The sequence below is a fragment of the Enterobacter cloacae complex sp. 302F9 genome (assembly GCF_050030335.1).
In the GTDB taxonomy this organism is placed as follows: Bacteria; Pseudomonadota; Gammaproteobacteria; order Enterobacterales; family Enterobacteriaceae; genus Enterobacter; species Enterobacter hormaechei_C.
In genome coordinates, this window is sequence record NZ_JBLGUC010000001.1 from 456,613 (window position 1) to 570,773 (window position 114,161).

At 56.8% G+C, this 114,161-nt stretch carries 104 protein-coding genes and 1 pseudogene (2 of these 105 only partly in view); 61 read left to right on the top strand and 44 right to left on the bottom strand.

What is annotated here, in order from left to right; genetic code table 11:
* The 11 genes from mutL to rlmB all read left to right on the top strand — a co-directional run.
* Window positions 1-1,490: the 3' portion of a DNA mismatch repair endonuclease MutL gene (gene mutL, locus ACQG0T_RS02210; protein ID WP_047735155.1), read on the top strand. 355 nt of this gene lie to the left of the window's left edge; 1,490 of the gene's 1,845 nt are visible here — the last part of the coding sequence; its start codon lies off the left edge, out of view; the stop codon is at window positions 1,488-1,490.
* Window positions 1,483-2,433 carry a tRNA (adenosine(37)-N6)-dimethylallyltransferase MiaA gene (gene miaA / locus ACQG0T_RS02215; protein ID WP_017383956.1) on the top strand — a complete coding sequence of 317 codons (951 nt, stop codon included), beginning with the start codon at window positions 1,483-1,485 and terminating at the stop codon, window positions 2,431-2,433. The genes mutL and miaA overlap by 8 nt, the downstream gene beginning before the upstream one ends.
* Before the next feature lie 85 nt (window positions 2,434-2,518).
* Window positions 2,519-2,830: an RNA chaperone Hfq gene (hfq, locus tag ACQG0T_RS02220; protein WP_003855990.1), complete on the top strand. Its 312-nt coding sequence runs from the start codon at window positions 2,519-2,521 to the stop codon at window positions 2,828-2,830.
* Window positions 2,831-2,904: 74 nt separating this feature from the next.
* The gene (hflX, locus tag ACQG0T_RS02225; protein WP_426723740.1) at window positions 2,905-4,185 is read left to right on the top strand and encodes a ribosome rescue GTPase HflX; all 1,281 of its coding nucleotides are present in this window, start codon (window positions 2,905-2,907) and stop codon (window positions 4,183-4,185) included.
* A gap of 56 nt (window positions 4,186-4,241) precedes the next feature.
* A complete protein-coding gene (gene hflK / locus ACQG0T_RS02230; RefSeq protein WP_003855992.1) occupies window positions 4,242-5,501 on the top strand; it encodes an FtsH protease activity modulator HflK in 1,260 nt (419 codons plus the stop codon).
* A gap of 2 nt (window positions 5,502-5,503) precedes the next feature.
* Window positions 5,504-6,508 carry a protease modulator HflC gene (gene hflC / locus ACQG0T_RS02235; protein WP_003855994.1) on the top strand — a complete coding sequence of 335 codons (1,005 nt, stop codon included), beginning with the start codon at window positions 5,504-5,506 and terminating at the stop codon, window positions 6,506-6,508.
* Window positions 6,509-6,579: 71 nt separating this feature from the next.
* The gene (locus ACQG0T_RS02240; protein ID WP_003855996.1) at window positions 6,580-6,777 is read left to right on the top strand and encodes a DUF2065 domain-containing protein; all 198 of its coding nucleotides are present in this window, start codon (window positions 6,580-6,582) and stop codon (window positions 6,775-6,777) included.
* A 103-nt stretch (window positions 6,778-6,880) separates the two neighbouring features.
* A complete protein-coding gene (locus ACQG0T_RS02245) occupies window positions 6,881-8,179 on the top strand; it encodes an adenylosuccinate synthase (RefSeq protein WP_003855997.1) in 1,299 nt (432 codons plus the stop codon).
* Window positions 8,180-8,371: 192 nt separating this feature from the next.
* Window positions 8,372-8,797, top strand: coding sequence for a nitric oxide-sensing transcriptional repressor NsrR (gene nsrR, locus ACQG0T_RS02250; RefSeq protein ID WP_003855998.1), 426 nt, complete (start codon window positions 8,372-8,374; stop codon window positions 8,795-8,797).
* Window positions 8,798-8,835: 38 nt separating this feature from the next.
* Window positions 8,836-11,277 (top strand): ribonuclease R, encoded by a 2,442-nt coding sequence (gene rnr / locus ACQG0T_RS02255; protein WP_023295804.1) that lies wholly within the window; start codon window positions 8,836-8,838, stop codon window positions 11,275-11,277.
* Window positions 11,278-11,340: 63 nt separating this feature from the next.
* Entirely contained in the window at window positions 11,341-12,072 is a 732-nt protein-coding gene (gene rlmB, locus ACQG0T_RS02260) for a 23S rRNA (guanosine(2251)-2'-O)-methyltransferase RlmB (RefSeq protein ID WP_015572470.1), read from the top strand.
* 91 nt (window positions 12,073-12,163) lie between these two features.
* Here the strand turns inward: rlmB and ACQG0T_RS02265 are convergent, their stop codons facing one another.
* Window positions 12,164-13,438, bottom strand: a complete 1,275-nt coding sequence (locus ACQG0T_RS02265; RefSeq protein ID WP_015572471.1) for an MFS transporter — start codon at window positions 13,436-13,438, stop codon at window positions 12,164-12,166.
* 195 nt (window positions 13,439-13,633) lie between these two features.
* Between ACQG0T_RS02265 and ACQG0T_RS02270 the strand changes: the two genes are divergently transcribed.
* Window positions 13,634-15,256 (top strand): isovaleryl-CoA dehydrogenase, encoded by a 1,623-nt coding sequence (locus ACQG0T_RS02270; protein ID WP_023302958.1) that lies wholly within the window; start codon window positions 13,634-13,636, stop codon window positions 15,254-15,256.
* On the opposite strand, the gene ACQG0T_RS02275 is transcribed toward ACQG0T_RS02270, so the two are convergent.
* The 3 genes from ACQG0T_RS02275 to bsmA all read right to left on the bottom strand — a co-directional run bounded on the left by ACQG0T_RS02275 (window position 15,253) and on the right by bsmA (window position 18,108).
* Window positions 15,253-17,184, bottom strand: a complete 1,932-nt coding sequence (locus ACQG0T_RS02275; protein ID WP_252051904.1) for a methyl-accepting chemotaxis protein — start codon at window positions 17,182-17,184, stop codon at window positions 15,253-15,255. The genes ACQG0T_RS02270 and ACQG0T_RS02275 overlap by 4 nt on opposite strands.
* A 170-nt stretch (window positions 17,185-17,354) precedes the next feature.
* Window positions 17,355-17,630 (bottom strand): DUF1471 family protease activator YjfN, encoded by a 276-nt coding sequence (yjfN, locus tag ACQG0T_RS02280; protein ID WP_017694671.1) that lies wholly within the window; start codon window positions 17,628-17,630, stop codon window positions 17,355-17,357.
* Window positions 17,631-17,778: 148 nt separating this feature from the next.
* Complete coding sequence (bsmA, locus tag ACQG0T_RS02285) at window positions 17,779-18,108, bottom strand: biofilm peroxide resistance protein BsmA (RefSeq protein WP_017383949.1); 330 nt, start codon at window positions 18,106-18,108, stop codon at window positions 17,779-17,781.
* A 137-nt stretch (window positions 18,109-18,245) separates the two neighbouring features.
* On the opposite strand from bsmA, the gene yjfP reads away from it, so the two are divergent.
* A complete protein-coding gene (yjfP, locus tag ACQG0T_RS02290) occupies window positions 18,246-18,968 on the top strand; it encodes an esterase (protein ID WP_023302960.1) in 723 nt (240 codons plus the stop codon).
* Here the strand turns inward: yjfP and ulaR are convergent.
* Together ulaR and ulaG are read right to left on the bottom strand one after the other, a co-directional pair.
* Window positions 18,965-19,720, bottom strand: coding sequence for an HTH-type transcriptional regulator UlaR (gene ulaR, locus ACQG0T_RS02295; RefSeq protein WP_003856014.1), 756 nt, complete (start codon window positions 19,718-19,720; stop codon window positions 18,965-18,967). The genes yjfP and ulaR overlap by 4 nt on opposite strands.
* 110 nt (window positions 19,721-19,830) lie before the next feature.
* Window positions 19,831-20,895, bottom strand: coding sequence for an L-ascorbate 6-phosphate lactonase (gene ulaG / locus ACQG0T_RS02300; protein WP_006810379.1), 1,065 nt, complete (start codon window positions 20,893-20,895; stop codon window positions 19,831-19,833).
* Window positions 20,896-21,254: 359 nt separating this feature from the next.
* On the opposite strand from ulaG, the gene ulaA reads away from it, so the two are divergent.
* The 6 genes from ulaA to ACQG0T_RS02330 are packed head-to-tail and all read left to right on the top strand — an operon-like array spanning window position 21,255 to window position 25,662.
* Window positions 21,255-22,655 (top strand): PTS ascorbate transporter subunit IIC, encoded by a 1,401-nt coding sequence (ulaA, locus tag ACQG0T_RS02305; protein WP_017694669.1) that lies wholly within the window; start codon window positions 21,255-21,257, stop codon window positions 22,653-22,655.
* A gap of 12 nt (window positions 22,656-22,667) precedes the next feature.
* Window positions 22,668-22,973 (top strand): PTS ascorbate transporter subunit IIB, encoded by a 306-nt coding sequence (gene ulaB / locus ACQG0T_RS02310; protein WP_003856022.1) that lies wholly within the window; start codon window positions 22,668-22,670, stop codon window positions 22,971-22,973.
* A gap of 9 nt (window positions 22,974-22,982) precedes the next feature.
* Window positions 22,983-23,450, top strand: coding sequence for a PTS ascorbate transporter subunit IIA (gene ulaC, locus ACQG0T_RS02315; protein ID WP_252051902.1), 468 nt, complete (start codon window positions 22,983-22,985; stop codon window positions 23,448-23,450).
* Between the two features lie 12 nt (window positions 23,451-23,462).
* Entirely contained in the window at window positions 23,463-24,113 is a 651-nt protein-coding gene (gene ulaD, locus ACQG0T_RS02320; RefSeq protein WP_017694667.1) for a 3-keto-L-gulonate-6-phosphate decarboxylase UlaD, read from the top strand.
* A gap of 9 nt (window positions 24,114-24,122) precedes the next feature.
* Entirely contained in the window at window positions 24,123-24,983 is an 861-nt protein-coding gene (locus tag ACQG0T_RS02325; RefSeq protein WP_015572478.1) for an L-ribulose-5-phosphate 3-epimerase, read from the top strand.
* Window positions 24,976-25,662 carry an L-ribulose-5-phosphate 4-epimerase gene (locus ACQG0T_RS02330; protein ID WP_017383945.1) on the top strand — a complete coding sequence of 229 codons (687 nt, stop codon included), beginning with the start codon at window positions 24,976-24,978 and terminating at the stop codon, window positions 25,660-25,662. The genes ACQG0T_RS02325 and ACQG0T_RS02330 overlap by 8 nt, the downstream gene beginning before the upstream one ends.
* Before the next feature lie 135 nt (window positions 25,663-25,797).
* Here ACQG0T_RS02330 and yjfY read toward each other — a convergent pair whose 3' ends face one another.
* Window positions 25,798-26,073, bottom strand: coding sequence for a DUF1471 family protein YjfY (gene yjfY / locus ACQG0T_RS02335; protein WP_017383944.1), 276 nt, complete (start codon window positions 26,071-26,073; stop codon window positions 25,798-25,800).
* Window positions 26,074-26,413: 340 nt separating this feature from the next.
* On the opposite strand from yjfY, the gene rpsF reads away from it, so the two are divergent.
* From rpsF to ACQG0T_RS02360, 5 genes are all read left to right on the top strand, one after another.
* The gene (gene rpsF / locus ACQG0T_RS02340; RefSeq protein ID WP_003856034.1) at window positions 26,414-26,809 is read left to right on the top strand and encodes a 30S ribosomal protein S6; all 396 of its coding nucleotides are present in this window, start codon (window positions 26,414-26,416) and stop codon (window positions 26,807-26,809) included.
* Window positions 26,810-26,815: 6 nt separating this feature from the next.
* Window positions 26,816-27,130, top strand: a complete 315-nt coding sequence (gene priB, locus ACQG0T_RS02345; RefSeq protein ID WP_003856035.1) for a primosomal replication protein N — start codon at window positions 26,816-26,818, stop codon at window positions 27,128-27,130.
* A 4-nt stretch (window positions 27,131-27,134) separates the two neighbouring features.
* Entirely contained in the window at window positions 27,135-27,362 is a 228-nt protein-coding gene (rpsR, locus tag ACQG0T_RS02350) for a 30S ribosomal protein S18 (RefSeq protein ID WP_000135199.1), read from the top strand.
* A gap of 41 nt (window positions 27,363-27,403) precedes the next feature.
* A complete protein-coding gene (gene rplI, locus ACQG0T_RS02355) occupies window positions 27,404-27,853 on the top strand; it encodes a 50S ribosomal protein L9 (protein ID WP_006810372.1) in 450 nt (149 codons plus the stop codon).
* Window positions 27,854-28,005: 152 nt separating this feature from the next.
* Window positions 28,006-28,935: a DMT family transporter gene (locus ACQG0T_RS02360; protein ID WP_017383942.1), complete on the top strand. Its 930-nt coding sequence runs from the start codon at window positions 28,006-28,008 to the stop codon at window positions 28,933-28,935.
* 46 nt (window positions 28,936-28,981) lie between these two features.
* Here ACQG0T_RS02360 and ACQG0T_RS02365 read toward each other — a convergent pair whose 3' ends face one another.
* Entirely contained in the window at window positions 28,982-29,620 is a 639-nt protein-coding gene (locus tag ACQG0T_RS02365; RefSeq protein WP_017694664.1) for an OapA family protein, read from the bottom strand.
* Between the two features lie 231 nt (window positions 29,621-29,851).
* On the opposite strand from ACQG0T_RS02365, the gene fklB reads away from it, so the two are divergent.
* Both fklB and cycA read left to right on the top strand, forming a co-directional pair.
* Window positions 29,852-30,472, top strand: coding sequence for an FKBP-type peptidyl-prolyl cis-trans isomerase (gene fklB, locus ACQG0T_RS02370; RefSeq protein ID WP_008502892.1), 621 nt, complete (start codon window positions 29,852-29,854; stop codon window positions 30,470-30,472).
* A gap of 314 nt (window positions 30,473-30,786) precedes the next feature.
* Entirely contained in the window at window positions 30,787-32,196 is a 1,410-nt protein-coding gene (gene cycA, locus ACQG0T_RS02375; RefSeq protein ID WP_015572483.1) for a D-serine/D-alanine/glycine transporter, read from the top strand.
* An 86-nt stretch (window positions 32,197-32,282) separates the two neighbouring features.
* Here the strand turns inward: cycA and ytfE are convergent, their stop codons facing one another.
* Window positions 32,283-32,945, bottom strand: coding sequence for an iron-sulfur cluster repair protein YtfE (gene ytfE, locus ACQG0T_RS02380; protein WP_015572484.1), 663 nt, complete (start codon window positions 32,943-32,945; stop codon window positions 32,283-32,285).
* A gap of 245 nt (window positions 32,946-33,190) precedes the next feature.
* Here ytfE and ACQG0T_RS02385 point away from each other — a divergent pair, with 245 nt between their 5' ends.
* Entirely contained in the window at window positions 33,191-34,840 is a 1,650-nt protein-coding gene (locus ACQG0T_RS02385) for a methyl-accepting chemotaxis protein (protein ID WP_032103134.1), read from the top strand.
* A gap of 79 nt (window positions 34,841-34,919) precedes the next feature.
* Here the strand turns inward: ACQG0T_RS02385 and ACQG0T_RS02390 are convergent, their stop codons facing one another.
* From ACQG0T_RS02390 to ACQG0T_RS02400, 3 genes are all read right to left on the bottom strand, one after another.
* A complete protein-coding gene (locus tag ACQG0T_RS02390) occupies window positions 34,920-35,885 on the bottom strand; it encodes a DMT family transporter (protein WP_271040530.1) in 966 nt (321 codons plus the stop codon).
* 75 nt (window positions 35,886-35,960) lie between these two features.
* Window positions 35,961-36,785, bottom strand: coding sequence for an AraC family transcriptional regulator (locus ACQG0T_RS02395; RefSeq protein WP_017694662.1), 825 nt, complete (start codon window positions 36,783-36,785; stop codon window positions 35,961-35,963).
* A gap of 81 nt (window positions 36,786-36,866) precedes the next feature.
* Window positions 36,867-37,715 carry an SDR family oxidoreductase gene (locus tag ACQG0T_RS02400; RefSeq protein WP_017383937.1) on the bottom strand — a complete coding sequence of 283 codons (849 nt, stop codon included), beginning with the start codon at window positions 37,713-37,715 and terminating at the stop codon, window positions 36,867-36,869.
* A gap of 84 nt (window positions 37,716-37,799) precedes the next feature.
* Between ACQG0T_RS02400 and ACQG0T_RS02405 the strand changes: the two genes are divergently transcribed.
* On the top strand, window positions 37,800-38,186 hold the full coding sequence (locus ACQG0T_RS02405) for a winged helix-turn-helix transcriptional regulator (RefSeq protein ID WP_017694660.1): 387 nt from the start codon (window positions 37,800-37,802) through the stop codon (window positions 38,184-38,186).
* Window positions 38,187-38,279: 93 nt separating this feature from the next.
* On the opposite strand, the gene ACQG0T_RS02410 is transcribed toward ACQG0T_RS02405, so the two are convergent.
* Window positions 38,280-40,223, bottom strand: a complete 1,944-nt coding sequence (locus tag ACQG0T_RS02410) for a bifunctional 2',3'-cyclic-nucleotide 2'-phosphodiesterase/3'-nucleotidase (protein WP_047637829.1) — start codon at window positions 40,221-40,223, stop codon at window positions 38,280-38,282.
* A 190-nt stretch (window positions 40,224-40,413) separates the two neighbouring features.
* On the opposite strand from ACQG0T_RS02410, the gene cysQ reads away from it, so the two are divergent.
* Window positions 40,414-41,154: a 3'(2'),5'-bisphosphate nucleotidase CysQ gene (gene cysQ, locus ACQG0T_RS02415; protein ID WP_015572488.1), complete on the top strand. Its 741-nt coding sequence runs from the start codon at window positions 40,414-40,416 to the stop codon at window positions 41,152-41,154.
* Here cysQ and ACQG0T_RS02420 read toward each other — a convergent pair.
* Window positions 41,148-41,705: a YtfJ family protein gene (locus ACQG0T_RS02420; protein ID WP_017694658.1), complete on the bottom strand. Its 558-nt coding sequence runs from the start codon at window positions 41,703-41,705 to the stop codon at window positions 41,148-41,150. The genes cysQ and ACQG0T_RS02420 overlap by 7 nt on opposite strands.
* A 324-nt stretch (window positions 41,706-42,029) precedes the next feature.
* Between ACQG0T_RS02420 and ACQG0T_RS02425 the strand changes: the two genes are divergently transcribed.
* Window positions 42,030-42,236 (top strand): DUF1107 domain-containing protein, encoded by a 207-nt coding sequence (locus tag ACQG0T_RS02425; protein WP_003856054.1) that lies wholly within the window; start codon window positions 42,030-42,032, stop codon window positions 42,234-42,236.
* Window positions 42,237-42,312: 76 nt separating this feature from the next.
* Here ACQG0T_RS02425 and ACQG0T_RS02430 read toward each other — a convergent pair whose 3' ends face one another.
* The 6 genes from ACQG0T_RS02430 to ACQG0T_RS02455 all read right to left on the bottom strand — a co-directional run bounded on the left by ACQG0T_RS02430 (window position 42,313) and on the right by ACQG0T_RS02455 (window position 49,905).
* On the bottom strand, window positions 42,313-43,650 hold the full coding sequence (locus tag ACQG0T_RS02430) for a hemolysin family protein (protein WP_006810357.1): 1,338 nt from the start codon (window positions 43,648-43,650) through the stop codon (window positions 42,313-42,315).
* Between the two features lie 193 nt (window positions 43,651-43,843).
* Window positions 43,844-45,388, bottom strand: coding sequence for an MFS transporter (locus ACQG0T_RS02435; protein ID WP_059295286.1), 1,545 nt, complete (start codon window positions 45,386-45,388; stop codon window positions 43,844-43,846).
* Window positions 45,389-45,457: 69 nt separating this feature from the next.
* A complete protein-coding gene (locus tag ACQG0T_RS02440; RefSeq protein WP_059295287.1) occupies window positions 45,458-46,480 on the bottom strand; it encodes a Gfo/Idh/MocA family protein in 1,023 nt (340 codons plus the stop codon).
* A 9-nt stretch (window positions 46,481-46,489) separates the two neighbouring features.
* Entirely contained in the window at window positions 46,490-47,557 is a 1,068-nt protein-coding gene (locus ACQG0T_RS02445; RefSeq protein ID WP_271040531.1) for a Gfo/Idh/MocA family protein, read from the bottom strand.
* A 2-nt stretch (window positions 47,558-47,559) separates the two neighbouring features.
* Entirely contained in the window at window positions 47,560-48,738 is a 1,179-nt protein-coding gene (locus tag ACQG0T_RS02450) for a Gfo/Idh/MocA family protein (protein WP_023302971.1), read from the bottom strand.
* 18 nt (window positions 48,739-48,756) lie between these two features.
* The gene (locus tag ACQG0T_RS02455; protein WP_271040532.1) at window positions 48,757-49,905 is read right to left on the bottom strand and encodes a Gfo/Idh/MocA family protein; all 1,149 of its coding nucleotides are present in this window, start codon (window positions 49,903-49,905) and stop codon (window positions 48,757-48,759) included.
* 192 nt (window positions 49,906-50,097) lie between these two features.
* On the opposite strand from ACQG0T_RS02455, the gene ACQG0T_RS02460 reads away from it, so the two are divergent.
* Window positions 50,098-51,156, top strand: a complete 1,059-nt coding sequence (locus ACQG0T_RS02460; protein ID WP_039271936.1) for a LacI family DNA-binding transcriptional regulator — start codon at window positions 50,098-50,100, stop codon at window positions 51,154-51,156.
* Here the strand turns inward: ACQG0T_RS02460 and msrA are convergent, their stop codons facing one another.
* Window positions 51,157-51,798 (bottom strand): peptide-methionine (S)-S-oxide reductase MsrA, encoded by a 642-nt coding sequence (gene msrA / locus ACQG0T_RS02465; RefSeq protein ID WP_006810351.1) that lies wholly within the window; start codon window positions 51,796-51,798, stop codon window positions 51,157-51,159.
* Window positions 51,799-52,022: 224 nt separating this feature from the next.
* On the opposite strand from msrA, the gene tamA reads away from it, so the two are divergent.
* From tamA to ACQG0T_RS02480, 3 genes are read left to right on the top strand one after another with little or no spacing between them, the layout of a single operon-like run.
* Complete coding sequence (tamA, locus tag ACQG0T_RS02470) at window positions 52,023-53,756, top strand: autotransporter assembly complex protein TamA (protein ID WP_032647013.1); 1,734 nt, start codon at window positions 52,023-52,025, stop codon at window positions 53,754-53,756.
* Window positions 53,753-57,529, top strand: coding sequence for an autotransporter assembly complex protein TamB (gene tamB / locus ACQG0T_RS02475; protein ID WP_057056940.1), 3,777 nt, complete (start codon window positions 53,753-53,755; stop codon window positions 57,527-57,529). Before tamA ends, tamB begins: the two co-directional genes overlap by 4 nt.
* 2 nt (window positions 57,530-57,531) lie before the next feature.
* Window positions 57,532-57,876 carry a gamma-glutamylcyclotransferase family protein gene (locus ACQG0T_RS02480; RefSeq protein WP_017383925.1) on the top strand — a complete coding sequence of 115 codons (345 nt, stop codon included), beginning with the start codon at window positions 57,532-57,534 and terminating at the stop codon, window positions 57,874-57,876.
* A gap of 157 nt (window positions 57,877-58,033) precedes the next feature.
* Here ACQG0T_RS02480 and ppa read toward each other — a convergent pair whose 3' ends face one another.
* Entirely contained in the window at window positions 58,034-58,564 is a 531-nt protein-coding gene (gene ppa / locus ACQG0T_RS02485; protein WP_006810347.1) for an inorganic diphosphatase, read from the bottom strand.
* A gap of 309 nt (window positions 58,565-58,873) precedes the next feature.
* Between ppa and ytfQ the strand changes: the two genes are divergently transcribed.
* From ytfQ to ACQG0T_RS02510, 5 genes are all read left to right on the top strand, one after another.
* On the top strand, window positions 58,874-59,830 hold the full coding sequence (gene ytfQ, locus ACQG0T_RS02490) for a galactofuranose ABC transporter substrate-binding protein YtfQ (protein WP_039271932.1): 957 nt from the start codon (window positions 58,874-58,876) through the stop codon (window positions 59,828-59,830).
* A gap of 103 nt (window positions 59,831-59,933) precedes the next feature.
* On the top strand, window positions 59,934-61,436 hold the full coding sequence (gene ytfR / locus ACQG0T_RS02495; protein WP_059295289.1) for a galactofuranose ABC transporter, ATP-binding protein YtfR: 1,503 nt from the start codon (window positions 59,934-59,936) through the stop codon (window positions 61,434-61,436).
* A gap of 10 nt (window positions 61,437-61,446) precedes the next feature.
* Entirely contained in the window at window positions 61,447-62,472 is a 1,026-nt protein-coding gene (ytfT, locus tag ACQG0T_RS02500) for a galactofuranose ABC transporter, ATP-binding protein YtfT (RefSeq protein WP_162780522.1), read from the top strand.
* The gene (gene yjfF, locus ACQG0T_RS02505) at window positions 62,459-63,460 is read left to right on the top strand and encodes a galactofuranose ABC transporter, permease protein YjfF (protein WP_017383921.1); all 1,002 of its coding nucleotides are present in this window, start codon (window positions 62,459-62,461) and stop codon (window positions 63,458-63,460) included. The genes ytfT and yjfF overlap by 14 nt, the downstream gene beginning before the upstream one ends.
* 93 nt (window positions 63,461-63,553) lie before the next feature.
* The gene (locus tag ACQG0T_RS02510) at window positions 63,554-65,122 is read left to right on the top strand and encodes a methyl-accepting chemotaxis protein (RefSeq protein WP_015572503.1); all 1,569 of its coding nucleotides are present in this window, start codon (window positions 63,554-63,556) and stop codon (window positions 65,120-65,122) included.
* A 36-nt stretch (window positions 65,123-65,158) separates the two neighbouring features.
* Here ACQG0T_RS02510 and fbp read toward each other — a convergent pair whose 3' ends face one another.
* A complete protein-coding gene (gene fbp / locus ACQG0T_RS02515) occupies window positions 65,159-66,157 on the bottom strand; it encodes a class 1 fructose-bisphosphatase (RefSeq protein ID WP_003856070.1) in 999 nt (332 codons plus the stop codon).
* A 179-nt stretch (window positions 66,158-66,336) separates the two neighbouring features.
* Here fbp and mpl point away from each other — a divergent pair, with 179 nt between their 5' ends.
* Window positions 66,337-67,710 (top strand): UDP-N-acetylmuramate:L-alanyl-gamma-D-glutamyl-meso-diaminopimelate ligase, encoded by a 1,374-nt coding sequence (mpl, locus tag ACQG0T_RS02520; protein ID WP_017694649.1) that lies wholly within the window; start codon window positions 66,337-66,339, stop codon window positions 67,708-67,710.
* Between the two features lie 104 nt (window positions 67,711-67,814).
* Here the strand turns inward: mpl and yjgA are convergent, their stop codons facing one another.
* Window positions 67,815-68,366 carry a ribosome biogenesis factor YjgA gene (yjgA, locus tag ACQG0T_RS02525; RefSeq protein ID WP_017383918.1) on the bottom strand — a complete coding sequence of 184 codons (552 nt, stop codon included), beginning with the start codon at window positions 68,364-68,366 and terminating at the stop codon, window positions 67,815-67,817.
* A gap of 95 nt (window positions 68,367-68,461) precedes the next feature.
* Between yjgA and pmbA the strand changes: the two genes are divergently transcribed.
* Both pmbA and cybC read left to right on the top strand, forming a co-directional pair.
* Window positions 68,462-69,814, top strand: coding sequence for a metalloprotease PmbA (gene pmbA, locus ACQG0T_RS02530; protein ID WP_015572506.1), 1,353 nt, complete (start codon window positions 68,462-68,464; stop codon window positions 69,812-69,814).
* Window positions 69,815-69,858: 44 nt separating this feature from the next.
* Entirely contained in the window at window positions 69,859-70,245 is a 387-nt protein-coding gene (gene cybC, locus ACQG0T_RS02535; protein ID WP_032652320.1) for a cytochrome b562, read from the top strand.
* 70 nt (window positions 70,246-70,315) lie between these two features.
* On the opposite strand, the gene ACQG0T_RS02540 is transcribed toward cybC, so the two are convergent.
* Window positions 70,316-70,471 (bottom strand): Hok/Gef family protein, encoded by a 156-nt coding sequence (locus ACQG0T_RS02540; RefSeq protein ID WP_017383916.1) that lies wholly within the window; start codon window positions 70,469-70,471, stop codon window positions 70,316-70,318.
* Between the two features lie 416 nt (window positions 70,472-70,887).
* Between ACQG0T_RS02540 and ACQG0T_RS02545 the strand changes: the two genes are divergently transcribed.
* The 10 genes from ACQG0T_RS02545 to ACQG0T_RS02590 all read left to right on the top strand — a co-directional run bounded on the left by ACQG0T_RS02545 (window position 70,888) and on the right by ACQG0T_RS02590 (window position 79,552).
* Window positions 70,888-71,226 (top strand): PRD domain-containing protein, encoded by a 339-nt coding sequence (locus tag ACQG0T_RS02545; RefSeq protein WP_026080657.1) that lies wholly within the window; start codon window positions 70,888-70,890, stop codon window positions 71,224-71,226.
* A 10-nt stretch (window positions 71,227-71,236) separates the two neighbouring features.
* On the top strand, window positions 71,237-71,599 hold the full coding sequence (locus ACQG0T_RS02550; protein WP_006810339.1) for an SFCGS family glycine-rich protein: 363 nt from the start codon (window positions 71,237-71,239) through the stop codon (window positions 71,597-71,599).
* A gap of 2 nt (window positions 71,600-71,601) precedes the next feature.
* Window positions 71,602-71,901, top strand: a complete 300-nt coding sequence (locus tag ACQG0T_RS02555; RefSeq protein ID WP_006810338.1) for a DUF4312 family protein — start codon at window positions 71,602-71,604, stop codon at window positions 71,899-71,901.
* Between the two features lie 22 nt (window positions 71,902-71,923).
* Window positions 71,924-72,700 carry a DUF4311 domain-containing protein gene (locus ACQG0T_RS02560; protein WP_006810337.1) on the top strand — a complete coding sequence of 259 codons (777 nt, stop codon included), beginning with the start codon at window positions 71,924-71,926 and terminating at the stop codon, window positions 72,698-72,700.
* A 13-nt stretch (window positions 72,701-72,713) separates the two neighbouring features.
* Complete coding sequence (locus ACQG0T_RS02565) at window positions 72,714-73,355, top strand: DUF4310 family protein (RefSeq protein ID WP_015572508.1); 642 nt, start codon at window positions 72,714-72,716, stop codon at window positions 73,353-73,355.
* A 42-nt stretch (window positions 73,356-73,397) separates the two neighbouring features.
* Entirely contained in the window at window positions 73,398-74,531 is a 1,134-nt protein-coding gene (locus tag ACQG0T_RS02570) for an amidohydrolase/deacetylase family metallohydrolase (protein ID WP_017383915.1), read from the top strand.
* Window positions 74,515-75,633 (top strand): DgaE family pyridoxal phosphate-dependent ammonia lyase, encoded by a 1,119-nt coding sequence (locus ACQG0T_RS02575; RefSeq protein WP_023295814.1) that lies wholly within the window; start codon window positions 74,515-74,517, stop codon window positions 75,631-75,633. Before ACQG0T_RS02570 ends, ACQG0T_RS02575 begins: the two co-directional genes overlap by 17 nt.
* On the top strand, window positions 75,630-76,370 hold the full coding sequence (gene dagF, locus ACQG0T_RS02580; protein ID WP_017694646.1) for a 2-dehydro-3-deoxy-phosphogluconate aldolase: 741 nt from the start codon (window positions 75,630-75,632) through the stop codon (window positions 76,368-76,370). The genes ACQG0T_RS02575 and dagF overlap by 4 nt, the downstream gene beginning before the upstream one ends.
* A 115-nt stretch (window positions 76,371-76,485) precedes the next feature.
* Complete coding sequence (locus ACQG0T_RS02585) at window positions 76,486-77,622, top strand: lactonase family protein (protein ID WP_032103144.1); 1,137 nt, start codon at window positions 76,486-76,488, stop codon at window positions 77,620-77,622.
* 19 nt (window positions 77,623-77,641) lie between these two features.
* Window positions 77,642-79,552: a BglG family transcription antiterminator gene (locus tag ACQG0T_RS02590; RefSeq protein ID WP_017383912.1), complete on the top strand. Its 1,911-nt coding sequence runs from the start codon at window positions 77,642-77,644 to the stop codon at window positions 79,550-79,552.
* Between the two features lie 32 nt (window positions 79,553-79,584).
* On the opposite strand, the gene nrdG is transcribed toward ACQG0T_RS02590, so the two are convergent.
* From nrdG to ACQG0T_RS02615, 5 genes are all read right to left on the bottom strand, one after another.
* A complete protein-coding gene (nrdG, locus tag ACQG0T_RS02595; protein WP_023302982.1) occupies window positions 79,585-80,049 on the bottom strand; it encodes an anaerobic ribonucleoside-triphosphate reductase-activating protein in 465 nt (154 codons plus the stop codon).
* Window positions 80,050-80,154: 105 nt separating this feature from the next.
* The gene (nrdD, locus tag ACQG0T_RS02600; protein ID WP_015572514.1) at window positions 80,155-82,293 is read right to left on the bottom strand and encodes an anaerobic ribonucleoside-triphosphate reductase; all 2,139 of its coding nucleotides are present in this window, start codon (window positions 82,291-82,293) and stop codon (window positions 80,155-80,157) included.
* 368 nt (window positions 82,294-82,661) lie between these two features.
* The gene (locus tag ACQG0T_RS02605; RefSeq protein ID WP_047718312.1) at window positions 82,662-83,234 is read right to left on the bottom strand and encodes a PTS sugar transporter subunit IIA; all 573 of its coding nucleotides are present in this window, start codon (window positions 83,232-83,234) and stop codon (window positions 82,662-82,664) included.
* A 1-nt stretch (window position 83,235) separates the two neighbouring features.
* Window positions 83,236-85,833 (bottom strand): glycoside hydrolase family 38 C-terminal domain-containing protein, encoded by a 2,598-nt coding sequence (locus ACQG0T_RS02610; protein WP_271040534.1) that lies wholly within the window; start codon window positions 85,831-85,833, stop codon window positions 83,236-83,238.
* A gap of 10 nt (window positions 85,834-85,843) precedes the next feature.
* Complete coding sequence (locus ACQG0T_RS02615) at window positions 85,844-87,241, bottom strand: PTS fructose transporter subunit IIC (protein WP_271040535.1); 1,398 nt, start codon at window positions 87,239-87,241, stop codon at window positions 85,844-85,846.
* 179 nt (window positions 87,242-87,420) lie between these two features.
* Between ACQG0T_RS02615 and ACQG0T_RS02620 the strand changes: the two genes are divergently transcribed.
* On the top strand, window positions 87,421-88,080 hold the full coding sequence (locus ACQG0T_RS02620; RefSeq protein ID WP_271040536.1) for a MurR/RpiR family transcriptional regulator: 660 nt from the start codon (window positions 87,421-87,423) through the stop codon (window positions 88,078-88,080).
* An 8-nt stretch (window positions 88,081-88,088) separates the two neighbouring features.
* Here ACQG0T_RS02620 and ACQG0T_RS02625 read toward each other — a convergent pair whose 3' ends face one another.
* From ACQG0T_RS02625 to treR, 4 genes are all read right to left on the bottom strand, one after another.
* Window positions 88,089-88,835, bottom strand: coding sequence for an oligogalacturonate-specific porin KdgM family protein (locus ACQG0T_RS02625; protein ID WP_017694639.1), 747 nt, complete (start codon window positions 88,833-88,835; stop codon window positions 88,089-88,091).
* Window positions 88,836-88,969: 134 nt separating this feature from the next.
* Window positions 88,970-90,625, bottom strand: coding sequence for an alpha,alpha-phosphotrehalase (gene treC, locus ACQG0T_RS02630; protein WP_017383909.1), 1,656 nt, complete (start codon window positions 90,623-90,625; stop codon window positions 88,970-88,972).
* A 51-nt stretch (window positions 90,626-90,676) separates the two neighbouring features.
* Complete coding sequence (gene treB / locus ACQG0T_RS02635) at window positions 90,677-92,095, bottom strand: PTS trehalose transporter subunit IIBC (protein WP_020480548.1); 1,419 nt, start codon at window positions 92,093-92,095, stop codon at window positions 90,677-90,679.
* Window positions 92,096-92,222: 127 nt separating this feature from the next.
* Complete coding sequence (gene treR, locus ACQG0T_RS02640) at window positions 92,223-93,170, bottom strand: trehalose operon repressor TreR (protein ID WP_017383908.1); 948 nt, start codon at window positions 93,168-93,170, stop codon at window positions 92,223-92,225.
* Between the two features lie 386 nt (window positions 93,171-93,556).
* Here treR and mgtA point away from each other — a divergent pair, with 386 nt between their 5' ends.
* Together mgtA and ACQG0T_RS02650 are read left to right on the top strand one after the other, a co-directional pair.
* Complete coding sequence (gene mgtA, locus ACQG0T_RS02645) at window positions 93,557-96,265, top strand: magnesium-translocating P-type ATPase (RefSeq protein ID WP_017383907.1); 2,709 nt, start codon at window positions 93,557-93,559, stop codon at window positions 96,263-96,265.
* 202 nt (window positions 96,266-96,467) lie between these two features.
* Entirely contained in the window at window positions 96,468-98,852 is a 2,385-nt protein-coding gene (locus ACQG0T_RS02650; protein ID WP_271040537.1) for a beta-N-acetylhexosaminidase, read from the top strand.
* An 85-nt stretch (window positions 98,853-98,937) separates the two neighbouring features.
* Here the strand turns inward: ACQG0T_RS02650 and gbpA are convergent, their stop codons facing one another.
* From gbpA to ACQG0T_RS02675, 5 genes are all read right to left on the bottom strand, one after another.
* Window positions 98,938-100,386, bottom strand: a complete 1,449-nt coding sequence (gene gbpA, locus ACQG0T_RS02655) for an N-acetylglucosamine-binding protein GbpA (RefSeq protein WP_045330314.1) — start codon at window positions 100,384-100,386, stop codon at window positions 98,938-98,940.
* 138 nt (window positions 100,387-100,524) lie between these two features.
* A complete protein-coding gene (gene ridA / locus ACQG0T_RS02660) occupies window positions 100,525-100,911 on the bottom strand; it encodes a 2-iminobutanoate/2-iminopropanoate deaminase (RefSeq protein WP_003863373.1) in 387 nt (128 codons plus the stop codon).
* 73 nt (window positions 100,912-100,984) lie between these two features.
* Window positions 100,985-101,446 (bottom strand): aspartate carbamoyltransferase regulatory subunit, encoded by a 462-nt coding sequence (gene pyrI / locus ACQG0T_RS02665; protein WP_003863370.1) that lies wholly within the window; start codon window positions 101,444-101,446, stop codon window positions 100,985-100,987.
* Between the two features lie 12 nt (window positions 101,447-101,458).
* Entirely contained in the window at window positions 101,459-102,391 is a 933-nt protein-coding gene (gene pyrB / locus ACQG0T_RS02670; protein WP_003863368.1) for an aspartate carbamoyltransferase, read from the bottom strand.
* Between the two features lie 34 nt (window positions 102,392-102,425).
* Window positions 102,426-102,530, bottom strand: a complete 105-nt coding sequence (locus ACQG0T_RS02675) for a pyrBI operon leader peptide (RefSeq protein WP_071524139.1) — start codon at window positions 102,528-102,530, stop codon at window positions 102,426-102,428.
* Here ACQG0T_RS02675 and ACQG0T_RS02680 point away from each other — a divergent pair.
* Window positions 102,510-102,627: pseudogene (locus ACQG0T_RS02680) on the top strand (hypothetical protein). The gene ACQG0T_RS02675 and the pseudogene ACQG0T_RS02680 overlap by 21 nt on opposite strands.
* Before the next feature lie 3 nt (window positions 102,628-102,630).
* Here the strand turns inward: ACQG0T_RS02680 and ACQG0T_RS02685 are convergent.
* The 5 genes from ACQG0T_RS02685 to arcA form a co-directional block, all read right to left on the bottom strand.
* A complete protein-coding gene (locus tag ACQG0T_RS02685; RefSeq protein ID WP_003863366.1) occupies window positions 102,631-103,110 on the bottom strand; it encodes an arginine repressor in 480 nt (159 codons plus the stop codon).
* 80 nt (window positions 103,111-103,190) lie between these two features.
* Entirely contained in the window at window positions 103,191-104,594 is a 1,404-nt protein-coding gene (locus ACQG0T_RS02690; RefSeq protein ID WP_271040538.1) for a YfcC family protein, read from the bottom strand.
* 46 nt (window positions 104,595-104,640) lie between these two features.
* Entirely contained in the window at window positions 104,641-105,645 is a 1,005-nt protein-coding gene (gene argF / locus ACQG0T_RS02695) for an ornithine carbamoyltransferase (protein ID WP_003863360.1), read from the bottom strand.
* Between the two features lie 119 nt (window positions 105,646-105,764).
* Window positions 105,765-106,676, bottom strand: a complete 912-nt coding sequence (gene arcC, locus ACQG0T_RS02700; protein WP_271040539.1) for a carbamate kinase — start codon at window positions 106,674-106,676, stop codon at window positions 105,765-105,767.
* Between the two features lie 10 nt (window positions 106,677-106,686).
* Entirely contained in the window at window positions 106,687-107,907 is a 1,221-nt protein-coding gene (arcA, locus tag ACQG0T_RS02705; RefSeq protein ID WP_017383903.1) for an arginine deiminase, read from the bottom strand.
* A gap of 675 nt (window positions 107,908-108,582) precedes the next feature.
* On the opposite strand from arcA, the gene ACQG0T_RS02710 reads away from it, so the two are divergent.
* From ACQG0T_RS02710 to ACQG0T_RS02730, 5 genes are all read left to right on the top strand, one after another.
* A complete protein-coding gene (locus tag ACQG0T_RS02710) occupies window positions 108,583-109,035 on the top strand; it encodes a YhcH/YjgK/YiaL family protein (RefSeq protein WP_032103155.1) in 453 nt (150 codons plus the stop codon).
* 236 nt (window positions 109,036-109,271) lie between these two features.
* Complete coding sequence (yagE, locus tag ACQG0T_RS02715) at window positions 109,272-110,180, top strand: 2-keto-3-deoxygluconate aldolase (protein ID WP_023302991.1); 909 nt, start codon at window positions 109,272-109,274, stop codon at window positions 110,178-110,180.
* A gap of 14 nt (window positions 110,181-110,194) precedes the next feature.
* On the top strand, window positions 110,195-112,162 hold the full coding sequence (yagF, locus tag ACQG0T_RS02720) for a xylonate dehydratase YagF (protein ID WP_032103158.1): 1,968 nt from the start codon (window positions 110,195-110,197) through the stop codon (window positions 112,160-112,162).
* Between the two features lie 226 nt (window positions 112,163-112,388).
* Entirely contained in the window at window positions 112,389-113,771 is a 1,383-nt protein-coding gene (locus ACQG0T_RS02725; protein WP_047735144.1) for an MFS transporter, read from the top strand.
* Between the two features lie 11 nt (window positions 113,772-113,782).
* Window positions 113,783-114,161: the 5' portion of a glycoside hydrolase family 43 protein gene (locus ACQG0T_RS02730; RefSeq protein WP_213812389.1), read on the top strand. The gene runs 1,232 nt beyond the window's last position; only the first 379 of its 1,611 coding nucleotides appear in the window; its start codon is at window positions 113,783-113,785; the stop codon falls past the right edge of the window.

A 114,161-nucleotide genomic window follows, 5' to 3' on the forward strand; every position in this document is an offset into this window, starting at 1 on the left:
AAGCCTGGCAGGCCTACGCCGAAGGGCGTGATATGGACGTCACGGTTAAACCTGCGGCGCATCCGTTAGGCACCACGCTTGAAGTGCTGGATCTCTTCTATAACACGCCCGCCCGGCGCAAGTTTATGCGAACCGAGAAGACCGAATTCGGACATATCGACGAGATCATCCGCCGCATCGCGCTGGCGCGCTTTGATGTCACCCTCAACCTCAGCCATAACGGTAAGGTGATGCGCCAGTACCGCGCGGTGGCGGAGGGTGGACAAAAGGAGCGTCGGTTGGGCGCCATCTGCGGCACACCGTTTCTGGAAAAAGCGCTGTCCATTGAGTGGCAGCATGGCGATCTGGCCCTGCGCGGCTGGGTTGCCGATCCGAACGCCAGCAGCGCCGCGTTCGCAGAAATTCAGTATTGCTACGTCAACGGCCGCATGATGCGCGACCGCCTGATTAACCACGCTATTCGACAGGCCTGCGAAGATAAGCTCGGCGCCGATCAACAGCCCGCCTTTGTGCTTTATCTGGAGATCGACCCGCACCAGGTTGACGTTAACGTGCACCCCGCCAAGCACGAGGTGCGTTTCCACCAGTCGCGCCTGGTGCATGATTTCATCTACCAGGGCGTTGCCGCTGTATTGCAGCAGCAGGCAGAGCCAGAGTTGCCGCTGGCAAAAGAAGAACCCGCGCCGCGCCCACTGCCGGAAAACCGCGTGGCGGCCGGGCGTAACCATTTTGCCGAACCGGCGGTAGCGCGCGAGCCGGCTGCTCCACGTTTATCCCCGGTGGGCAACGCGCCGCGACCAACCGGTGCCAACTATCCCAACGCTCAGCCGGGCTACCACAAACAGCAGGGGGCGCTGTACCGCAAACTGCTGGATACGCCGGCGGTGGAGCATAAAGAGCACATCACGGTTTCAACCCCCTCTCTGGATGGGCATAGCCAGAGTTTTGGTCGGGTATTGACCATTATTGCTCCCGACATGGCGTTGCTTGAACGCGAAGGTAAACTGCTGTTGCTGGCGCTTTCCGTGGCGGAGCGCTGGCTCAAACAGGCGCAGTTAACCCCGGGGGTGAATGCCGCCTGCGCGCAGCCGCTGTTGATCCCCGTTCGCCTGAAAATATCCCCTGAAGAAACAGGGGTTTTGCGGCGCGTGCAGACGCAACTGGCCGAAATGGGGATTGAAATCGTACTGGACGCGCAGCATGTGACAATTCGCGCAGTGCCTTTACCCTTACGCCAACAAAATTTACAAAACTTGATTCCTGAACTGATAGGCTACCTGGCGCAGCAAACGACGTTTGACGCCGCCGATACCGCGCAGTGGATCGCCCGCCATTTGGCCAGCGAGCATGCACCGTGGAGTATGGCGCAGGCGATTACCGTTCTGGCGGAGGTGGAGCGCCTCTGTCCACAGCTGGTGAAAGCGCCTCCAGGTGGTTTGTTACAACCTGTTGATTTACAAACGGCGATGACCGCCCTGAAACATGACTGATGTAAGTAAGGCGAGCCTGCCAAAGGCGATTTTTTTAATGGGGCCAACGGCCTCCGGTAAAACGGCGTTAGCCATTGAGTTACGTAAAGTTTTGCCAGTAGAGTTGATTAGCGTTGATTCAGCCCTCATCTACCGAGGGATGGACATCGGCACGGCGAAGCCCAACGCAGACGAACTGCGTGCGGCACCGCACCGTTTACTGGATATTCTCGACCCGGCACAGGCTTACTCCGCGGCAGATTTTCGCCGCGACGCCTTAGCCGAGATGGCCGAGATTACCGCCGCGGGACGCATACCGCTGTTAGTTGGCGGCACGATGCTCTACTTTAAGGCGCTGCTGGAGGGGTTATCGCCTCTGCCATCGGCCGATCCGGAAGTGAGAGCGAAGATTGAGCGGCAGGCGGCAGAGCAGGGGTGGGACGCTTTGCACAGGCAACTGGAAGAGATTGATCCAGTTGCCGCAGCGCGGATCCACCCAAACGATCCGCAAAGGCTTTCCCGGGCACTGGAAGTTTTTTTCATTTCGGGTAAAACTTTAACGGAACTGACGCAAACGTCAGGAGACGCTCTGCCGTATCAGGTGCATCAGTTCGCCATCGCCCCGGCGAGCCGTGAACTGCTCCATCAACGAATTGAGCAGCGTTTTCATCAGATGTTGGCTTCAGATTTTGAAGCAGAAGTGCGGGCGCTTTTTGCCCGTGGAGATTTGCATACGGACATGCCTTCCATTCGTTGTGTGGGATACCGCCAGATGTGGTCGTATCTTGAAGGTGAGATTTCATACGATGAAATGGTTTATCGAGGTGTTTGCGCCACGAGACAGTTAGCGAAGCGCCAGATCACCTGGTTACGCGGTTGGGAGGGTGTTCACTGGTTAGACAGTGAAAAACCACAACAGGCGTTAAACGAAGTGATTGAGGTTATTGGTGATATCGCTGACTGAATGTGTACAATTAAGCCGTATCGTGCGCAATTTTTCAGAATCGCAAGGTTCTAAGTACAAAACAAGCATATAAGGAAAAGATAGAATGGCTAAGGGGCAATCTTTACAAGATCCGTTCCTGAACGCATTGCGTCGGGAGCGTGTTCCAGTTTCTATTTATTTGGTGAATGGTATTAAGCTGCAAGGTCAGATTGAGTCTTTCGATCAGTTCGTGATCCTGTTGAAAAACACGGTCAGCCAGATGGTCTATAAGCACGCGATTTCTACTGTTGTTCCGTCCCGTCCGGTATCTCATCACAGCAATAACGCTGGCGGCGGCACTGGCAGTAACTACCATCACGGCAGCAACGCGCAGGGTTCTTCAACACCAGCGCAGGACAGCGAAGAAACCGAATAAGGTTTTGGGCTGTTATCCACACGGGGAGCCAGGGATCCTGCGTTCCCCGCTGATCTTTTTAGAGAGGTTTACGCTTGTTTGACCGTTATGACGCCGGTGAGCAGGCGGTGCTGGTACACATCTATTTTTCGCAAGACAAAGATATGGAAGACCTCCAGGAGTTTGAATCTCTGGTCTCTTCCGCCGGTGTCGAAGCAATGCAGGTGATTACCGGTAGCCGTAAAGCGCCGCACCCGAAGTACTTTGTTGGTGAAGGTAAAGCAGTTGAAATTGCGGATGCCGTAAAAGCAACCGGCGCATCCGTTGTGCTGTTTGATCATGCGCTGTCTCCGGCTCAGGAACGTAACCTGGAAGCTCTCTGCGTATGCCGTGTAATCGATCGCACGGGGTTGATCTTAGATATTTTTGCTCAGCGTGCGCGTACCCACGAGGGTAAGTTGCAGGTTGAGCTGGCGCAGTTGCGCCATCTGGCGACGCGTCTGGTGCGTGGCTGGACACACCTTGAAAGACAAAAAGGCGGGATTGGTTTGCGCGGCCCGGGTGAAACCCAGCTCGAAACCGACCGCCGTTTGCTGCGTGGGCGTATAACCCAGATCCTTTCACGTCTGGAACGTGTAGAGAAACAGCGCGAACAGGGGCGTCGGGCGCGAACGAAAGCCGATATCCCAACGGTGTCGCTGGTGGGTTATACCAACGCCGGTAAATCCACCCTGTTTAACCAGATAACCGAGGCCCAGGTGTATGCCGCAGACCAGCTGTTTGCGACCCTGGACCCAACCCTGCGCCGTATTGACGTCGCAGACGTGGGTGAAACGGTGCTGGCGGATACCGTAGGGTTTATCCGCCATCTGCCGCACGATCTGGTCGCGGCGTTTAAAGCGACGTTGCAGGAGACGCGTCAGGCGACCCTGCTGCTGCATGTGATTGATGCGGCTGACGTACGCGTGCAGGAGAACATCGACGCGGTGAACGTGGTGCTCGAAGAGATCGACGCCCACGAAATTCCCACCCTGTTGGTGATGAACAAGATCGATATGCTGGACGATTTCGAACCGCGTATCGACCGAGACGAAGAGAACAAACCGATTCGGGTCTGGCTGTCTGCTCAGGCCGGGATTGGTGTGCCACTGCTTTTCCAGGCTTTGACAGAACGTCTTTCCGGTGAGGTAGCTCAGCACACGCTGCGACTGCCGCCACAGGAAGGCAGGCTGCGCAGCCGGTTTTATCAGCTTCAGGCGATAGAAAAAGAGTGGATGGAGGATGACGGCAGCGTGGGGATGCAGGTGCGTATGCCGATCGTTGACTGGCGTCGCCTCTGTAAACAAGAACCTGCGCTGGCGGACTATATCGTCTGATCAGAAAGGGGAAGCCTGAAAAATTCGCCCTTGCATAACAAATATGGAGCATATACATGGCGTGGAATCAGCCCGGTAATAACGGACAAGACCGCGACCCGTGGGGAAGCAGCAATAATCAAGGCGGCAACTCTGGGGGAAATGGCAACAAAGGTGGTCGCGAGCAGGGGCCGCCGGATCTGGATGATATCTTCCGCAAACTGAGCAAAAAGCTTGGTGGCCTTGGCGGAGGAAAAGGTTCTGGCTCGGGTGGCAATTCCACTCAGAGTCCGCGCCCGCCAATGGGTGGCCGCGTGGTGGGCATTGTCGCCGCTGCGGTGGTAATCATCTGGGCAGCCAGCGGGTTCTACACCATTAAAGAAGCAGAACGCGGCGTGGTCACCCGTTTCGGTAAGTTCAGCCATCTGGTTGAACCGGGCCTGAACTGGAAGCCGACCTTCATTGATGACGTGACCGCGGTTAACGTGGAGTCCGTCCGTGAACTGGCCGCCTCTGGCGTGATGTTGACCTCTGACGAGAACGTGGTGCGCGTTGAGATGAACGTACAGTACCGCGTGACCGATCCGGAACGTTATCTGTTTAGCGTGACCAGCGCCGATGACAGCCTGCGTCAGGCGACCGACAGCGCCCTGCGTGGCGTGATCGGTAAATACACCATGGACCGTATCCTGACCGAAGGTCGTACCGTTATTCGTAGCGATACCCAGCGTGAGCTGGAAGAGACCATCCGTCCGTACAACATGGGTATCACCCTGCTGGACGTCAACTTCCAGGCTGCACGTCCGCCGGAAGAGGTGAAAGCCGCGTTTGACGATGCGATTGCCGCGCGTGAAAACGAACAGCAGTACATCCGTGAAGCGGAAGCGTACACCAACGAAGTTCAGCCGCGTGCAAACGGTCAGGCGCAGCGTATTCTGGAAGAAGCGCGTGCGTATAAGACCCAGACCATCCTGGAAGCACAGGGTGAAGTGGCTCGCTTCGCGAAGATCCTGCCGGAATATAAAGCCGCGCCGGAAATTACCCGTGAGCGTCTCTATATCGAGACCATGGAAAAAGTGCTGAGCCATACGCGTAAAGTGCTGGTTAACGACAACAAAGGCGGAAACCTGATGGTCCTGCCGCTGGATCAGATGCTGAAAGGCGGTTCTGCACCGGCAGCAAAAGACAACAGCGGTGCGAACAACCTGCTGCGTCTGCCACCGGCCTCGTCTGGCAGCGCCAGCGCGAACACAACGCCTTCTTCGAACGATGGTGACATTATGGACCAACGCCGTGCTAACGCGCAGCGTAACGACTACCAGCGTCAGGGGGAATAAGGATGCGTAAGTCAGTTATTGCGATCATCATCATCGTACTGGTCGTGCTCTACACCTCCATCTTTGTGGTGAAAGAGGGCGAACGTGGGATCAAGTTCCAGTTCAGCAGCGTCGTGCGTGACGGCGACAAGCGTCCGGTGATTTATGAGCCGGGTCTGCACTTTAAGATCCCGTTCATTCAGTCAGTGAAAACGCTCGATGCGCGTATCCAGACCATGGATAACCAGGCCGATCGTTTCGTGACTAAAGAGAAGAAAGACCTGATCGTTGATTCCTATATCAAATGGCGCATCAGCGATTTCAGCCGCTACTTCCTGGCAACCGGGGGTGGCGACGTTTCTCAGGCAGAAGTGCTGCTGAAACGTAAGTTCTCTGACCGTCTGCGTTCTGAAATTGGTCGTCTGGATGTGAAAGACATTGTGACCGACTCCCGTGGTCGTCTGACGCTGGAAGTGCGTGATGCGCTGAACTCCGGCTCTGCGGGCACCGAGGATGAAGTTGAAACCCCGGCGGCAGACGATGCGATTGCCAAAGCGGCTGAACGTGTTCAGGCTGAAACCAACGGTAAAGTGCCGGTGATCAACCCGAACAGTATGGCGGCGCTGGGCATCGAAGTGGTTGATGTGCGCATCAAACAGATCAACCTGCCGGCGGAAGTGTCCGAGGCGATCTACAACCGTATGCGCGCCGAGCGTGAAGCGGTAGCCCGTCGTCACCGTTCACAGGGTCAGGAAGAAGCGGAAAAACTGCGCGCGGCAGCGGACTATGAAGTCACCAAGACGCTGGCGGAATCTGAGCGCCAGGGTCGTATCTTGCGCGGTGAAGGTGATGCCGAAGCGGCTAAACTTTTTGCTGATGCATTCAGCCAGGATCCAGACTTCTACGCCTTCATCCGTAGCCTTCGCGCTTACGAGAATAGCTTCAAGAGCAACCAGGATGTGATGGTGCTCAGCCCGGACAGCGATTTCTTCCGTTATATGAAGACGCCGACCAACGCAACGCGATAAACTCAGGCTCGTTTGAGTATTCAAACCACCGCTCTTCACGGAGCGGTGGTTTTCTTTTATAAGGATGAAAAATGAACTCCACGATCTGGCTCGCACTGGCCCTTGTTTTGGTGTTGGAAGGCCTCGGCCCGATGCTCTATCCGCGCGCATGGCGCCGGATGATCGCGACAATGAGCCAACTCCCGGACAATATTTTGCGTCGTTTTGGCGGTGGTCTTGTGGTTGCCGGTATCGTTATCTACTACATGTTGAGGAAAACGATTGGCTGATCAAAAACTAACCGCAATTGGCATATTTTAGGGTCAAAAAGTGCTGTATATCTGAAAAAGCGATGGTAGAATCCATTTTTAAGCAAACGGTGATTTTGAAAAAATGGGTAACAACGTCGTCGTACTGGGCACCCAATGGGGTGACGAAGGTAAAGGGAAGATTGTTGATCTTCTGACTGAACGGGCCAAATATGTTGTACGCTACCAGGGCGGTCACAACGCGGGCCATACTCTCGTAATCAACGGTGAAAAAACCGTCCTCCATCTTATTCCATCAGGCATTCTTCGCGAAAACGTCACCAGCATCATCGGTAACGGCGTTGTGCTGTCTCCCGCTGCGCTGATGAAAGAGATGAAAGGTCTGGAAGACCGTGGTATCCCTGTTCGTGAGCGTCTGCTGCTCTCCGAAGCCTGCCCGCTGATCCTGGATTATCATGTGGCGCTGGACGTGGCGCGTGAAAAAGCGCGTGGCGCGAAAGCGATCGGCACCACCGGTCGTGGTATCGGCCCCGCTTACGAAGATAAAGTGGCTCGTCGCGGTCTGCGCGTGGGTGACCTCTTCGACAAAGCGACCTTCGCTGAAAAACTGAAAGAAGTGATGGAATATCACAACTTCCAGCTGGTGAACTTCTACAAAGCCGAAGCCGTTGACTACCAGAAAGTGCTGGATGACGTCATGGCGATTGCTGATATTCTGACCGGTATGGTTGTTGATGTGTCCGATCTGCTGGACCAGGCGCGCAAGCGTGGCGATTTCGTCATGTTTGAAGGTGCGCAGGGTACGCTGCTGGACATCGACCACGGTACCTATCCGTACGTAACGTCCTCTAACACCACCGCGGGTGGCGTGGCAACCGGCTCCGGCCTGGGCCCGCGTTATGTCGATTACGTTCTGGGCATTATCAAAGCGTACTCCACTCGCGTGGGTGCGGGTCCGTTCCCGACCGAACTGTTTGATGAGACCGGCGAGTTCCTCTGCAAGCAGGGTAACGAGTTTGGCGCGACCACCGGTCGTCGTCGTCGTACCGGCTGGCTGGACGCCGTTGCCGTACGTCGCGCAGTGCAGATCAACTCCCTGTCTGGCTTCTGCCTGACCAAGCTGGACGTACTGGACGGCCTGAAAGAAGTGAAAATCTGCGTAGGCTACCGTATGCCTGATGGCCGCGAAGTGACCACCACTCCGCTGGCTGCTGACGACTGGGAAGGCATTGAGCCAATCTACGAAACCATGCCGGGCTGGTCTGAGACTACCTTTGGTGTGAAAGAGCGTAGTGGCCTGCCTAAAGCCGCGCTGGACTACATCAAGCGCATTGAAGAACTGACCGAAGTGCCGATCGATATTATTTCTACCGGCCCGGATCGTACTGAAACGATGATCCTGCGCGACCCGTTCGACGCATAATCTTCGTGACTGCTGGCCTGCGGGGAAACCCGTAGGCCGGATAAGCGCAGCGCCATCCGGCGACCGCTCCTGGATCTCCGCTTTTTCGCCCCGTCTGTCAAATAAATTAGCCGCTAACTATCTGGCTGGTTTATCATCATTAATGAATATCTCTGCGGTTTGACCGCGTTTTCCCTTTTTCCTGAGGTTGATGTGCAGTTAACAAGTTTCACCGATTACGGCTTACGCGCGCTGATTTACATGGCGTCGTTACCCGATGGGAAGATGACCAGCATCTCTGAAGTCACAGAGGTGTACGGTGTGTCCCGTAATCATATGGTCAAAATAATCAATCAACTTAGTCGTGCCGGATACGTTGCTGCCGTCCGCGGGAAGAATGGAGGGATCCGTCTCGGTAAACCGGCGCAGAGTATCCGTATTGGCGATGTGGTACGTGAACTGGAGCCGCTCTCTCTGGTGAACTGTAGCAGCGCGTTCTGCCACATTACGCCCGCTTGCCGCCTGAAACAGGCGCTTTCAAAGGCCGTGCAAAGTTTTCTCAAGGAACTGGATAACTACACGCTGGCCGATTTGGTTGAAGAGAATCAACCGCTTTATAAATTATTGCTGGTGGAATGAAGAAAATTTCCACCGGAGCTGACAACGGAGGAACCGACATGTCACAAGATCCTTTCCAGGAACGCGAAGCCGAAAAATACGCGAATCCTATCCCCAGCCGCGAGTTCATCATTGAACACTTAACAAAACGCGAAAAACCCGCCAATCGTGAAGAACTTGCCGTTGAACTGAACATTGAAGGTGAAGAGCAAATTGAAGCCCTTCGCCGCCGCCTGCGCGCCATGGAACGTGACGGGCAACTTGTCTTTACTCGTCGCCAGTGCTACGCGCTGCCAGAACGCCTCGACCTGCTGAAAGGCACCGTTATTGGTCATCGCGATGGCTTCGGCTTCCTGCGCGTGGAAGGCCGTAAAGACGACCTGTACCTCTCATCCGAACAGATGAAGATGTGTATTCACGGCGACCAGATCCTGGCGCAGCCGCTGGGTGCAGACCGTAAAGGCCGCCGCGAAGCGCGCGTGGTCCGCGTGCTGGTGCCGAAAACCAGCCAGATTGTAGGCCGTTACTTTACCGATGCGGGCGTAGGCTTTGTGGTGCCGGACGACAGCCGTCTGAGCTTCGACATTCTCATCCCGCCTGAAGAGGTGATGGGCGCACGCATGGGCTTTGTGGTGGTGGTGGAACTCACCCAGCGCCCAACCCGTCGCACCAAAGCGGTGGGTAAAATCGTCGAAGTGCTGGGCGATAACATGGGCACCGGCATGGCCGTCGATATGGCGCTGCGTACCCATGAAATTCCGTATGTCTGGCCGAAAGCGGTTGAAGATCAGATTGAAAACCTGCGTGAAGAAGTGCCGGAAGAGTCCAAAGCAGGCCGCGTGGATCTGCGCGATCTGCCGCTGGTCACCATTGATGGTGAAGACGCCCGTGACTTCGATGATGCCGTATATTGCGAGAAAAAACGCGGTGGCGGCTGGCGTCTGTGGGTGGCTATCGCGGATGTGAGCTATTACGTGCGTCCGCACACGCCGCTGGATAACGAAGCGCGCAGCCGCGGTACGTCGGTCTACTTCCCGTCGCAGGTTGTACCGATGCTGCCAGAAGTGCTCTCCAACGGCCTGTGTTCCCTCAACCCGCAGGTGGACCGCCTGTGTATGGTCTGCGAGATGACCATCTCCAGCAAGGGACGTCTGACGGGCTATAAGTTCTACGAAGCGGTGATGAGTTCTCATGCGCGCCTGACCTATACCAAGGTCTGGCATATGTTGCAGGGCGATCAGGATCTTCGCGAACAGTACGCGCCGCTGGTCAAACACATCGAAGAGCTGCACAACCTCTACAAAACGCTGGATCAGGCGCGCGAAGAGCGCGGTGGGATCTCGTTTGAGAGTGAAGAGGCGAAGTTTATCTTTAACGCTGAGCGTCGTATCGAGCGTATCGAACAGACTCAGCGTAACGATGCGCACAAGCTGATTGAAGAGTGTATGATCCTGGCGAACATCTCGGCGGCACGTTTCGTTGAGAAAGCCAAAGAGCCTGCGCTGTTCCGTATTCACGACAAGCCAACCACGGAGGCCGTAACCTCGTTCCGCTCCGTGCTGGCTGAACTCGGCCTGGAGCTGCCTGGCGGTAATAAGCCTGAGCCACGCGATTACGCCGAGCTGCTGGAATCCATCAGCGATCGTCCTGACGCGGAAATGCTGCAAACCATGCTGCTGCGCTCCATGAAGCAGGCGATTTACGATCCTGAAAACCGGGGCCACTTTGGTCTGGCGTTACAGTCGTACGCGCACTTTACCTCGCCGATCCGCCGTTATCCGGATCTGTCCCTGCACCGTGCGATCAAGTATCTGCTGGCGCACGAGCAGGGTCATAAAGGCAACACGACCGAAACCGGAGGGTATCACTACTCCATGGACGAGATGTTGCAACTGGGCCAGCATTGTTCCATGACCGAGCGTCGTGCGGATGAAGCGACGCGCGACGTGGCGGACTGGCTGAAGTGTGACTTTATGCTGGATCAGGTGGGTAACGTCTTTAAAGGCGTGATTGCCAGCGTCACCGGCTTTGGCTTCTTCGTGCGTCTGGATGAGCTGTTTATCGACGGTCTGGTGCACGTTTCCAGCCTCGATAACGATTACTACCGCTTCGACCAGGTCGGACAACGTCTGATCGGCGAATCCGGCGGCCAGACCTACCGTCTGGGCGATCGGGTGGAAGTGAAGGTTGAAGCCGTGAATATGGACGACCGTAAAATCGACTTCAGCCTCATCTCCAGCGAGCGTGCTCCGCGTAACGTCGGCAAAACCGAGCGTGAGAAAGCGAAAAAAGGCGGTAACGGTAAAGCGGGCGGTAAGCGACGTCAGGCAGGTAAAAGAGTAAACTTTGAGCCAGACAGTGCTTTCCGTGGCGAGAAGAAACAGAAGCCCAAGGCGGCGAAAAAAGACGCTCGTAAAGCGAAAAAACCGTCGACCAAGACCCAAAAAATAGCGGCCGCGACCAAAGCTAAGCGCGCGGCGAAGAAACAGCAGGCGGAGTAATTTCCCCTCACCCTGACCCTCTCCCCAACGGGAGAGGGAAAATATTTATTACGAGAACCATCAATGAGTGAAATGATTTACGGCATCCACGCGGTGCAGGCCCTGCTGGAGCGCGCGCCGGAGCGTTTTCAGGAAGTTTTTATTCTGAAAGGGCGTGAAGATAAACGTCTGATGCCGCTGATCCACGCGCTGGAAGCGCAGGGCGTAGTGATCCAGCTGGCGAACCGCCAGTATCTGGATGAAAAAAGCGAAGGTGCTGTACACCAGGGTATTATCGCGCGCGTGAAGCCAGGCCGTCAGTATCAGGAGAACGATCTGCCGGATCTGATCGCCGGGCTGGAGAACCCGTTCTTCCTGATCCTCGATGGCGTAACCGACCCACATAACCTGGGCGCGTGCCTGCGTAGCGCCGATGCAGCAGGCGTGCATGCGGTGATTGTGCCAAAAGATCGCTCCGCGCAGCTTAACGCTACCGCTAAAAAAGTCGCCTGCGGCGCGGCGGAAAACGTCCCGTTAATCCGCGTGACTAACCTGGCGCGCACCATGCGTCTGTTGCAGGAAGAAAATATCTGGATCGTAGGAACAGCCGGTGAAGCGGATCACACCCTGTACCAGAGCAAAATGACCGGCCGTATGGCGCTGGTGATGGGAGCGGAAGGCGAAGGTATGCGTCGTCTGACGCGCGAGCACTGCGATGAGCTGATCAGCATCCCAATGGCGGGCAGCGTATCGTCCCTGAACGTTTCCGTTGCGACGGGTATCTGCCTGTTTGAAGCGGTGCGTCAGCGCGGGTAGCCTGTTGTGCCGGGTGGCGGCTTCGCCTTACCCGGCCTACAAAAGCATGGTACCGTAGGCCCGGTAAGCGTAGCGCCACCGGGCAACAATCTCACTCCTCTAACGACCGTAAATGGTCATCCTTTCTCAGCGTCATCAGCGCGAAAATACTCACCACCGCCGTTGCCATCACGTAGTACGCCGGAATATCCAGATTGCCCGTCTCTTTAATCAGCCCGGTAATGATCAGCCCCGCACAGCCCGAGAAGATCGCATTCGACAGAGAATAGGCCAGCCCCAGCCCGGTATAACGCACGCGCGTCGGGAACATCTCAGACAGCATTGCCGGCCCCGGCCCTGCCAGCATCCCAACCAGACCCCCCGCAATCAGCACCACAATCGCTTTGACTGCCAGCGTACTGGATTCCGCCTGCAAAATTTTCAGCAGCGGCAGGGCGAGGATCAGCAGGAGCACGGTGGCGATAATCATCACCGTGCGCCGCCCGATCCTGTCGCTCAGCATGCCCGACGGAATGATCGTGAGCGCAAACCCAATGTTAGAAATCACCGCAATCAGTAACGCCTGGTTAAAACCGGTGTGCAGCGCAGATTGCAGATAGGTCGGCATAATCACCAGATAGGTATAACCCGCCGCAGACCAGACCATCACGCGGCCAATGCCCATCAGGATGGTTTTGAACGTGGCGGCGGTGCTGGCCTGAGTAACAACCGGTTTTTCCCGTTGCTGCACAAAGCTCGGCGTCTCTTCCATGCTCACCCGCAGCCATAGCGCGACCGCACCCATCGGCAGCGCCAGGAAGAACGGAATGCGCCAGCCCCAGTCGTGCAAGGCTTCAGGGGAGAGCAGGGCAGAGAGCAACGCGACAATGCCTGCGCCCGCTAACAGCCCGAGCGCCACGGTAAAGGACTGCCATGCCCCGTAAAGACCGCGCTTGCCGCGCGGGGCGAACTCCGTCATCAATGAGACCGCACCGCCATACTCACCGCCCGCGAACAGTCCTTGCAGAATACGCAGGAGCGTAACGATCAGCGGCGCGGCAATCCCGATACTGGCGTAGACCGGCACAATACCGATGGCAGCGGTGGCGAGCGTCATCAATACCAGCACTATAATCAGCGTCGGTTTGCGGCCAATCCTGTCGCCAATGCGGCCAAAGACCACCGCACCCAGCGGACGGAAGAAGAAAGCGATGGCGAACGAGGCCCAGGTGAGGATCAGGCTGGTGAGCTCCGCTTCCCCCTCAAGCTGGAAGAAGTTTCTGGCAATCACCGTTGCCAGAAAACCGTAGACCGCAAATTCATACCACTCGATGAAATTACCGATGGAGCCTGCAATTAATGCACGCTTGTGCGCATCCTGTTGCATAACGATCCTCACATAAACGGGGTAAGAATAAATTATTCAGCATTGGTGAAGTAATGAAATAGTTTATTCTTATGTTCTGTGAGCTATTTCACGAATGATATCAACACGATCGTCATCGTGTGACCCCCCTCCCATGCAGCGTGCATGCCCTCTGTCCATACTTACCTTTATTGCCAATGAAAGGAGGGAGACAGCATGCACTGGCAGACACATACCGTTTTTAATCAACCTGCACCGCTATCGAACAGCAACCTTTTTCTCTCTGATTGCGCCCTGCGCGATGCGGTAGCGCGCGAAGGGGCTGAGTGGGATGTGGATCTTCTTGCCAGCATCGGACAGCAGTTGGGTACGGCGGAGTCGCTGGAGCTGGGCAGGCTGGCGAACGTTAATCCGCCGGAACTGCTGCGTTATGACGCCACGGGAGCGAGGCTGGATGACGTCCGCTTTCATCCGGCATGGCATCTTCTGATGCAGGGGCTTTGCGCCAACCGGGTGCACAACCTGGCGTGGGAGGAGGAGGCGCGGAAAGGATCGTTCGTCGCCCGGGCCGCGCGTTTTGTGCTTCATGCACAGGTGGAGGCGGGAACGCTATGCCCGGTGACCATGACCTTCGCCGCCACGCCGCTGTTGCTACAGTCGCTGCCCAAACCGTTTCACGACTGGTTAACGCCGCTGATGAGCGATCGCTACGATCCCCATCTCGCACCGGGGGCGCAAAAGCGCGGCCTGCTGATCGGCATGGGGATGACGGAAAAGCAGGGCGGTTCGGACGTACTAAGTAATACCACCAAAGCAGAGAAATGCAGTGATGGCAGTTACCGGCTGGTGGGGCACAAATGGTTTTTCTCCGTGCCGCAGAGCGATGCGCATCTGGTGCTGGCGCAGGCGAAGGGCGGGCTTTCCTGCTTTTTTGTTCCGCGTTTTTTACCCGACGGGCAACGTAATGCCGTGCGCCTTGAGCGTCTGAAGGACAAGCTCGGTAACCGTTCAAATGCCAGCAGTGAGGCTGAGTTCCTTGATGCTTACGGCTGGCTGCTGGGCGAAGAGGGTGAAGGTGTCCGGCAAATTCTGAAGATGGGCGGGCTGACGCGCTTTGACTGTGCGCTTGGCAGCCACGGATTGATGCGCCGTGCGCTCTCGGTGGCGCTTTATCATGCCCATCAGCGGCAGACCTTCGGCAAAAATCTGATCGACCAGCCGTTAATGCGCGACGTGCTAAGCCGTATGGCGCTGGTGCTGGAGGGACACACGGCACTGCTGTTCCGACTCGCCCGGGCGTGGGACAACCGCACCGACCCGCAGGAGGTCGCATGGGCGCGGCTTTTCACTCCGGCGGCAAAATACAGCGTCTGCAAAGCGGGCATACCGTTTGTGGCAGAGGCAATGGAGGTGCTGGGCGGCGCAGGCTATTGCGAAGAGAGTGAGCTTCCACGGTTGTACCGTGAAATGCCCGTCAACAGCATCTGGGAAGGCTCTGGCAATATTATGTGCCTGGATGTACTGCGCGTGCTGGCGAAGCAGTCGGGTATTCTCGACCTGCTCGCCGATGATTTCGCGCAGGTCAAAGGCCAGGACAGGCATTTCGATCGCAGCTGGCGGCAGCTACAGCAGAAGCTGCGTAAACCGCAGGAAGCGCAGGGCAGGGAGATCGCGCGGCAGCTCTTTTTACTCGGGGCCGGAAGTCAGATGCTGCGGCACGCATCGCCGCCCGTGGCGCAGGCGTGGTGCCGCATGATGCTGGATACCCGAGGCGGCACGCTGATGAGCGAACAAGTGCAAACCGACCTGCTGCTGCGTGCCACGGGCCGGGTCGGTTAAGCTTTCAGCTGGAACAGGCTCACCAGCCGGGTGAGATGTGAACCCTTCTCGCGCAGCGTCTGTGCCGTCTGCTCGCTGCGTGAGATGCGATCGGCATTGATGTGCGATGCCTCACCGATGTGCGTCATCGCCAGATTCACCTGACCAATCCCCGCAGACTGCTCGCGGGAGGCGTGGTTGATCTCGGTGACAAGCTGGCTGATGTTATCGATATGAACAATGATGGCATCCATCGCCAGACGCGTCTGCTCAGACAGCGCATGGCCTTCGCTCACCTTGTTCAGCGTGTCGCCAATCAACTGTTCAATCTCTTTTACCGCATTGGCGCTGCGTGCGGCCAGGGCGCGCACCTCTTGCGCCACCACTGCGAAACCTTTCCCGTGCTCGCCCGCCCGCGCCGCTTCAACCGCCGCATTGAGCGCCAGGATATTGGTCTGGAAAGCGATGGACTCAATCACGCGGGTGATGTCTTCAATGCGTTTCGATGCATCACGAATATCATCCATGGTGGAGACTGCGTGGGTCACCGTCTCTCCACCCTGATGCACCGCGCGCGAGGTTTCACCCACCAGCTGCTGCGTTTGCTCCATGTTGGCGGCATTTTGCTGCACGGTGGCGGCTAATTGCTCCATGCTGGCGGAGGTCTCCTCAACGCTGCTGGCCTGCTTGTTGATCTGTTCAGAGATCTCGCCGGTATCTGAAGCCAGCGCGTTAGTCCCCAGATGGATTTCGCTTGCGGCCTCGCGGACCTGCAACACAATTTTTTGCAGGCCGCCCCCGATCCCGTTGATGGCATCAATCAGCTGGCCGACCTCATCCTGGCGGGTTACCGGCAGGCTGGCGCGCAGATCGCCTGCGGCATACTGCCGTGCAAGCGCGATCACTGCGCGCAGTGGGCGGGTTAGCATCCGGCGAATGAGGATAACGAACAGGCCCGCGAAGAGCGCGGATAGCACCACGCCCGCGATCAGGAAGCGATCGCGCAGCGTGGTGACGCTTGAAAGCAGTACGGCTTTATCCACTTCACCCACGATGGTCCAGTTCCAGCCCGGCAGCGGCGTGTAGGCAACTTTGAGCGTACGGCCATCTGCGCTCACGCGCTCCAGCGTGCCGGCTTTATCACTCAGAAGCTGCTGCTGTGTCGCCGTGTCCCAGTTGGGCAGTTTGCCCTCATCGCTGGCATGGAACAGATACTGTCCGCGCGTTTTGCCGCTGCTGCGATCCAGTACAAAGAAGTGGCCGCTCTCGCCCAGACGACGGTTAAGGATTTTCTCGCGCATGACGTTCCACGAATGGGTGATGTCCACGCCGACAAAGATAATCCCGATAACCTGGCCTTCCGCATTTTTAACAGGCTGGTACTGCGTGATATAGCGCTTGCCGAACAGCAGCGCGAGGCCACGATAGACCTCCCCTTTGGTGACAGCCGCAAATGCCGGGCTGGTGGTATCAAGAACGGTTCCGATGGCGCGGTCGCCATTCTCTTTGCGCAGCGACGTGGCCACGCGGATAAAATCGTTACCGCTGCGGACAAACAGCGTCGAGATGGCGCCCGTTCGGCTCAGGAAGTCATCAGAAAGCGTATTGTTTTCATGCAACTCCGTTTCGCCGCCTTTCAGCAGAGGAACGGTAAGCCCGTTTATGGTCCGGCTCTGGCTGCTGTCGCTGTTCAGCGGCTGTGGCAAAAAGGTGGTGAACAGACGGGTATAGCTTTCAACCTCTTCGCTCAGGCTGGTGTTCAACATCTCTACCATATCCACCATGCCGGTGGACTGGTTATGCAGGTCTTCAACCGCAAGATCTTCAAGCTGCTGGCTGGCGTTGTGGCTCAACAGAAAAGTGAACAGCAAAAAAAGCGTGGCGACACTTGCACCTGTTAGCAGCGATAGCTTCGTGCCCAGACCTGCCCGGCGGAAAAAGGTGATCATAAATTGCTCATTATTGAAAAGTGATGGCTGTTCAACGGCAGAGCGAAGAGAACGTTTATCTGTTTAATGTAACTGAATGTTACCTATTTGTTTTTATTAAGTTTCGGGAGGGATAAAAAATTTGCAAAAGTGAAAAGCCACTAAAATTAAGTGGCTTTTATCGGAAGGGATTATGCATAAAGAATGGCCTGCACGCGCCAGTGATTAACATGGTTATCTTCCTGCATCTGGACGATGCGATACCAGGATGCGCCCTGTTCATCGGCCTTCAGGGCGACGACACGTTCAACGTCTTGCGGACTTCCCGTGATATTATTGACGGAGATCTGACCAATCTCGTTCAGGCCCGTGACGCAATCCGCGCTGGCAAATTCGGCCGACTGCGCCGTGGTGCTCAGCAGGCCCGCTGAAAGCAATAGCGTCGTTAAAGCAAGGGTTCGTTTCATCGTCAGCTCCTTTTCACGTGTCTCCGGTATCCGCCGGGCAATCCTTCGCGAATAAACTCATTTCCATTGTTGCTGGCATGGAGTTTATTGTGGACAGGAAAATGTCTACGGACGCAAAGCAGTGTAAAAGTCGTTCAAATGATGATGCTTACTTACGGTACAAAATTCCCTGGGCGTACCACTGTCCCGTAATAATGGTTTCATCAATCATCGTGATGACGTAATAATCTGCTTTTGCGGCAACTGCCTGTGCTTCAATTGCGTCTTCTGCATCATCCGGGGAACCACGAACCATCGCGGATACGGTACCCAGGCGTTGTAATCCTTCCGTCTGATTACGACGAATTTCCTGAGGATGATCGGTAACCGGCGGCGCCGGTTCTGGCGTACCCTGCAATATGGAACATCCGCTGAGCAGTGAGACCAGCAATAAAGCCGTAAGCCTGCGCATAAACCTGTCTCTTTTCCTGATAGCCATAGTGTAGTTGTCTGCGAATTTAGTTTTGGGGGAATGTTCCCGAAGTGTTATCTGGGACGTAGATTTCGAATGAAAATATCGTGAAACCGTAATCCAGCTCTCAACATTATGAATCATTCATCAGCACAGGATCGACAATGATTGAAATTGAAACTCGCCAGCTGAGTGGGCATGAAATCATCCATGCTTTTTCGGCTGGTAAAGGTGAACAGCCGCTGCCGACGGTAGTTTTCTATCATGGCTTTCTCTCCTCGAAGCTGGTCTACAGCTATTTTGCCGTCGCGCTGGCGCAGGCCGGTTTCCGGGTGGTCATGCCTGATGCGCCGAATCATGGGGCACGCTTTACGGGCGATGAGCAGGCGCGGCTGGGGCTGTTCTGGCAAACGCTGCACGGCAATCTGACCGAGTTCGCCGGGCTGCGTGACGCGCTCTTGCAGGCCGGGCTGGTGGAGGGGAAACGGCTGGCGGTCGCAGGCGCATCAATGGGCGGAATGACGGCGCTGGGGATCATGGCCAGGCATCCGGAGGTGACGTCCGTGGCTTGCCTGATGGGATCGGGCTACTTTACGTCACTGGCAAAGACGCTGTTCCCGCCGCAGGCCCCTCAGGAGATTGAGGCCCTGTTGTCTGAATGGGACGTCAGCCATGCGCTTTCGCAGCTGGCCGATCGTCCGCTGCTTCTGTGGCATGGGGACGCCGATGACGTCGTACCGCCCGGTGAAACGTTCCGCCTGCAACAGGCGCTACAGCGTGAAGGGCTGGACAGCAATCTGACCTGCCTGTGGGGAGCAGGTGTCCGGCACCGTATTACCCCGGCCGCGCTGGAGTCAACCGTGGAATTCTTCCGTCAGCACCTTTAAACGCGCAGCACTGTGACACCCTGATCCTCCAGCTTGCTGAGGATCTCGGGGTTGGCGTTTTTGCCGGTGATCACCATGCTGATTTGCTCGGCGCGGCTGAAAAGCATGCCGGCGCGTTCACCGACCTTGCTGCTGTCGACCAGCACCACCAGTTTGCCCACTACGTTAAGCATGTTCTGTTCTGCCATTGCGGTGAGCATATCGGTTTTATACAGGCCATCCGCCGTCAGACCTTTGCCGCTGGTAAACATCCAGTGCCCGGCGTAGAGGCTGTTTTCACTGTCCTGCGGGCTAAGGGTGATGGACTGGCTCTTGTTATACTGGCCGCCCATGATCACCACGCTTTCATGTTCCTGGTCAATGAGATAGTTGGCCAGCGGCAAATAGTTGGTGATGATTTGCACCGGCTTGCCGCACATCTCACGGCCCAGCAGAAACGCCGTCGAACCGCAGTTGATCACCACGCTTTCTCCAGGATTTACCAGCTGTGATGCCGCTCTGGCAATCCGCACCTTTTCATCGTGATTCTGCGCCTGGTGGATGTTCATCGGCGTCCAGCGTGGACGCTGCTGGCTGATGGCCTCTGCACCGTTGCGGACTTTTTTCAGCTTGCCGCTCTCATCCAGCTTGTTAATGTCCCGCCGCGCGGTAGCGGGGGAGATCCCTAAACGTTCGATCACTTTCTCGACGGTGATAAACCCTGTTTGCGCCAGGAGTTCCAATAAAATTTGATGCCGTTGCGCTTCCGTCATGAGCTATTCCGATAAGAATTGATTTGAAAAGATGATATTTGAAATAGCGTGAAATTACTAAGATAAATATGACATCGCCAGACGCAAGGTCTGGCGATTGGGCCTCAGAATCAGAGGAAGGATTTGAACGGCAGATCGGGTTCAATCGTAAAGCAATCATCGAAACCACGCGGGTAGTGGTACTCAAGATTGTCTTTATCCAGCGGCCAGGTGAACTTGCCGCCAACCTGCCAGATGAACGGCTTGAAGCCATACTTGAGGCGGTCTTTTTTCATCTCCCACAGGACGCGGATCTCTTGCGGATCGGCCTGGAAGTTTGACCAGATATCGTGGTGGAACGGGATCACCACTTTGGTGTTCAGCGCTTCGGCCATACGCAGCATGTCTGCGCTGGTCATTTTGTCGGTGATCCCGCGCGGGTTTTCACCGTAAGAGCCAAGCGCCACGTCAATCTGATGCTCGTTACCGTGCTTCGCGTAATAGTTGGAGTAGTGGGAGTCACCGCTGTGATACAGGGAACCGCCGGGCGTTTTGAACAGGTAGTTCACCGCGCGCTCATCCATCCCGTCTGGCAGTACGCCTGCGGCTTTCTGGTCGGCAGGCAGGGTGATCAGCGCGGTACGGTCAAAGGCATCCAGCGCGTGAATTTCAATGTCTTTGATTTTCACTACGTCGCCCGGCTTCATCACGATGCAGCGCTCTTTTGGCACGCCCCAGCCAATCCACAAATCCACGCAGGTCTGCGGCCCAATAAACGGTACGTCGTCCGCGCAGTTTTGCATTACCGCTGCCGCCACGTTCACGTCGATATGATCGTTGTGATCGTGGGTAGAGAGTACGGCGTCGATCTGACGAATGGCAAAAGGATCCAGCACGAAAGGCGTGGTGCGCAGGTTCGGCTGGAGCTTTTCAACGCCGGCCATACGCTGCATCTGGTGGCCTTTTTTCATCAGTGGATTGCCGTGGCTCTGTTTGCCGGTGCCGCACCAGAAATCAACACAAATGTTGGCGCCGCCTTCTGATTTCAGCCAGATCCCGGTGCAGCCCAGCCACCACATCGCAAATGTGCCAGGAGCAACCTGTTCCTGCTCGATCTCTTCGTTCAGCCAGCTACCCCACTCCGGAAAGGTACTCAGAATCCATGATTCACGGGTGATGGTTTTCACTTTACTCATCGTTTGACTCCTGTTTTTAATCAAAAGTAATCACTATATGACTTGTTGTGATTAATGCTGGCACTGTTTTAATCGATTTGCAATGGCTGATTTGCGGAAAATTCCCCTCGCCACCTCACAGAAAAAACTTCATGACGTTGTTAAGATAACCATTATAAATGATTAATATATTGAAATTTAAGAATTTATTTATTTGTTTGGATTGGTAGTGAAAATCATTACTAATACCATGGAAATAAATTGCGTGATCCGTCACAAATAATCAAATGCAATCTTGTGATGATTATTTGTGATTAATAGAGTGATGACACCAACCACACAGGGATTGCCCCTCGTGTTCTCATTTTCTGGAGAGAGTTATGGAGATCCTCTACAACGTCTTTACCGTGTTCTTTAATCAGGTAATGACCAACGCCCCGCTGTTGCTGGGTATCGTGACGTGCCTGGGGTACATCCTGCTGCGCAAAAGCGTCAGCGTGATTATCAAAGGCACCATCAAAACCATCATTGGTTTTATGCTGTTGCAGGCGGGGTCTGGCATTCTGACCAGCACGTTTAAGCCGGTTGTTGCCAAAATGTCAGAGGTGTACGGCATTAACGGCGCCATCTCTGACACTTACGCGTCCATGATGGCCACCATCGATCGTATGGGGGATGCGTACAGCTGGGTTGGGTATGCGGTACTGCTCGCGCTGGCGCTGAACATCATTTACGTGCTCCTGCGCCGCATCACCGGTATTCGCACCATCATGCTCACCGGGCACATCATGTTCCAGCAGGCGGGGCTGATTGCGGTTTCTCTCTATATCTTCGGCTACCCAATGTGGACCACCGTCATCTGCACGGCAATACTGGTCTCGCTTTACTGGGGCATCACCTCCAACATGATGTATAAGCCAACGCAGGACGTTACGGACGGCTGCGGCTTCTCCATCGGTCACCAGCAGCAGTTCGCCTCCTGGATTGCTTACAAAGTTGCGCCGTACCTGGGCAAAAAAGAGGAGAGTGTTGAAGACCTCAAATTGCCTGGCTGGCTGAATATCTTCCACGACAACATCGTCTCCACGGCAATTGTGATGACCATCTTCTTCGGTGCCATCCTGCTCTCCTTTGGCATTGACGTGGTGCAGGCGATGGCGGGTAAAACCCACTGGACGGTCTATATCCTGCAAACCGGTTTCTCCTTCGCGGTGGCCATTTTCATCATCACCCAGGGCGTGCGTATGTTCGTCGCCGAACTGTCGGAAGCGTTTAACGGCATCTCCCAGCGCCTGATCCCTGGCGCGGTGCTGGCGATTGACTGTGCGGCTATCTATAGCTTTGCGCCAAACGCCGTCGTCTGGGGCTTTATGTGGGGCACCATCGGCCAGCTGATTGCGGTCGGCATCCTGGTGGGCTGTGGCTCCTCAATCCTGATTATTCCTGGCTTTATCCCGATGTTCTTCTCCAACGCCACTATTGGCGTATTTGCTAACCACTTCGGCGGATGGCGCGCAGCGCTCAAGATCTGCCTGGTGATGGGCATGATTGAAATCTTCGGGTGCGTGTGGGCGGTCAAGCTCACCGGCATGAGCGCCTGGATGGGCATGGCGGACTGGTCAATTCTGGCGCCGCCGATGATGCAGGGCTTTGCGTCCGTCGGGCTGGTCTTTATGGCCGTCATCATCTTGATTGCCCTGGCTTATATGTTCTTCGCTGGCCGTTCGCTGCGGGCTGAAGAAGATGCAGAAAAACAAACAGCAGAAGTGTCTGCTCATTAAGGAGTTTCGATTATGACCGTACGTATCCTGGCTGTGTGTGGCAATGGGCAAGGTAGCTCCATGATCATGAAGATGAAAGTGGACCAGTTTTTAACCCAGTCAAACATTGACCACACGGTGAACAGCTGCGCAGTGGGTGAATACAAAAGTGAACTGAATGGCGCGGACATCATCATCGCCTCAACGCACATTGCCGGCGAGATTAGCGTGTCGGGCAACAAATACGTGGTAGGCGTACGCAACATGCTGTCGCCTGCGGATTTCGGACCAAAGCTGCTGGAAGTGATCAAAGAACACTTCCCACAAGACGTGAAGTAAGGATGCCACATGAAACTACGTGATTCGCTGGCAGAGAATAACTCCATCCTTTTACAGGCCGAAGCCAGTACCTGGCAGGAAGCGGTGAAGCTGAGCGTGGATCTGCTGGTTAAGGCGGACATTGTCGAGCCGCGTTATTACCAGGCCATTCTGGATGGCGTGGCGCAGTTTGGACCCTATTTTGTGATTGCCCCGGGGCTGGCAATGCCGCATGGCCGTCCCGAAGAGGGCGTCAAGAAAACCGGTTTTGCGCTGGTGACGTTGAAAAAACCACTGGTGTTCAACCACGAAGATAACGACCCGGTCGACATTCTGATCACCATGGCGGCTGTCGATGCCAACACCCACCAGGAGGTGGGGATCATGCAGATCGTAAATCTGTTTGAGGACGAAGCCAACTTTGACCGTTTACGCGCCTGCCGTACCGCGCAGGACGTGCTGGATTTAATTGATAACGCCACTGCGGCGGCCGTTTAAGAGGAATTGAAAATGTCATTACCAATGTTGCAGGTCGCGCTGGATAACCAGACTCTGTCTCACGCTTACGAAACCACCCGTCTGATTGCGGAAGAAGTGGACATCATCGAAGTCGGCACCATTCTGTGCGTGGGCGAAGGCGTTCGTGCGGTTCGTGACCTGAAGGCGCTCTATCCGCATAAAATCGTGCTGGCGGATGCCAAAATCGCCGACGCGGGCAAAATCCTCTCTCGCATGTGCTTTGAAGCCAACGCCGACTGGGTCACCGTGATCTGCTGTGCGGATATCAACACTGCGAAAGGCGCGCTGGACGTGGCGAAGGAGTTCAACGGCGACGTGCAGATTGAACTGACCGGTTTCTGGACCTGGGAGCAGGCGCAGGAGTGGCGCGAAGCGGGTATCCAGCAGGTGGTTTATCACCGTAGCCGTGATGCGCAGGCCGCAGGCGTGGCGTGGGGCGAAGCCGATATCAGCGCGATCAAACGTCTGGCCGATATGGGCTTCAAAGTGACCGTCACCGGTGGCCTGGCGCTGGAGGATCTGCCGCTGTTCCAGGGTATCCCGATTCACGTCTTTATTGCCGGTCGTAGCATTCGTGATGCTGCGTCTCCGGTGGAAGCGGCGCGTCAGTTCAAACGCTCAATCGCTCAGCTTTGGGGTTAAGGAGCGGGTATGTTGTCAAAACAGGTCCCGCTTGGCATCTATGAAAAGGCACTCCCTGCGGGGGAGTGCTGGCTGGAGCGGTTGCAGCTGGCGAAGCAGCTGGGTTTCGATTTTGTCGAAATGTCTGTGGATGAGACGGACGAGCGTCTTTCTCGCCTGGACTGGCGCCGCGACCAGCGTCTGGCGCTGGTGAGCGCCATTGCCGAAACCGGCGTGCGCGTGCCATCCATGTGCCTGAGCGCTCATCGTCGTTTTCCGCTTGGCAGCGAAGATGATGCTGTACGCGCCGAAGGGCTGGAGATCATGCGTAAAGCCATTCGCTTTGCACAGGATGTCGGCATCCGCGTGATCCAACTGGCGGGTTACGATGTTTACTATCAGGAAGCCAACGATGAAACGCGCCGTCGTTTCCGGGAGGGCCTGAAAGAGAGCGTTGAGATGGCAAGCCGTGCGCAGGTGACGCTGGCGATGGAGATCATGGATTATCCGTTGATGAACTCCATCAGCAAGGCGCTGGGCTATGCGCACTATCTGAACAACCCATGGTTCCAGCTTTATCCGGATATCGGAAACCTGTCGGCATGGGATAACGATGTACAGATGGAGCTTCAGGCGGGCATCGGGCATATCGTGGCGGTGCACGTTAAAGATACCCGTCCTGGCGTGTTTAAAAACGTACCGTTCGGCACCGGGGTGGTGGATTTCGAACGGTGCTTCCAGACGCTCAAACAGACAGGTTATTGCGGGCCTTACCTGATTGAGATGTGGAGCGAAACCGCGGACGACCCGGCGGCAGAAGTGGCGAAAGCCCGGGACTGGGTGCGCGAGCGCATGGCGCGGGCAGGGCTGATGGAGGCGGAACATGCTTAAGCTGAAACAGCAGGTCTTTGAAGCCAATATGGATCTCCCGCGCTATGGACTGGTGACGTTTACCTGGGGCAACGTAAGCGCCATCGATCGCGAGCAGGGGCTAGTGGTGATTAAGCCGAGCGGCGTGGCCTATGACGCCATGAAAGCGGACGATATGGTGGTGGTTGACCTGGAAGGACACGTCGTTGAAGGCAAATGGCGCCCTTCTTCAGATACGGCAACCCACCTGGCGCTGTATCAGCGTTACCCGTCTCTGGGTGGCGTTGTGCATACCCATTCCACGCACGCCACCGCCTGGGCACAGGCCGGGCTGGCGATCCCTGCTTTGGGTACGACGCACGCAGATTACTTCTTCGGCGATATTCCCTGCACGCGAGCGTTAACGCAGGCTGAGGTCGAAGGCGAGTACGAACTTAACACCGGCAGGGTCATTATCGAAACGCTGGGTGAGACGGAACCACTGCATACGCCGGGTATTGTGGTGTACCAGCATGGTCCGTTCTCCTGGGGTAAAGATGCGCATGACGCCGTGCATAACGCGGTGGTGATGGAAGAGGTGGCCAGAATGGCGTGGATTGCGCGCGGCATTAACCCACAGCTTCAGGGCATTGATGATTACCTGATGAACAAGCATTTCATGCGTAAGCATGGCCCGAATGCTTATTACGGGCAGAAGTGAATAAGTGCTCTGGAATACCGAAACAGTTGTAACCGGTGGTATTCCGGAGCCATTCATAAAAAAAGCCCCCGGGCAGGGGGAAAATTATATATGGCTTTGATTTTCGTTGGCTTTCCTGGTGCTAGCGATGTAGCGTTACTGGTAAATATCTGCACTGGCGTGCATATTACCGTTGCTGCCGGGCTCACGTGTCAGCATGACGTGATAGTATTTTGCGCCCTGCGCATCGGTTTCTTCATTAAGCGCCTGATCTGCTTCACTTTCAGTGGCGAAGTTATGATTGATGTAAATAACGCCTAAGCTCTGCACATCATCCATGTTTCTGGCCTGTTGGCTGTCTATTCTGATGGCTGCCATCGCGTTTGCACTGAGCAAAAGCGCAGCCAAAATGGCGATTGCGATTCTTTTCATGATATGCGCTCCACGACTGCGTGCTGTGATACGGGGTAATGTTCTCCTTCTCTGTTCAGTGTCTCTGATTAAAGTGTAATCGCTACCCGGATTGCGATGGGTGACCATTTCTGATGGTGTTGTTCAAAAAAACAGCGCTTCTGATGAGTGCGATTTTAAATCACCCACTTAGAACAGCTTTACCCTTTGTGCGAATTATTTGTGCAATCAGCTTGAGTTTCCTGGGGGGCGCAAGTATTATGACGCGTCAATTTTTCAGCCGACCTTTAACACGTTCCTTGCCTCCCCGGGCCTCGGCTGACCCAGACAGGAGGCTGAATAATCCGTAAGGAGCAATTCGATGCGTCATTACGAAATCGTTTTTATGGTCCACCCTGACCAGAGCGAACAGGTTCCGGGCATGATCGAGCGTTACTCTGCTGCCATCACTGGTGCAGAAGGCACGATCCACCGTCTGGAAGACTGGGGCCGCCGTCAGCTGGCTTACCCGATCAACAAACTGCACAAAGCACACTACGTTCTGATGAACGTTGAAGCTCCGCAGGAAGTGATCGATGAGCTGGAAACTACCTTCCGCTTCAACGATGCCGTTATCCGCAGCATGGTTATGCGTACCAAACACGCAGTGACCGAAGCATCTCCGATGGTTAAAGCGAAAGACGAGCGCCGTGAGCGTCGCGATGATTTCGCAAACGAAACCGCAGATGATTCTGATGCTGGGGATTCTGAAGAGTAATTTCTGATGACCAACCGTCTGGTGTTGTCCGGCACCGTGTGCAGGACCCCCCTTCGAAAGGTCAGCCCATCAGGAATTCCGCATTGCCAGTTCGTGCTTGAGCATCGTTCTGTGCAAGAGGAAGCCGGGTTTCACCGGCAGGCGTGGTGCCAAATGCCCGTGATTATTAGCGGACACGAAAACCAGGCCATTACTCACAGTTTAACGGTCGGTAGTGCAGTAATCGTTCAGGGGTTCATTTCTTGCCACAAGGCAAAGAACGGCCTGAGCAAAATGGTTCTGCATGCCGAGCAGATTGATTTGATAGATTCTGGAGACTAGCCATATGGCACGTTATTTCCGTCGTCGCAAGTTCTGCCGTTTCACCGCGGAAGGCGTTCAAGAGATCGACTATAAAGATATCGCAACGCTGAAAAACTACATCACCGAAAGCGGTAAGATTGTCCCAAGCCGTATCACCGGTACTCGTGCAAAATATCAGCGTCAGCTGGCTCGCGCTATCAAACGCGCTCGCTACCTGTCTCTGCTGCCGTACACTGATCGTCATCAGTAATCGGGCACGGTCCATTAATACGACTTTAAGAGGATAAGGTAATGCAAGTTATTCTGCTTGATAAAGTAGCAAACCTGGGCAGCCTGGGTGATCAGGTAAACGTTAAAGCGGGTTACGCTCGTAACTTCCTGGTTCCACAGGGTAAAGCTGTTCCAGCTACTAAGAAAAACGTAGAGTTTTTCGAAGCACGTCGTGCTGAACTGGAAGCCAAACTGGCTGACGTTCTGGCGGCTGCTAACGCTCGCGCTGAAGCAATCAACGCACTGGGCACCGTTACTATCGCGTCTAAAGCTGGCGACGAAGGTAAACTGTTCGGTTCCATCGGTACCCGCGATATCGCTGATGCAGTTACTGCGGCAGGCGTTAAAGTGGCTAAGAGCGAAGTTCGTATGCCGAACGGCGTTCTGCGTACCACTGGTGAGCACGAAGTTGACTTCCAGGTTCACAGCGAAGTGTTCGCTAAACTGGTTGTTAACGTAGTAGCTGAGTAATTTTTTACTCTGCTCGCGTCGAAGCGCCGGCCTTGTGCCGGCGTTTTGCTTTTTAGCGTGACCCTGCGTCATCTTTTGCTCTTGTAAGGTCGCTATTCCTGACGCATTCTCTGATAATAAATTGAAACGCAATTTTATTTATGAGATTTGTCATGGATACTGCTCTGCCCACGCCCGTCTTTGCCCGTCGCAATGTGGCCTATGCCTGCGCCACGCTCTGCTGTCTGCTTTGGGGAAGCTCGTACCCGGCCATTAAAAGTGGCTACGAACTCTTTCAGATCGCGACCGATGATATCCCCTCCAAAGTCGTCTTTGCCGGATACCGTTTTCTGTTTGCCGGCGCGTTGCTGCTGCTTTTTGCCCTGGCCCAGCGAAAGCCGATTGGCAGGCTCACGCCCACGCAGTTTGGCCAGCTCACGATCCTCGGACTGACGCAGACCTCCCTCCAGTACACCTTCTTTTATATCGGCCTGGCCTACACGACCGGGGTGAACGGCTCCATCATGAATGCCACCGGGACCTTCTTCAGCGTGCTGCTGGCGCACTTTATCTACCACAACGACAAACTCAGCTATAACAAAACGCTGGGATGTGTTCTGGGCTTTGCCGGGGTTATGCTGGTGAACTTCCACAGCGGGTTAAGTGAGTTCCAGTTTGTCTGGAAAGGTGACGGATTTGTGGTGCTGGCCGCCTTTATTCTCTCTGCGGCCACGCTTTACGGGAAGCGCATTTCCCAGACCGTTGACCCGACGGTGATGACTGGCTGGCAGCTGGGGATAGGCGGGGCGGCACTGGTTGCGGGAGGCTATGCCACGGGCGGGACGCTGGAGGTGCACAGCATGAAAGCCGTCGCCGTGCTGGGGTATCTGACGCTGCTCTCATCCGTGGCGTTCGCCCTGTGGAGCGCGCTGCTGAAAGTAAACCGCGTGAGTATGATTGCCCCGTTCAACTTTGTCATACCTGTAGCAGGGACGGTGCTCTCGGCCATCTTCCTCGGCGAAAACATTCTGGACATCAAATACGCGATTGCGCTGGTGCTGGTCTGCTCGGGGATCTGGTGGGTGAATAAACGGCGTGCCTGAGAACACAAGTGCCGGGCGGCGGCTTCGCCTTACCCGGCCAGGGTCATTAACGTGCTCTGATGAAACTGCCGTCCGGCTGGCGGGTAAACAGTACCTGCTGCCCGTTTCCGGTATCGATCGTTAGCCCGGTCACCACCCCGCTGGCATTCTGGCGGATCTGCACCATCTGACCATTTTGCAGGTTGCTGAGCGGTTTGCCTGCCCCCTCGACTTGCGCCATGGCATACACATCCGTTGCTGGCAGATTGTGGTCGCGGAACAGCTGGGCAAGAGTTTTCCCAGGCTCTACGCGATACGAACGCCACTGCTGCTCAATGCCGGTGGGCTGTTGCGCCTGTGGCTCTGAAGGGGCGGCGGCCTGCTCCTGATCTTCCTGAACCGGTTCAGGTTCAACCGGCGCAACCTGGCCCGGATCGTTAGACGGTGTGACCAGCTGCGTCTGCATCGGCTGTGAATCAGGCTGCGGCTGGCTTTGCGACTGGATATCCAGCACAGCATTCCGGCTGACCGGCGCGGTATCAACGTTGTCACTGCCGGAAGGAAGCAGGAAGCCGATGACGATCAGCAACGCGCCGATAATAATGCCTCTGCGGTGCAAAGGCGGCAGCGGGTCCATGATGCGAAAGTTATCCGGCGCATGCCAGATTTTCGCCAGGGTAGGTTTCAGTTCAAATCGCCCGGGCATGGCTCTCCTCCTGCTCCGCGTCTTTTTATCCTGTCCTGAGAAGTGTAGTTTGCTAACTGCCTGATGGGCGTAACAAAGCCAGCTTTCGTGACATATATTAGGGAAAATCCTGACGGCTACTATTGTTTCCGTTTCGTCGCAGTTTGTCACCTTTACTTAAGACAAAGTTTTACCCATAAGGGCATGGCTGATATGCTGCCCGCTACTTTAAATGTGATGGAAGGAAAACCCATGACCACCCCGACTTTTGACACTATCGAAGCGCAGGCAAGCTACGGCATCGGCTTGCAGGTAGGACAGCAGCTGAGCGAATCCGGCCTGGAAGGTCTGTTACCGGAAGCGCTGGTGGCGGGTATCGCTGACGCGCTGGAAGGCAAGCAGCCCGCTGTGCCGGTTGACGTTGTGCACCGTGCGCTGCGTGAAATCCACGAACGTGCTGACGCCGTACGTCGCGCGCGTTTCGAAGAGATGGCGGCAGAAGGCGTGAAATATCTGGAAGAGAACCGTGAGCGTGAAGGCGTGAACAGCACCGAGTCCGGCTTGCAGTTCCGCGTAATCAATCAGGGTGATGGCGCAATCCCGGCGCGTACCGACCACGTTCGCGTACACTACACCGGTAAGCTGATCGACGGTACCGTGTTCGACAGCTCCGTCGCGCGTGGCGAACCGGCTGAGTTCCCGGTCAACGGCGTTATCGCAGGCTGGATCGAAGCCCTGACCCTGATGCCAGTAGGTTCCAAATGGGAACTCACTATCCCGCACAACCTGGCTTACGGCGAGCGTGGCGCTGGCGCGTCCATTCCGCCATTCAGCACCCTGGTGTTTGAAGTCGAGCTGCTGGAAATCCTGTAATCGGTTTTTCTTATTTTCCTCTCTCCGATCGGGGAGAGGAAAATAGCGATAAAACCCGGAGTTACGACGAAATCAACATTTTGTATTGCAAACGAAACTGTTACGTGTATTTTTGTGAGCTGTTTCGCGCTGTATGAGTGATATGACACTCACTTTCAACATATTATTAACATAATATTCAAATCATAGTATTCATCCCGCCGATTCTTACCTACTATCGATTAGTCCTTACACAGGGTCCGTCATTTATTTGGCGTATATAAAGGCCAGAAGAGCCTTAACAACACAGACAGGCATAAACAGGAAAATATCACATGGTAGATCAGGTCAAAGTCGCCGCCGCAGAAGAGGCGACGTCTGAACAGTCGCTACGGCGAAATCTCACGAACCGTCACATTCAGCTTATTGCCATTGGTGGAGCCATCGGCACCGGGCTGTTTATGGGCTCGGGCAAAACCATCAGTCTTGCCGGCCCGTCGATCATCTTCGTTTATATGATCATCGGTTTTATGCTCTTTTTCGTGATGCGTGCAATGGGTGAATTGCTGCTGTCGAATCTCGAATACAAATCCTTCAGCGACTTCGCGTCAGACCTGCTCGGCCCGTGGGCGGGCTATTTTACCGGCTGGACCTACTGGTTCTGCTGGGTGGTTACCGGCATGGCGGATGTTGTCGCTATTACGGCCTACGCCCAATTCTGGTTCCCCGGCCTGTCGGACTGGGTGGCTTCGCTGGCGGTGATTGTTCTGCTGCTGAGCCTGAACCTCGCCACCGTTAAAATGTTCGGTGAGATGGAGTTCTGGTTCGCGATGATCAAAATCGTCGCCATCATCGCGCTGATTGTCGTCGGGCTGGTGATGGTGCTGACGCACTTCCAGTCGCCAACCGGCGTACAGGCCTCGTTTGCCCATCTGTGGAATGACGGCGGCTGGTTCCCGAAAGGGATCAGCGGCTTCTTTGCCGGCTTCCAGATAGCGGTGTTTGCGTTTGTCGGGATTGAGCTGGTCGGTACCACGGCGGCGGAAACCAAAGATCCGGAGAAATCCCTGCCGCGCGCGATCAACTCCATTCCGCTGCGTATCATCATGTTCTACGTGTTCGCGCTGATCGTCATTATGTCCGTGACGCCATGGAGCTCGGTGGTGCCAACCAAGAGCCCGTTCGTCGAGCTGTTCGTGCTGGTGGGGCTGCCTGCTGCCGCGAGCCTGATTAACTTCGTGGTGCTGACCTCTGCGGCCTCTTCCGCGAACAGCGGCGTCTTCTCCACCAGCCGTATGCTGTTCGGCCTGGCGCAGGAGGGCGTTGCTCCGAGCGCGTTTGCCAAACTGTCTAAACGCGCGGTACCGGCGAAAGGGCTGACCTTCTCCTGCATCTGTCTGCTGGGTGGTGTGGTGATGCTCTACGTCAACCCGAGCGTAATCGGCGCGTTCACCATGATCACCACGGTGTCGGCGATCCTGTTTATGTTCGTCTGGACCATCATCCTCTGCTCGTACCTGGTGTACCGCAAGCAGCGTCCACACCTGCACGAGAAGTCGATCTACAAGATGCCGCTGGGCAAGCTGATGTGCTGGGTGTGCATGGCGTTCTTCGTCTTCGTGCTGGTGCTGCTGACGCTGGAAGAAGATACCCGACAGGCGCTGATGGTCACGCCGCTGTGGTTTATCGCGCTGGGGCTGGGCTGGCTATTTATCGGTAAGAAACGTATGGCGGGCATGCGTTAAGCATGTTGCCGGGTGGCGCTGACGCTTACCCGGCCTAGGTTCGCGGATGTTGTAGGCCCGGTAAGCGCTAGCGCCACCGGGCTTTTTTATTTACCCGATAATGCACGCGGGAACAGAACGTTATTCTCAAGACTAATGTGTTCCATCAGATCGTCGATCATCTCGTTAATGCCGTTGTACATGGCTTTCCAGGTGGTGCACGCTTCTGGCGGCGGTGTGACGTTGTTGGTGGTGTGTTTGATCACTTCCAGCAGTTCGCCGGCGTCATCATGTTCGCTTTCCATCACGCTGATGGGCCCCATGGCCTGGCTGCCCATGCCCTGTTTGATCATCGGGAAGAGGATCTGCTCCTCTTTCATCATGTGGCTGGAAAGTTCTTCGTGCAGCATGGTCAGATATTTCGCCAGGCCGCGCGGTACGGAAGGTTTATCGGCATGAACGCGTTCAACTTTGGTCGCCTGTAAAATCAGCTCCGGCAGCTGCTCGCGGTGACGATCGTGGTAACGCACAATGATATGGTCGATGATTTCAGCCAGCGGCGCGGTGCGCCAGTCTTTGTCGACAGGCTGTTCAGCCAGTTGAGCCAGCTCCGCTTCGATAGCCTCCACATCCAGCTCTTTACGCGACGCTGCGCGCGCCAGCGTTTGCTTACCACCGCAGCAGTAATCCATATCGTATTTACGGAACAGCGCAGAAGCGCGAGGGATGGAGAGCGCCAGCTCGCCTAAGGGTTGGTCGCGGAAGGCCATAGCAGTTACCTCATCATCAGGAATATAAGATGTATTTTAAATGCATCTTTATGTGGATACTATAACCCTTTAGAGGCAAGGGTGAAAATGAGAAGGGGATCACAAAAAAAGCGTGCTTTTAACTTGCTGATTGAATGCAGAAAAGGGCTTTCGAAAGTTTTTAAAGGTGGAGAAACAGTAAACAACCTGCCGCGCGTGCCGATAGATACAGGTCAGACAATACCTGTATATAAAAAAGGCAACGCATGTTTAAACGTATAAAAGTCATTACTCTTTTGATTTCGGTGCTGCTTGTGCTCGGCATCATGCAGCTGATCTCCGCTGGCATTTTCATTAACGCACTCAATAACGATAAAGAGAACTTCACCGTTTCTCAGCTTTCCAGCCAGAACGTCGCGGAGTTTACCGACGCCTGGATCAGCCTGAACCAGGCGCGCGTCACTCTCAACCGCGGCATGCTGCGCCTGCAAAGCAGCATGGCGTCGCAGATTAACGGCGGGCAGCTGAACGAGCTGGTCAATACCGCGAAAAACCTGCTGGCCGATGCCCAGACCCATTACGATAAATACTACGCGCTGCCGGAAACGCCGGGTATGGACGAGCACCTGGCCGATCGCCTGGAAGAGCAGTACCGCGTCTACTCCGCCACGCTGACGCAAATGAACGTTCTGCTGGGGCAGGGCAATCTGGAAGATATGTTCAAACAAAATGCCGAACAGAAGCAGACCGCGATGCAAAAGGTTTATCGCGAGTGGCGTGAGGCGCAGGCCGCGCTGACCGCCAAAGGGATCCGGGACAATGAAAGCGACTACAAACGCATTCTGTGGATCCTTTCTGCGGTGATGCTGCTGGTGATCGCGGTGATTATTTCCAGCTGGATTGCGATGCGCCGTGTGCTGCTGCTGCCGCTGGAAGAGGTGATCAACCATATCCGCGCCATTGCCGCAGGGGATTTAACCCAGCCGATTCAAGCTGAGGGTAAAAATGAAATGGCGATCCTGGCGCGCAACGTTCAGGAGATGCAGACTGCGCTGGCCAACACGGTGGGCGTGGTGCGTGAAGGCGCAGATACCATCTACACCGGCGCGGGTGAAATCTCGGCGGGCAGCAACGATCTCTCCTCTCGTACCGAGCAACAGGCCGCTTCTCTGGAAGAGACGGCAGCCAGCATGGAACAGTTAACCGCCACCGTGAAGCAAAACGCCGATAACGCGCGTCAGGCGTCGCGTCTGGCGCTGGACGCCTCCTCCACCGCGAAGAAGGGCGGTAACGTGGTCGAGGGCGTTGTGCGCACCATGGACGAAATCGCCACCAGTTCCAGCAAAATCGCGCAAATTACTAACGTGATCGACGGCATTGCTTTCCAGACCAATATTCTGGCGCTGAACGCGGCGGTAGAAGCGGCGCGCGCGGGCGAGCAGGGACGTGGCTTCGCGGTTGTCGCGGGCGAGGTGCGTACCCTTGCCCAGCGCAGCGCACAGGCGGCGAAAGAGATCAAAGCGCTGATCGATGATTCCGGCGAACGCGTCAACGCGGGTTCTCAGCTGGTAAATGAAGCGGGCGCGACGATGGCGGAGATCGTCAATGCGGTTACGCGCGTGACGGACATCATGGGTGAGATTGCGTCGGCCTCCGACGAACAGAGCCGCGGTATCGACCAGGTGGGTCAGGCGGTGGCGGAGATGGATCGCGTCACCCAGCAGAACGCCTCGCTGGTGGAAGAGTCTGCGGCGGCAGCGGCGGCGCTGGAGGATCAGGCTGCACGCCTGAACGACGCGGTGGCGGTGTTTAAGATCACCCGTAACCAGGCGGTGAAAGCCGCGCCGGTAAAGACCTATGCACCTAAAGCGCAGCCCGTCGCGGCGGCGTCTGAAGCGAACTGGGAAACGTTCTGATACTGTGCCGGGTGGCGCTGACGCTTACCCGGCCTACGGTTTGTAGGCCCTGCAAGCGAAGCGCCGCTGGGCGAAAAGCTCACACCTCCGACGCCGGAACGACCATCGGTTTTTCCGGCTTCGCTCTCACCGCAATCACCACCCCAACGACCAGCAGCGCGATCCCGCAGGCCGTTAGCAGCGGCGGCACGCTCTGACGCATCAGGAAGGTATAGAGCAGCCCTGCCAGCGTCTCAAAGACAATCAGCGGCCCCAGTATCACCGTCGGCAGCTTCTGGCTGGCAATGTTCCAGCACAGCGCCCCCACCCACGAACAGAGCACGGCAATGGCGACCATTAACCCGACGAATACCCACGGGCGCGGTCCGAAGGGCAGGGTAAATGCCGGTTGCTGGCTACCCAGCCAGACACACGCGCCCACATAGCCCAGCAACGAGACAGGGAGGGTGACCAGCGCCTGCGCCGTCGCCCACATCATCGGATGTTTATCCGGGTTTTCCCGCAGCCAGCGTGCGTTGCGCAGGGCATACCAGGCCCAACAGACAACCGAGATAAACGCCAGAAAGATCCCTGAACCGTAACGCCACAAGCTGAAGTTTTCGAGGCCGTGGCGAAGCTCGGCAATATTCACGCACACCAGCCCCACGGCGATGCAGACCAGAGCGGGCGCCATTTTTGACCACGCCAGTTTGCCGTCACGCTGGCTGTAAAGCAGGTTCGCGAAAACCGGGATGACCACCGGCAGCGTGCCGATAATCATGGTGGACACCGGCGCACCGGTGCGCTGAATGGCGCTCGCCAGACAGACGTAGTAGATCAGATTACCCATCATGGTCAGCGCCAGCGCGGTGAGCCAGTCCTGGCGGCCCAACTGACGCAGACGCGCGCGCCCCAGCCACGCCAGCGGCACGGCAATCAGCCCCAGCGCCAGGTAACGTCCGGTCGACTGCAAAATTGCCGGGTACTCCGGCACAATCAGCGGGCCGACAAAAATCAGCCCCCACATCAAACCCGCAAGCAGGGCATACAACACGCCGCTAATCATTTTTCCATCCATCTTGATTCACTTTGCGATCAGTGTAGGAGGGCAAAACGCGCGCGTATTGTATGAGGTTGCGCATTAGCGCGGCATAACCTGTTTCTGGTAGCGCACGGGCGTGATGCCGTAGCGACGGGTGAAGGCGCGGGTTAAATGCGACTGATCGGTCAGCCCGGTCGCGGCGGCCACCTCGGCGGCGGGCATGCCGTGGGTGAGGAATGCCTTTGCGCGCCACAGCCGGATGGCCATCAGCATCTGGTGGGGCGTAACGTGGAAATGGGCTTTGAACTGGCGCTGAAAATGGTACGGGCTGAGCGAGACAACGTTAGCCAGCTCGTCCAGGGTCAGCGAGCGCATATAGTTGTCGTGCAGATAGTCGCGAACGCGTTCGAAGCGGTGCGCGGCCTCCTGCACCACCGGCGCATGATGGGCCAGTGGCTGAAAAGTCTGAATCAAATCCAGTAGCAGCCCCTTCTGCGCCAGCGGATCGTTGGTGTGCCACAAGCCGTAAATTAACCGGCCAATCTGCTGCGAGCGCAAAGGGTCGTGGCGCGTGACGTCATTAAACCACCAGTGACGCAGGCCGGTGACCTCTTCCAGCAGGTCGGGTTCGATGTAGACCATCCGGTAGCGCCAGCCGCCTTCGGTGGCGGATTCCCCGGTGTGGATCTCGTCCGGGTTCATGGTCACGACGGATTTTTCCGCGGCAAGATGCTGGGTACCGCGATAGCGGAAGCGTTCGGCACCGGTTTCGATGGTGCCGATACCGAAGGCTTCATGAGTGTGAGGCTCAAAGGCGTAGTCAGAGATATGGGCGTGATAAAGCTCCAGGCCCGGCAGCTGCGCCAGATGGCGAAAGCGCGCGCTGTCTCTCTCATCAGTGAACTGTTCCGGTACGCCTTGCACGGTGAGCCTCCTTGTGGGTCATCGCTTCATTATCAGAGATGACCCGAGGGGATGCCACAAAAAATAACCAATTTTTAACAACTACAGGATGGCTTTGACGCTTTCCGCCAGTGATGTGGTTGGGCGGCCGATCAGTTTGCTCAGGGTACGGCTGTCGTCGAACAGGCCGCCTTTGGACGCGCCGGTGTCGGAGTCCGCCAGCATCTCCGCCAGCCCGGCAGGCAGACCAACGCCCTTCAGCGCAGCGGCGAAATCGGCTTCGCTGAGGTTCTGATACGTTACCGGCTTACCGCTCTGCTTGCTCAGTTCCGCAGCCAGTTCGCTCAGCGTCCAGGCATTATCACCCGCCAGTTCATACACCTTGCCGGCATGACCCTCTTCAGAAATCACTTTCGCTGCCGCCGCCGCGTAATCCGCACGGGTCGCAGAGGCAATTTTGCCTTCGCCTGCGGCACCCATAAATACGCCGTGTTCCAGCGCTGGCGGTGCGCTTGCCAGGTAGTTTTCGGTGTACCAGCCGTTGCGCAGCAGAGCGTAAGGCACGCCGGAGGCCGCCAGGGCATTTTCGGTTTCGACGTGCTCAACGTGCAGACCCAGCGGAGATTTGTCAGCATGCAGCAGGCTGGTATAGGCGATGAATTTCACCCCGGCGGCTTTGGCGGCGTTTATCACGTTCTGGTGCTGTACGGCACGCTGGCCCACTTCGCTGGAGGAGATGAGCAGTAGTTTATCCACGCCGTTCAGCGCGGTGGTAAATGCGGCTTCATCGGTGTAATCCGCCTGACGCACAACGACCCCTTGCTGACGCAACGCTTCGGCTTTCGCCGGGTTACGCACAATAGCCACGATCTGGCTGGCCGGAACGGTTTTCAGCAGTTCTTCAATAACGTGTTGGCCAAGCTGGCCGGTTGCGCCGGTAATCGCGATCATGATGAATCTCCTTCGTGTTTGTCTGGTGTTGTGGCACACTATCACCATAACTAACTTTTAGTAAGTACGTACAAAAAGGTAAGTATGAAAACAACAATACCAACGCTCAGCGAGCAAATGCGCGATGGCAACCTCTTTGCGGAACAGTGCCCGTCACGGGAGGTGCTCAAACACGTAACCAGCCGCTGGGGCGTGCTGATCCTGGTGGCGTTACGTCAGGGGACGCATCGCTTCAGCGATCTGCGCCGCAAGATGGGCGGCGTCAGCGAGAAGATGCTGGCTCAGTCTTTACAGGCGCTGGAGCATGACGGGTTTGTCGATCGCGTGTCGTATCCGGTCGTGCCGCCGCATGTGGAGTATAGCCTGACGCCGATGGGGCAGGAGGTAAGCGAGAAGGTGGCCGCGCTGGCCGACTGGATTGAGGTCAATACGCCGCAGGTGATGGCAAACCGGGAAGAGCGTGCGGCATGAAATGCCGGGTGGCGCTTGCGCTTACCCGGCCTACGGGATCGAGGATTGCGGGTAGGCCGGGTAAGGCGAAGCCGCCACCCGGCACAATCATCGCTACCTGCTCAAATCCACCTGATAAATCGCGAACCCAATATCATCCGTCGCGACCTTTTGCATCGGATACTGCGCCTTATCCTTGATAAACGCGGCTGCTTTATCGGACGGAGATGTCTCAAAGCGAATATCCAGCTTAGTGTCGCTGTGGATCGGCGCAAGTCGCCAGTTGTTATCCACCGCCGGATGAATTTCACCCGTCTTTTTCGACTCCGCGCTGATCCACGCCGCCAGCACCGAACGGTTCTCATCCGGCGAGGCAAAGGCGATGTGGCTGTCACCCGTACCGGCAAACTTGCCGCCATAGGCGCGGTAGTTGTTGGTCACCACCAGGAAAGTGGCATTCGGATCAATCGCTTTGCCGTTGAAGGTCAGGTTTTTGATGCGTTCTGCCTGCGGATTAATGGCCTGACATTCGCCGTCATATTTCGCGGGCTGGGTAACGTCAATCTGATATTCCACGCCGTCGATCACGTCGAAGTTGTAGGTGCGGAAACCGTCCCAGTTAATCAGCGACTGCGGTTTGCTGTTGTGCGGATCGATCTGGTTGAACTGCCCGGCAGAGCACTCCAGCCACTCCTTCACCTCTTTCCCGGTGGCTTTCACCACCACGAGGGTGTTGGGATAGAGGTAGAGATCGGCGGCATTACGGAAGGTCAGCTGGCCTTTCTCCACCTCAACGTAGCTGGCCGGATCGTTCTTCCGCCCGCCCACTTTGAATGGCGCCGCGGCAGACAGTACCGGCAGATTTGCAAGATCCGGATCGCCCTGAATATAGTGCTCCGCATAGGCTTTCTGCGCCATGTTGACTACCTGCACGGTCGGGTCATCCTGTACCAGCGCGAGGAAGCTGTACATGTTATCAGCGGATTTACCGATCGGCTTGCTGACAAATTCACGCGTCGCGTCGTGGTCATGCTTCAGGACGTCGACCAGCTTTTTATCTTCCCCTGCCAGAGATTTTTTGGCCGCTGCGTCGTAGATCGGACGCGCTTCCGCTTTCGACTGCGTGACTTTCCAGCTTCCGCTGTCGTTATTCAGCACCAGATCCACCACGCCAAGGTGGTCGCCCCACATGCCCGGCATCACCGATGGCACACCGTTGAGCGTCCCTTTTTCGATGTCCGCGCCTTTGATAGCAGCGAAATCTTTGCCCGGGAAGACGGCGTGGGCGTGACCAAACAGGATCGCATCCACGCCCGGCACCTGGCTGAGATAGTACACGGAGTTCTCAGCCATCACCTGATACGGGTCGGCCGAGAGGCCAGAGTGCGCCACGACGACGACCACATCCGCCCCTTTCGCCCGCATCTCCGGCACGTATTTGCGCGCGGTTTCGGTAATGTCGTTGACGGTCACTTTCCCGTCGAGGTTGGCTTTATCCCACGTCATGATCTGCGGCGGCACAAAACCGATATAGCCGATTTTCAGCGTCTGTTTTTTACCGTCCTGGTCGACAACCTCGGTCTCTTTAATCAGATAAGGGGTGAAGAGCGGCTTCTTCGTCTTAACGTCGATGATATTGGCGTTAACGTACGGGAATTTCGCTCCTGCCAGCGCGTCGTGCAGGTATTTCAGGCCGTAGTTAAATTCGTGGTTGCCCAGGTTGCCGACGGCATAGTCCAGCGTATTCATTGCCTTATAAACAGGATGGATCTCGCCTTTTTTCAGCCCCTTCGCCGCCATGTAGTCTCCGAGCGGGCTGCCCTGAATTAAGTCCCCGTTATCGACCAGCACGCTGTTTTTCACTTCACCGCGGGCGGCGTTGATCAAACTTGCCGTGCGTACCAGTCCGAATTTTTCCGTAGGGGTATCTTTGTAGTAATCGAAGTCCATCATATTGCTGTGCAGATCGGTGGTTTCCAGAATACGGAGATCCACCGTCGCTGCCTGAACGCTTGCCGCAATCAGCGTTGCCAGGAGCGTTGCGCTAAACTTAATCATCTGAGGAGTCCTTTTTTCGATCCAAGCCACAAAAGAATATGTATGTAGTATTTGTTGCTTACAGAAGTGTGAATGCTGCCAGAAAAAAGGGCGCTGAAACCAGAATTGCTTCACAGATAGCGGAATTGTTCACATTACGATATAACTAAAACAATAAGTTATGCCCACTGCGTTAACGAAGAGGTGGAGAATGTTAGATAAAATTTGTCAGCTCGCACGGGATGCGGGTGATGCCATTATGCAGGTGTACGACGGTGCGAAACCGATGGATGTTGTCAGCAAAGCGGATGACTCCCCGGTGACGGCGGCGGATATCGCGGCGCATGCGGTGATCCTGAAAGGTTTGCAGGCCCTGACGCCGGATATTCCGGTCCTTTCTGAAGAAGCGCCCCAGAGCTGGGATGAACGTCAGCACTGGCAGCGTTACTGGCTTGTCGACCCGCTGGATGGCACGAAAGAGTTTATCAAGCGTAACGGTGAATTCACCGTCAACATCGCCCTGATTGAAAAAGGAAAAGCGGTGCTTGGCGTGGTTTACGCCCCGGTGATGAAAGTAATGTACAGCGCGGCGGAAGGTAAAGCCTGGAAGGAAGAGTGCGGCGTGCGTAAGCAGATCCAGGTGCGTGATGCCCGTCCTCCGCTGGTGGTGATCAGCCGCTCGCACAGTGACAGCGAGCTGGAGGAGTATCTGCAACAGCTGGGTGAACACCAGACGACGTCGATTGGCTCGTCGCTGAAGTTCTGTCTGGTGGCGGAAGGGCAGGCGCAGCTGTACCCCCGTTTCGGGCCGACGAACGTCTGGGATACGGCGGCAGGGCATGCGGTGGCGGCGGCCGCTGGCGCGCATGTGCATGACTGGCAGGGTAAGCCACTGGACTACACCCCGCGCGAGTCATTCCTGAATCCGGGCTTCCGGGTATCACTTTACTGAGTCAGTAGCTTATGCAGCAGGGCAACCACCTGCTGCACCTCATCCTGCGTCAGCGCGCCGTCTTTAACCCACTGTACGCGACCGTTTTTGTCCAGCACGACAATCGCTGAACTCTCTTCTTCCAGCTGCCACGCCTTACGCGTCACGCCGTTGCTGTCGACAATAAACTGCGACCAGGGATAGAGCTTCTTATTGCTCTCAAGGCTTGAGCGCACAAACATCCCGGAGCCGGGAATCGCGTCGTCGGTGTTCACGATGGTGGTGGTCTGGTAGCGATCGTGCGGGAGTTTTGCGGCTTTGATCGCTTCCACGAGGGTGGCATTTTTCTCTTTAGCGGATGTACGTCCGGCAATATGTTGTACAACTCTCACTTTGCCCGCAAGCTGCGCGCTATTCCAGGTTTTATAGCTAAACTTATCATTGTCGAGAATCAATTCTCCCCGGTCAGCAATGCCGACCGGCGGGACACGTTGTCCTTTTTCAATGTTGTGTGCGGAAGCCATCAGCGGCAGCAACAGGCAAGCTGCTGCCAGGAGGTTACGTAGGGTCATGGTGTTTCCTTATTGTTAGCAGGTGATCCGACCACTTGGTCATGCGCTTTTAATCATAAGTGCGATCAATAGGCTTTTCCCGCAATCCCGATGCCAGTTTGCGGGCGAACGCACATATCCATGCAAAAACGACGGCATATACTGCGCTGTATCACGCTTTGCAAAGATTATTCTGAATAATTGTAATCAAACGGTAAATAAACTTATGCACACTGGGTAAGTACGAGGTTCTGGTCTATAGTCATTGGGCATCAAAATTTGCGCTCAGGACAGTCGGGCCGATTGTGGCACCGCAAGAGCGTATGATTCGCAGGAGATACAAGAATGAAAATTTTCCAACGCTACAACCCGCTTCAGGTGGCGAAGTACGTGAAGATCCTGTTCCGTGGACGGTTGTACATCAAGGATGTTGGCGCTTTTGAGTTCGATAAGGGCAAAATCCTTATCCCAAAAGTGAAGGACAAACAGCACTTGTCTGTGATGTCCGAAGTCAACCGTCAGGTTATGCGTCTGCAAACTGAGATGGCTTAACCAACGTGCTATGCAGTAGTAGTTAAAAAGACGGCTCCCGATGGGAGCCGTTGATGTTTATGGGGCATACAAAGGATTACGCCGACACCTTCTCTTCGGCATCCGGCAGTTTCGGCACCAGCACGGTCGGTTTGCTATCAATACGCGTTACCAGCAGCTGGTCGATGCGGTAGTTATCAATATCCACCACTTCAAACTTGAAGCCGGAGAACTTCACCGAGTCGGTACGTTTCGGGATTTTACGCAGCATAAACATCATAAAGCCGCCGATGGTCTCGTAGTTGCCGGACTGCGGGAACTCGTCAATGTCGAGTACGCGCATGACGTCTTCAATCGGCGTACCGCCATCGATGAGCCATGAATTTTCGTCACGCTGAACAATCTGCTCTTCCAGCCCCTGGCCGACCAGGTCGCCCATCAGCGTCGTCATAACGTCGTTGAGGGTGATAATGCCCACCACCAGCGCGTATTCGTTCATGATCACCGCGAAGTCTTCCCCGGCGGTTTTGAAACTTTCCAGCGCTTCGGAGAGCGTCAGGGTGTCCGGCACTATCAGGGTGTTGCGGATCTGCACGCCGCTGTTCAGCGCCAGGCTCTGGTTTGCCAGCACGCGGTTCAGCAGGTCTTTGGAGTCCACATAGCCGATGATATGGTCGATATCTTCGTTACAGACCAGAAACTTGGAGTGCGGATGCTGCGCCACCTTGGTCTTCAGGCTCTGCTCGTCTTCATGCAGATCGAACCAGATGATGTTTTCACGGCCGGTCATGGAGGACGGCACGGTACGGGATTCCAGTTCGAAAACGTTCTCAATCAGCTCGTGCTCCTGCTTGCGCAGCACGCCTGCCAGCGCCCCGGCTTCCACCACGGCATAAATGTCATCGGAGGTGATGTCGTCTTTACGCACCATCGGCAGCTTGAAGATGCGGAAAATGACGTTCGCCAGGCCGTTAAAGAACCACACCAGCGGACGGAACACGTACAGGCAGAAGCGCATCGGGTTGATGATACGCAAAGCCACAGCTTCTGGCGCAATCATACCGATGCGTTTCGGGGTCAGGTCCGCGAATAAAATGAACAAGCCGGTGACCAGGGAGAAGGAGAGGATGAAGCTCAGCTGCTCGGCCAGCTCTACGGACATGTACTTAACAAAGAGGCTATAAAACGCCGGAGAAAACGCTGCATCGCCCACGATACCGCCAAGGATGGCGACCGCGTTCAGGCCAATCTGCACCACGGTAAAGAACATGCCGGGGTTTTCCTGCATTTTCAGAATGCGTGATGCGTTGATGTTGCCCTCGTCGGCAAGCAGCTTCAGTTTGATTTTACGGGAGGCAGCCAGCGAGATCTCCGATATCGAGAAAAATGCACTGACGGCAATAAGACAAAGTATTACTAAAATACTGTTTAACATAGTTTATCCGGCTTCTCGCCAGATCCTCAGAAGGGGAGTTGATACCATTCGTGTGAAGACACATTGAACTCAGCTCGTAGCGTTGAGCCGATTATTTCAGCGGTAGTATAGCGTAAAGACGTGTAAATCTGCCAGAGGTCACGTTTTCGGCAAAAAAAGCCGGACCGGCATGGGGCCGATCCGGCGAGAAGGACTATTTCACGATGGATAAGTTTTCGCCTACAGCCAGGCGTGTGGCATCGCCGCCCCAGACCTGATCGTACTCATAGCCTGTCAGCTGTTTGATGACCACGCGGGTGCTGGCGTCGCAGTCGCGATAGTCGCCACCGAGCTTCCGACGCGCGATCTCCTTGAGCAGCACCTTATGCGTCTCGCGGGTCAGCTTAAATTTGTAGGTCGCGAAGAAGCTCACTGCCAGCAGCGCGGCGGTGGCAAAAATCATCAGGCCAATTATTGCTCCCAGCGCGCTTTCAGGCTGTGCGCCACTGCCTTTCACAAAACCGGACTCCTGCAACACCAGGCCGATAATCATAATCGCCATGGCGACGGTGCTTTTGCGGGTCAACACCATTACGCCAGCGAAAATGCCTTCCCGGCGCTGCTGCGTGACGATCTCGTCGATATCCGGAATAAAGCTATAAATATTCCACGGAATGTAATAGAGGCCGGAACGGGCTGCACCCAGCAGGATGAAGACGGCGGAGAACAGCAGCGTTGGCACCTCTGTTTTGGTGAGATAAACCGTAAACAGGAATGCCAGCACCAGGAAAATGCAGCTATACGAAAGGCGCAGTGCGGCGGAAGGGGTCATGTTCAGCCTGTTGAGTAACAGCATAAATCCGTACGTGCCGGGCACGGAGGCAAAAGCCGCAATACTTAGCCAGCCGGACACTGCTGCCGCATCCTGACTCAGGCAATACACCACGTAATAGGTAAAGACTGAACCAAATACGTCCATCGCGGTGAAGGAGAAAATATAAATAAGAATATGCAGGCGAAAAGCGCGAATACGAAAAGAAGAGAAGAGATCCAGCACCAGATATTTGAGGTGATTAATTACTCCGCTGCTGCGCTGGGTATCAACTTTGAAGTCATACTCCTGATGCACATCTTTTGCTTCCCAGGTGCTGTACCAGGTAATAAATACCGCGATGCAAAAGACGCAGGAAAATATCAGTCCGGTTAGCGTGTAGGTAAAGGAATTATCTTTGCCGGTAAATTGCATAATCACGCCCGGAACCGACACCGCAAGAAAACCGCCCAATTGCGAGCAGATCATCCGTACGCCCGACAGGCGGCTGCGCTCTTCATAGCGGTTGGTCATCTCCGCGGCGAGGGTTTCCCACGGCACCAGCACCATCGCTGAAAGCAGTTCGATGGAAAGATAGGTGCCCAGGTAATACCAGTAACCCATGTCCGTCAGCCACAGCAGAGCATAGAGGAACATTAAGGGAGAGCTGAGTAATAAGAAGAAACGACGACGGCCAAATTTACGCCCAAGCCAGGTGTCGCCGAAATTGTCGGTGATGTAACCCATTATCGGGCTTAATACCGCGTCAATGACGCGGGCAATAGCAAATATAGAGCCGGCTTCCACGACGGATAATCCGCAATAGGTGGTGTAAAAAAATAACAGCCAGGTGCCGATAATGGCGAAAGCGCCTCCGCCAAAGAGGTCGGTTATGCCGTAGCCAAGCGCCACGCCATAACCCACTCTGCGTTCAGTTGGTTTAACCATAATAATATCCAGTGTAGGGTAGATGTAGAGGTTGTATTTTTATTGCACTGCTGGACTACACGTGACGTTCTAATTATTAATATCTATCCATTGTCTTAACTGAGATGACCGATAAAAAGCCTCCACAATCTTGAGTGATTTTCCGGCGGTACAAATATCGGTAAAATCCGTACTCTCCGGGTGATGAATGGCGTGATAAAAACGGCGGATCGCCTGCTGGTGTCCTAATCCCCAGTAACTTTTTGCGGTGCCATCGGAAGAGGCATCGCTTTCCAGGCGAAACCGTTCGCCGGGCGTTATGCGCCAGAGCGTGTTGTCGTTGAGCAGCAGTGAGCCGCGCTCGCAGTGGATCTCCAGACAGAGGGGGGAATCCGTGGTGTGGCAGTTGCTGGCATAAAACAGACCGCGCGCACCGTTGGTAAAGTGAAGCGTGGCCATCGCGCTGTCTTCCCCTTGCGTGACGTCAGCCAGTTCCCCGCTGTCGACTACCCCCTTCAGCCGCGTGACGCCACCCGCAAACCACTGCATCAGATCGAGGGTATGGATCGCCTGGTTGATTAGCAGGCTTCCACCTTCCGTTGCCAGCTGCCCGCGCCACGGGCTTTCCGTGTAATACGCCCCCGAGCGGGACCAGGTCAGCACAGCTTTGATACTTAACATCTTTCCCAGTACGCCTTCCGCCAGCTCCTTGCGAATGCGCAGGCTGGTCGGATTGAGCCGGTTCTGGTAGCAGACGCCGAGCCTGCCGGGTGCCTGCGCGGCGGCAGAGGCAATGTCGGCAAGCTCGCTGCTGTTCATGCCCACCGGTTTTTCGCAAAAGACATGTTTCCCGGCGGCCAGCGCCGCCAGAATCATGTTTTTGTGCTCGAAGTGGGGCGTGCAGATATGCACCACGTCGATGCTGTCATCCAGCAGCATTTCCCGGTAATCCTGATAAAAGCGGCACTGATAGTTCATCGCCAGCTTCAGTCCTTTGACGCTGTCGATATCGACCAGCGCGCGCAGCGCGACATTGGGGATTTGCCTCAGGGCATTCACATGGCAACTGTGAATAGCCCCGGCACCGATAATCGCCGTGTTCAGGATGTTCATGTCGTCCCCTTAGTCAGCTGCGTTTGCGAGCATTTGTGCTTTCACGCACAGTTCGGCAGCTTTGAAAGCATGCGCCTGAGTCATGGCATTTTCGGTGCGGTGCAGGCAGTCGAGGATCAGTTCGCCAAAGTACGGGAACCCAACCTGCCCGGCCACAGGATAGCGGAACTCGCCCTCGTTATTGACGAGGTAGACGACATCCTGCTCACCCCGGGTGAGATCGACATATTTACGGATCTCGATATACCCGTCGGTACCGAGCAGCGTCAGGCGACCATCGCCCCAGGTGGAGAGCCCGTCAGGAGTGAACCAGTCACAACGGAAATAGCCGCTGGCGCCGTTTTCTCCTTTGAGCATGGCGTCGCCAAAATCTTCGAATGCGGGATACTGCGGGTGGTTAACGTTGCGCACCTGGCTGGCGACCACGGTGGCGTCGCGGTTGCCGGTATAAAACAGAAACTGCTCGATCTGGTGGCTGCCGATGTCGCACAGGATGCCGCCGAAATAGCGACGATCGTAGAACCAGTCCGGGCGGCCAGTCCCTTCCCGGTGCGACCCCATGCCCAGGGTTTGCACCACGCGACCAATGGCGCCTTGCTGTACCAGCTGCCCGGCAAAGACCGCGCTTTCCACGTGCAGACGCTCGCTGTAGTAGACCGCGTATTTTTTCCCGGTTTTCTCCACCATCGCTTTGGCGTCTGCCAGCTGTTCAAGGGTGGTGAGCGGCGCTTTGTCCGTGAAGTAGTCTTTGCCAGCCGTCATCGCCTTCAGCCCCAGCGCACAGCGTTCGGAGGGGATGGCCGCCCCGGCCACCAGGCGCACGTCGTCATCGGCGAGAATAACGTCCAGGGAATCAGCCACCTTCACCTGCGGGTACTGCTGAACAAACGTGTCCACTTTCGCCGGATCGGGATCGTAAACCCACTTCAGCGTGGCACCTGCTTCAATCAGGCCATTACACATTCCGTAGATATGGCCGTGGTCGAGCGCGGCGGCGGCAAATACAAATTCACCCGCCTGCACCACCGGCTGCGGTTTGCCCACCGGCGCGTAGTTCATTCCGTCATTCTTGTTCATGGTTACAGTCCTCGATCCAGATCTTTACCCAGAGGGATAGCGCCCACTTCGCTGAAGTTGGCGACGCTTGCGGATTTTTCATAAAAACGGGGGGCGAGAGCGTTCGTCCCGCCGGTACGGTAAAACGGATCATCGCGGCTAACAGGCAGGGAAACGACACTGCGGGTAATGGCTGATTTATACATCGCAGTAATCAGCTCCAGCGAGCGCTTACCCTGCACGCCGTCCACCAGCGGGGCCGTACCGCGCTCAATGCTCTGAAGCAGGTCGTTAATCTGCCCGGTGTGCAGAGTCCATTCGAGCCTGGGCGTCGCCTGGAAAACGGCATCAAGCAGGGCTTCTCGCTCAATATCATTGGTCTCCTGCGGGAAGCCGTTGTCAGCACTCACGCTGGCATAAGCCTGCCATGGGGCGGAGATGCGCGCTTTATCACCCTGGATAATGATCTTCTGATCTTCCCCGTGGTGTACTACCGAGGCGGTAAGCTGGGTGAGTGCGCCGCTGGGGTATTTGAATATCGCGGCGCTAAGGTCTTCCACTTCGGCGTTGTCATGGGCCACGTTGGTCATCATCGCCACCACCTCAGACGGGAAGCCGAGCATCCACTGAATGGCGTCAATATGGTGCACCGCGTGGTTCAGTGTGCAGCCGCCCCCTTCCTTTTCCCACGTGCCGCGCCACCACAGGTCGTAGTAGCAATGTCCGCGCCACCAGAAGGAATCCACCTGCGCATGGCATATTTTTCCGGCGAGGCCGGAATCCAGCGCCGCTTTTAAGCGCCAGAAGGCATCGGTAAAGCGGTTCTGGGCAATAATGGAGAGCGTTTTTCCGCTGGCCTGCTGGGCGGCGATCATCGCATCACACTCCTCCAGCGAGGCGGCCATCGGTTTTTCACACAGTACATGGCAGCCGGCATGAAGCGCATCAATGCTGATCTCCGCATGGACATAGGGCGGGGTGCAGACGTCAACGATATCGATGGGAAGCGCATCCTCCAGCAACTGCCGGTGGCTGGCGTACACGCGGGCGTCCGTCAGGCCGTAACGCGCTTTTTTCTCTTCCGCTTTCTCCGGATAGATATCAACCAGCGCAACGATCCGGCAGCGCTGTCCAAACTGCAAATAACCCTGAATATGGTTATGGGAGATATTTCCTGTTCCCACAATGGCGACATTTAACATCGATTTTCTCCGGTGTTACTAGGTACCCGCGGCATCCAGCGTGATGCTGGTGGCCCCTTTATCTACAGAGGTGCTGATGCGCTGCTGAAGCAGGCGCAGGTATTGCTTTTCGTTCAGCGGTAGCTCAACCCAGTCGTCCGTCCAGGTGGAGAGGTGCATGGCGTTAGAGAGGGTTAAACCGCGAATGCCGTCCAGACCCGGTGCAATCAACGGCTCGCCGCGCAGCACGGCGGCGCAGAAGTTGGCGGTGATGACGTGGTGCTCGCTGTATTCCGGGGCAACAGGGACAGAAACCTCCCAGCATTCCGGCTCACCGAAGCCATTCTGCCAGCGAGCGTTAAACTCGGTTTCCGATTCGCGCAGCCGCCAGTAGCGCAGTTTGCCCTCGTCGACGACCACTTTGCCGCGATCGCCGACAATCTCCAGGCGGTTGGTACCCGGTGTTTCCGCGACGGTGGTGATGAACACGCCGGTCGCGCCACTGGCATATTCGGCGTAGGCTGTCACCTCGTCTTCCACTTCGATATCGCGATGCTTACCGAACTGGCAAAACGCGCGCAGACGAACCGGCATGCCCACCAGCCACTGCCAGAGATCGAGCTGGTGCGGGTCCTGGTTGAGCAGCACGCCGCCGCCTTCCCCTTTCCAGGTGGCGCGCCAGCCGCCGGAGTTGTAGTAACTCTGCGAGCGATACCAGTTGGTGATGATCCAGTTGGAGCGGCGGATCTCGCCCAGCTCGCCGCTGTCGATCAGATCTTTCACTTTCTGATACAGCGGGTTGGGCCGCTGGTTATACATGATGCCGAACACCACGTCGCACTCTCGGGCGCAGGCGTTCATCTCCTGGACCTGCGCGGTGTAGACGCCTGCTGGCTTCTCACACAGGGTATGAATGCCGTGGCGCATCGCCAGCATCGACAGGTGCGGGTGATCGTAATGCGGCGTGGCGACAATGACCGCATCGATAAGCCCGCTCTGGAGCATCTCCTGCGCATCACTGAACAGCGGAATGCCGCCAACCAGCTGCCGAATGGCCGGATGCTTTTCCGGCGCGTTATCGCACACCGCCGTAAGGCAGGCGTCGCTGACGGTTCCGGCCAGTAAATAGCGTGCGTGGACCGTACCGATATTACCTATACCAATAATGCCAAAACGTACCTTCTCCATGTCTCACCTTAATTTCAGCCAAAAAGCGTGATGACCGAAAAATAGGAAAGGCGAGACGTAGCGACAATGTGTTTTTGTGAGAATACTCGCAAGGTGAATAAGTAAACTCCAACCATTTTGAAATTTGGTTTTAAAATCAAAGCGCTGTTTCTGCAAATATTTGCAAAAACTGATTGAGAGCGAGGTCACACTATGCCGGGCAAGTTAAAAATGGAGGAGATCGCATCCCTGACGGGATATTCCGTGAGCACGGTTTCCAGGGTGTTGAGCGGCAAGTCTTATACCAGCGATAAGGCCCGGGAAGCCATTGTCCGCATCGCACGGGAGCTTGGCGTGCTGGAGTCGATGGCGAGCGGACGGCTTTTAATTAACGGAATCGCTGTATTTGCGCCTGAAAGAACGTTTCAGGGGCGTGGGGATATTTTTTATCTGGAAGTGACCAAAGGCATTGCGGAAGCCAGCGCGCCACATAATGTCTGGATCAGTTATTGCGGATTAGAGGAACAAAATGCGGACGTGAAATTATTTATGGAAAAGGCAAGCCATAAAAATATTAACGCAATAATTATCATTGGTACAGATGATTCCACCATATTTAAGCTGGCCAGCACGCTGAATAAACCCTGTGTATTAATTAATTCCGTTGACCGAGACCGGGTGCTGGATTCGGTTTCCCCCGATCATCGCGCAATCGGCTTTACCACGATGCAATATCTTTTCGAGCAGGGGCATCGCCGGGTGCTGACCATCACCTGTTTACGCCGGGACACGCTCTATGCCCGGCTGGATGGAATTAAAGAAGCGTACCGGCATTTTCATGTGGCGTTTGAGCCGCAGCGGGATTTACTGGTCACGGAGTGGTTTACCGCTGAAGAGGCTGAGCGCGAGCTGGATGCGTGGCTGTTACGTCACGACAGAGCGCAGTGGCCTGAGGTCATTTTTCCCAACAGCACCAGCATGACCGAGGGTGTGCTGAAGGCGTTACAGCGGCATGGGCTGCGCGTGCCGGAAGACATCTCCATCATCACCACCGATTTTGCGTGGAATTTAGCAAACCGGCTTGAAAAGCCCATTACGGGGATCACGGTGCCCTGTCGGGATTTGGGTATAGAAGCGGTGCATTTGCTGCAAACGCGGCTCAACCGACCACAGGCGCCAGTGTTTAACCTGCTGTTGCAGGGGAAAGTCATTGATTACGGTTCGGTGAGTAATGCCACGCGCCACGCGGCTCGCGTGGCGCTGTTGCAGTAATCAGGCCTGCTGGGGAGGCAGGCAAACGCCAATGCCGCCGATACCGCAGTAGCCGTACGGATTTTTATGCAGGTACTGCTGGTGGTCGTCTTCGGCATAGTAGAACGGTTTCGCGGTAGCGATTTCCGTCGTGACCTGACGTTTATCACCGGCCGCCTGCATCGCTTCCTGGAAACGCGTCAGGCTGGCGTGGGCGGCGGCCTCCTGCTCTGGGGTGAGCGGGTAGATGGCCGAACGGTATTGGGTGCCGTGATCGTTACCCTGACGCATGCCCTGCGCCGGGTCATGGTTTTCCCAGAACACCTGGAGCAGCTGTTCATAGCTAATGACGCTCGGGTCATACACCACACGCACCGCTTCAGCATGACCGGTCTCACCGGAACAGACTTCGCGATAGGTTGGGTTAGGCGTATATCCTCCGGTGTAGCCCGCAGCGGTGCTGTACACGCCCGGCAGTTGCCAGAACAGGCGTTCTACGCCCCAGAAGCAGCCCATGGCAAACAGGGCGATCTCCATTCCATCAGGAACGTTTGTCATTGAATGGTTGTTTACGGCGTGTAATGTTGCCACTGGCATAGGGGTGTTGCGTCCCGGTAACGCATCGGCTTGTGATACCAGATGCTTTTTATCGAATAAACTCACGGTGGGGCCTCCCGGGTAGCGTTGTTTCGGTTAAGGTTGTCACGAAGCGTTTAATTGAACACAATAAATGCGATGAATGAGTCTAGATTTAATCATAAGAAATATTTGGGTGTTACACCCTTTTTCAACCCGTAATTTGGGTTTTTGGCTTTCAGGCCGTATTTTGCCGCGGAGCGGCACTGCATTTGCTTCCAGGGTGGAAACAGGGATATTCAGGAGAAAACGTGACAAAGATCCGCCAGTTATGTTTAGTCAGCTTACTGCTGACCAGCGGGATTGCCAGCGCGGCGAATGTCCGTTTGCAGGTTGAGGGGTTATCCGGGGCGCTGGAAAAAAACGTGCGTGCGCAGCTTTCTACTATCCAGAGCGATGAGGTCACGCCGGATCGGCGTTTTCGCGCGCGCGTGGATGACGCCATCCGCGAAGGCTTAAAGGCGTTGGGGTACTACGAACCCACCATCGATTTCGATTTACGCCCGCCGCCGGCGAAAGGACGCCAGGTGTTGATTGCCCGCGTCTCGCCGGGCGAACCCGTCCTGATTGGCGGCACGAACGTGGTGCTGCGCGGCGGTGCGCGCACCGATCGGGACTACCTGGATCTGCTCAGCACCCGTCCGAAAGTGGGCACCGTGCTCAATCACGGGGATTACGATCGTTTTAAAAAATCCTTAACCAGCGTTTCGCTGCGCAAAGGCTACTTCGACAGCCGGTTCAACAAAAGCCAGCTGGGCGTTGCGCTTGAGCGACGTCAGGCATTCTGGGATATCGATTACGACAGCGGCGAGCGCTACCGGTTTGGCGATGTGACCTTCGAAGGATCGCAAATCCGTGACGAGTATCTGCAAAATCTGGTGCCGTTTAAAAAGGGCGACTACTACCAGTCCAGCGACCTGGGCGAGCTGAACCGTCGTTTGTCCGCGACGGGCTGGTTTAACTCCGTGGTGGTAGCGCCGGAATTTGATAAATCCCGTAAAACGAAAGTGTTACCGCTGCATGGCGTGGTCTCTCCGCGCACCGAGAACACCATTGAGACCGGTGTCGGCTACTCCACGGACGTCGGCCCGCGCGTGAAAGCCTCGTGGAAAAAACCGTGGATGAACTCCTACGGCCACAGCCTGACCACCAGCGTCAGCCTGTCTGCGCCTGAACAGCAGCTGGACTTCAGCTATAAAATGCCGCTGCTGAAAAATCCGCTTGAGCAATACTACCTCGTGCAGGGCGGCTTTAAGCGTACCGATTTGAACGATACCGAGCAGGACTCGACGACGCTTGCGGTATCACGCTTCTGGGATCTCTCCAGCGGCTGGCAGCGCGCCATTAACCTGCGCTGGAGCCTCGACCACTTTACCCAGGCAAACGTCACCAACACCACCATGCTGCTTTATCCGGGCGTGATGATCAGCCGTACCCGCTCGCGCGGTGGCCTGATGCCGACCTGGGGCGATTCTCAGCGCTACTCCATCGATTACTCCAACACCGCCTGGGGCTCCGACGTAGACTTCTCCGTCTTTCAGGCGCAAAACGTCTGGATCCGCACGCTGTACGACAAACACCGCTTTGTGATGCGCGGTAATCTCGGCTGGATCGAAACCGGTGATTTCGAACGCGTCCCGCCGGATCTGCGCTTCTTCGCCGGGGGCGACCGCAGCATTCGCGGGTATAAGTACAAATCGATCTCACCTGAAAACGACAAAGGCCAGTTGACCGGGGCGTCAAAACTGGCGACTGGCTCGCTGGAGTACCAGTACAACGTCAGCGGCAAGTGGTGGGGAGCGATGTTCGTTGACGGCGGTGAAGCGGTGAACGATATCCGCCGCAGCGATTTCAAAACCGGCGCGGGCGTAGGCGTGCGCTGGCAGTCACCGGTCGGGCCCATCAAGCTCGATTTCGCCGTTCCGGTGGGCGACAAAGACGAACACGGTTTACAGTTTTACATCGGTCTGGGGCCTGAATTATGAGTTTATGGAAGAAGATAAGCCTCGGGGTGCTGATTTTTATCGTATTACTGCTCGGTACGGTGGCGTTTCTGGTGGGCACCACCACGGGCCTGCATTTGCTGTTTAACGCCGCGAACCGCTGGGTGCCGGGGCTGGAAATCGGCCAGGTAACGGGCGGCTGGCGCGATCTGCGCCTGAAAAATATCCGTTATGAACAGCCCGGCGTGGCGGTGAATGCGGGCGAGTTTCATCTGGCGGTCAAGCTCGGCTGCCTGCGGGACAGCCAGCTGTGCGTAAACGATCTGTCGCTAAAAGACGTTAACGTGGCGATAGATTCCAAAAAAATGCCGAAGTCCGAGCCTGTCGAAGAAGAGGACAGCGGCCCGCTGAACCTCTCCACGCCGTACCCGATTGCGCTTTACCGGGTCGCACTGGATAACGTGAATATCAAAATCGACGACACGACGGTATCCGTGATGGATTTCACCTCCGGTCTGCGCTGGCAGGAGAAAAACCTCACCCTGACCCCAACCTCCCTGCAAGGGCTGCTGATTGCGCTACCGAAGGTGGCCGACGTGGCGCAGGAAGAGATCGTCGAGCCGAAGATCCAGAACCCGCAGCCGGAAGAAAAACCGCTGGGCGAAACGCTGAAAGATCTCTTCTCGAAACCGGTTCTGCCGGAGATGACCGATGTGCATCTGCCGCTGAACCTCAATATCGAAGAGTTTAAGGGCGAGCAGTTGCGTCTGACCGGCGATACCGATCTGACGGTCTTCAACATGCTGCTTAAAGTCAGCAGTATCGACGGCAACATGAAGCTCGACGCGCTGGATATTGATACTAACCAGGGGTCGGTCAACGCCTCAGGCAATGCGCTGCTGCGCGACAACTGGCCGGTAGATATTACGCTGAACAGCGCCCTGAACATCGATCCGCTGAAAGGCGAAAAGGTGAAGGTGAAAGTCGGCGGCGCGCTGCGCGAGAAGCTGGAGTTCGGCGTGAACCTCTCCGGCCCGGTGGATATGGTGCTGCGCGGGCAAACCCAGCTGGCAGAGGCCGGTTTACCGCTCAACCTTGAGGTTGTCAGCAAGCAGCTTTACTGGCCGTTCACCGGCGAAAAACAGTTCCAGGCTGACGATCTGAAGCTGAAGCTGAGTGGCAAAATGACCGACTACACGCTGTCGTTCCGCACGGCAGTGAAGGGGCAGGGGGTACCGCCCGCCGATATCACCCTGGATGCGAAGGGTAACGAGTTGCAGGTTAACCTCGACAAGCTGACCGTGGCGGCGCTGGAAGGAAAAACCGAGCTGACTGCGCTGCTCGACTGGCAGCAGGCGATCAGCTGGCGCGGCGAGCTGAAGCTGACCGGGATCAACACCGCTAAAGAGGTCCCGGACTGGCCGTCAAAACTGGATGGCCTGATCAAAACCCGCGGTAGCCTGTACGGTGGCACCTGGCAGATGGACGTGCCGGAACTCAAGCTCACTGGCAACGTGAAGCAGAACAAAGTCAACGTAGAGGGCTCGCTTAAGGGCAACAGCTATCTCCAGTGGGTGATCCCGGGCCTGCACGTGGCGCTGGGTCGCAACACGGCGGATATTAAAGGCGAGCTGGGCGTGAAAGACCTCAATCTGGATGCCACCATCGACGCGCCAAATCTTGATAACGCCCTGCCGGGTCTTGGCGGCACGGCGAAGGGGTTAGTGAAGGTTCGCGGTACGGTGGAGGCGCCGCAGCTGCTGGCGGACATCACCGCCAATAACCTGCGCTGGCAGGAACTTTCTATTGCCCGCGTACGCGTCGAGGGGGACGTGAAATCCACCGATCAGATCGGCGGAAACCTGGATCTGCGCGTGGAGCGTATCTCTCAGCCGGACGTGAACATCAGTCTGGTCACGCTGGCGGCAAAAGGTAACGAAAAGCAGCACGATCTCCAGCTACGCGTGCAGGGCGAGCCGGTCTCCGGGCAGCTGCACCTGACGGGCAGTTTTGACCGCCAGGCGACGCGCTGGAAAGGCGTGCTGGATAACACCCGCTTCAGCACGCCGGTCGGCCCGCTGGTGCTGTCGCGGTCTGTCGCGCTGGATTACCGCAACGCGGAGCAAAAGATCAGCATTGGGCCACACTGCTGGACCAACCCGAATGCTGAGCTGTGCGTGCCGCAGACCATTGATGCGGGCGCGGAAGGACGCGCGCAGATCAACCTCAACCGTTTCGACCTGGCGATGCTGAAACCGTTTATGCCGGAAACCACCCAGGCCAGCGGGGTCTTCAGCGGTAAAGCGGACGTCGCGTGGGACACCACCAAAGAGGGACTGCCGCAGGGCAGCGTTACCCTCTCCGGGCGTAACGTGAAGGTGACGCAGGAGGTCAATGACGCGCCGCTGCCGGTGGCGTTCGACACCCTGAATGTGAACGCTGACCTGCGTAACAATCGTGCTGAACTGGGATGGCTGATCCGCCTGACCAACAACGGTCAGTTTGACGGACAGGTGCAAATTACCGATCCGCAAGGGCGGCGCAATCTCGGCGGCAACGTCAATATTCGCAACTTCAACCTGGCGATGGTGAATCCGATCTTCTCGCGGGGAGAAAAGGCGGCGGGGATGCTCAGCGCCAACCTGCGTCTGGCGGGGGATGCGCAAAGCCCACAGCTGTTTGGCCAGATGCGGTTAAACGGTGTGGACATTGACGGTAACTTTATGCCGTTCGATATGCAGCCAAGCCAGCTGGCGATGAACTTTAACGGCCAAAGCTCAACCCTCAGTGGCTCAGTGCTGACGCAGCAGGGACAAATCAACCTGAGCGGTGACGCAGACTGGAGCCAGCTCGACAACTGGCGCGCCCGTATTGCGGCCAAGGGCAGCAGGGTGCGTATCACGGTACCGCCGATGGTGCGCCTGGACGTGTCGCCAGACGTGGTCTTTGAGGCAACGCCGAGTCTCTTCACCCTGGACGGCCGTGTTGACGTACCGTGGGCGCGCATCGTGGTTCACGAGGTGCCGGAAAGCGCGGTTGGCGTCTCCAGTGACGAAGTTATGCTCAATGAAAATCTGAAACCTGTTGAACAGAAGAGCGCTGGCATACCGATCAATAGTAATCTTATCGTGCACGTGGGGAATAACGTGCGTTTGGACGCGTTTGGGCTGAAGGCGAGACTCACGGGTGACCTGAAAGTGGCGCAGGATCAACAGGGACTTGGCCTCAATGGACAAATCAATATTCCTGAAGGGCGCTTCCATGCCTACGGGCAGGATTTGATTGTGCGTAAAGGCGAGCTGCTGTTCTCCGGTCCACCGGATCAGCCGGTACTCAATATCGAAGCGATCCGTAACCCGGAAGCCACCGAAGATGATGTGATTGCAGGCGTGCGCGTGACGGGCTCCGCCGATGAACCTAAGGCAGAGATCTTCTCTGACCCGGCCATGTCGCAACAGGAAGCGCTCTCTTACCTCCTTCGCGGCCAGGGTCTGGATAGCCAACAGGGCGATGGTGCGGCAATGACATCAATGTTAGTCGGTCTGGGGGTTGCACAAAGTGGTCAGGTTGTGGGTAAAATCGGCGAGACGTTTGGCGTAAGCAATCTGGCGCTGGACACTCAGGGCGTGGGTGACTCTTCGCAGGTAGTGGTCAGCGGCTATGTACTGCCGGGTCTACAGGTAAAATATGGCGTGGGGATCTTTGACTCACTGGCTACACTCACGTTACGTTATCGCCTGATGCCTAAGCTATATCTGGAAGCAGTGTCCGGCGTAGACCAGGCACTTGATCTGCTCTATCAGTTTGAGTTTTAGCAATGCGAATATTTGTTTACGGCAGTTTACGAACCAGGCAAGGCAACAGCCACTGGATGACCAACGCCCAGTTGCTGGGAAATTACACAATCGAAAACTACCAGTTGTACAGTCTGGGCCACTATCCAGGCGCGGTTCCGGGGAACGGAACGGTACAGGGTGAGGTTTATCGTATTGATAATGCCACGCTGGCCGAACTTGATGCCTTGCGCACCAGGGGCGGTGAATACGCTCGCCAGTTGATCCAGACGCCTTACGGCAGTGCATGGATGTACGTGTACCAACGTTCGGTCGACGGGTTAACGTTGATTGAAAGCGGTAACTGGTTAGACAGAGACCAGTTCTGAAAAACGACAACGCCACCGTAAGGTGGCGTTGTCGTTTTGCGCCGTAGGCCCGTACAAGCGTAGCGCCGCCGGGCGATACTCCCCAATCGCACGGGTTACCTGGAGCGACAGGCACAAAAAAGCCCCGACGCGCGGGGCTTAGTCTCAGCAGTAAGAATTACTTCTTAGCAGCACGTTCGAAAGAGGCGATGATTTCTGCTTTCGCCGCTTCTGCGTTATCCCAGCCTTCAACTTTAACCCATTTGCCTTTTTCGAGATCTTTGTAGTGCTCGAAGAAGTGGGCGATCTGCGCTTTCAGCAGCTCTGGCAGGTCGTTCACATCTTTAATGTGATCGTACTCTTTGCTCAGCTTGGTGTGCGGTACGGCAACCAGTTTCGCATCTTCACCCGCTTCGTCAGTCATTTTCAGCACGCCAACAGGACGGCAGCGAATGACGGAGCCTGGCTGCAATGGGTATGGCGTTGGAACCAGTACGTCAACCGGGTCACCGTCCAGAGACAGAGTGTGGTTGATGTAGCCGTAGTTGCACGGATAGAACATGGCGGTAGACATGAAACGGTCAACGAACAGCGCACCGGTGTCTTTGTCGATTTCGTATTTGATTGGATCTGCGTTGGCCGGGATTTCGATCACAACGTAGATGTCTTCTGGCAGTTCTTTACCCGCAGGGACGTTGAGTAAGCTCATGTCGGTGTCCTTTAAAATGGATGGTAAACAAGTGGCAGGTATTATAGCCAACTGGCGCTGAAAGTCTCCGCCTGTTTTCGTCTTCTCTCCCTCGCGCCTTCACTTTTCGGACCGTTTCCATGACAGGATAATCCATAAACTCAGCCGCATTTTAAATGTTGAAATGAAAGCGATTACAAACTTGTGATTAACGTTTTATTCACTTTTCTGAAGTGTGATGTAACGCAATCCGTAACATATTCCATTGGCTATAGTTCATCCGCGGAACATCTTTTAACCAACAATAACCTACCCTACGAGGACGTTCATATGTGGAAGCGCTTACTTCTTGTTACAGCAGTTTCGGCAGCCATGTCGTCTATGGCGATGGCCGCACCCTTAACCGTTGGATTTTCGCAGGTCGGATCTGAATCTGGCTGGCGCGCCGCTGAAACGAATGTGGCGAAAAGTGAGGCCGAAAAGCGCGGTATTACGCTGAAAATCGCCGATGGTCAGCAAAAGCAAGAGAACCAGATTAAAGCGGTGCGCTCGTTTATCGCTCAGGGCGTGGATGCCATCTTTATTGCCCCGGTTGTCGCCACGGGCTGGGAGCCGGTGCTGAAGGAAGCCAAAGATGCTGAAATTCCGGTCTTCCTGCTCGACCGTTCCATCGACGTAAAAGACAAATCTCTCTATATGACCACCGTCACCGCCGATAACGTGCTGGAAGGCAAACTGATTGGTGACTGGCTGGTGAAGCAGGTGGATGGCAAGCCGTGTAACGTGGTTGAGTTGCAGGGCACCGTCGGGGCGAGCGTGGCTATCGACCGTAAGAAAGGTTTCGCGGAGGCCATCGGCAAAGCACCAAACATCAAAATCATCCGTTCTCAGTCCGGCGACTTCACCCGCAGCAAGGGTAAAGAGGTCATGGAAAGCTTCATCAAGGCAGAAAATAACGGCAAAAATATCTGCATGGTTTACGCCCACAACGACGACATGGTGATCGGCGCCATCCAGGCCATCAAAGAAGCGGGCCTGAAGCCGGGCAAAGATATCCTCACCGGCTCGATCGACGGCGTACCGGACATCTACAAAGCGATGATTGACGGCGAAGCGAACGCCAGCGTGGAGCTGACGCCAAATATGGCGGGCCCGGCATTCGATGCGCTGGAGAAATTCAAGAAAGACGGCACCCAGCCTGAGAAGTTGACCATCACCAAATCCACGCTCTACCTGCCGGACACGGCGAAAGAAGAGTTAGAGAAGAAGAAAAATATGGGCTACTGATCCAGTGAAATTGCCGGGTGGCGCTGCGCTTACCCGGCCTACGATACGCTCTTTTGTAGGCCGGATAAGCGTAGCGTCATCCGGCCTGATGCAGGGGGAAACCATGACCACCGAACAACACCAGGAAATCCTCCGCACAGAGGGCCTGAGTAAATTTTTCCCTGGCGTTAAGGCGCTGGATAACGTTGATTTCAACCTGCGGCGTGGGGAGATCATGGCGTTGCTCGGCGAAAACGGGGCGGGGAAGTCGACGCTGATTAAAACCCTGACCGGGGTCTATCACGCCGATCGCGGCGCTATCTGGCTGGAAGGTAACGCCATTTCGCCCAAAAACACCGCGCATGCCCAGCAACTGGGGATCGGCACGGTCTACCAGGAAGTGAACCTGCTGCCAAACATGTCGGTAGCGGATAACCTGTTTATTGGCCGCGAACCCAGACGTTTTGGCCTGCTGCGCCGCAAAGAGATGGAAGCGCGCGCCGCGAAGCTGATGGAATCGTATGGCTTCTCTCTCGACGTGCGCGAACCGCTGAACCGTTTTTCCGTGGCGATGCAGCAAATCGTCGCGATCTGTCGCGCTATCGATCTCTCGGCGAAAGTGCTGATCCTCGATGAACCCACCGCCAGCCTCGATACCCAGGAAGTGGAGATGCTTTTTACCCTGATGCGCCAGCTGCGTAATCAGGGCGTCAGCCTGATTTTCGTGACGCATTTCCTCGATCAGGTTTACGAGGTGAGCGACCGTATAACGGTGCTGCGCAACGGCAGCTTTGTCGGCTGCCGGGAAACCCGCGAGCTGCCGCAGATAGAGCTGGTCAAAATGATGCTGGGCCGCGAACTCGAGACCAACGCGCTTCAGCGCGCGGGCCGTACGCTGCTGAGCGAAAAACCGATCGCCGCGTTTCACGATTACGGCAGAAAAGGGACCATCGCGCCGTTTAACCTCGAGGTACGCCCCGGTGAAATTGTGGGTCTGGCGGGGCTGTTAGGCTCCGGGCGCACCGAAACCGCCGAAGTCATCTTCGGGATCAAACCTGCCGACAGCGGAACGGCGCTGATCAAAGGCAAACCACAAACGCTACGTTCACCGCATCAGGCGTCGTGCCTCGGCGTGGGCTTCTGCCCGGAGGACAGGAAAACGGACGGGATTATTGCCGCCGCCTCGGTGCGGGAAAACATCATTCTGGCGCTACAGGCCCAGCGCGGCTGGCTGCGTCCGATCCCTAAGCGCGAGCAGAACGCGATTGCCGAGCGCTTCATCCGCCAGCTCGGTATACGTACCCCGAGCGCGGAACAGCCCATCGAGTTCCTCTCGGGCGGTAACCAGCAGAAGGTTCTCCTCTCGCGCTGGCTGCTCACCAAGCCGCAATTCCTGATCCTCGACGAGCCCACGCGCGGTATCGACGTGGGCGCGCACGCCGAAATCATCCGGCTTATCGAAACGCTCTGCGCCGACGGTCTGGCGCTGCTGGTGATCTCATCTGAGCTGGAGGAGCTGGTCGGCTATGCCGATCGCGTCATCATCATGCGCGATCGCAGGCAGGTGGCAGAGATCCCGCTGGATAAACTGTCGGTTCCGGCGATCATGAATGCCATCGCGGCGTAAGGAGTCAAATGTGATGTCCCGTTCTCTTTCGCAAACTGGCGAAGCGAAGCGCCGCTTCACCTGGCCGACCGGCACGCCGCAAATCGTGGCGCTGCTGCTGGTGCTGCTGGTGGATAGCCTGGTGGCTCCGCATTTCTTTCAGATCGTCGTGCAGGATGGCCGCCTGTTTGGTAGCCCGATCGACATCTTAAACCGTGCCGCGCCCGTGGCGCTGCTGGCGATTGGTATGACGCTGGTCATTGCCACCGGCGGGATCGACCTCTCCGTCGGTGCGGTAATGGCGATTGCGGGCGCCACCGCCGCCTCGATGACCGTCGCCGGGCACAGCCTGCCGGTGGTCCTGCTGGCCGCGCTGGGTTCCGGTGTATTAGCCGGGCTATGGAACGGCATTCTGGTTGCGGTGCTCAAGATCCAGCCGTTTGTCGCGACGTTGATTTTGATGGTGGCCGGGCGCGGTGTGGCGCAGCTTATCACCTCCGGTCAAATCGTCACCTTTAACTCCCCGAGCCTGGCGTGGATCGGCAGCGGTAATTTTCTGTTCTTCCCGACGCCGGTGATCGTCGCGCTGTTGACGCTGGTGGTGTTCTGGCTTTTCACCCGCAAAACGGCGCTCGGGATGTTCATCGAAGCGGTGGGAATTAACATTCGGGCCGCGAAAAACGCCGGGGTAAATACGCGGCTGATGGTGATGCTGACTTACGTGCTGAGCGGCGTCTGTGCTGCGATTGCCGGGGTGATCGTGGCCGCCGATATTCGCGGAGCGGATGCCAATAACGCCGGACTCTGGCTCGAGCTGGATGCGATCCTCGCGGTGGTTATCGGCGGTGGATCGCTGATGGGCGGACGTTTTAATCTGCTGCTCTCGGTGGTGGGGGCGTTGATTATTCAGGGTATGAATACCGGTATTTTGCTCTCCGGGTTCCAGCCGGAGCTGAATCAGGTCGTCAAAGCGGTCGTGGTGCTTATCGTACTTATCGTGCAGTCGCCGCGCTTTATCACTCTCATTAAGGGGAACCGCGGTCATGATAAAACGTAATTTGCCGTTAATGATCACGCTGGGCGTGTTCGTGCTGGGGTACCTCTATTGCCTGACCCAGTTCCCGGGCTTCGCCTCCACGCGGGTGATTTGCAACATCCTGACCGACAATGCCTTTTTAGGCATTATCGCCGTCGGCATGACGTTTGTGATCCTCTCCGGCGGGATCGACCTCTCCGTTGGGTCGGTGATCGCCTTTACCGGCGTGTTCCTTGCCAAGGCGATTGGCTTTTGGGGGATTTCGCCGCTGCTGGCTTTTCCGCTGGTGCTGGTCATGGGCTGCGCGTTCGGCGCCTTTATGGGGCTTTTGATCGATGCGCTGAAAATCCCGGCCTTTATCATCACCCTCGCCGGGATGTTCTTCCTGCGCGGCGTGAGCTATCTGGTGTCGGAGGAGTCAATTCCAATTAACCATCCGATCTACGACACGCTCTCCAGTCTGGCGTGGAAAATTCCCGGCGGGGGGCGCCTGAGCGCAATGGGGCTGCTGATGCTGGGCGTGGTGGTGATCGGGATCTTCCTCGCCCACCGTACCCGATTTGGTAACCAGGTTTATGCCATTGGCGGCAGCGCCACGTCCGCGAACCTGATGGGAATTTCCACGCGCAGCACGACTATTCGCATCTACATGCTTTCGACCGGGCTGGCCACCCTCGCGGGGATTGTATTCTCGGTTTATACCCAGGCAGGCTATGCCCTGGCGGGGGTGGGCGTTGAGCTGGACGCCATTGCCTCGGTAGTGATTGGCGGTACGCTGCTCAGCGGCGGAGTGGGGACAGTCCTCGGCACGCTGTTTGGCGTGGCGATCCAGGGGCTGATTCAGACCTATATCAACTTCGACGGCACGCTCAGCTCCTGGTGGACCAAAATCGCCATCGGCATTCTGCTGTTTATTTTTATCGCGCTCCAGCGCGGCCTGACGGTGCTGTGGGAGAACCGCCAGAGCTCGCCTGTTACCCGGGTGAATACATCTTTAACAGAGCGATAACATGCTGAAATTGCTTAAACTCTAAACATTTTCCGGTAGCGGCCGATATTCTTTTTTTATGCCCAGAAATATCTCGCTACCGGAAATAACATCATGCTTAAAACGCTATCGATTCGTACCGGCTTGCTCTCTTTACTGGCCGTTATGACCCTTCTGCTGCTGATTGTCAGCGGCATCGGCATTTATGCCCTTACACAAAGTTCCGCTTCTCTCCAGCGCATCAATCATCTTCAGGGTGAACAGATGGTGCAGCTGAATGCCGGCTATACGCTGATCCTGCGCGCGCGTAACGAAGCGGGGCAGGCCGTCCGCATGATGGAGGTCGGCCTGCTGGACGATGCGGCCAGGGCGGTCAAAACCATTAACCAGGAAGTGGCGCTGGCACAGAAAACGCTGAAGGACGTGATCGGCAGCGGCGTGGCGGATGAGCAGGGGCAAAAGCTGCTGGATAACGTTGCCGCGAGTCTGGCGGTGTACAACCAGCAGGGTATCAGCCCGATGCTGAAAGCCCTGAACGAGCAAAGCGCGGACAGCTATTACGATCTGCTGGAAAACAAGCTGGTCCCGGTGGCGAAGCAGTTTGATAACGATATGCAGGCGTTCCAGGCATGGAGCGAGGCGCGCGGTAAAGCGGAGGTGAGCGCCGTGCAGGCGAGTAAAACCCGCGTGCTGATCCTGATTATCGTCGCGGCGCTGCTGACGGCTGGCATTATCGTGCTGGCCTGGCTGGTGCTGCGCCATATGCTGCTCAAGCCGCTTTCAGCCTCGATTGCCCAGCTGGAACATGTGGCGGCCGGGGATTTAACCCATACCCTGAACGCGCCGGCCAGCCAGGAATTTAATCGCCTTAACGCGGCGATCGAAGGGATGCGCCAGTCGCTGATGGACTCGGTTCTGCGGGTGCGTGACGCCAGCTCGCAGATTGATACCGGCAGCCGCGAGCTGACGGCCGGGAATATGAACCTGGCCCAGCGCACGGAATCCACCGCCACCTCGCTGGAGCAGACGGCCGCCAGCATGGAAGAGATCACCGCCACGGTGAAACTTAACGCCGATAACGCCGAGCAGGCGCACCAGCTGGCGAAGTCGGTCTCCGATACCGCCGATCACGGCAGTGAAATGGTCTGTTATGTCATTGAGAAGATGCGCGACATCTCCGGCAGTTCGGCGCGCATCGCCGATATCCTGAGCGTCATCGACGGCATTGCCTTCCAGACCAATATTCTGGCGCTGAACGCCTCCGTTGAAGCGGCGCGTGCGGGTGAGCAGGGGCGAGGTTTTGCGGTCGTGGCGGGTGAGGTGCGTAATCTCGCCAGCCGCAGTGCTGATGCGGCGAAAGAGATCCGCTCGCTTATCAGCGATTCGCAAACCCACGTGAACGAGGGCAGCGAGCTGGCGCAGCAGGCCGGTGAGACGATGGACGAGATCGCTACCGAAGTGCTGCGTATGACCAAACTGATGCGTGAAATTGCGACGGCGTCCCAGGAGCAGAGCCGCGGTATTGAGCAGGTGAATATCGCCGTCAATCAGATGGATGAAACGGCGCAGCAAAATGCGGCGCTGGTCCAGCAATCATCTGCGGCAACTCGTTCCCTGGAGGAACAGTCGCGCGAGCTGATGGAAGCGATGGCCTCCTTCAAGCTGACGATGCAAACGGCCTGAAAAAAAGGGAGCCTGCCTGGCTCCCCTTTTCGTGCGTTACGCGTCCGGGAATTCGCGGATCATGCGTTCAACGTCATCCACCATATGGCGGTTGCCGACGAAGAATGAACGGCGCTGGTGCAGGCTTTCCGGCACGATATCCAGAATACGCTCTTTACCGTCGCTCGCCTTGCCGCCTGCCTGTTCGGCCAGGAACGCCATCGGGTTGCACTCGTACAGCAGACGCAGTTTTCCGTCCGGGTGGCTGGCGGTGCTTGGGTAGAGGTAAATACCGCCCTTCAGCAGGTTACGGTGGAAATCCGCCACCAGCGAGCCGATGTAACGCGAGGTGTATGGGCGCTGGGTGGCTTTATCCTCTTCCTGGCAGAATTTGATGTACTTCTTCACGCCGTTCGGGAATTTGATGTAGTTGCCTTCGTTGATGGAGTAGGTGTTGCCCTTCTCCGGGAAGCGCATACGCTCCTGGCACAGGCAGAACACGCCCAGGGACGGATCGTAGGTAAAGGCGTGTACGCCGCAGCCGGTGGTGTACACCAGCATGGTGGACGAGCCATACACCACATAACCGGCAGCAACCTGTTTACTGCCCGGTTGCAGGAAGTCTTCTTCCGTCACCGGTGTGCCAACCGGCGTGACGCGACGGTAGATGGAGAAAATGGTACCGACAGAAACGTTAACGTCGATGTTGGAGGAGCCGTCCAGCGGATCCATCAGAACAACGTATTTCGCGTGTTCACACCCTTCGAATACGACGATCTCATCTTCTTCTTCAGAGGCGATACCCGCAACGATGTCGCGCGCGCGCAGTGCAGCTTTCAGTTTTTCATTGGCGAACAGGTCGAGTTTCTGCTGAACCTCACCCTGAACGTTCTCGGCACCGCTGGCACCCAGGATATCGACCAGACCGGCCTTGTTGATATCGCGGTGGATGATCTTAGCGCCCAGCTTTATTGCCGACAGCAAAGCAGTGAGCTCACCCGTAGCATGAGAGAACTCGTGCTGCTTCTCGACAATAAATTCACCTAACGTTTTCATAACACTTTCCCTGCATCTTATGTTGAGTAAAGCGGTTGATGTCCAACAATCTTAACAAACATTCAAATATTAGCGCAGAGGTGAATCGCGCCAGCAAAATACGGATTTACCTGAAATGCGTTTCACAGCCGCTGACATGTGAGTAAAATGTGCGCCACATTGAAGAAGGATAGTGACGTATGCGCATTCATATATTGGGGATTTGTGGCACTTTCATGGGCGGACTGGCAATGCTGGCGCGCTCGCTGGGCCATGAAGTGACAGGTTCGGACGCCAATGTGTATCCGCCGATGAGCACGCTGCTCGAGAAGCAGGGAATTTCTCTGATTCAGGGATATGACGCCAGCCAGCTGGAGCCGCAGCCGGATCTGGTGATCGTGGGTAACGCCATGACCCGTGGGAATCCATGCGTTGAAGCGGTGCTGGAACGCAATATCCCGTACATGTCTGGCCCGCAGTGGCTGCATGATTTTGTCCTGCGCGACCGCTGGGTTGTCGCCGTTGCCGGGACGCACGGCAAAACCACCACCGCCGGTATGGCGACCTGGATCCTCGAAGCCTGCGGCTACAAGCCGGGCTTCGTGATCGGCGGCGTACCGGGGAATTTCGACGTCTCCGCGCGTCTGGGCGACAGCCCGTTCTTTGTGATTGAAGCGGATGAATACGACTGCGCGTTCTTCGACAAGCGCTCCAAGTTCGTGCATTACTGCCCACGCACGCTGATCCTCAACAACCTTGAGTTCGATCACGCGGATATCTTTGACGACCTGAAAGCGATTCAGAAACAGTTCCACCATCTGGTGCGCATTGTTCCGGGTCAGGGCCGCATTATCCTGCCGGAGAACGACATCAACCTGAAGCAGACTATGGCGATGGGGTGCTGGAGCGAGCAGGAGCTGGTTGGCGAGCAGGGGCACTGGCAGGCGAAAAAGCTCAACGCGGATGCCTCCGAATGGGAAGTGCTGCTCGACGGTGAGAAAGTGGGCGAGGTGAAGTGGGGCCTGGTGGGCGAGCACAACATGCACAACGGCCTGATGGCGATCGCCGCGGCGCGGCACGTGGGCGTACTGCCTGCGGATGCCGCCAATGCGCTGGGCTCGTTTATCAACGCCCGTCGCCGTCTGGAGCTGCGCGGTGAAGCCCACGGCGTTACCGTGTATGACGATTTCGCGCACCACCCAACGGCCATTCTGGCGACGCTTGCCGCATTGCGTGGCAAAGTTGGCGGCACCGCGCGCATTCTGGCCGTGCTGGAACCGCGTTCGAACACCATGAAAATGGGCATCTGCAAAGACGATCTCGCACCGTCCTTAGGGCGTGCCGACGAGGTCTTCCTGCTGCAACCGCAGCATATTCCGTGGCAGGTGGCCGAAGTGGCAGACGCCTGCATTCAGCCGGCGCACTGGAGTGCGGACGTGGATGTCTTAGCGGATATGGTGGTGAAAGCCGCACAGCCTGGCGATCACATTCTGGTGATGAGCAACGGTGGGTTTGGTGGGATCCATCAGAAGCTGCTGGACGGTCTGGCGAAGAAAGCCGCGGCCGCAGAGTAAAAAAAGCCCGGTGGCGCTAGCGCTTACCGGGCCTACATTTTTTCGCACGAGCTTGTAGGCCGGATAAGGCGTTTACGCCGCCATCCGGCGCAAACCCGCACAGATTACTCTTCGTTCTCAGACAGCTCGCGCAGATACTGGAAAATCAGGCGCGCAGACTTCGGCGGCTTATTCCCTTCTTTCTCTTTCTTCGCGTTGCGGATAAGCGATCGCAGCTGCTGGCGGTCGGCATTCGGCCACAGGTTCAGCACTTCAGGTACCGCGTCATCACCTTGGTCGATCAAACGATCGCGGATCTGCTCCAGCTTATGGAACAGCGCAACCTGCTGGTTGTGGCGGTTTTTCAGTTTGTCCAGCGCCTGACGGATCGGCTCCACGTCGCGCTGACGCAGCAGTTTACCGATAAGCTGAAGCTGGCGGCGACGCCCTTCTTTCTTGATTTTCTGTGCCAGTTCAATGGCATCACGCAGATCCTGGTCGAGCGGGATCTTATCCAGCGCGTTTTTACCCAGTTCTACCATTTCTGCGCCAAGCTGTTTTAACTCTTCGGCGTCACGTTTAATTTCACTTTTACTGACCCAGATGATCTCATCATCTTCGTCTTCGATGTCATCACCGGGAACGTCGTCGAGCCAGTCTTCGGGCTGCTTAGTCATGTCAGGCTCCTTAAAAAAAGAGGCTAATGTTACCAGTTAAGACGCGCACTGAAAAACGGTTCTCTGTTAGACTTCACTTAACTCTCTCTTACAGTATGGCATTTGCGATGAAAGTAACCTCACAAGTTGAAGCGCAGCGTAAGATCCTGGAAGAAGCCGTCTCCACCGCGCTGACGCTCGCTTCAGGTAAATCAGATGGCGCCGAAGTGGCGGTCAGCAAAACCACCGGCATTAGCGTGAGCACCCGCTATGGCGAAGTGGAGAATGTAGAATTTAACAGCGATGGCGCGCTGGGGATCACGGTGTATCACCAGAATCGTAAAGGAAGCGCGTCGTCTACCGATCTGAGCCCGGATGCCATCGCCCGTACGGTGCAGGCGGCGCTGGATATCGCGCGTTACACCTCCCCGGACCCTTACGCTGGCGTGGCCGATAAAGAGCTGCTGGCGTTTGACGCGCCGGATCTCGATCTGTTCCATCCCGCGGAAGTGACGCCGGATGAAGCCATTGAGCTGGCCGCGCGAGCCGAGCAGGCCTCTTTGCAGGCTGACAAACGCATCACCAATACCGAAGGCGGCAGCTTTAACAGCCACTACGGCATTAAAGTGTTTGGTAACTCCCATGGCATGTTGCAGGGGTACTGCTCAACCCGCCACTCGCTTTCCAGCTGCGTCATCGCCGAAGAAAACGGCGATATGGAGCGTGATTACGCGTATACCATTGGCCGCGCGCTGGGAGATTTGCAGTCTCCGGAGTGGGTGGGAAAAGCGTGCGCCGAACGCACGCTGTCACGCCTTTCGCCGCGTAAACTTTCCACCATGAAAGCGCCGGTCATTTTTGCCAACGAAGTGGCAACCGGCCTGTTTGGTCATCTGGTGGGAGCGATTGCGGGCGGTTCGGTGTACCGTAAATCGACCTTCCTGCTCGACTCGCTGGGCAAGCAGATCCTGCCGGAATGGCTGACCATCGAAGAGCACCCACACCTGCTGAAAGGGCTGGCCTCTACGCCGTTCGACAGCGAAGGCGTGCGCACGGAACGTCGGGATATCGTGAAAGACGGCATTCTGACCCAGTGGCTGCTGACCAACTACTCCGCGCGTAAGCTGGGGCTGAAAAGCACCGGGCACGCGGGCGGCATTCATAACTGGCGCATTGCCGGACAGGGCCTGAATTTTGAACAGATGCTGAAAGAGATGGGCACCGGCCTGGTGGTCACCGAGCTGATGGGGCAGGGCGTGAGCGGTATCACCGGCGACTACTCTCGCGGTGCAGCGGGCTTCTGGGTCGAAAACGGTGAAATTCAGTATCCGGTGAGCGAAATCACCATCGCCGGCAACCTGAAGGACATGTGGCGCAATATTGTTACGGTCGGTAACGATATTGAAACACGCAGCAATATTCAGTGTGGTTCTGTATTACTGCCGGAGATGAAAATCGCCGGGCAATAATCCCCGTAAAAGCGTGATTAATAATAAAAAAAAGGAAGTGAGCAATGCGTAAACACCTGTTAGCGATCGTCGCGGCTTCAACGCTGGTTCTTGGCTCGTCTGCGTTTGCTGCCGATCTCGAAGACAACATGGACATCCTCAGTGAAAACCTGAAGGTGGTGCAGAAAACGGACAATGCGGCGGACATGAAAGACGCATTGACTAAAATGCGTGAAGCCGCGCTGGATGCGCAAAAAGCGACGCCGCCGAAGCTGGAAAGCAAAGCGGCAGACAGCGCCGAGATGAAAGACTACCGCCACGGTTTTGACGTGCTGCTCGGCCAGATTGACGGCGCGCTGAAGCTGGCGAACGAAGGCAAAGTGAAAGAAGCCCAGGCGGCAGCCGATCAGTTTGTCGCGACCCGCAACACGTACCACAAAAAGTATCGTTAATTGGGTGCCTGAGCTGTACGTCCTCTCCCCGTATGCGGAGGCGCATGATGCGCCCCCGCATCGTTGCTCCCTACTTGCCGGAGCGACAATCCATCCGCGCTGTCACTTCAAGCGAGCCGTTACGAAAACGGATCTCGCACAGTGTTTTCCTCGTCACCAGCGTTAAGATGATTATTGTCAAAGAAATAATCATCAAAACCCCGATACTTGGGTTTCTGCGTTTCATGGATGCCTCCTTGCTTTTAAGCGGGCGAGGTAGCGAACTCCACGGTGTGACGTGTCGTTTCGAGCCCCCGCCCTGATTTTTTATCAGGCGGGGCTTTCCACTTTCCGTCCCATGCCTGAGACGGTCAGTCTCAGGCACCCGCCGCCCCTCTAGCGGATCCCCATAAGAAAACCTTATCCACGTCACATTTCTACGAGCCTGCTCGTAATCTTTTCCACTTCGCTTACCAGTCTAATGCCGCGTAATAGCGTGATATTCATCACGTAAATCCAGCGATTTATACAGATTCACCGCATTTATGTGGCACAGATCACTGCCGCTGCTCGCCTTTCCACTTCGAAGTGGAAAACAACTCGCTACAAACAATTCCCCCTCGACGTTAGTTTTATTCCAGAGCCATTAACGGGGTAAGACGAGTGATTAACGGAGCGGTAATGAACGACGTTGGGGAACAGGCGGTGCAAACAGAACAGCTCGCGAACACCATGCTTCAGCAGGTCTACGCCCTGCTGGCCCGGCACAACATCATTCCCAACGCGGTACAGGAGCAGATGCTGACCTCCCACGTTCGCGCAATGGCGCACCGGTCCGTGACCGGCGAGCCGCTGCCGGAGGTTGAAGCAGAGCTGTTTGACGAAATTTCACCAGATTCAATGCAACTCGCCCGTGAAGTGGTAGCGCAGTTCGGCAACCTTCCTGATGAAGAAGCCTGGCTGCTCTCCGTTCACTTCGAAGTCGCGAAAGACAACCTTTAAGGAGCAACACATGGAACAGATTACAGTCGTGATTGGCGATCGCCTGGGTAAAGGTCAGAAAGTGGCTGCGGGTGTGGAAAAAGCCGGCGGACGCGCGGTTGTCGTACCGGGCATGGCAGCGGATATGAAGCTCGGTGACGTGATGAAAGCAGAAAACGCCACCTTCGGGATCTCCTTCTGCGGCAGCGGCGGCGCGGGCGCCATCACCGCTCAGACCAAATATGGCTACAAGGCCAAATACGGCATGCGCTCCGTGGATGAGGGGGTGACCGCCATCAACGAAGGCTGCAACGTGCTGGGCTTTGGCTTTATGGATAAAGAAGAGCTGGGCGAGCGTCTGGTACAGGCGTGGCAGAAGAAATACGGCGCGTAAGCATGAAAGAACAGTTCACAACCACGGTGAGAGTGAAGGGGAAGGGCGACGCCAAAGCGCGCGCCTTTGCCGACGCCCTCAACCACGTTCAGGCTGCGGTGATGAAAGCCTCACCGCATATCTTACTGCGTATTGAGCCACAGGATGTGCAGGTTGTTCAGGCGCAAGAAGCGGTGCGAAAAGAAGCGTTTCTGTTCTTCTTTTTGCGCCGGGAAAGACGCACCTACAGCGTGGAGCTGGATGTGACCGTCAACGTGACCGCCATCAATCTCGACCAGGTGGATTTCGTCACGCAACGCTGATTATTCATAAAAGGGCAGACTGATGTTCTTAATTATATTAATAAAATCGCTCATCATTGGCGGCCTGGTTGGCGTCGGTGTTGGCGCCGGGGCTGCACGCATGTTTCATGCGCCTACCACTCAGGGTATGGGCGCGTTTCGTACGTTGGGGGAACTGAACTCCTGCGAAGGGGATCCGGCGTCCCACTTCTCCTTTGGGTTAGGTTTCTTCTTTAACGCCTGGGCCTCTTCCGTGGCCGCAGGTGCCTTCACACAGGACGTTGACCACCGCATCATCCCGAACTGGGGTGCTGCTGCACTGATGATTAAAAACCGTAACGTCGGTGAAACGCTGCATGACCCGCGCAAAATGGCGATTGCCTGCGGCATCATCGGCATGATTGTCGTGACCTTCCTTAACCTGACCGCCTCCTCCGTTCCGGCAGCGCTTCAGGTCACCGCCGTGAAGGTGCTGGTACCGGCGGCGAACCTGCTGGTCAACACCGTGATGCCGGTGATCTTCTGGCTGGCGGCCATCGACGCGGGTAAAAAATCGGGCTTCTGGGCCACCATCTTTGGCGGCGCGGCACAGCTGATCATGGGTAACGCCGTACCGGGTCTGGTACTGGGTATTCTGATTGGTAAAGGTGTTGAAGAGAGTGGCTGGAACCACGTCACCAAAGTGATGATGGCGGCGATCGTTCTGCTCTTCGTGCTGAGCGGCTTCTTCCGCGGCTTCGACATGAAGATGATCGAATCCTTCCATCTGACCGTGCCGAACTGGCTCGACATGATCCACAACTCGCTCAGCGGTAAATAACAGGAGCCTCTAAATGGAACAGAATAAAGGTTTTTGGTATGCCGACTGGTCGTTCCCGATCTTCGTTGGCCTGCTCTCCTCCGGCGTTTTTGCCGGGACGCACATGTACTACCTCTACGGCATCGGCGCGTTTAACGAAGTTGCCTTCGTGGCGATGCTGAAAGCGGGAATCGATACCGGCGTCTACGGCGCGGTGGCGGCGTTCGGTGCTAGCTTCCTGTTCGCCCGTATTATCGAAGGCTCGCTGGTGGGTATTCTCGATATCGGCGGTGCGATCCAGACCGGCGTGGGCCTCGGCGTTCCGGCGCTGCTGCTGGGCGCGGGGATCATGTTCCCGGTGACCAACTTCATTGCCGCGCTGATTACCGGCCTGGTGATTGGCCTGGCGATTGGCTACGTCATCATCCTGGCGCGTAAGTTCACCATCAATCAGAGCAACTCCACCTACGGCGCAGACGTGATGATGGGCGCGGGTAACGCCTCCGGCCGCTTCCTCGGGCCGTTGATTATCCTCAGCGCCATGACCGCCTCCATTCCAATCGGCGTCGGTTCCCTGGTAGGCGCGCTGCTGTTCTACATCTGGCAGAAGCCGATTACCGGTGGCGCCATCCTCGGCGCAATGATTTTGGGCTGGCTGTTCCCGGTCGCCCTTTAATACCCGCGGGCGCTTCGGTGCCCGCTTTATCAGGAGATCCTCATGTTTGATTTACTCCTGCGCCGTGCGCGCCTCGCCGACGATACCCTGACCGATATCGCCATCCAGGACGGGAAGATTGCCGCGACAGGCGACATTGACGCTCCCGCCCGCAAAACGGTTGAGCTGAACGGCGACGTGTTCGTCAGCGCGGGCTGGATTGACTCCCACGTCCACTGCTACCCGAACTCCCCGATTTACCACGACGAGCCGGACAGCGTGGGCATTGCCACCGGCGTCACCACCGTGGTGGACGCGGGCAGTACCGGCGCCGACGACGTGGACGATTTTTACGCCATCACCCGCAAAGCCTCCACCGAGGTGTTTGCCCTGCTGAACATCTCCCGCGTGGGGCTGATCGCCCAGAACGAGCTGGCCAATATGGCGAATATTGACGCCGATGCGGTGAAGCAGGCGGTGACGCGCCACCCGGATTTTATCGTTGGCCTGAAGGCGCGCATGAGCAGCAGCGTGGTCGGTGAAAACGGCATCACCCCGCTGGAGCGCGCGAAAGCGATTCAGAAAGAGAACGGCGACCTGCCGCTGATGGTGCACATCGGCAACAACCCGCCTAACCTCGATGAGATTGCCGAGCTGCTGAGCTCCGGCGACATCATCACCCACTGCTACAACGGCAAGCCTAACCGCATTCTGACGCCCTCCGGCGAGCTACGCGCCTCCATTACGTCTGCGCTGAAGCGCGGCGTGCGCCTGGACGTCGGTCACGGCACGGCGAGCTTCAGCTTTGAAGTGGCGAAGCGCGCCATTGCGATGGGCATTCTGCCGCATACCATCAGCTCGGATATTTACTGCCGCAACCGCATCAACGGCCCGGTCGGCTCGCTGGCGAGCGTGATGTCGAAATTCCTCGCCATCGGCATGTCATTGCCGCAGGTGATTGACTGTGTCACGGCCAACGCCGCCGACGGCCTGCGCCTGACGCGCAAAGGCCGCATTCAGCCTGGCCTCGACGCCGATCTGACGCTGTTTACGCTCAAGCGCCAGCCGACGGTGCTGACGGATGCCGAAAACGACAGCCTACAGGCTGAACACATTCTGATGCCGCTTGCCGCGATCCGCGCGGGCAAGGGCTACATGACCGAACAAGGGAGCACGGAACATGCCTTCGATTTATGAGAAGTACAACTTAAAGCAGGTTATCAACACCTCTGGCCGCATGACGGCGCTGGGTGTCTCCACGCCGCGCCCGGAAGTGGTGCAGGCGGCGATGGACGGCATGAATCACTATTTCGAGATGAAGGATCTGGTCAATAAAACCGGGGAATACATCGCGAAGCTGCTGGAGGTGGAAGGGGCGACGGTGGTCTCCTGCGCGTCGGCGGGCATTGCCCAGTCCGTGGCGGCGGTGCTGGTGAAAGACAGCGACTGGCTGCTGGAAAACCTGCACGTCACACCGATTGAAAACAACGAAATCGTCCTGCCGAAAGGCCACAACGTGAACTTTGGCGCGCCGGTGGGCACCATGGTGGCGCTGGGCGGCGGCAAGCTGGTGGAGGCGGGCTACGCCAACGAATGCTCTGCCGATCAGCTGGCGGCGGCGATCACTCCGCGCACGGCGGCGATCCTCTACATCAAATCGCACCACTGCGTGCAGAAAAGCATGCTCAGCGTCGAGCAGGCGGCGGTCGTGGCGCGCAAGCACGATCTCCCGCTGATCGTCGATGCGGCGGCGGAAGAAGATCTGCACGCCTACTACCGCTCCGGTGCCGATCTGGTGATCTACAGCGGCGCGAAGGCGATCGAAGGGCCAACCAGCGGGCTGGTGATCGGCAAAACCCAGTACGTTGAGTGGGTGAAGCGCCAGACGGCGGGCATTGGTCGCGCGATGAAAGTGGGCAAAGAGGGTATCCTGGGCCTGACCTGCGCCATCGAACACTACCTGACGGCGACCAAAGAGAGCGGGGCCGAGATGGTGGCGAAGATGACGCCGTTTATCGACGCGTTGAACACCCTGAACGGCGTGACCGCGCGCGTGGTCTGGGACAGCGCCGGGCGTGACATCGCCCGCACCGAGATTAAGTTTGACGAAGCCACCACCGGCGTCGGCACCGGTGAACTGGTGAACGCGCTGAAACAGGGCGAATACGCCATTTACTTCCGTGGCTATAAGGCCAACGAAGGGATTATCGAGGCGGACGTGCGCAGCGTGAATGCTGACCAGCTGAACATCGTGTACCGCCGCATTAGCGAAGTATTAGGACAGGAGAAAAAAGCATGAAACTGACCCCCAACTTTTACCGTGACCGCGTCTGCCTGAACGTGCTGGCAGGCTCAAAGGCCAACGCCAGCGCCATTTACGAGGCGGCGGAAGGTCATGTGCTGGTGGGCGTGCTCTCCAAAAATTACCCGGACGTGGCGAGCGCGGTTGCGGACATGCGCGAATACGCAGCCCTGATTGATAATGCGCTCTCCGTGGGGCTGGGCGCGGGCGACCCGAACCAGTCAGCGATGGTGAGTGAAATCTCCCGCCAGGTGCAGCCGCAGCACGTTAACCAGGTCTTTACCGGCGTGGCCACCAGCCGCGCGCTGCTGGGGCAGAATGAGTCCGTGGTCAACGGTCTGGTCTCCCCGACCGGCACCGTCGGCATGGTGAAAATCTCCACCGGCCCGCTGAGCAGCAAAGCGCCGGACGGCATAGTGCCGGTTGAAACCGCTATCGCCCTGCTGAAAGATTTCGGCGGCAGCTCCATCAAGTACTTCCCGATGGGCGGCCTGAAATGCCGTGACGAATACCAGGCGGTGGCGGAAGCCTGCGCCCGTCACGACTTCTGGCTGGAGCCGACCGGGGGAATCGATCTGGAGAACTTCGAGGCGATCTTGCAGATCGCCCTGGATGCGGGCGTGAGCAAAATCATCCCGCATATCTACAGCTCGATTATCGATAAAGCCAGCGGTGATACGCGTCCGGAAGATGTGCGTACGCTGCTGGCGATGACGAAGAAGCTGGTTAAGTAGAACCTGCCCCTCACCCTAACCCTCTCCCACCGGGAGAGGGAACCTTTACCCCCTCTCCCTTTGGGAGAGGGCTGGGGTGAGGGGAAACAAACCGCACACACCCGAAGGAGCCACCATGCACACCCGTACCCTGCTTGTCGCTTCACTCTCTTTACTTGCTACCTCTGCAATCGCTCAAACCCAGTACGCCTGGGTGGGTACCTATAATCCGAACGGTGAAGGGCTGTACCGCTTTACCGTCGATCCGCAAACCGGTGCGCTGAACGATAAAACACTGGTGAGCAAACTGCCGAACGCCGCGCAGTTAACCGTCTCACACGACGGCAAAACGCTGTATCTGGCAAGCGAAGTGGAGCAGGGCGTGGTGCAGGCGCTGCGCATCGGTGATAACGGCGCGCTGAGCGAGCTGAATCAGGTGTCCTCCGGCGGCGCGGGGCCGGTGTATCTTTCCCTGACGCCGAACGGCAAACATCTGCTGGTGGCAAACTACGTCAGCGGAACTGTCGCGGTGCTGCCCGTTAACGCAGACGGCAGCCTGGGCGATGCTACGGACACCCATCAGGACAAAGGCGAACCGGGCGCGGCGAAGCCGGAAGCTGCCGTCGAGGGCAGTTTCGCCATCAGCGATCATAACGGCCCACATGCGCACATGATCGCCGCCGATCCGGACGGGAAATACGTTTTTTCCACCGATCTGGGGCTGGATCGCATCTATCAGTACCGTTTTGACGATCAAACCGGGAAGCTGACTCCTAACGATCCGCCATTTATCAGCGCCTCCTCAAAAGGGGCCGGGCCGCGCCACTTCGTCTTTACGCCGAAAGGCGATGCCCTGTGGCTGATTAACGAAGAGGCGTCTACGCTCACCCATTATGCGCTGGACAGTAATGGCAGGCTGAAAGAGGGTAAAACGGTTTCAGCCCTGCCGGACGGTTATAAAGGCACCAGTTTTGCTGCCGGGCTGGCGCTAAGCGCCGACGGGAAACAGCTGTATGTCGCTAACCGTTTGCATAACAGCATCGGGCACTTTACCGTAACGGCGGAGGGTACGCTGACGCATCAGGATGATGTCTGGACGCGCGGCGACTATCCGCGCACCCTGACGCTCGATAAGCAGGGTCGCTGGCTGTACGTCATGAACCAGCGCAGCGACAACATTACCCGTTTCCGCGTGGCGCCGGACGGCAAGCTGAGCGCCGAGCCAGACTATACCCCGGTCGGCAGCCCATCCCAGATGGTCATTTCACCCTGAGCAGTAAGAGGACAACGACGTGCGATTTCCGAACCAACGTTTAGCGCAACTTTTCGATCTGTTGCAAAACGAGACGCTGCCACAGGACGAGCTGGCGCAGCGGCTGTCGGTCTCCACGCGAACCGTCCGGGCGGATATCACCGCCCTGAACGCGCTGCTGGCCAGCCACGGCGCGCAGTTCATTTTGAGCCGGGGCAACGGCTATCAGCTCAAAATTAATGATGTGGTGCGCTATCAACAATTGCAGGCGTCCCACCCGCGCGCGCTGCGTATTCCGCGAACCGGACCGGAGCGCGTGCACTATCTGGTGGTGCGTTTTCTGACGTCAGCCTTTTCCCTCAAGCTGGAGGATCTGGCCGATGAGTGGTTCGTCAGCCGGGCTACGTTGCAGAGCGACATGGTGGAAGTGCGCGAGTGGTTTCACCGTTATAACCTGACGCTGGAAACCCGCCCGCGCCACGGGATGAAGCTGTTTGGCAGCGAGATGGCGATCCGCGCCTGCCTGACCGACCTCCTGTGGGAGCTGGCGCAGCAGGACAGCCTGAACCCGCTGGTGACCGACGTGGCGCTGAATGCGGGGGTGGCGGAAAAGATGGTGCCGGTGCTGCACGATGCGCTGACGCGCCATCACATTCGCCTGACCGATGAAGGCGAGCTGTTCCTGCGCCTGTACTGCGCGGTGTCGGTGCGGCGCATCAGCGAGGGGTATCCGCTGCCGGAATTCCACGCGGAGGACGTGGAAGAGAACGTGCGTGAGGCGGCGAAAGATATCGCGGTGGCTATCCAGGAGCTGGCGGGCAAAGCGCTTTCGCCGTCAGAAGAGAGCTGGCTGTGTGTGCACATTGCGGCGCGGCAGATCCAGGAGATCGCCCCCAGCGCGATTAACGCCGACGACGACGAAGCCCTGGTCAACTACATTCTGCGCTACATCAACACCCACTATAACTACAACCTGCTGAGCGATGAGCAACTGCATGCAGATCTGCTCACGCACATCAAAACCATGATTACCCGCGTGCGGTATCAAATCATGATCCCCAATCCGCTGCTGGATAACATCAAGCAGCACTACCCGATGGCGTGGGATATGACCCTCGCGGCGGTGTCGAGCTGGGGCAAATACACCCCGTATGTGATCAGCGAAAACGAAATTGGTTTTCTGGTGCTGCATATCGGCGTCGGGCTGGAGCGCCATTACAATATCGGCTACCAGCGCCAGCCGCGGGTGCTGCTGGTGTGCGACGCCGGTAACGCGATGGTGCGCATGATCGAGGCGGTACTTCAGCGTAAATATCCGCAGATTGAGGTGACGCGCACGCTCACCCTTCGTGAGTACGAGCTTGCCGATGCCATTGGCGAAGACTTCGTGATCTCCACCGCCCGCGTGAGCGAAAAATCCAAACCGGTGGTGATGATCGCCCCGTTCCCGACCGATTATCAGTTAGAGCAGATCGGCAAGCTGGTGCTGGTGGATCGCACCCGCCCGTGGATGCTGGAAAAATACTTCGACGCGGCCCATTTCCGCATTCTCGACAAGCCTGTCGACCAGCAAACGCTGTTCCGCGAACTGTGCGGGCAGCTTGAAGGGGAAGGTTTTGTCGGCGCGGAGTTTCTGGAATCGGTTATCGAGCGTGAAGCCATCGTCAGCACCATGCTCGGCGACGGCATCGCGCTGCCGCACTCCCTCGGGCTGCTGGCGCAAAAAACGGTGGTCTACACCGTGCTGGCGCCGCAGGGCATTCAGTGGGGAGATGAAACCGCTCATGTCATCTTCCTGCTCGCCATCAGCAAAAGCGAGTACGAAGAGGCAATGGCGATTTACGACATCTTTGTCACCTTCCTGCGTGAACGCGCGATGGCGCGCCTGTGCCAGTGCGAGAATTTTGCGGCGTTTAAGGCTGAGGCGATGGAGAGTTTGAGTCGGTTTTGACGTTCAGGCGGACAGAGGATATCCGCCTTCATTCAACGCAGATGATGCACAACCTGGTTGCTGCTGCCGCGCCAGATAAGCATAGGATCTTTTAGATCCTGCACGAACTTGCCGTCGACCAGGACGTTAATCAGATCCACCACTTCCATCTGCTGCGCATTCAGTTCATCCAGCTTATAGCCCGTCCAGACCCAGATGTCTTTTCCTGCGCACTCGCGGCGGATGCGTTTTACCAGCTTCAGGATCGCCGGCACGTTTTGCGGATGGAGCGGGTCGCCGCCGGAGAGCGAGATCCCCTGGCGTTTGATGCGCGTGTCGTTCAGGTCGTTGATGATGCGGTCTTCCATCTCAGCGGTAAACGGCATACCCGAGTTCAGGCGCCAGGTGCTTTTGTTGTAGCAGCCGGGGCACTCGTGAACGCAGCCTGATACAAACAGGGTACAGCGGGTGCCGGGGCCGTTGACGATGTCGACGGGGTAGTACTGGTGATAGTTCATCGCGAATAACCACGCCGGGTGGCGCTGCGCTTACCCGGCCTACAAAAGAGAGCGGTCCGTAGGCCCGGTAAGCGCAGCGCCACCGGGCATTAACGTGGCAGCGGATTACCCGATCTGCCCATTCCCCAGATGTTTCACCCTGCGCTTCACCTCTTCCTGCTTACCGGCGTTAAACGGACGGGCATCCGGGCTGCCGAGGTAGCCGCACACGCGGCGGGTCACGGAGACGCGGGCTGCGTCGTGGTTACCGCATTTCGGGCAGGTGAAGCCTTTGCTGGTGCATTCGAACTCACCGGTAAAGCCGCACTCGTAGCACTCGTCAATTGGCGTGTTGGTTCCGTAGTACGGCACGTGCTGATAGCTGTAATCCCACACGTCTTCCAGCGCCTTCAGGTTGTGCTGAATGTTCGGGTACTCGCCGTAGCAGATAAAACCGCCGTTCGCAATGGGCGGATAGGCCGCTTCAAAGTCGATCTTGTCGTACGGGTTCACCTTCTTCTCCACATCGAGGTGGAAGCTGTTGGTGTAGTAACCTTTGTCGGTCACGCCTTCCACGATGCCGAACTCGGCGGTGTCCAGACGGCAGAAGCGATCGCAGAGGTTTTCGCTCGGCGTGCTGTACAGGCTGAAACCGTAGCCAGTTTCCTCTTTCCACTGGTCTACCGCATCGCGCAGGCGCTGCACAATCGCGATACCTTTCTCACGCAGGGCGTCGTTGTCATAGATGTGCTTGTCGCCAAACAGCGCGTTAATCGTTTCGTGAATGCCGATATAGCCAAGAGAGATCGATGCGCGACCGTTTTTGAAGATCTCCGACACATCATCGTCCGCCTTCAGGCGCACGCCGCAGGCTCCTTCCATATAGAGAATTGGCGCGACGCGGGCTTTCACCCCTTCAAGACGGGCGATGCGGGTCATAAGCGCCTTACGTGCCAGCTGTAAACGTTCATCCAGCAGCGTCCAGAAGGCCGCTTCATTCCCTTTAGCTTCCAGCGCGATGCGCGGCAGGTTCAGGCTGATGACGCCCAGGTTGTTGCGCCCGTCGTGGATCTGCTCGCCGTTCTCATCTTCGTACACGCCGAGGAAGCTGCGGCAGCCCATTGGCGTTTTAAACGAACCGGTGACTTTCACCACCTGGTCGTAGTTGAGGATGTCCGGGTACATACGCTTGCTCGCGCACTCCAGCGCCAGCTGCTTGATGTCATAGTTCGGATCGCCAAACTTGTGGTTCAGGCCGTCACGAATGGCGAACACCAGTTTCGGGAACACCGCCGTTTTACGGTTTTTACCGAGGCCGGAGATGCGGTTGCGCAGAATAGACTGCTGGATCAGGCGTGATTCCCAGCTGGTGCCGAGGCCAAACCCGAAGGTCACAAACGGCGTCTGGCCGTTGGCGGTGTGCAGCGTGTTTACCTCATATTCCAGCGACTGGAACGCGTCGTAGCACTCTTTCTCGGTGCGGGAACGGGCGTAACCGTCGGCATCCGGGATCTGCCACTCTTCCGCCGTTTTACGGTGTTTGTTGAAGCTCTCGGCCACGAACGGGGCCAGCACTTCATCGATGCGGTTAATGGTGGTGCCGCCATAGATGTGGCTTGCCACCTGGGCGATGATCTGCGCCGTGACCGCCGTCGCGGTGGAGATGGATTTCGGCGGCTCAATCTCGGCGTTACCCATTTTAAAACCGTGGGTCAGCATGCCTTTCAGGTCGATCAGCATGCAGTTAAACATCGGGAAGAACGGCGAGTAGTCGAGATCGTGATAGTGGATCTCACCGCGCTCGTGCGCAGACACCACGTCGCGCGGCAGCAGGTGCTGGCGGGCATAGTGCTTGGCGACGATACCGGCCAGCAGGTCGCGCTGGGTTGGGATCACTTTGCTGTCTTTGTTGGCATTTTCATTGAGCAGCGACGAGTTGGTTTGCTCTACCAGGCCGCGGATCTCCTGGTTCAGGCGACCGCGTTTCTCACGCTGGACGTCACGGTCGTGACGATACTCAATGTAGGCGCGCGCCAGCTGCTTGTACGGACCAGACATCAGCTGGTTTTCAACCGCGGTCTGGATCTCGTTGATATCCACCTGGCTGCGTTCATGCATCTGGCTGCTAACGACTTCTGCGACGGTGGCGCAGTAATCTGCGTCATCGACTCCCGCTGCTTTAGCTGCACGCAGAATGGCTTCTTTGATGCGCTCTGATTTAAACGGCACTTTACAGCCATCACGTTTCATCACATGCGGTGTCATGATCACTCCATTTTAAAAACAGGTTATCCACAAAGGTGGAGAAGTATTCACCGGACGTATTCCTCGCCGCGGCAAAGACTTCCCGCGTGCCCAGCTCGTGTTATCCACAATTCCGGCCAGCGTAAGCGCCGTCTTGTTGTTGGAATAGTAGACGATAAATACAAGATGTTGGGTCGGTGTGCATTTTAAGTGCTACATATAGTGATTTGCATCAAACAAGTTTGCGATTTTTTTGATGCAGAACAAAGTAAAAAGACGAGAGTACAAACGGCGGGCGCTGTGGCAATTGTAAAGACTCGAAGGAAAAATCTGATTAATTATTCAACAAAAACAAGCGCTCAGCAGAGCCTGTGCTGAGCGCTGCTCGATTAACTCACCCCGCAGACCCAGCTCAACCCTGCCTGCAAAAAGGCTACGGTAACGATGCAGCCCAGTACCAACAGGATGAGAAGAGAGCTTTCGGGGGCATCGTCCTGTTCTTGAGAACCTTCATTACTCAGCGCAGACATCGCCTCTTCCCGCGTACGCGCCGCCAGCAATTGCTCACGCACCCGCTCATCCGTGAGTCTGCTGGTCAGCGTCGTCAGCAGGTGCATATGCGTACTGCCTGCTTCCGCTGGCGGAATGGCGAGCAGGAAAACCATCCTCACCTCTTCATCACCCTCCAGCCCCGGCCAGCATATCGGATCGTCAAAGAGCGCCAGACAAAATGCCGCCTGTTGCACCGCCTCGGTTTTACCGTGCGGGACGGCGAGCGCTTCACCCAGCGCGGTAGGGCCTTCACTTTCGCGTTGTAAAACGCTTTCGATAAATGCCTCTCGATCGTTGATGACATTCCGCCTGGCGAGCGGCTCGGTGAGCCAACGGATCACTGCTTCCGGCGTACGTTGGGGCGGGTTGATAAACACCAGATCGGGATGCGTCAATGCCAGCAAGTTCATATTAAGCCTCGATCAAAAAATCGCAGGTTGCGGAGGGGAGGATCGCCGTTACCGGTTGCATCGGCTCTTCCAGATAGTTGATCTGCCGTAACACTGCCAGACTTTCCGGGACGGGAGCCGGTTGTGTCCCGGCGTTAAATACGCGTAAGACGGTGCCATGCAGCAGCTGCGCATGGGGCAGAGCGGAAAGGATGAGCGGCTCCGGCACGGTCAGTAGCGAGAACTCTGCCGGAAGCCTGCGCTCGGGCAGACGCAACGAAAAGCGCTCAAGACGGTGATCGAGCGTGTGTAGCGTTTGCCGTTGGTAGGTGAAGGGCTGTCCAGCCGCCTGATTTTCCAGCTGGCGCAGCGTGAGGTGGTCGGCGTTGTCGGCCAGCGCGACGGTGAATGAAAAGCGCAACGGTTTCAGCAACTGGGCATCAGGAGTCTCAACCACCGTATTATTGATGCCGGAGGCCCGACCCGGTCGCCATTCGAGATCGCTGCGTCCGAGCACGCCCGTCGATTTAAACATCGTCAGGGCAATAGCAGCGGGTTCGCTGCCGATAATCTGAAATTCTTTCATGCCACGGCTAGTCACAACCAGCGCTTTACCCGGTTCCGTGACAGCGATAATGCCCTCGCTGGTTTCGATATCCACGGGCTTCTCGCGATAGCGTTCTTGCCAGTGTTCACCGTCATATCCCGTTTCGCGCTGGATGATTGCGAAGGGCTGTGAGGCGATAGCGTGACGGGTGTGAACATCGCTGCCGATCAGTAAACGTAGCCGGTGATCGCAGTGGCTGTTTTCCAGCGAAGCCTCGACATACAGATTCGGATCGTCGTGGCGTAATTCGCAGACCAGACGAATGGATAACGGCGTTCGGGCCGTATCCTGACGGCTGGCGAGATCCTGCGGAAGACGCATTGTGGCCTCGACGGTCAGCTTTTCGACAAGCGGCGTTTTTACGCCGTCGATGAGCGTAAAATGCGAACAGCGCGTCGGCGTGTCGCCCGCAAGCGGCGAAAAATCGTAGCTGTCGCCCGCGTCAGCGCAGTCTTCGAGAGTAAAGAAAGAGGGGATGCGTCTGCCGCTGCGTTTGTCTTCCAGAGTAAGCGTTCCGGCATCCAGCGACAGTCGATAATGCGCATTCTCAATCTCGCTGCCCTTTATCTTTTCAGACGCCAGGAAAGGCGCAGGGTCTTCTTCAACGTTAACGGTGAGATAGCCGATCGGCGGCAGAACCGGTGTCTTTACCGCAACGTGCCAGCGGTAATAAGGGAAAAGGGTCGTCTCGCACTCGCCCTTGGCGGTAAGCGAGATCGCCGTTCCGCCGGGCAGAATGTCTCTTTCCAGGACGTCGAAAGGGATGGGCTGCCCCTGATACGTCAGGGCGATATTATCCGCCCGGCTATACAGGGTGGTTATCACCACGCGCTGCGTTGGGGTAGCTAGCGGGTTAAAGATCAGCAGGTCGCCATCCTGAACGCAGGCGGCGGCCAGGGTTTTCACCACCAGATTCCACAGGCTATGGCACAGCTGTTCGGTTTGTTCCAGTCGATGCAGAATGTCGCGGTTGGTGGCATCGCTATTACAGCCGCCAATGGAATCGTGGGCATGGTTTCGCAACAGCTTTTTCCAGAGGGTGTCGACTACCGCGAGGTTGACCGGAATCCCCTGGTGACGCGCCATTGCGATTGTCGGCTCCAGCTGTCGCAGGATGAACTGTTCAACCTCATCGTTTTTCTTTTTGATGTCGTAGCGCACGGAGCCGATCGTTTTATGGATGCGGGTGTAGCGCGGCGATTTCAGCTCTCCTTCCAGGAGCTCAAACTGTTCACGCTGCGCGCGAAGGGTTTCTACATAACGCTCCAGAGAACTGATGAAGTAACGGTCCTGATCCGGGGACTGTGCGCTGGCGACCTCCAGGATTTTCGGCAGCGCCGGGTCGATGCTGACTTGATCGCCGCCGCAGGGCAGGAGCAGGTCGTTTAGACCGGCCCGTGAACGCAAAAGTGTGGTCATCGGGTAGATTTTTCCCTGGAGATGGGAGGCTTCCGAACGCATGTTTTTAGCCGCGCCATAACCGAGCGCCATCGCACAGGCGATGACGGTCGCACCTGAGGGTGCGCGCCAGAGGAACTGGCTGCTTTTGGCGTGCCTGTCGTGATCGATACCGCGCCAGAAGACGATATTGTCGATATTGCAGCCCTGCAAGATCGTGGGCATTTGCGCATTGTGGCCGAAGGTATCCGGAAGATACCCGACCTGCATCGCATGCCCCAGCGTCCGGGCAGAAAAAATGCCGTACTTCAGGTTGCGGATAATCGATTCGCCATGCACGTTGTAGGTGTCCGTCTGGGTATACCATGGCCCTACGAAGATCCTTTTTTCTCTGACCAGCTTTTCCAGCCTGGCGCGATACTCAGGATTGATGGCGAGAAAGTCCTCCACTACCGCCATCTGTCCGTCAAGGTGATAGCAGGTGTAAGCGGAGTCCTGCTCCAGCGTGTTGATGACGTCCGCAAAATTATATGACGCCAGCACCATGCTGTCCTGACGGGTGAAATACCACTCCTGATCCCAGTGCGTATGGGCAATGACGTGGATCTGATTCATGACGTTCCCCTTATCTGGCGTTCTTTGGGCTGACATAGAGCACGCCCAGGGCGCAAATCAGTGCGCCAATAAAGACGCTCGCCAGGTAGCCCGCCACGTTGGTTGCCAGCGGCCAGCCCCAGACGGCTGGCAGAGGCAGCGTCTGCTTCACGCCAAGGGTAATGGCGACCAGCGCGCCGGCGACGGCACCGGTCATGAATACCGGGATCAGACGTGGGTTTTTCAGGATGAACGGGATCGCGCCTTCGGAGATCCCAATCACGCCCAGCAACAACGAGGTGCTACCGACGGTTTTCTCTTCCTGGCTAAAGACATCCGGTAATCCAAAGCGGCCGTTGAGGAATGCAGCAAAGCCGACGCCAATGGAGGGGATCACGATGGAGAGTTCGCGGGCGGTTAAATCAAACGTCTCGCTCATGCCATTCAGGCAGAGCGCGACCGAGCCTGCCGCCTTGTTGACCGGACCGCCCAGGTCGAACGCGGTGCCCGCGGCAATCATCGCGGAATAGAACCCGCGCCCGGTGTCACCTGCCGAGGTAAAAAAGACCACCATCAGCTGGTTAAGCGAGCCAAAAATCGGGTTAATCAAATATTCCATGACCATCACCAGCGTAATGCCGGTGATCAGCGGGACGAGCAGCATGGTTTTAATGGTGGTGAGCTGCTGGCGGACGTGAATCGAATCATTGAGCCAGCGCACCAGATAGCCCACAAAAAAGCCGATACCAATGGCGCCGAAAAAGCCGGATGGCATAAAGCCTTCGATATCAAAGAAGCGCTTATAGACTTCGTCTGACATGATGCCGCCAATAAGACCGGGGATGAGTGCCGGTTTACCGGCAATGGAAAACGCCAGATACATCGCAAAAACGGGATACATGAACTTAATGGTCATAAAGCCCACTTTATCCAGCACGCTGAACGGCGAATGTTCGATGTTAATAAACTGCCCGGTTATTTTGGCCGTCGCCATCATCAGCCCGCCCATCACCACCACCGGCAGCATATAGCTGATGGCCGCCATAATATGGCCAATAAAAATCTGGTAAGCCGAACGCTGAAGATCGTCTTCTTGTGCGACAGTGGTGACGTTTTTTTCCTTTGCCAGCGCCTCACGCAGATAGCGATCGGTATGTTTGATCAGCTCTTGTGTGCGGGTTTGAAGGTGAGGAATGTTTTCAAAACGCTCGGCATCCTGAATGGGAACGTCGGTTGCCAGAATAATGGCCGTGGCGGAGGCGATATCCTGTTTTGTTAAGCGGTTTTTAACGCCATCGCTGCCCTGCGTTTCGACCTTTACCTCGATATTGTGCTCGTTAGCCCATGCAATAATTTTATTCGCCGCCATAAAGGTGTGTGCGATACCTGTCGGGCAGGCCGTTACCGCGACAACTTTTTGTTTCGTCATTGTCATAATTCCCTGGATGTGAAAACAGGGGAAGTATAAAGAGAACCTAAAACAGTTTTTAATGTTTGCTAATACTAATTACGTATCGTGATACGCGTAAATGCAATGTGTGAAGCGCCTTCCAGAGACTATTTCTCTGTTGTGTTAATATCATCTCGGGATTAAACGGGGCGTAATAGATGAATTCATTCCAGGGAAGTGAACGTTTGATATTTGAATACATTCAGCATCATGCGTGTAATATTTCTAATATATCGGCAAAAGAGATTGCCCGTGATACCTTTACCACGACAACATCCGTTAATCGTGTATGTAAAAAAATGGGCTATAAAAGCTATACCGAGCTTCGGTACCGTTTTTTACGCGACCATTTTACACCTGCACCTGCTATACCCGACGTGGGGCCGCAGCCGGATGATATTGTGACAGACGTGTCCAGGTTGCTTACGCATTCCAGCCATATCTATCTTTACGCACGGGGAGCCTCGCTCACCAGCCTCAACTACCTGTCGCGCTTTTTGTCGCTGGCGAGCCTGCCGCACCTTATTTTGAATGACATGCACCAGTTGACACGCGTATCGAAGGGGACGCTGGTGTTGATCAGTAAATCCGGGGAGACGCAGTCGCTGATTGAAATGGCGCGTAACGCGCTGCGCAAAGGGTTGAAGATTATTGCGATTACCCGTCAGGGGTCGACACTGGCGTCGATCTCAACGCTATGCTGGCCGTTACCAATCGACATTAACGCGGTTTCGCTGTATCAGCGGGAAGGGCAGCTTGAACTGTTAAGCGCCGTGGACCGTATCGGCTGTAGGCTGCTACAGCACGATACGGTGTAGTCAGGCCGTCAGAGCTGCTTCACTATTCCCAGACGTACGGCATAATCATTTTCATGGTTGCCGTCATTATTGATGTACGTTTTATCCAGTGAAACCAGTTCGACGTATGGCGTCCAGCCATCGTCGAGCTTGTAGTTGAACGCGACGGTATGCTCCCAGTAGGTGTCATCCCCGGTTCCCTGATCGACGTTATCCTGCCAGCGGAAGCGCGGGTTATAGGACATACCGAATTTGCCGATGTTATACGCGAACCAAATGTCGAACTGGTGTGACTGGCGGCGAGTATAACCGCTGCCGTCGAGTTCTTTATCGCTGTGCGCGTCATTGACGGTGTTATAGCGGTAACGGGCGGAGAGATTCAGACCGTTATCGAAGGCTTTCCAGCCCTGAATGAAGGGGCGGTAATGCGTATTGCTGGCGGTGAAAACCGTCACCATGCCAGGCGCAACGGCGAAACCATTTCCCAGATCAAAACGCCAGCGCGTTTCGATTTCCTGTGCCGCTTCCGTTAACCCCTTGTCGTCGGGATTATATCTGTCGGTATCACCAAAAAACGTATCATTATGGTTTTGTGCGGCTTCAACGGAGAAGTAAAAACCGTTATTCGCCTGATGCATGACCTTAATGCGTGAATCATTTACGTCTGAGCGCGTATTATGACCAAAGCGAAGGTCAACGGACGTATTCCCGCACCATCCCTGTGTGCTCAATAATAATGCGCTAATACACGTTGCTTTAATAATTATCTTTTTCATAATATCCTGCCGAGGTTATTTAATTGGCAGGCTATTTTTATTTTGAGTGCGCCATATTGTAAAAGTTATCGTCGTTCATTTAGCGTATCGCTAAACATAAAAAAAGAGATACAGCATGCTGTATCTCCTGAGGTTTATTCCTGCACCCACCAGATAGCTTCAAACGGGCGCAATAGCAACGTATCGGGTCGGAAGGCAACCTCGTCATAGTTGCTGAGTGCCACCCGCCATGCTCCCTCTACGGGGGCGGGCTGCCACTGCTGGCGCGCGTGGCTCAGGTTCGCCACCACCATCAGCGTTTGTCCTTGCCACTGGCGGCGGTAGCACCACAGGGAAGGGTGATCCGGAAGCAAATCTTCATAGTCTCCCCACGTCAGTACCGACAAGGTTTTGCGCAGGCGAATCAGCGACTGATAGGTGTAAAACACCGAATCGGGGTCGTCCAGCGCCGCGCGGGCGTTCACGGTTTCGTAGTTGTCGCAGACGCCAATCCACGGCTCGGCCTCGGTAAAGCCCGCATTATGCGAGGCGTCCCACTGCATCGGCGTGCGGCCATTATCGCGGGACTTACTCGCCAGAATCGCCAGTAGTTCATCCGTATCGCGACCGTTAGCCCGCTGTTCGGCGAACATGTTCAGGCTTTCCACGTCGCGGTAGTCGGTGATACGGCTGAAATGCGGGTTGGTCATACCCAGTTCTTCACCCTGGTAGATATACGGCGTGCCCTGCATCCCGTGCAGCACCATGCCGAGCATTTTCGCCGCCGCCACGCGGTGTTCCCCTTCGTCACCAAAGCGCGACACGATGCGCGGCTGGTCATGGTTACACCAGAACAGCGCGTTCCAGGCTTTGTTGTGCATCCCCTGCTGCCAGTGGCGGAAAAGGGTTTTTAGCGCCACGAAGTCCGGCTTCGCCTTCGTCCATTTTTCGCCGCCGGGGTAGTCTACCTTGAGGTGGTGGAAGTTAAAGGTCATCGACAGCTCGCGGCCGTCAAGAGACGCGTACTGTTGGCAGTTCTCCAGCGAGGTGGAGGACATCTCGCCCACCGTCATCAGATTACGCGGCGTAAAGACGTCGCGGCTCATCTCCTGGAGATATTCGTGGATGCGCGGCCCGTCAGTGTAGAAGCGGCGACCGTCGCCGAGGGTATCGTCCGGGAAATCCTGATCTTTTGAAATCAGGTTAATCACGTCCAGACGCAAGCCGTCCACGCCGCGATCGGCCCAGAACTCGCACACTTTTTTCAGCTCGGCGCGCACCGCCGGGTTTTCCCAGTTGAGATCCGCCTGCTCCGGTGCGAACAGGTGCAGATAATACTGCTCGCTTTCGGCGTGCCAGCGCCAGGCGTTGCCGCCAAATTTGGAGCGCCAGTTGTTGGGAAGCGTATCCGGCGTACCGTCGCGCCAGATATAGAACTGGCGGTACGGACTCGCTTTATCCAACGACTCACGGAACCAGGCGTGCTGCGTGGACGTGTGGTTAAAGACCATATCCAGCACGATGCGGATGCCGCGTTCATGCGCCCGGGCAACCAGCTCGTCAAAGTCGTCCAGCGTGCCGTAGGTCGGATCGATGGCAGTGTAGTTCGCCACGTCGTAACCGTTATCCACCTGCGGGGAGATATAAAACGGCGTCAGCCAGATGGCGTCAATGCCGAGGGTTTTCAGGTAGTCCAGGCGCTGCGTCACGCCGCGCAGATCGCCCGTGCCGCTGCCGGTGGTGTCCTGGAAACTCTTTGGGTAAATCTGATAGATGACGCCGTTCTGCCACCAGTGAGGAAGGGTATTCATAGTACGTTCCTGCAAATGCGAAGGGGCGCAACTGCGCCCCGAAAGAGAGAATTAAACAATCTGCAACGTGCCCTGACGGAACTTACGCTGGTAAACCACAGTAGTCAGCGCCATTGGGATGATAATCGCCACCGCCATCGCCAGCGCAAATACCTGCCAGAACGCGGGCTGAATGGAGAGGATACCCGGCAGGCCGCCGACGCCAATCCCGTTCGCCATCACGCTGTTCAGGCCGCACAGCAAGCCCGCCAGACCGGAGCCGATCATCGCGCAGAGCATCGGAAAGCGGTATTTCAGGTTGATACCGTACATCGCCGGTTCAGTGACGCCGAGGTAAGCGGAGATGGCAGCCGGAACGGAGATCTCTCGCTCGTTGTGCTTACGGCTGACGATGATGATGCCGGTTACCGCCGAGGCCTGCGCAATGTTAGACAGGGCGATGATCGGCCAGACAGGCGTACCGCCGAGGCTCTGGATCATCTGCATATCAATCGCCAGCGTGGTCTGGTGCACGCCGGTGATCACCAGCGGAGCGTAGAGGAAGCCAAACAGCGCGGCACCGATTGGCGCGAAGCTGCCGGTCATCAGGTGACGGACCGCGAAGGCCACGCCGTCGCCAATCATGCGGCCAAACGGACCGATAAAGGCGTGCGCCAGGAACACCGCCAGGATCAGCGAGCAGACCGGGACCACCACCAGATAGAGGTAATCCGGCACGATGCGCTTCAGACGCGTCTCAATGAAGCCCAGCGCCAGGCCCGCCAGCAATGCCGGGATCACCTGCGCCTGATAGCCCACTTTGGCGATGGTAAACAGGCCAAAGTTCCACACCTCTGGCGTTTGCTGACCAAGTAAGTAAGCGTTCATTAACTGCGGAGAGACCAGCGTCACGCCGAGCACGATACCGAGAATTGGCGTTCCGCCCATCTTGCGCACCGCGGACCAGCAGATCCCGACTGGCAGATAGAAGAAGATCGCTTCGCCAATCAGCCACAGGAAGTCATAGATGCTTTGCAGCGCCGGGTACATCTGCGCCAGGGTTTTGCCGTCGCTCATTGGCACATCGCCGATGACGTTACGGAAGCCCAGAATTAAGCCCCCGCTGATCAGCGCTGGCAGCAGCGGGAAGAAGATCTCCGCAAAATGGGAAATCAGCTGCTCATGCCATTTCATATTCTGGCGCGCGGCCTTCTTCGCCTGCTCTTTATCGGCGGAAGAGTGCCCGGTAGTCGCCAGCAGAGCCTGATAGTAATCGCCCACTTCGGTACCAATCACCACCTGAAACTGCCCGGCGTTGGTGAAGCAGCCTTTAACCATAGAAAGCTCTTCAATGGCCTTCGGGTTGGCTTTGGCCGGATCGTTCAGCACGAAGCGCAGGCGGGTAATGCAATGGCTGACGGTGGCGATGTTATCGCGTCCGCCGACCAGGACGATCAGCTGATCGATATCTGTTTGTTTGACTTTACTCATCATGAAACCTCATGACAGATGGTGATAGGGGTTATGACCTGTGCGCAAGCCTACTCCTTCAACGTGACGGCGAAAATGGGAACGTTCCCTAAATCGGGCGAAGATCACAATAATCTATTCAAAAGAATTATGAGAGATGGGCTGGAATAACGATCTGACGGGGCTCGGTACGCCCGGTAATCTGCTCGATCAGCTGCGCGGCAGCCTGCCGGCCAGACTCGGCGTAACCCGGATCAACGCTGATAATCTCCGGGTGTAAGAACTTCATCAGCGGCGTGCTTCCCACGCTCGCTAATTGCAGTTCCCCGATGCGCTGCTCCTGCAAATATTTGCTCGCACCCAATGCAAGGGTATCCGTGGCGCATACCAGGGCGGTGGTTTGTGACGTCAGCACGCTGGCGACCTGTTCATATCCCTGTTTCATACCCAGACCAGGCAGCGCGGCCACGGCGGGGAGATTGTGTTTTTTACAAAACGCCAGGTACGCTTCGTGGCGACGCTTGCCGGTGGTGATGTCGGCATGCGGGACGCCGAGATAGCTAATATGCCGATGGCCCTGTTCATACAGGCGCTGCATCAGGATCACGATCGCCCCTTCGTCATCGTAACAGACAGAGGCAAACCCGCTGGCGTCGCGCGCCAGCAGCACCAGTGACGGCTGCCAGGGTTTAAGCACGTCCTCTTTTAGGCCGGTAAATCCGAACAGCACCACCCCATCAATATTACGGCGCTGAAGCATGCCGAGATGCTCCTCCACCATTTGCGCGGAGAACTTGCTCTCCATCATGATCGGATCGTAGCCCTGCTCGTAGAACGCGGGCAGCATCGTCTGTACGGCGAGGTTTTCGGAGAGGGAATCCAGACGCGAGACAATAATGGCGACCACTTTATCGCTCTGCCCGCGCATGGCGCGCGCGGAGCGGGAAGGGGAAAAACCGTGCTGATTCATCACCGCCTCGACGCGCTCGCGTGTGCGCTCGCTGACACCGCTTTCGTTGTTCAGCACGCGTGAGACAGTCGATTTCCCCACGCCGCTTAAACGCGCGATATCTTTAATCGTAAGGCGGTTCTGCATGCTGTATTCCCTGTAACAACGATAAAATAATCAATTGAGCCTAATGCTATCCTGCGAATTCGCTATGGGCAAAGTCTGGTTTACGTTCGGTTTATTTGCAGGGCGTTATAATACCGCCCGATTAGTCACAAACGGTATGGATAAATCACTATACTGCGTGCCGATACCCAACTTTTTACTTACCGGAGGCCACATGGATCCCGATCCCACACCTCTCCTGACCAGGAGAAAACCTTCTTTCCGGTAAGCCAGCCTTTTGCTGTCTCACCGGTGTGAGGCAGCAACGTTCATACGTTCCTGCTTGATAAATTAAGTGCCTGACAGGTACGGCTTTGCCACGCCTGCGGGAAAACTGCGTCCGCCTTTGCGGATGCGGGGGAATGACTATGCTGAAGAATATCACCCGGCAGCTGCAAGCGCTGCTGAGCCGTCACCTGCCACATCGCCTGATTGCGCGCGATCCGCTGCCAAATGCCAACACCATGGCGGGAGCGGCAATCCCCGCTTCCCTGACCGAGCGCTGCCTGAACGTGGCGGCGATGGATGAAAACGAAGTCTGGCGCGCCTTTGGCGGCCACCCGGAAGGGCTGAACGCGCAAGAAGTGTTAAAAATCCGCGCGGAACATGGCGATAACCAGATCCCGGCGCAGAAACCCTCTCCCTGGTGGGTCCACCTGTGGCTCTGCTACCGCAATCCGTTCAACCTGCTGCTGACGGTGCTCGGGATTATCTCTTACGCCACTGAAGATCTGTTTGCCGCAGGCGTGATTGCCCTGATGGTGGGGATCTCCACGCTGCTGAACTTTATTCAGGAAGCGCGCTCCACCAAAGCGGCGGACGCCCTGAAAGCGATGGTCAGCAACACCGCCACCGTGTCGCGCGTGATTAACGACCTCGGCGAAAACGCCTGGATTGAGCTTCCCATTGACCAGCTGGTGCCGGGCGATCTGGTGAAGCTGGCGGCGGGGGACATGATCCCGGCGGATTTACGCGTCATCCAGGCGCGGGATCTGTTCGTCGCGCAGGCGTCACTCACCGGTGAGTCCCTGCCCGTAGAGAAGGTAGCGCGGACCCGCGATCCGCAGCAGATGAACCCGCTGGAGTGCGACACCCTGTGCTTTATGGGCACCACGGTGGTTAGCGGCACCGCGCAGGCGATTGTCACCGCCACCGGCGGCAATACCTGGTTTGGACAGCTTGCCGGACGCGTCAGCGAGCAGGAGAGCGAGCCGAATGCATTCCAGAAAGGCATTGGCCGCGTCAGCATGCTGCTGATCCGCTTTATGATGGTCATGACGCCGATTGTCCTGCTGATCAACGGCTACACCAAAGGCGACTGGTGGGAAGCGGCGCTGTTCGCGCTCTCCGTGGCCGTTGGCTTAACGCCGGAAATGCTGCCGATGATTGTCACCTCCACGCTGGCGCGCGGGGCGGTCAAACTCTCTAAACAAAAGGTGATCGTTAAACACCTCGACGCCATCCAGAACTTTGGCGCGATGGACATCCTTTGCACCGATAAAACCGGCACCCTGACGCAGGACAAAATCGTGCTGGAGAACCACACCGACATCGCCGGAAAAACCAGCGAGCGCGTGCTCCACAGCGCCTGGCTGAACAGCCACTATCAGACCGGGCTGAAAAACCTGCTCGACGTGGCGGTGCTGGAAGGGGTGGACGAGGAGTCTGCCCGCACGCTCTCCGGTCGCTGGCAGAAGGTGGACGAAATCCCGTTCGACTTCGAGCGCCGCCGCATGTCGGTGGTGGTCAGCGAGCAGGCGGACGTACATCAGCTGATCTGCAAAGGAGCATTGCAGGAGATCCTGAATGTTTCCACGCAGGTGCGCCATAACGGCGAGATCGTGCCGTTGGATGAGACCATGCTGCGCCGCATCAAACGCGTCACCGATAACCTGAACCGTCAGGGGCTGCGCGTGGTGGCAGTAGCCAGCAAGTTCCTGCCTGCGCGGGAAGGTGACTACCAGCGTATCGATGAATCCGATTTGATCCTCGAAGGTTACATCGCATTCCTCGATCCGCCGAAAGAGACCACCGCGCCGGCGCTAAAAGCGCTGAAAGCGAGCGGTATCACCGTCAAAATCCTCACCGGCGACAGCGAGCTGGTGGCGGCCAAAGTGTGCCACGAAGTCGGCCTGGACGCGGGCGACGTCGTCGTGGGGAGCGACATTGAGCACCTGTCCGACGATGAGCTGGCCGAGCTTGCCCAACGCACCACGCTGTTTGCCCGCCTGACGCCGATGCATAAAGAGCGCATCGTCACTCTGCTGCGTCGCGAAGGGCACGTAGTGGGCTTTATGGGCGACGGCATCAATGATGCGCCAGCCCTGCGTGCGGCGGATATCGGTATCTCCGTGGACGGCGCGGTGGATATTGCCCGCGAAGCGGCGGATATCATTCTGCTGGAAAAGAGCCTGATGGTGCTGGAAGAGGGCGTCATCGAAGGGCGTCGCACCTTCGCCAATATGCTCAAATACATCAAAATGACCGCCAGCTCCAACTTCGGCAACGTCTTCAGCGTGCTGGTGGCGAGCGCGTTTCTGCCGTTCCTGCCGATGCTGCCGCTGCATCTGCTGATCCAGAACCTGATGTACGATGTCTCTCAGGTGGCGATCCCGTTTGATAACGTGGACGACGAGCAGATCCAGAAGCCGCAGCGCTGGAACCCCGCCGATCTGGGGCGCTTTATGCTGTTCTTTGGGCCGATCAGCTCTATCTTCGACATTCTGACCTTCTGCCTGATGTGGTTTGTGTTCCATGCGAATACGCCAGAACACCAGACGCTGTTCCAGTCCGGCTGGTTCGTGGTGGGACTGCTGTCTCAGACGCTGATTGTGCACATGATCCGCACCCGCCGCATTCCGTTCATCCAGAGCCGTGCCGCGTGGCCGCTGATTGTGATGACGGGGATTGTGATGGCGCTCGGGATCGCGCTGCCGTTCTCGCCGCTGGCAAGCTACCTGCAACTTCAGGCGCTGCCGCTGAGCTACTTCCCGTGGCTGGTGGCGATCCTCGCGGGCTACATGGTGCTGACGCAGATGGTGAAAGGGTTCTATAGTCGTCGGTATGGGTGGCAGTAAATTATGTTTGCCGGGTGGCGGCTTCGCCTTACCCGGCCTACTCCCGAAACGTAGGCCCGGTAAGCGCAGCGCCACCGGGCAATAGCTTTCCTCCCAAATTCAACAACCTGTGATCTCTGTCGGCGCATTCGCTTGACGACAATTTGAGCGCATGTTAACAGAATGTTTTGCCTTTATTTGGCCCGTCAGATAAGGAACATTCATGTTACGGTACAGTCTCTTAACCGCCGGGCTTATGCTCGGCGCTTCCGCCTTTGCCGCCCCGGCTGGCGACCTTCCCTTAATGCCCTGGCCTGCGAAAGTTGAACGCCCGACCACTCAGGGCGCGCTGGTGCTTAACAATCAACTCTCTGTGAGCGTCAGCGGGGACGATCTGGGGGATGCGGTCAACCGCCTGCGCCAGCGCATTGCGCTGCAAACCGGCTGGACGCTACAGCCGCAGGCCGAAAAACCTGACAAGCCGACCATCCGTATCGCCATCACCAAAAAGGTGAAGCCGCAGCCGCTGCCGGACAGCGATGAGAGTTATAAACTCACGGTGGACGCCAACGGCGTAAATATCTCCGCCAACACCCGCTTCGGCGCGCTGCGCGCCATGGAAACCTTGCTTCAGTTGATGCAGAACGGCGCCGAAAACACCTCGATCCCGTGGGTAACCATTGAAGATTCGCCGCGCTTCCCGTGGCGCGGGCTGCTGCTCGATTCGGCGCGCCACTTCCTCCCGATTCCGGATATTAAACGCCAGATCGACGGCATGGCCGCGGCAAAACTCAACGTTCTGCACTGGCATTTGACGGACGATCAGGGCTGGCGCTTTACCTCGAAGCGTTATCCGAAATTAACCCAGCTTGCCAGCGACGGGCTGTTCTACACCCCGGAGCAGATGCGCGAGATTGTGCGTTACGCTGCCGAGCGCGGCATACGCGTGGTGCCGGAAATTGATATGCCGGGCCACGCCTCGGCGATTGCCGTCGCCTACCCGGAGCTGATGAGCGCGCCGGGGCCGTACGCCATGGAGCGCCACTGGGGCGTGCTGAAGCCAGTGCTGGATCCAACCAAAGAGGCAACTTATACCTTTGCCGACGCGATGGTCAGCGAACTGGCGGCGATCTTCCCGGATCCGTATCTGCATATTGGCGGCGATGAGGTTGACGACAGCCAGTGGAAAGCGAACGCTGCGATCCAGACGTTCATGCGCGACAACAAACTGGCGGACAGCCACGCGTTGCAGGCGTATTTCAACCGCAAGCTGGAGACGATCCTTGAGAAGCATCACCGGCAGATGGTTGGCTGGGATGAGATCTACCATCCCGATCTGCCGAAAAGCATTCTGATCCAGTCCTGGCAGGGACAGGACGCGCTGGGGCAGGTGGCGCAGAACGGCTATAAGGGTATTCTCTCAACCGGTTTCTACCTCGATCAGCCGCAATCCACCGCCTACCACTACCGCAATGAAATTGTGCCGCAGGGGCTGAACGGCGTGGATGTGATAGCGGACACCGACAGCGTCCAGAGCTGGGCTTTCTCCATGCCGCGTCTGAAAGGCAAGCCGGTGGAAGGCAGCTTTACGCTGGTGAAAGGCGATGCCGGGTGGCGTGGATTTATTGATTTTGCCGGAAAATCGCGTCGGGCGGTGGATAACATTCAGTGGCGGGACGACAACCAGGTAACGTTTACCGTTGATACCTGGATGGGTGAAACGCGTCCGGTCGTTTCTGTTGAGAACGATAAGCTCAGCGGCTATTTCCTGGTGGGTAACGCCCGCTACCCGATCGACGGCACGCGTCTGGACGCGGTGCCAAAAGGCATACCGCCGGTGGTGCCGGACCCGGCGAACGAGGCCAATCTGCTCGGCGGTGAAGCCGCGCTGTGGGCGGAAAACGTGGTCGCGCCAGTGCTTGATATCCGTCTGTGGCCGCGCGCCTTTGCGGTGGCGGAGCGGCTATGGTCGGCGAAGGATGTCAACGACATCGACAACATGTATACCCGGCTCCAGGCGATGGACAGCTGGTCGACGGTGTCGGCTGGACTACAACAGCATACCCAGCAGCAGGTGCAGTTCACCCGCCTCGCCAACAATGCGGATACCCTGCCGCTGCAAATTCTCGCCCAGGCGCTTGAACCGGCGCAGTATTACACCCGCCAGCATCTTAAGTTCCAGGCCGGAAACTATCATCAGTTTGAGCCGCTCAACCGGCTCGCTGACGCGCTAAACGCGGAAAGCGCCACCGTGCGTCAGATGAATAAATGGGCGGACCGTCTGGTGAGCGACGCGGAGGACACGGAAAGCGCCGACGCGCTGCGCCACGTCTTTAACCGCTGGCAGAACAACACCAGCGATGCGCTGGCGCTAAGCGAAAACAGCTATCAGCTGAAGGCGATCAAGCCGGTGATTCAGGAGGTGGATAAGCTGGCCTCGATTGGCCTGAGGCTGACGGATCTGGTGGCGCGCCAGGGCACGCTGGACGACAACGAGATCGCGTCGATTCAGAGCGAACTGGATAACGCAGCGAAGGTTCAGGACGAGGTGGTGATTGCGGCGGTATATCCGCTGGAGACGCTGCTTAGGGCGACGCGGAATCAGTAACAAATGCGCCCGGTGGCGCTACGCTTACCGGGCCTACGTGACGTGTAGGCCCGGCAAACGAAGTGCCGCCGGGCGTGAAGGCAACTCAGTTCTTCAGCACCCACGCCTCTTTCCAGTGCGCGCCCACGCCCGGCTCAAACTGGTTTGCGGTTGGACTGTACTGCACGCAGTAGCCGCTATACGGGAACGGTTTACACTCGTAGGTCTTACCGTTTTTAGGCTGTAACACCACGGTGCCCGCTTTGTAGGAGGCAATGCTGTCCGGGAAGATAAAGTCATGCGGGCCGCTGCTGTCCGCCGCGTCGCTTTCCAGCATCAGGTTTAGCACGTCCTGCGCGAACAGGGTGCCGTCTTTGTTGGTGGCGTAGTATTTCAGCATATGGTGGCCCGCCGTGACGTCAGTCAGCGTCATGGTCACGTTTTGATTGACGTTATTCATATCCTGCTTCAGGTAACCTTTTTCGGCACCGTGGTGGTTCATCACGTGCGCTTCAAAATTAACGTCACCCTGCGTGTTCACATGGAAGGTCACAATCACATTGCCATGTTCGATTTTGCTGTATTGCAGATCGGAAACGGCGATGGTCTCGCTCACCTGCGCCTTTTGCTCTTCATAAGAGATGGCAACGGATCTCAGTGTGCTGCCATCTTTCACGAATACGCTGTTGGCGCCGTGAACCGGACTAATTTCACCGGCTTCATCTTTCACACCGACGCGGACATCGCTATGAGCGGTGTTGATCTTCTGCGCCAGATCGTAGGACCACTGGTTAGCGTCGCCTTGTTCTGAAGAGCCGATGGTCATTTCAGTACGCAGGGCGGCAACTTCCCCGTTGGCGTCGAAGAAGCGTGCAATCACTTTATCGCCCACGTTCAGGTTATTCCCGGCAATCTGTCCGCTCAGGGTTTTACTCCACTGGGATATTACCGCTGGGGTATCGTCCGGCGTGACGTTGCCGCCGTTACCGAAATCAACGTCAATGGCCTGATAGAAACTGTTTGTGGTATCCGCAATTTCCCACACGCCATAAATAACCTGGTAGCCCGTACGGTCCGGGACATTACAGGTCATGGATTTTGTCATGGACGGTGCCTGACCATTCCCGTTAATAGTACAGAACGGCGTTAATTCGAACTGGTCACGGGTCAGCGGTTTATTGGGGTCCCAGTTTTGTTTGGTAATGTAATAACGCCAGTTGGTGGTTTTATGCGGCGCGGTATGGTGCCAGACAAATTCATGCGGGCCTGCCGTCATGGGGCTTTTGGTCCAGGCGTTCAGGCTCTGCTTATCAAGCTGGGAGTAGCTGGCAATACCGGCGCTGGCAAGCTGGCCGTCAGGCGGCATTGCGCCCGTCGGGAAGCCGGAGGTCTTTTCTACGCTCTGCGGTTCATATTGTACAGAGCCACAGTCAATATTCTGGCCGAGCTTACACATATAAGCGCGGCTGGCGGGGGATTCTATATATCCGTGTGCAAGTGCGGAAGACGCAACCGCTAATGTGGCAACGGCCAGCGCGATCTTAGAGAGTTTCATTCTTCATCCATTAATTAGAATATAACAAGGCAGCGTCAGTCTATTAATGGAGTGGGGGATGCGTCATTGCCTGGAGAGAGTAAAAATGGTCGCAATAAAAAAAGGCAGCCTGAGCTGCCTTCTCTTTATTGAAATAAATTAGCGACGTACGGCAATCGCTTCAATTTCAATTTTTACGTCTTTTGGCAGACGCGCCACTTCCACACAGGAGCGCGCCGGGAAGGTGGCGTTGTGCTCGGTGAAGAACGCTTCATAAGTGGCGTTAACGGTGGCGAAATCGTTCAGATCTTTCACGAACACGGTGGTTTTGACGATATCGCCCACTTTCAGGCCGGCAGATTCGACGATCGCCTGCACGTTTTCCAGCGACTGACGCGCCTGCGCCGCTACGTCGGCTGGCACTTCACCGGTTTTTGGGTTCACCGGGATCTGACCAGAAGTGATGATCATGCTGCCCAGATCAACGCCCTGAACGTATGGGCCGATAGCCGCTGGTGCATTTTCCGTCGCGAGTACTTTGCTCATTTTTTCTCCAGAATTACAGCGTTAAGAATGTTCCCGGCCATTATAACAGCCGGGATTTCATTACCAACCTCAATTAGTTGGCCAGCACCACATAATGAGAAAACTCTTTTTCGCAGTATTTGCATTTGAGTGCAATGTCATTGGCGCGTTTTTTCACTGCGAAACTGGAGGAAACCGGCTCAGCATGACTGATGCAGTTGCTGTTCGGGCAGACCAGCACGCTTTCGATGCGATCCGGCAGGCTTGGGCGGGATTTGCCCACCACGTCGTAATCGTCGATGCGGTTAACCGTGGCGTCCGGCGCGTACAGTGAAAGCTGGTTAACCTGCTCGTCGGTCAGGAAAGTGTTCTCGATCTTGATCAGGTCTTTACGGCCCATTTCGCCCGACGGCAGGTTCAGGCCGATGGTGATGCGCTGGTCGGTTTCAGTCAGTTTGAACAGCGTCAGCAGCTTAAAGCCCACCTGCGCAGGGATGTGGTCAATCACGGTGCCACGCTTGATGGCTTCAACCTGGAGTTTGTTATCGTGTGTCATGGTCGTCTCCCCTTACAGAGCTAATTCGCGATTCAGAACCAGTGCCAGTAACGCCTGGCGGGCGAAGATGCCGTTTCCGGCCTGCTGGAAGTACCAGGCGTGCGGCGTTTTATCCACGTCTGTGGTGATCTCATCGATGCGCGGCAGCGGGTGCAGCACCTTCATGTTGTCGCGCGCGCCCTCGAGGTCGCTGGCGCGCAGGACGAACTGCGCCTTCACGTTGGCGTACTCGGATGGGTCAAGACGCTCTTTCTGCACGCGGGTCATGTAGAGAATATCCACGTTGCCCATCACTTCTTCTATGCTGGCGTGCAGGCTCCACGCGATGCCTTTTTCGTCCAGCATATCGAGAATGTACTGCGGCATCGCCAGCGCGTCCGGCGCGATGAAGAAGAAGCGGTTGCCGTTAAATTTCGCCAGCGCCTGGGTCAGGGAATGGACGGTGCGGCCATATTTCAGGTCGCCGACCATGGCGATGTTCAGGTTCTCAAGCGTGCCCTGCGTCTCCTGAATGGTGAACAGATCCAGCAGGGTCTGCGTCGGGTGCTGGTTGGCACCGTCACCGGCGTTCAGCACCGGAATCCCGCCGGAAAACTCGGTCGCCAGACGCGCCGCGCCCTCCTGCGGGTGGCGCATCACAATCGCGTCCACGTAGGTGCTGATGACTGAAATGGTATCCGCCAGGGTCTCGCCTTTTTTGCCCAGCGACGTGTTGCTGCTGTCCGAGAAGCCCACCACGCTCGCCCCGAGGCGGTGCATGGAGGTTTCAAAGGAGAGGCGGGTGCGGGTGGAGGCTTCGAAGAAGCAGCTCGCAATCACCTTGTGCTTCAGCAGCTCCGGTTGCGGATTGGCCTTCAGTTTTGCCGCGGTTTCCAGAACCAGTTCCAGCTCTTCGCGGCTGAGGTCGTTTATGGAAATGATGTGTTTTTGATAAAGCGGATTCATGTTTATCTCCTGACGCCGGGCAAAAAAAAGCCCCTCAAATGAGGGGCTCTGGGAATAGGTTTAGCAACGGGAAGAAAAACGGCAGGCCAGCGTCTGATTTCAGACGCGGTAAGACGATATGTCGTACACGCTTGACCATGCTTCCTCCCGGCAAATTGTCGGGCATTATACGCAGCTCGCTTTTGGGATCAAGCGATTTAATGCACGCTTTACTCAATGCAAACGGTTCTTTATGAATATTAATGCGTTCTGAGTAAATAATTAATTTGCTTATGCACCAGCGCGGTGCGCTTCACCACGCGGGGCGCGACCCAGACAATACTGCTTCCGGCCACCACGCCTAAAATTTCCGGTAACTGGTGATAATCCAGAATACGCGCCACCGCGCGGCCATATCCGGCGACGGTATGGATAAGGATAAATTCGCTGTTGTGCTCCACGCTCACCACCATTTCAGAGACGGTACGCGCCGCGTCGGGGGCCGGGCGCAGCTGGGGATTCAGCGAATAAATCTTTAGCCCTTTGGCATTGCGAATTTTTATGACACCGAGCAACTTGAGCAGACGTGAAACGGTGGACTGGCTGATGGTCTCAAAACCCCGCTCCTGTAAGTCGCGGCGGATCTCCTCCTGGGAGAGATAGCTCTTTTCCGCGATCAGACGCTGGCAGACCGTTAGCTGTAGTTGCTCTTTGGGAGAGTACTCTTCGTAATCCATCATAGTTCCCATATCAGTTCCCGAAATAACCGGTGGCACTGCACCGATCCGTAGGCCGGATAAGCGCAGCGCCATCCGGCAAATTACAACAGGGCGCCCAGGCTTAACGCCACCATAATCACTACCGTTAAAATCCCCAGCAGCGGCGCGACCCATTTCAGATAGCGCACGTAGGGCACGCGGGCGATAGCCAGCCCGCCCATCACGACGGCAGAGGTGGGAGTGATCAGGTTAACGATGCCGGACGCCGACTGGTAAGCCGTAACCACCAGGTCGCGGTTGACGTTAGCGAAATCGGCAAGGGGCGCCATGATCGGCATCGTCAGAACGGCCAGGCCGGACGAAGAAGGCACAAGAAACGACAGCACCACTTCCAGCCAGTACATCACGTTGATGAACGCCACCGTCGACAATCCGGTGACCATTCCCTCGGCGCTGTGCAAAATGGTGTGGGTAATCATGCCCTTATCCATGATCACTACGATACCGCGCGCGATGCCGATAATCAGCGCGACGCCCAGCAAATCTCGCGCGCCGTTGATAAAGTTTGAGGTCAGCTCCTCTTCGCTCATGCGGGCGATCAGCCCGACGATAATCGCGCTGGCGAGGAACACCGCCGAGATCTCCGCCATCCACCAGCCCAGCACCGCCACGCCGTAGATCATCACCGCGAAGGCGAGGGCGAAGATCACCAGGATGAGTTTGCGCACCGGGGTAAACTCCAGCGACTGCTCGCCCTTGTTGCCGAGGAAGTGGGCGCGGTTCTCTTCCTGCTTATCCGCCACGATCGACAGCGACGGATCCTTGCGCACCTTGCGGGCATAGCGCATTACCCACGCCACGCAGATGATCCAGCCGATCACCAGCAGCGCGATGCGCAACATGATGCCGTTGGTGAAGGGGATCCCGGCGGCGTTGGCGGCGATCACCGTGGCGAACGGGTTGATGGTGGAGCCGAGGGTGCCGATCCCCGCGCCGAGCAGCACGGTGGACGCAGCAACCACCGGATCGAACCGCGCCGCCAGCATCACCGGCACCAGTAAGGTATAGAAGGGCAGCGACTCTTCTGCCATGCCGTAAATCGTGCCGCCTGCGGCAAACAGCGCCATCAGGATCGGGATCATCCACTCTTCGCGGCCGCGTAGTCGGGTGGTGACGCGCTCGATCCCGGCGTCTATCGCCCCGGTTTTAGTGACGATCCCGAGGAATCCCCCGATGATCAGAATAAACAGCGCCACGTCGATGGCCCCGGCCTGGCCGGACTCCGGATCGTACAGCCCGGCAATCGGCGCCATCAGCACCGAAACCAGCCCCTGCGGGTGCGCTGCCACGTGCGCGTAGGTGCCAGCAACCGGCACTTCTTTACCGAGCGCCTCGTTCATTGCCATATGGTACTGCCCGGCCGGAACAATCCACGTCAGCACGGCAACCACGGCAATCAGAAAAAAGAGAATGGTGTAAGCGGAGGGAAACTTGAACTTGCCCATGATGTTCTCCTGAACCCGGCGCACCCCGCGGCGCGCCGGGCGGTGATTAGTCGCCGAGTGTCGCCACCATGACCGCTTTAATGGTGTGCATGCGGTTCTCTGCTTCGTCGAAGACGATGGAGTTCGGTGATTCGAAGACCTCTTCCGTCACTTCCAGCCCCTTCAGGCCGTACGCCATTTCGATTTCGCGGCCCACTTTGGTGTGCTCGTTGTGGAACGCTGGCAGGCAGTGCATGAACTTGACGTTCGGGTTACCGGTGGCCTTCATCACGTCCGCGTTAATCTGATAAGGCTTCATCAGGCTGACGCGCTCGGCCCAGGCTTCCTTCGGCTCGCCCATGGAGACCCACACGTCGGTGTAGAGGAAATCGGTGCCCTGCACGCCTTCCTCCACGTCGTCGGTGAGGGTGATGCGTGCGCCAGTCTCTTTGGCGATGGCGCGGCACTGCTCAACCAGGCCCGCCTCCGGCCAGAAGGATTTCGGCGCCACAAGGCGGATATCCATCCCCATTTTGGCCGCGCCGACCATCAGGGAGTTACCCATGTTGTTCCGCGCGTCGCCGAGATAAGCAAAGCTCAGCTCCGGCAGGGTTTTGCCCGGAGAGTGCTCCAGCATGGTCATCAGGTCGGCGAGAATTTGGGTGGGGTGGAACTCGTCGGTCAGGCCGTTCCACACCGGCACGCCCGCGTACTCGCCCAGCTCTTCGACGATGGCCTGGCCGTAGCCGCGATACTCGATGCCGTCATACATGCGGCCCAGCACGCGCGCGGTGTCCTTCATCGACTCTTTGTGGCCAATCTGCGAACCGCTTGGGCCGAGGTAGGTGACCTGCGCGCCCTGGTCGAACGCACCCACTTCGAAGGCGCAGCGGGTGCGGGTGGAGGTTTTTTCAAAGATCAGGGCGATGTTTTTCCCGACCAGGGTTTGTTTTTCGCGTCCGGCTTTTTTGGCGGCCTTCAGCTCGATGGCGAGATCGATCAGGTACTGGATCTCTGCCGGGGTGTAGTCCAGCAGTTTGAGGAAGTTGCGGTTTTTCAGGTTAATGGTCATGGGGAAATCCTTTTTAAAATTTAGCTGTCTGATGCCCTCACCCCGGCCCTCTCCCACAGGGAGAGGGGGCGTACATTCCCTCTCCCTGTGGGAGAGGGTTAGGGTGAGGGGAAAACGACTCAGTTACGAATCAACGTGCCTTTCTCGCCCGCCAGGATCTCCGCGCCGTCGGCCAGTGCGCCGATCCCGGCAATGCCGTTGCAGGCCTCAACAAACTCGCGGCAGGCGGCCACTTTCGGCCCCATCGAGCCGGCGTCGAACTGCATGCCTCTGAGCAGCTCCGGCGTCACCTGCGCCAGCGGACGTTGGGTTGGCTTGCCCCAGTCGAGGTACACCGCGTCGGCATCGGTGAGGATCAGCAGGGCATCGGCCTCGATCTGGCGCGCCAGCAGGGCGGCGGAGAGGTCTTTGTCGATCACCGCCTCAATGCCGCGATAGCCGTTGGCGTTTTCCACCACCGGCACGCCGCCGCCGCCGTTGCAGATCACCAGGTGGTCGCGCTGAATCAGCGCCGTGATGGCGTCACTCTCGACGATGCGCTTCGGCTGCGGCGACGGCACCACGCGGCGGAAGTAGCTGCCGTCGGCCTTAAACACCCAGCCTTTTTCCGCGGCCAGCGCTTTGGCCTGGGCTTCGCTGTAGACCGGGCCGATGTACTTGGTCGGGTTGCTGAACGCCGGGTCGGCGGCGTCCACTTCCACCTGCGTGAGCAGGACGCTGACCTCGCGCTGGGGCAGATTGTTTTTCAGCGCCTGCTGGAGCATGTAGCCGATCATTCCCTGGCTTTCGGCGCCAAGAACGTCCAGCGGGTAGGGAGTGACTTTGTCGTAGGCGCTGTTTTGCAGCGCCAGCAGTCCGACCTGCGGGCCGTTGCCGTGCACCAGCACCACGCGCCCCTGTTCCGTTAAGCCGGCGATGGTGCGGGCGGCCTGCTCGATGTTCTGGCGCTGGATCTCCGCTTCCAGCGGCTCGCCGCGCTTGAGCAGCGCGTTGCCGCCAAGGGCCACAACCAGAGTGGGTTTTCGTTCCATGATGGCTCCTTTAAATTCCGTCGCGTTCCAGTGGGCAGCTCATGCAGCGCGCGCCGCCGCGACCACGTCCCAGCTCGTCGCCCGGGATCGGCAGCACGGTGATGCCTGCTTTGTCGTACTTCTCGTTGGTCCAGACGTTGCGCTCGTAGCCGATCACCACGCCCGGGCGGAGGGTCAGGACGTTGTTAGCGTCGTTCCACTGCTCGCGTTCGGCTTCAAAGGCGTCGCCGCCGGTGGTGATCAGGCGGACGTGGTTAATGCCGAGGGCTTTCTCGATGGCGTGCAGCAGGTCGGTTTCCTGGGTGCGCAGCAGGCCGCCGCGTCCGTCCGGGGTGAGCGTCCAGCACTGGGCGTCCTTGCGCACCACTTCCGGGTAAACGGAGAAGGTGTCCACGTCGATGTGGGTCATCACGGTGTCGAGGTGCATGCAGGAGCGGTGTTTCGGCAGCTCAACGGCAATCACGCGCTCGGCCTGGCGATGTTTAAACAGGCTGTTGGCGAGGAACTCCACGCCCTGCGGCGTCGTGCGCTCGGACATGCCGATCAGTACCGCCCCGCGACCAATCACTAATACGTCGCCGCCTTCTAATGTGGCGTGGTCGTAATTAATATTCTCGTCGCCGAAATACTTAATAAACTCGCCGTCGGCAAATGCGGGGTGCCAGCGATATATTGCCCGCAGGTTATTGGTTTCACGCTGGCGGGCGGGTTTCGCCATCGGATTAATGGAGACGCCGTTATATATCCAGCAGGAGGTATCGCGGGTAAATAAGTGGTTAGGCAGCGGCTTCATAATAAAATCATTCGCCGTGTGGGTATCGACCACCATATTTTTAATGGCCGCCGGAATTTCACCGTAGGTTAATCCGCCGCTTAATCTGCGCGCCAGTTCGCGGTGCGGCATATCCGCCAGCCAGCCGCGCACGTCGGCGGCAAAGGTTGGTCCCAGACGATAGTCGGAGATTTGTGTTTCAAGAAGCCAGGCTTTTGCTTCAGCAATATCAAGCGTTTGCGTAAGAAGGTCGGTCAACAGCAGGACTTCCACACCCTGCTCGCGCAGCGTGTTTGCGAAGATGTCATGCTCTTCACCCGCCCGTTCAACCGAGAGCACGTCATCAAATAGCAGCTCCTGACAGTTTGAGGGGGTTAACCGTTTCAGACTTAAATTAGGACGGTGCAGCATAACGCTACGCAATTGACCAATTTCCGAACCGACGTAATGCTTTTCCATAATTATTCCTTTAACTGTTTTTCAGAATAAAAAGGGCATGCGCCATGTGATGTGTTTAATTTCATGGCGGCTAAGCTCAATTGATTTCGTGATTTATAGTAGGCGCTTAAATAATGGTTATTGTGACATTGCTCACGCGAAAACCGATATTGAGCAGTTTATTTTCAATTGCATGATTCGTATCAGATAATGATTAATTTCATATTATTAAGGGATGAATAGCTAAGCAGGAACGGGTGGCAATATTTGAAGTTGTTATTATTTTGTAGAATCGCACGCTTTGAAATATTTAGTTATATTGTTGATTTTAATGGATAAAATGTTGTCACGGGAATAGCTATGCAATAATGACAGTTAACTATTTTTCACTTAAGAGAAATCAATAAATAATTATGGATTTTTAAAGGAAATAACCAAAGTGATAAAGTGTGATATGCCAACAGGTTTTGTGAGTTACGTTGTAAATTCAGTGAGTTAGATCCTATGTGCAAAGCGCATGAAATGAGGTTATGCATAACCACTGCATAAATGCCTGTGTGCAATTAACAATGGATTAACACATTTTCCGATAAACATGCGCTGACGCAAATCTTGTCTAAAAAGGGCTGGTATGGAAGAGGCAATTCTCGTATAAAACATGAAAATGAAACAATGTTTTAATATGAGGGTTGTATCATGATTATTGGCAATATTCATCATCTCCAGTCCTGGTTGCCAGAAGAGCTGCGCCAGGCCATTGAGCACGTTAAGGCCCACGTCACCGACGCAACGCCGACCGGTAAGCACGACATCGATGGCAACAGCCTGTTTTATCTGGTTTCGGAGGACATGACCCAGCCGTTCGCCGAGCGTCGCGCTGAATACCATGCACGCTATCTGGATATTCAGATTGTGCTAAAAGGTCAGGAAGGGATGACCTTCAGTACCCTGCCGCACGGTACGCCGGACACCGACTGGCTGGCGGACAAAGACATCGCGTTCCTGCCGGAAGGCGAGCAGGAGAAAACCGTGGTGCTGAGCGAAGGGGATTTTGTGGTGTTCTGGCCGGGCGAAGTGCATAAGCCGCTGTGCGCGGCGGGAGCGCCGGCGCAGGTGCGTAAGGTTGTGGTGAAGATGCTGGTAGAGTAACCCCTCACCCCGGCCCTCTCCCAAGGGGAGAGGGTGTAAAAGTTCCCTCTCCCCTTGGGAGAGGGTTAGGGTGAGGGCACCAGACCGCACCCACGCATAATGTGATCCAGCTTAAACTTCCCGCACTCCCTCATCCCTTCCCATTTACCTGCGCTTTTTCTGCGTCATAGTATTATCGTTAAATTAATGAACGCCGTTCTATAATGTAGAACAAAATGTTTCAGCAAGGAGATCTCATGCCGCAGTCCGCGTTGTTCACGGGTATCATTCCCCCTGTCTCCACCATTTTTACCGCCGATGGCCAGCTCGATAAACCGGGTACCGCCGCGCTGATCGACGATCTGATTGCTGCGGGCGTCGACGGCCTGTTTTTCCTGGGCAGCGGCGGCGAGTTCTCCCAGCTCAGCGCCGAAGAGCGTAAAACCATTGCCCGGTTTGCGATCGATCATGTCGATCGTCGCGTGCCGGTTCTGATCGGCACCGGCGGCACCAACGCCCGGGAAACCATTGAGCTGAGCCAGCACGCGCAGCAGGCGGGCGCGGACGGCATCGTGGTGATCAACCCCTACTACTGGAAAGTATCGGAAGCGAACCTGATCCGCTATTTCGAGCAGGTGGCCGACAGCGTCACGCTGCCGGTGATGCTCTATAACTTCCCGGCGCTGACCGGGCAGGATCTGACCCCGGCGCTGGTGAAAACCCTCGCCGACTCGCGCAGTAACATCGTCGGCATTAAAGACACCATCGACTCCGTCGCTCACCTGCGCAGCATGATCCACACCGTTAAAGGCGCCCATCCTCATTTCACGGTGCTGTGCGGCTACGACGATCATCTGTTTAATACCCTGCTGCTCGGCGGCGACGGGGCGATCTCGGCCAGCGGCAACTTTGCCCCACAGGTGTCGGTAAATCTTCTGAAAGCCTGGCGGGATAACGACGTGGCGAAAGCGGCTGAGTATCATCAGACCCTGCTGCAAATCCCGCAGATGTATCAGCTGGATACGCCGTTTGTGAACGTCATTAAAGAGGCGATCGTGCTCTGCGGTCGTCCGATTTCTACGCACGTCCTGCCGCCAGCCTCGCCGCTGGACGAGCCGCGCAAGGCGCAGCTGAAAACCCTGTTACAACAGCTCAAACTCTGCTGAGCCGGACGATAACGATGACCATTGAGAAAATTTTCACCCCACAGGACGATGCGTTTTATGCGGTGATCACCCACGCGGCGGGGCCGCAGGGCACGCTGCCGCTGACCCCGCAGATGCTGATGGAATCCCCCAGCGGCAACCTGTTCGGTATGACGCAGAACGCCGGGATGGGCTGGGATGCCAACAAGCTCACCGGCAAAGAGGTGCTGATCATCGGCACCCAGGGCGGCATCCGCGCCGGAGACGGACGCCCGGTCGCGCTGGGCTACCACACCGGGCACTGGGAGATCGGCATGCAGATGCAGGCGGCGGCGAAGGAGATCACCCGCAACGGCGGGATCCCGTTCGCCGCCTTCGTCAGCGATCCGTGCGACGGTCGCTCGCAGGGCACGCACGGCATGTTCGATTCCCTGCCGTACCGCAACGACGCGGCGATCGTGTTTCGCCGCCTGATCCGCTCCCTGCCGACGCGCCGGGCGGTGATCGGCGTGGCAACCTGCGATAAAGGGCTGCCCGCCACCATGATTGCGCTGGCTTCCATGCACGATCTGCCGACCATTCTGGTGCCGGGCGGGGCGACGCTGCCGCCCACCGTGGGGGAAGATGCGGGCAAAGTGCAGACCATCGGCGCGCGCTTCGCCAACCATGAGCTCTCCTTGCAGGAGGCCGCCGAGCTGGGCTGTCGCGCCTGCGCGTCGCCGGGCGGCGGGTGTCAGTTCCTCGGTACGGCGGGCACCTCGCAGGTAGTGGCGGAGGCGCTGGGTCTGGCGCTGCCGCACTCTGCACTGGCGCCGTCCGGGCAGGCGGTGTGGCTGGAGATCGCCCGCCAGTCGGCACGCGCGGTCAGTGAACTGGATAACCGTGGCATCACCACGCGCGATATCCTCACCGACAAAGCCATCGAAAACGCGATGGTGATCCACGCGGCGTTCGGCGGCTCCACTAATTTACTGCTGCACATTCCAGCCATCGCCCACGCGGCGGGCTGCACGATCCCGGACGTTGAACACTGGACGCGCGTCAACCGCAGGGTGCCTCGCCTGGTAAGCGTGCTGCCCAACGGCCCGGACTATCACCCGACCGTGCGCGCCTTCCTCGCGGGCGGCGTGCCGGAGGTGATGCTCCACCTGCGCGATCTCGGCCTGCTGCATCTGGACGCCATGACCGTCACCGGCCAGACGGTGGGCGAGAACCTCGACTGGTGGCAGACGTCCGAGCGCCGTAAGCGCTTCCGCCAGTGCCTGCGCGAGCAGGACGGCGTGGAGCCGGATGACGTGATCCTGCCGCCGGAGAAGGCAAAAGCGAAAGGGCTGACCTCGACGGTCTGCTTCCCGACGGGCAACATCGCGCCGGAAGGATCGGTGATCAAGGCCACGGCGATCGACCCGTCGGTGGTGGGTGAAGATGGCGTTTACCGCCACACTGGCCGGGTACGGGTGTTTGTCTCGGAGGCGCAGGCGATTAAGGCCATCAAGCGAGAAGAGATTGCGCAGGGCGATATCATGGTGGTGATCGGCGGTGGCCCGTCCGGCACCGGCATGGAAGAGACCTACCAGCTTACCTCCGCGCTGAAGCATATCTCGTGGGGCAAAACGGTGTCGCTCATCACCGATGCGCGCTTCTCGGGCGTGTCGACGGGGGCCTGCTTCGGCCACGTATCGCCGGAGGCGCTGGCGGGAGGGCCGATTGGTAAGCTGCGCGATAACGACATCATTGAGATTGCCGTGGACCGCCTGACTCTGACCGGTAGCGTGAACTTCATCGGTACCGCGGACAACCCGCTGACGCCGGAAGAGGGGGCGCGCGAGCTGGCGCGGCGGCAGACGCACCCGGACCTGCACGCTCACGACTTTTTGCCGGACGATACCCGGCTGTGGGCGGCATTACAGTCCGTGAGCGGCGGCGCCTGGAAAGGCTGTATTTATGACACCGATAAAATCATTGAGGTAATTAACGCCGGTAAAAAAGCACTCGGCCTTTAATTATTTTTTGAGAGAAAGTCGTCTGCGGAAAATATTCCGCGGACGGTTTTTGCTTGTCTTTAATTTTCTAATTTAAACAATGACTTGTGATATATCGTTGGCGTCACAAAAGCGAAATAACGTAATTCAGAAATAAGATATGACCATTGCTGGTTAATTGAGCATCTCATTACACTCCATTAACACGATGTTGTAATTCAGCACACTACATAAGGGTGTAATTCTGATGACGCAATTAACCATGAAAGACAAAATTGGCTACGGGCTGGGTGATACCGCCTGCGGCTTCGTCTGGCAGGCCACGATGTTCCTGCTGGCCTATTTCTACACCGACGTGTTCGGTCTCTCCGCGGGCATAATGGGGACGCTGTTTTTAGTTTCCCGCGTGCTCGACGCCGTGACCGATCCGCTGATGGGACTGCTGGTAGACCGCACCCGCACCCGCTACGGCCAGTTCCGCCCGTTCCTGCTGTGGGGCGCCATCCCGTTTGGCATCGTCTGCATGCTGACCTTCTACACGCCGGACTTCTCCGCGCAGGGCAAAATCATCTACGCCTGCGTGACCTACATTCTGCTGACTCTGGTCTACACCTTCGTTAACGTCCCGTACTGTGCCATGCCGGGGGTGATCACCGCCGACCCGAAAGAGCGTCATGCCCTTCAGTCCTGGCGTTTCTTCCTCGCCGCCGCGGGGTCGCTCGCCATCAGCGGCATCGCGCTGCCGCTGGTCAGCATCATCGGCAAAGGGAACGAGCAGGTGGGCTATTTCGGCGCCATGTGCGTGCTGGGTCTGAGCGGCGTGGTCCTGCTTTATGTCTGCTTCTTCACCACCAAAGAGCGCTACACCTTTGAAATGCAGCCTGGCTCGTCGGTGGCGAAAGATCTTAAGCTGCTGCTGGGCAACGGCCAGTGGCGGATCATGTGCGCCTTCAAGATGATGGCGACCTGCTCCAACGTGGTGCGCGGCGGGGCGACGCTCTACTTCGTCAAATACGTGATGGATCACCCGGAGATGGCGACGCAGTTTTTACTCTACGGCAGCCTCGCCACCATGTTCGGATCGCTCTGCTCGTCCCGCCTGCTGGGCCGCTTCGACCGCGTTACCGCCTTTAAGTGGATCATCGTCGCTTACTCTCTGATTAGCCTGCTGATCTTCTTCACGCCGGCGGAGCATATTGCCCTGATGTTCGCCCTCAACATCCTGTTCCTGTTCGTCTTTAACACCACCACGCCGCTACAGTGGCTGATGGCCTCTGACGTGGTGGATTACGAAGAAAGCCGCAGCGGGCGACGCCTGGACGGGCTGGTGTTCTCCACCTACCTGTTCAGCCTGAAGATTGGCCTGGCGATTGGCGGGGCGGTGGTGGGCTGGATCCTGGCGTACGTGAACTACTCCGCCAGCAGCAGCGTGCAGCCGGTCGAGGTGCTCACCACCATCAAAATTCTGTTCTGCGTGGTGCCCGTGGTGCTCTATGCGGGCATGTTCATCATGCTGTCGTTTTATAAGCTCACCGACGCCCGCGTGGAGGCCATCAGCCAGCAGCTGATCAAGCACCGCGCGGCGCAGGGCGAGGCCATTCCCGACGCCGCGACAGCCGTATCCCATTAACCGGAGGCAACATGGAAATCACTAACCCGATACTCACCGGCTTCAACCCGGACCCGTCCCTGTGCCGCCAGGGCGAGGACTACTACATCGCCACCTCGACCTTCGAGTGGTTCCCGGGCGTGCGCATCTATCACTCCCGCGACCTGAGAAACTGGTCGCTGGTCAGCACGCCGCTGGACCGCGTGTCGATGCTGGATATGAAGGGCAACCCGGACTCCGGCGGTATCTGGGCACCGTGCCTGAGCTACGCCGACGGCAAATTCTGGCTGCTCTATACCGACGTGAAGATTGTCGATTCGCCGTGGAAAAATGGCCGCAACTTCCTCGTCACCGCGCCGTCCATTGAGGGGCCATGGAGCGAGCCGATCCCGATGGGTAACGGCGGGTTCG

What these genes read in the sequence shown, in the direction of transcription:
- miaA (WP_017383956.1), top strand. Translation starts at nt 1,483, where the DNA reads ATGACTGATGTAAGTAAGGCGAGCCTGCCAAAGGCGATTTTTTTAATG.
- hfq (WP_003855990.1), top strand. Translation starts at nt 2,519, where the DNA reads ATGGCTAAGGGGCAATCTTTACAAGATCCGTTCCTGAACGCATTGCGT.
- hflK (WP_003855992.1), top strand. Translation starts at nt 4,242, where the DNA reads ATGGCGTGGAATCAGCCCGGTAATAACGGACAAGACCGCGACCCGTGG.
- hflC (WP_003855994.1), top strand. Translation starts at nt 5,504, where the DNA reads ATGCGTAAGTCAGTTATTGCGATCATCATCATCGTACTGGTCGTGCTC.
- ACQG0T_RS02240 (WP_003855996.1), top strand. Translation starts at nt 6,580, where the DNA reads ATGAACTCCACGATCTGGCTCGCACTGGCCCTTGTTTTGGTGTTGGAA.
- ACQG0T_RS02245 (WP_003855997.1), top strand. Translation starts at nt 6,881, where the DNA reads ATGGGTAACAACGTCGTCGTACTGGGCACCCAATGGGGTGACGAAGGT.
- rnr (WP_023295804.1), top strand. Translation starts at nt 8,836, where the DNA reads ATGTCACAAGATCCTTTCCAGGAACGCGAAGCCGAAAAATACGCGAAT.
- rlmB (WP_015572470.1), top strand. Translation starts at nt 11,341, where the DNA reads ATGAGTGAAATGATTTACGGCATCCACGCGGTGCAGGCCCTGCTGGAG.
- ACQG0T_RS02265 (WP_015572471.1), bottom strand. Translation starts at nt 13,438, where the DNA reads ATGCAACAGGATGCGCACAAGCGTGCATTAATTGCAGGCTCCATCGGT.
- ACQG0T_RS02270 (WP_023302958.1), top strand. Translation starts at nt 13,634, where the DNA reads ATGCACTGGCAGACACATACCGTTTTTAATCAACCTGCACCGCTATCG.
- ACQG0T_RS02275 (WP_252051904.1), bottom strand. Translation starts at nt 17,184, where the DNA reads ATGATCACCTTTTTCCGCCGGGCAGGTCTGGGCACGAAGCTATCGCTG.
- yjfN (WP_017694671.1), bottom strand. Translation starts at nt 17,630, where the DNA reads ATGAAACGAACCCTTGCTTTAACGACGCTATTGCTTTCAGCGGGCCTG.
- bsmA (WP_017383949.1), bottom strand. Translation starts at nt 18,108, where the DNA reads ATGGCTATCAGGAAAAGAGACAGGTTTATGCGCAGGCTTACGGCTTTA.
- yjfP (WP_023302960.1), top strand. Translation starts at nt 18,246, where the DNA reads ATGATTGAAATTGAAACTCGCCAGCTGAGTGGGCATGAAATCATCCAT.
- ulaR (WP_003856014.1), bottom strand. Translation starts at nt 19,720, where the DNA reads ATGACGGAAGCGCAACGGCATCAAATTTTATTGGAACTCCTGGCGCAA.
- ulaG (WP_006810379.1), bottom strand. Translation starts at nt 20,895, where the DNA reads ATGAGTAAAGTGAAAACCATCACCCGTGAATCATGGATTCTGAGTACC.
- ulaA (WP_017694669.1), top strand. Translation starts at nt 21,255, where the DNA reads ATGGAGATCCTCTACAACGTCTTTACCGTGTTCTTTAATCAGGTAATG.
- ulaB (WP_003856022.1), top strand. Translation starts at nt 22,668, where the DNA reads ATGACCGTACGTATCCTGGCTGTGTGTGGCAATGGGCAAGGTAGCTCC.
- ulaC (WP_252051902.1), top strand. Translation starts at nt 22,983, where the DNA reads ATGAAACTACGTGATTCGCTGGCAGAGAATAACTCCATCCTTTTACAG.
- ulaD (WP_017694667.1), top strand. Translation starts at nt 23,463, where the DNA reads ATGTCATTACCAATGTTGCAGGTCGCGCTGGATAACCAGACTCTGTCT.
- ACQG0T_RS02325 (WP_015572478.1), top strand. Translation starts at nt 24,123, where the DNA reads ATGTTGTCAAAACAGGTCCCGCTTGGCATCTATGAAAAGGCACTCCCT.
- ACQG0T_RS02330 (WP_017383945.1), top strand. Translation starts at nt 24,976, where the DNA reads ATGCTTAAGCTGAAACAGCAGGTCTTTGAAGCCAATATGGATCTCCCG.
- yjfY (WP_017383944.1), bottom strand. Translation starts at nt 26,073, where the DNA reads ATGAAAAGAATCGCAATCGCCATTTTGGCTGCGCTTTTGCTCAGTGCA.
- rpsF (WP_003856034.1), top strand. Translation starts at nt 26,414, where the DNA reads ATGCGTCATTACGAAATCGTTTTTATGGTCCACCCTGACCAGAGCGAA.
- priB (WP_003856035.1), top strand. Translation starts at nt 26,816, where the DNA reads ATGACCAACCGTCTGGTGTTGTCCGGCACCGTGTGCAGGACCCCCCTT.
- rpsR (WP_000135199.1), top strand. Translation starts at nt 27,135, where the DNA reads ATGGCACGTTATTTCCGTCGTCGCAAGTTCTGCCGTTTCACCGCGGAA.
- rplI (WP_006810372.1), top strand. Translation starts at nt 27,404, where the DNA reads ATGCAAGTTATTCTGCTTGATAAAGTAGCAAACCTGGGCAGCCTGGGT.
- ACQG0T_RS02360 (WP_017383942.1), top strand. Translation starts at nt 28,006, where the DNA reads ATGGATACTGCTCTGCCCACGCCCGTCTTTGCCCGTCGCAATGTGGCC.
- ACQG0T_RS02365 (WP_017694664.1), bottom strand. Translation starts at nt 29,620, where the DNA reads ATGCCCGGGCGATTTGAACTGAAACCTACCCTGGCGAAAATCTGGCAT.
- fklB (WP_008502892.1), top strand. Translation starts at nt 29,852, where the DNA reads ATGACCACCCCGACTTTTGACACTATCGAAGCGCAGGCAAGCTACGGC.
- cycA (WP_015572483.1), top strand. Translation starts at nt 30,787, where the DNA reads ATGGTAGATCAGGTCAAAGTCGCCGCCGCAGAAGAGGCGACGTCTGAA.
- ytfE (WP_015572484.1), bottom strand. Translation starts at nt 32,945, where the DNA reads ATGGCCTTCCGCGACCAACCCTTAGGCGAGCTGGCGCTCTCCATCCCT.
- ACQG0T_RS02385 (WP_032103134.1), top strand. Translation starts at nt 33,191, where the DNA reads ATGTTTAAACGTATAAAAGTCATTACTCTTTTGATTTCGGTGCTGCTT.
- ACQG0T_RS02390 (WP_271040530.1), bottom strand. Translation starts at nt 35,885, where the DNA reads ATGATTAGCGGCGTGTTGTATGCCCTGCTTGCGGGTTTGATGTGGGGG.
- ACQG0T_RS02400 (WP_017383937.1), bottom strand. Translation starts at nt 37,715, where the DNA reads ATGATCGCGATTACCGGCGCAACCGGCCAGCTTGGCCAACACGTTATT.
- ACQG0T_RS02405 (WP_017694660.1), top strand. Translation starts at nt 37,800, where the DNA reads ATGAAAACAACAATACCAACGCTCAGCGAGCAAATGCGCGATGGCAAC.
- ACQG0T_RS02410 (WP_047637829.1), bottom strand. Translation starts at nt 40,223, where the DNA reads ATGATTAAGTTTAGCGCAACGCTCCTGGCAACGCTGATTGCGGCAAGC.
- cysQ (WP_015572488.1), top strand. Translation starts at nt 40,414, where the DNA reads ATGTTAGATAAAATTTGTCAGCTCGCACGGGATGCGGGTGATGCCATT.
- ACQG0T_RS02420 (WP_017694658.1), bottom strand. Translation starts at nt 41,705, where the DNA reads ATGACCCTACGTAACCTCCTGGCAGCAGCTTGCCTGTTGCTGCCGCTG.
- ACQG0T_RS02425 (WP_003856054.1), top strand. Translation starts at nt 42,030, where the DNA reads ATGAAAATTTTCCAACGCTACAACCCGCTTCAGGTGGCGAAGTACGTG.
- ACQG0T_RS02430 (WP_006810357.1), bottom strand. Translation starts at nt 43,650, where the DNA reads ATGTTAAACAGTATTTTAGTAATACTTTGTCTTATTGCCGTCAGTGCA.
- ACQG0T_RS02435 (WP_059295286.1), bottom strand. Translation starts at nt 45,388, where the DNA reads ATGGTTAAACCAACTGAACGCAGAGTGGGTTATGGCGTGGCGCTTGGC.
- ACQG0T_RS02440 (WP_059295287.1), bottom strand. Translation starts at nt 46,480, where the DNA reads ATGAACATCCTGAACACGGCGATTATCGGTGCCGGGGCTATTCACAGT.
- ACQG0T_RS02445 (WP_271040531.1), bottom strand. Translation starts at nt 47,557, where the DNA reads ATGAACAAGAATGACGGAATGAACTACGCGCCGGTGGGCAAACCGCAG.
- ACQG0T_RS02450 (WP_023302971.1), bottom strand. Translation starts at nt 48,738, where the DNA reads ATGTTAAATGTCGCCATTGTGGGAACAGGAAATATCTCCCATAACCAT.
- ACQG0T_RS02455 (WP_271040532.1), bottom strand. Translation starts at nt 49,905, where the DNA reads ATGGAGAAGGTACGTTTTGGCATTATTGGTATAGGTAATATCGGTACG.
- ACQG0T_RS02460 (WP_039271936.1), top strand. Translation starts at nt 50,098, where the DNA reads ATGCCGGGCAAGTTAAAAATGGAGGAGATCGCATCCCTGACGGGATAT.
- tamB (WP_057056940.1), top strand. Translation starts at nt 53,753, where the DNA reads ATGAGTTTATGGAAGAAGATAAGCCTCGGGGTGCTGATTTTTATCGTA.
- ACQG0T_RS02480 (WP_017383925.1), top strand. Translation starts at nt 57,532, where the DNA reads ATGCGAATATTTGTTTACGGCAGTTTACGAACCAGGCAAGGCAACAGC.
- ppa (WP_006810347.1), bottom strand. Translation starts at nt 58,564, where the DNA reads ATGAGCTTACTCAACGTCCCTGCGGGTAAAGAACTGCCAGAAGACATC.
- ytfQ (WP_039271932.1), top strand. Translation starts at nt 58,874, where the DNA reads ATGTGGAAGCGCTTACTTCTTGTTACAGCAGTTTCGGCAGCCATGTCG.
- ytfR (WP_059295289.1), top strand. Translation starts at nt 59,934, where the DNA reads ATGACCACCGAACAACACCAGGAAATCCTCCGCACAGAGGGCCTGAGT.
- yjfF (WP_017383921.1), top strand. Translation starts at nt 62,459, where the DNA reads ATGATAAAACGTAATTTGCCGTTAATGATCACGCTGGGCGTGTTCGTG.
- ACQG0T_RS02510 (WP_015572503.1), top strand. Translation starts at nt 63,554, where the DNA reads ATGCTTAAAACGCTATCGATTCGTACCGGCTTGCTCTCTTTACTGGCC.
- fbp (WP_003856070.1), bottom strand. Translation starts at nt 66,157, where the DNA reads ATGAAAACGTTAGGTGAATTTATTGTCGAGAAGCAGCACGAGTTCTCT.
- mpl (WP_017694649.1), top strand. Translation starts at nt 66,337, where the DNA reads ATGCGCATTCATATATTGGGGATTTGTGGCACTTTCATGGGCGGACTG.
- yjgA (WP_017383918.1), bottom strand. Translation starts at nt 68,366, where the DNA reads ATGACTAAGCAGCCCGAAGACTGGCTCGACGACGTTCCCGGTGATGAC.
- pmbA (WP_015572506.1), top strand. Translation starts at nt 68,462, where the DNA reads ATGGCATTTGCGATGAAAGTAACCTCACAAGTTGAAGCGCAGCGTAAG.
- cybC (WP_032652320.1), top strand. Translation starts at nt 69,859, where the DNA reads ATGCGTAAACACCTGTTAGCGATCGTCGCGGCTTCAACGCTGGTTCTT.
- ACQG0T_RS02540 (WP_017383916.1), bottom strand. Translation starts at nt 70,471, where the DNA reads ATGAAACGCAGAAACCCAAGTATCGGGGTTTTGATGATTATTTCTTTG.
- ACQG0T_RS02550 (WP_006810339.1), top strand. Translation starts at nt 71,237, where the DNA reads ATGGAACAGATTACAGTCGTGATTGGCGATCGCCTGGGTAAAGGTCAG.
- ACQG0T_RS02555 (WP_006810338.1), top strand. Translation starts at nt 71,602, where the DNA reads ATGAAAGAACAGTTCACAACCACGGTGAGAGTGAAGGGGAAGGGCGAC.
- ACQG0T_RS02560 (WP_006810337.1), top strand. Translation starts at nt 71,924, where the DNA reads ATGTTCTTAATTATATTAATAAAATCGCTCATCATTGGCGGCCTGGTT.
- ACQG0T_RS02565 (WP_015572508.1), top strand. Translation starts at nt 72,714, where the DNA reads ATGGAACAGAATAAAGGTTTTTGGTATGCCGACTGGTCGTTCCCGATC.
- ACQG0T_RS02570 (WP_017383915.1), top strand. Translation starts at nt 73,398, where the DNA reads ATGTTTGATTTACTCCTGCGCCGTGCGCGCCTCGCCGACGATACCCTG.
- ACQG0T_RS02575 (WP_023295814.1), top strand. Translation starts at nt 74,515, where the DNA reads ATGCCTTCGATTTATGAGAAGTACAACTTAAAGCAGGTTATCAACACC.
- dagF (WP_017694646.1), top strand. Translation starts at nt 75,630, where the DNA reads ATGAAACTGACCCCCAACTTTTACCGTGACCGCGTCTGCCTGAACGTG.
- ACQG0T_RS02585 (WP_032103144.1), top strand. Translation starts at nt 76,486, where the DNA reads ATGCACACCCGTACCCTGCTTGTCGCTTCACTCTCTTTACTTGCTACC.
- nrdG (WP_023302982.1), bottom strand. Translation starts at nt 80,049, where the DNA reads ATGAACTATCACCAGTACTACCCCGTCGACATCGTCAACGGCCCCGGC.
- nrdD (WP_015572514.1), bottom strand. Translation starts at nt 82,293, where the DNA reads ATGACACCGCATGTGATGAAACGTGATGGCTGTAAAGTGCCGTTTAAA.
- ACQG0T_RS02605 (WP_047718312.1), bottom strand. Translation starts at nt 83,234, where the DNA reads ATGAACTTGCTGGCATTGACGCATCCCGATCTGGTGTTTATCAACCCG.
- ACQG0T_RS02610 (WP_271040534.1), bottom strand. Translation starts at nt 85,833, where the DNA reads ATGAATCAGATCCACGTCATTGCCCATACGCACTGGGATCAGGAGTGG.
- ACQG0T_RS02615 (WP_271040535.1), bottom strand. Translation starts at nt 87,241, where the DNA reads ATGACGAAACAAAAAGTTGTCGCGGTAACGGCCTGCCCGACAGGTATC.
- ACQG0T_RS02620 (WP_271040536.1), top strand. Translation starts at nt 87,421, where the DNA reads ATGAATTCATTCCAGGGAAGTGAACGTTTGATATTTGAATACATTCAG.
- ACQG0T_RS02625 (WP_017694639.1), bottom strand. Translation starts at nt 88,835, where the DNA reads ATGAAAAAGATAATTATTAAAGCAACGTGTATTAGCGCATTATTATTG.
- treC (WP_017383909.1), bottom strand. Translation starts at nt 90,625, where the DNA reads ATGAATACCCTTCCTCACTGGTGGCAGAACGGCGTCATCTATCAGATT.
- treB (WP_020480548.1), bottom strand. Translation starts at nt 92,095, where the DNA reads ATGAGTAAAGTCAAACAAACAGATATCGATCAGCTGATCGTCCTGGTC.
- treR (WP_017383908.1), bottom strand. Translation starts at nt 93,170, where the DNA reads ATGCAGAACCGCCTTACGATTAAAGATATCGCGCGTTTAAGCGGCGTG.
- mgtA (WP_017383907.1), top strand. Translation starts at nt 93,557, where the DNA reads ATGCTGAAGAATATCACCCGGCAGCTGCAAGCGCTGCTGAGCCGTCAC.
- ACQG0T_RS02650 (WP_271040537.1), top strand. Translation starts at nt 96,468, where the DNA reads ATGTTACGGTACAGTCTCTTAACCGCCGGGCTTATGCTCGGCGCTTCC.
- gbpA (WP_045330314.1), bottom strand. Translation starts at nt 100,386, where the DNA reads ATGAAACTCTCTAAGATCGCGCTGGCCGTTGCCACATTAGCGGTTGCG.
- ridA (WP_003863373.1), bottom strand. Translation starts at nt 100,911, where the DNA reads ATGAGCAAAGTACTCGCGACGGAAAATGCACCAGCGGCTATCGGCCCA.
- pyrI (WP_003863370.1), bottom strand. Translation starts at nt 101,446, where the DNA reads ATGACACACGATAACAAACTCCAGGTTGAAGCCATCAAGCGTGGCACC.
- pyrB (WP_003863368.1), bottom strand. Translation starts at nt 102,391, where the DNA reads ATGAATCCGCTTTATCAAAAACACATCATTTCCATAAACGACCTCAGC.
- ACQG0T_RS02675 (WP_071524139.1), bottom strand. Translation starts at nt 102,530, where the DNA reads ATGGTCAAGCGTGTACGACATATCGTCTTACCGCGTCTGAAATCAGAC.
- ACQG0T_RS02685 (WP_003863366.1), bottom strand. Translation starts at nt 103,110, where the DNA reads ATGATGGATTACGAAGAGTACTCTCCCAAAGAGCAACTACAGCTAACG.
- ACQG0T_RS02690 (WP_271040538.1), bottom strand. Translation starts at nt 104,594, where the DNA reads ATGGGCAAGTTCAAGTTTCCCTCCGCTTACACCATTCTCTTTTTTCTG.
- argF (WP_003863360.1), bottom strand. Translation starts at nt 105,645, where the DNA reads ATGACCATTAACCTGAAAAACCGCAACTTCCTCAAACTGCTGGACTAC.
- arcC (WP_271040539.1), bottom strand. Translation starts at nt 106,676, where the DNA reads ATGGAACGAAAACCCACTCTGGTTGTGGCCCTTGGCGGCAACGCGCTG.
- arcA (WP_017383903.1), bottom strand. Translation starts at nt 107,907, where the DNA reads ATGGAAAAGCATTACGTCGGTTCGGAAATTGGTCAATTGCGTAGCGTT.
- ACQG0T_RS02710 (WP_032103155.1), top strand. Translation starts at nt 108,583, where the DNA reads ATGATTATTGGCAATATTCATCATCTCCAGTCCTGGTTGCCAGAAGAG.
- yagE (WP_023302991.1), top strand. Translation starts at nt 109,272, where the DNA reads ATGCCGCAGTCCGCGTTGTTCACGGGTATCATTCCCCCTGTCTCCACC.
- yagF (WP_032103158.1), top strand. Translation starts at nt 110,195, where the DNA reads ATGACCATTGAGAAAATTTTCACCCCACAGGACGATGCGTTTTATGCG.
- ACQG0T_RS02725 (WP_047735144.1), top strand. Translation starts at nt 112,389, where the DNA reads ATGACGCAATTAACCATGAAAGACAAAATTGGCTACGGGCTGGGTGAT.